Below are 112,686 nucleotides of genomic sequence, written 5' to 3'. Positions count from 1 at the left end.
GATCTCGTCGGAGGGGACGTCGACGGTGAGGAGTTCGCGGGGGTGGAGGGTGTCGTCGGGGTCGCGGTCGTAGGTGCCGACGGCGATGTGGTGGGGTCGGGTGCCCCGGCGGTCGACGGTGAGGGTCCAGCCGCCGTGGCTCTCCTCGATGCGGGGGGTGAGGGTGTCGATGCCGGTGGTGCGCAGCCAGATGTCGGCCCAGGCGTGGACGTCGCGGTCGGTGTGGGCGGCGAGGGAGTCGACGAAGTCGGCGAGGGAGGCGTTGGCGAACCTGTGGCGGGTGAAGTGGGTGTTGATGCCGGCGAGGAAGTCCTTTTCGCCGAGCCAGGCGACGAGTTGGCGCAGCGCGGAGGCGCCCTTGGCGTAGGAGATGCCGTCGAAGTTGAGGAGGGCGCTTGCGGTGTCGGGTACGGCGTCGGGGGCGACGGGGTGGGTGGAGGGCCGCTGGTCGGCGTCGTAGCCCCAGGGCTTTCGTTCCATGGCGAATTCGGTCCAGGTGCCGCTGAAGCGGGTCGCTTCGGTGAGGGTCTGGTAGCCCATGTACTCGGCGAAGGACTCGTTCAGCCAGATGTCGTCCCACCAGCGGAGGGTGACGAGGTCGCCGAACCACATGTGGGCCATCTCGTGCGAGATGGTCATGGCGCGGCGCTGGCGCTGGGTGTCGGTGACGGCGGAGCGGAAGACGTATTCGTCGCGGAAGGTGACGAGGCCGGGGTTCTCCATGGCGCCGGCGTTGAACTCGGGGACGAAGGCCTGGTCGTAGGAGTCGAAGGGGTAGGGCTCGGAGAACTTCTGGTGGTAGCGGTCGTAGCAGTCGGTGGTGACGGAGAGGATTTCCTCGGCGTCGGCGTCGAGGTGGGGGGCCAGCGAGCGGCGGCAGTGGATGCCGAAGGGCAGGCCGGCGTGTTCGGTGCGGATGCTGTGCCAGGGGCCGGCGGCGACGGCGGCGAGGTAGGTGGAGATGACGGGGGTGGGGGCGGACTTCCAGATGCCGGCGCCGTCGGTGTCGCGGTCGCCGGTGCGTTCGGTGATGCCGTTGGCGAGGACGGTCCAGTGGGCGGGCGCGGTGACGGTGAACTCGAAGACGGCCTTGAGGTCGGGCTGGTCGAAGGCCGGGAAGACGCGCTGGATGTCGTCCATGAACATCTGGGTGTAGACGTACGTCTCGCCGTCGGCGGGGTCGGTGAAGCGGTGGAGGCCTTCGCCGGTGCGGGAGTAGCGCATGCGGGTGGCGGTGCGCAGTTCGTGGGGGCCTTCGCCGAGTCCGGTGAGGGGGAGGCGGTCGTCGGCGAGGGTGGCGGGGTCGAGGGGGGTGCCGTCGAGTTCGGCGGAGTGCAGTACGTCCGGTTTCAGCTCCACGAACGTGTCCCCGGCGGCACGGCTGGTGAACCGGATGACGGTGGTGGATTCGAAGGTGTCTTCGCCGCCGGTGAGGTCGAGGGTGACGGCGTAGTGGTGGACGTCGAGGAGCTGTGCTCGGAGCTGCGCTTCGTTGCGCGTCAGTGCGGACATGGGGCCCATGCTGCCCGACGGGCGGGCCCCGGCCGTGTCCTCTGCGCCTACTCTTCGCCCGCCGCGATCGTCTCGTGGTGGCGGATGACCTCGGCGATGATGAAGTTGAGGAGCTTCTCGGCGAACGCGGGGTCGAGTTTGGCGTTCTCGGCGAGCTGGCGCAGGCGGGCGATCTGGCTGGCCTCACGGGTCGGGTCGGCGGGGGGCAGCTGGTGCTTGGCCTTGAGGTGGCCGACCTGCTGGGTGCACTTGAAGCGCTCGGCGAGCATGTGGACCACGGCCGCGTCGATGTTGTCGATGCTGTCGCGCAGGCGGGCCAGCTCGGCGGTGACGGTCTCGTCGATGGCTGCGGCGTCCCGGCCCGCGTCCGCGCCGGCGTCCTTGGCCGTGCCCGCTCCCGTGCCGGTGCCCGTGCCCGTGCCCGTGCCGGTGCCGTTGTCGAGGTCGCTGATGTTCATGGTTCCCGAGCTTACGTGGCGGTGGCCGCGGGTTCCCCGGGCAGTCGTCCTGTGAGACGGAACCTGCCTGGTTGCCCCCAAGGCGGCGGGTGCGGCGAGGGCGGCCGGGGCGTGGGGACGGGCGGCCGGTCTGGAGAAGGCGGCGCGGGAGCGCAGTGGCCGGTACGGGCGCTACCGGTGGGCGTTCGCCGCCGGGCAGCCGGTGCTCGTACCGGTGGCGGTGCTGTGGCGCGGGATGCCCTCGGCGGTGGTGTTCGGGGTGACGAACGCGCTGCTCGTGACGGGGCTGAGCTGGTACGCGGCGCGGGGTCCCGGCGCTGGAGGGTGAGGGGGCGGTCTGGGCGGAGGTCCGCAAGGGCCGTGCCGGGCGCCGCCCGCGGACCCTGCTCACGCTGACCCCCAGGGGCGGGTGGTCCACCGGCGGCATCTGGCCGCACTGCGGGCCATTGCGCTGGATCGAACCGGATCACGGCGGCAGGACGTCGGCGCCCAGCCGGCCTTCCTCGGGGGCGGGCCCCGCGGTGAGGCCCCGAGGGCATCGGCGCAGGCTCCGTGGGGCAGCCGCCGAGGGCATCGGCGCAGGCTCCACGGGGCGGCCTGGGCGGCGGTGGCGCGGGGCGGCCGGCGGCACGGGCGGCGGTGGCGCGGGGCGCAAGAGCCGGACGGTGCCGGCGGGTGGGCAGAGGGAGGTCGCTGGCCCGCGGTGGTGCCCGGCGGGCCGTCGGCGTGGACGCCTCGGAGGAGATGATCCGCCTCGCCCGCGCGCACGGCGTGATCGGCGCGGACGACGTGGCCACCCTCGAAGGCACGGTGGGCGCGGAGCCTTCCGCGGACGGCTCCGCGGCGGCGGCCGTCACCGCCGGGATCGTCACCACCGTCACCACCGGGTCCACCGGGTCCACCGGGTCCGCCGGTTCCGCCGGGTCTGCCGGGTCTGCCGGGCGGGGTCGGGTCCGCCGGGCCCGCCGGGGCCGCGCCGGGCGGGGCCGGGCTGCGCGACACCTCGGTCGAGTAGTGGTCGCCGATGCGGCCGAGCTGCCGCACATGGGGCCCTTCGACCTGCCACCGCCGTGTCGCCGACGGCCACGGCACGGACGGCCTCAACCAGCATCGCGGGGCTGGCGTCTTCGAGGAGGAAGCCGGATGCTCCTGCGTGGAGCGCGGCGTGGACGTACTCGTCGAGGCCGAAGGTGGTGACGATCACGATGTGTGGCCCGTCCCGGGCGGCCGCGCGGCCGGCGACCACTCTGATCGCCATGCGTCGCCCGCCCCGCTGTCGTCCGCCGTCCGTGCCTTCCCGCGGGACCGGCGGGCGCGCCGGCCCGCAACCGGGCGGGGCCGGGGCTTCGGTGTGCCGGCCGTGTGGCGTCGCGGCCGGTGTTGCGGGGGTGCGGGGCGCGGCGCTTCGTCCCTCCGGCCCGTACGCGCTGGGCCGGAGGGACGAAGCGGAGGGGATGCGTGGGCGGGTGGGCTCAGAGGGTCGCGGCCGCGTTCTTGATGGCCGTGGCGAACGTGGAGACCTCGCTGTAGACGCCGGGGTAGCCGGCGCGGGCGCAGCCTTCGCCCCAGCTGACTATGCCGACCTGGATCCAGGCGTTGGTGTCGTCGCGGCGGAACATGGGGCCGCCGGAGTCGCCCTGGCAGGTGTCGACGCCGCCCTGGTCGAAGCCGGCGCAGATCTCGTCGCCGGGGACGAGGTCGCTGCCGTAGGCGCTCTGGCAGGCGGCATCGGAGACGAAGGGGACGGTGGCCTTGAGCAGGTAGCGCTGCTGGCCGCCGCCTTCGCGGGCGGCGCCCCAGCCGGCGATGGTGAAGGTGCCGTTGTCGAAGGCCTTGGTGTCGGCGATCTTCAGGGTGGGCAGGTTGATGGGTTTGGCCAGTTTGATGAGGGCCCAGTCCTTGCCCTTGCCGTTGTAGCCGGGGGCCTGGAGCACCTTGGTGGACTTGACCTTGACGGCGCTGGAGCTGTTGAGGTCGACGACGCCGGCGGTGGCGGTGATGGAGGTGTTGTTGCCGGAGCCGTTCACGCAGTGGGCGGCGGTGAGGACGATCTGCTGGGTGTAGAGGGCGCCGCCGCAGCCCATGGAGAGGCGGACCATGAAGGGGAATTCGCCCTGGGCGGCTCGGGTTCCGCCGACGACGGGGGCCTGGGAGGCGTTGGCTGCGCCGGGCTGGAGGCTGACGGCCGCGAGGGCCACGGCGCCGACGGCGAGGGTGCGCTTGATGAGTGCGGCAAGGGTGGACACGGTCGACACACTGCCTTTCGTGGGGGGTGGGGCCGTGCGCGTCATCGGGTGAATGACAGGTACATGTCACACCTCTGCCGGGCCGGGCATCAAGGACGCCTTTTCGGACACCTTGCGGCGCGGGAGGCGGCATGACGCGAAACGGCAGGCGCGACAGTCCGGTCGAGCACGGCTTTCCGCATCTCGACACCGTCCGCGCGGCGATCACCGCACTGTTCCGGAGGCTCTCCTACGAGGGGATCCGGGCCTACGGCGCGAGCTTCGCGCCCGCCGACGCCGCCTTCTCCCCCGCCGACGACCTGCACCTCGGCGCCCACCGCGTGGCCTCGGCGGTCGTCCGCGCGCTGCGGCTGCCCGACGCCCGGATGGTGGTCTGCTTCCGGCCGCTCGAACAGGCCGCCACCGTGGAGCTGACCGCCGGCCCGGAGTACTTCATCGAGGTGAACGACCGCTTCCGCACCCACCGCCGCGACCTGGCGGCGGCCCTGGCGCACGAGGTCACCCACGTGCTGCTGCACCGGCTGGACCTGCGCTTCCCCTCCACCGCCGACAACGAGATCCTCACCGACACCGCCGCCGCCTACCTGGGGACCGGCTGGCTGCTCCTCGACGCCTACCGCGAGGACGAACTCACGCACCAGAAGCTCGGTTACCTCACCCCCGAGGAGTTCGGCTACGTCCTCGCCCGGCGCGCCCTCCTGCTCGGCGAGGACCTGTCCGCCTGGTTCACCAGCCCCCAGGCGTACGAGGCGTACGTGCGCGGCCGCGCGCTCGCCGGGCAGGAGCTGCGCCGGGCTCCCCTGGCGGCCGCGGACCGGGCGCAGCGGCGCCGCTACGCCCGTGACCGGCGGGCGGGCGCCGCCGCGCCGGGGGCCTCGTACCGCTTCGAGCAGCAGCCGGACGGGACGCGGGTGAGCTTCCCGTGCCCGGTGTGCGGGCAGCGGCTGCGGCTGCCGGTGCGCGGGCCGGTGCGGGCCCGCTGCGGGCTGTGCCGCACGGTGCTGGACTGCGACACCTGAGCGGCGCCGGATTCCGGGCGGAACATGTTGGGTGACTGCGGTTCGGCGCGTGGGAGGAGTGGGTAGTGATACCTCATCGCACGAGTGCAGGACACCGGTCCCGACCTCCCGCCAGGGGGCCGGGGCCGTTTGCGTGTGGCGCTCACGCGGCCGCGGGCCCGGCCCCGGAGGGTGCCGCGGCGCCGGACGGGGTCACCCGGCGCCGTAGACCGGGTGCGGGGGTTCGGACTCCGCGAGGAGTTTGACGGCCGCCTCGCCCGCCTCGGCCGGCGTCCAGCGCGCTCCGCGGTCGGCCGTCGGGCCCGGACGCCAGCCCTCCATCACCGTGATCCGGCCGCCCTCCGCCTCGAAGACCCGGCCCGTGACCCCCGCCGAGGCGTCCGAGCCCAGCCACACCACCAGGGGTGACACGTTCTCCGGGGCCATCGCGTCGAAGGCGCCCGCTCCCGGCTGCGCCATCGTCTCCGCGAAGGTCTGCTCCGTCATCCGGGTCCGGGCCGCCGGGGCGATCGCGTTGACCTGGACCCCGTACCGGGCCATCTCCGCCGCCGCGACCAGCGTCATGCCGAGGATGCCGGCCTTGGCCGCGCTGTAGTTGCCCTGGCCGACCGAGCCCAGCAGGCCCGCCCCCGAGGAGGTGTTGACCACCCGCGCCGCCACCGGCCGGCCCGCCTTCGCCTCCGCACGCCAGTGCGCCGCGGCGTACTTCAGCGGCAGGAAGTGCCCCTTCAGGTGCACCCGCATCACCGCGTCCCAGTCCGCCTCCTCCAGGTTCACCAGCATCCGGTCGCGCAGGAACCCGGCGTTGTTGACCAGCGTGTCCAGCCGGCCGAACGCCGAGAGGGCAGCCCCGACCAGCGAGGACGCTCCCTCCGGCGAGGCGATGTCCTTGCCGTGCGCCACCGCCTCGCCGCCCTGCGCCCGGATCTCCGCGACGACCCGCCCGGCCGGGCTGTCCTCCCCCGGCTGCCCGTCCAGGCCCACTCCCAGGTCGTTGACCACGACCTTCGCCCCCTCCGCGGCGAAGGCCAGCGCGTGGGCCCGGCCCAGCCCCCGTCCCGCGCCCGTCACGATGACCACACGACCCTCGGCAAGACCCATCTCAGCTCTCCTTGTTGACCGTGTTGACCGTTGCCGCATCCAGAAACGCCGGGCGCTCCCCGCCGCCGTGCACGAGCAGGCTCGCCCCGCTGACATACCCCGCCCGGCCCGAGGCCAGAAACACCGCCGCCGCCCCGACGTCCGCGGGCTCCGCCAGCCGCCCCAGCGGAACCGTCGCGCCCACGGCCGCGATGCCCGCCTCGTCCCCGTAGTGCAGGTGCGCCGCTTCGGTCCGCACCATGCCCAGCACCAGCGTGTTCACCCGTACCTCGGGCGCCCATTCGACGGCCATGGTCCGGGCCAGGTTCTCCAGGGCCGCCTTCGCCGCCCCGTACGCGGCCGTCCCCGGCGAGGGCCGGGTGCCGCTGACGCTGCCGATCATCACCACCGAGCCGTGCGCCTCCCGCAGCTGCGGGTAGGCCGCCAGCGAGGCCGTCATCGGGGCCACCAGGTTCAGCTCGACGACCCGCGCGTGGCGCTCCGCCCCGCCCTCCCCCAGCAGCCGGTAGGGGGTCCCGCCCGCGTTGTTCACCAGGCAGTCGAGCCGCCCGTACCGGTGGCCGACCCCGGCGAAGAACGCGTGGACGGCGGCCGTGTCGCGCAGGTCCAGCGCGGCGAACTCAGCCGTGCGCCCGGCCGTGCGCCCAGCCGTGCACCCGGCCGCGGACACCGGCTGCGGTGGCGGCCGGCGGGCGCAGACGACGACGTGCGCCCCCGCTTCGAGGAACGACCGGGCGATTCCGGCTCCGACGCCGCGGGTTCCGCCGGTGACGACGACAACCCTCCCGTCCAGCTCCATGGGCTGCTACCTTCCTCACCTAACAAATGTTTGGTGGAAAGGTAGCTGATCCTCTCATGGGTGTCTCCACCTCAAGCCCCGACAAGGGCGTCGCACTGGTCACGGTCGACTTCCCGCCCGTCAACGCGCTTCCCGTACAGGGCTGGTACGACCTCGCCGACGCCCTGCGCGCCGCCGGCCGCGACCCCGCGACGCGCTGCGTCGTCCTGGCCGCCGAGGGCCGCGGCTTCAACGCCGGCGTCGACATCAAGGAGATGCAGCGCGACACCGGCCACGGCGCCCTCATCGGCGCCAACCGCGGCTGCTACGAGGCCTTCGCCGCCGTGTACGAGTGCGAGGTGCCGGTCGTCGCGGCCGTGCACGGGTTCTGCCTGGGCGGCGGCATCGGTCTCGTCGGCAACGCCGATGCGATCGTGGCCGGCGAGGACGCCACCTTCGGACTCCCCGAGCTCGACCGGGGCGCCCTCGGCGCCGCCACCCATCTGGCCCGCCTGGTCCCCCAGCACCTGATGCGCGCCCTCTACTACACCTCCCGCACCGCCACCGCCGCCGAACTGCACGCCCACGGCTCGGTGTGGCAGGTGGTCCCGCCCGCCCGGGTGCGGGCCGCGGCCCTCGAACTGGCCGCCGAGATCGCGCGGAAGGACGGTTACCTGATCCGGCTGGCCAAGGCCGCCATCAACGGCATCGACCCCGTCGACGTACGGCGCAGCTACCGCTTCGAGCAGGGGTTCACGTTCGAGGCCAACCTGAGCGGGGTCGCCGACCGGATCCGCGACACCTTCGCAGAGCCCGGCGGGAGGGACCGCTCATGACCGACAAGACCATGACCCCCGACGAGGTGGTGGGACGGCTGCGCAGCGGGATGACCCTCGGCATCGGCGGCTGGGGTTCGCGGCGCAAGCCCATGGCCCTGGTGCGGGCACTGCTCCGCTCCGAGATCACCGATCTCACCGTGGTCTCGTACGGCGGCCCCGACGTCGGCCTGCTCGCGGCCGCCGGCCGGATCCGCCGGCTCGTCGCCCCCTTCGCCACCCTCGACTCGATCCCGCTGGAGCCGCAGTTCCGGGCCGCCCGCGAGAGCGGCGCCCTCACCCTGACCGAGCTCGACGAGGCCATGTTCATGTGGGGGCTGCACGCCGCCGCGAACCGGCTCCCGTTCCTCCCCGTCCGGGCGGGCCTGGGATCCGACGTCATGCGGGTCAACCCGGAGCTGCGGACCGTCACCTCCCCCTACGCCGACGGCGAGGAGCTCGTCGCCGTCCCCGCCCTGCGCATGGACGCCGCGCTGGTCCACCTGAACCGCGCGGACCGCCTCGGCAACGCCCAGTACCTGGGCCCGGACCCGTACTTCGACGACCTGTTCTGCGAGGCCGCCGACGCCGCGTACGTCTCCTGCGAGCAGCTGGTGGAGACCTCCGAGCTGGCCAAGGCGGGGCCCCCGCAGTCCCTGCTGGTCAGCCGGCACTCGGTGACCGGTGTCGTCGAGACCCCGAACGGCGCGCACTTCACCTCCTGCGTCCCCGACTACGGGCGCGACGAGGCCTTCCAGAAGCTGTACGCGGCCGGCCCCTGGCCGGAGTTCCGCGCCCGCTTCCTGTCCGGCGGCAGCGAGCACGCCTACCAGTCGGCCGTACGGGCCTGGCACGAGGAGCAGCAGTGAGCACAGCGACGGCCGCGTCCCGAGCGGAGTACTGCGTGATCGCCTGCGCCGAGGCCTGGCGCGGCGACGGCGAGGTGCTCGCCAGTCCGATGGGCCTGATCCCGTCCTTCGGGGCCCGGCTGGCGAAGCGGACGTTCTCGCCCGACCTGCTGCTGACCGACGGCGAGGCCCTGCTCGTCGGCCTGGACGGGGAGACCGAGGGCTGGCTCCCCTACCGGCGCCATCTCACGATGGTCACCGGCGGACACCGGCACGTGATGATGGGCGCCAGCCAGATCGACCGGTTCGGCAACCAGAACATCTCCTGCATCGGCGACTGGGCCCGGCCGGCCCGCCAGCTCCTGGGGGTGCGCGGTGCGCCCGTCAACACGCTGAACAACCCGGTGAGTTACTGGGTGCCGCGGCATTCGCCGCGGGTGTTCGTCGAACGCGTCGACATGGTGAGCGGGGTCGGCCACGACCGGGCCGAGGCGGCCGGGGTGACCCGCTTCCACCGGCTGCCGCGGGTGGTCAGCGATCTCGGCGTCTTCGATTTCGGCGGCCCGGACCACTCGATGCGCCTGGCCTCCGTGCATCCGGGCGTGAGCGTCGCACAGGTCCGGGAGGCCACCGGGTTCGCCCTGGCGGTCGACGGTGAGGTGCCGTACACGCGGGATCCGAGCGCCGAGGAGCTTCGGCTGATCCGCGAGGTGATCGACCCGGAGGGGCTGCGCGACCGGGAAGTGCGGGGCTGACGCGATGGAGACGGCGTTCACCCGGCTGGTCGGTGTGCAGCACCCGGTCGTGCAGACGGGCATGGGCTGGGTGGCGGGCCCCCGGCTGGTGTCGGCGGCGGCCGGCGCGGGCGCTCTGGGCATCCTGGCCTCGGCGACGATGACGGTGGAGGAGTTGCGGGCGGCGGTCCGCGAGGTCCGCTCCCGTACGCAGGCCCCGTTCGGGGTCAATCTGCGGGCGGACGCGGGGGACGCCGCCGAGCGGGTCCGGCTGATCATCGACGAGGGAGTGCGGGTCGCCTCGTTCGCGCTCGCCCCGTCGAGGGAGCTGATCGCCCGGCTCAAGGATGCGGGCGTGGTGGTGATCCCGTCGGTCGGGGCCCGCCGGCACGCCGAGAAGGTCGCGGCCTGGGGGGCCGACGCGGTGATCGTGCAGGGCGGCGAGGGCGGCGGGCACACCGGGGACGTGGCCACGACGGTGCTGCTGCCGCAGGTGGTCGACGCGGTGGACATCCCGGTGGTCGCGGCGGGCGGCTTCCACGACGGGCGCGGCCTGGTCGCCGCGCTGTCGTACGGCGCCGCGGGCATCGCGATGGGCACCCGCTTCCTGCTGACCTCGGATTCCACCGTCCCGGACGCGGTCAAGGCCCGCTACCTGGCGGCCGGCGTCAAGGACGTCACGGTCACGACGGCGGTGGACGGGCTGCCGCACCGGATGCTCCGCACCGAGCTGGTCGCCTCCCTGGAGCGGGCGGGCCGCACCCGCGCCCTGGCGCGGGCGGTCCGGCACGCGGCGGCGTTCCGCAGGCTGTCGGGGCTGTCCTGGGCGCAGATGGTGCGCGACGGCCTCGCGATGAAACACGGCAAGGACCTGTCCTGGAGCCAGGTCCTGCTCGCCGCGAACACCCCCATGCTCCTCAAGGCGTCCATGGTCGAGGGCCGTACGGACCTCGGCGTCATGGCATCAGGCCAGGTCGCGGGCGTGATCGAGGATCTGCCGTCCTGTGCGGAGCTCGTCTCGCGCGTCATGGCCGAGGCACACACGGTGCTGGCACGACTGGAACGCCTGCACTCGCCCGACGCCCTGCCACCACCAGGGTGATCCCCCTTCTCCTCCTCAGGAGTCGCCACAGATGAGCCGTGCACGAACCCGCCTGGTGACCGCGGTAATCGCTTCCGCTCTCGCCCTCGGCACTCTGCCCGCCGCCTCCGCGTACGCCTCGCCGGCGGCGAGGGCCTCCGCCTCCGTTTCAGCCTCAGCCTCCGGCCGGTACCTCCAGCAGGCGGAAACGATTCGCCAGATCCCCCTCCAGGGCGCGGTCAACGTCCGCGACCTGGGCGGCTACCGCACCTGGAGCGGTGGCCGGGTCCGCCAGGGGCTGGTCTACCGCTCCGACGCGCTCAGCAAGCTCACGCAAGGAGACCTCACCACCGTCTCCGGTCTCGGCCTCAAGAGGGTCGTCGATTTCCGCATCCCCATGGAGCTCCAGTACGACGGCGCCGACCGGCTGCCCGCCGGAGTCACCGCCACCTCCCGCCCCGTCAGCGACCTCGGCCTGTACGCCACGCTCGTCGGCGCGATCTCCAGCGGCGACCCCGCCACACAGGAGCAGATGCTCGGCGGCGGCCGCGCCGAGGCCTACATGCGCGACATCTACCGCACCTTCGTGACCAGCCCCGCGAACCGGGCGCAGTTCGCGGCGACGCTGCGGGAGATCGCGGACGGCGGTCAGGACCCGCTCCTGTTCCACTGCACCTCGGGCAAGGACCGGACGGGCTGGATGAGTTACGTCCTGCTGCGCGCGCTGGCCGTTCCCGAGGACACCGCCACGAGCGACTACCTCGCGTCGAACACCTTCCGCGCCGCGTACGACGCCCAGGTGCGGGCGGCCCTCAAGCAGTCCGGGCGGATGCAGAACCCGGACCTGCTGATCCCCCTCCAGGAGGTCCGCCAGGACTACCTGGACGCGGCGACCGCGCAACTGACCGCGGACTACGGGGACTTCTACGGCTACCTCACGGACGGCCTCGGCCTGGACCTGCGGACGCTCGCGAAGCTCCAGTCCAGGATGGTCCGCTGACCGTCCCGGAACGCGCGGGAGCCGGGCGGCGCATCGTGCGCCGCCCGGCTCCCCCGTACGTCGTGTCCCGGCCCGGTCAGACCGCGCGGCGGCGGCCCTGGCCGCCGGTGCCGACGCGGCTGCGCGCGGAGGCCGCGGCCGCGCCGCCGGAGGCACCGCCCCCGGTGCGCCGGCCCTGGCCGGCGGAGCCGGTGCCGGAGCCGCCCTGACCCTGGCCGCGCCGGGCCTGGCCCGATCCGGAGGTGGCCGGGGCCTGCCCGGACGCGCCGCCGCCGGTCCGGCGACCGCGGCCGCCGCCCGCCGGGGCGCCGCCCGTGGCGGAGCCGGTGCGCGGGCCGCCCGAACGGCGGCGCGAGCCGGAGCCGCCGCCGGAGCCGGAGCCGGAGCCGGAGCGCGCCTTCGGCTGGGCGGGCTGCGGCACCTCCAGCACCACGGGGATGCCCGAGGGCTCCTTGGCGCCGGTCAGCCGGGACAGCTCCTCGTCGGAGGACTTGATCTGCGCGGTGCGCGGGGAGATCCCGGCGTCCGACATCAGGCGGGTCATGTCGCGCTTCTGGTCGGGCAGGACCAGGGTGACCACGCTGCCGGACTCGCCGGCGCGGGCGGTGCGGCCGCCGCGGTGCAGGTAGTCCTTGTGGTCGGTCGGCGGGTCGATGTTGACCACGAGGTCGAGGTCGTCGATGTGGATGCCGCGGGCGGCCACGTTCGTGGCGATCAGCGCGGTGACCTCGCCGGTCTTGAACCAGTCCAGGGTCCGGTTGCGCTGCGGCTGCGAGCGGCCGCCGTGCAGGCCGGAGGCGCGGACGCCGTCCGCCAGGAGCTTCTTGACCAGGCGGTCGACACCGCGCTTGGTGTCCACGAACATGATCACCCGGCCGTCGCGAGCGGCTATGCGCGTCGCCACGGCCTTCTTGTCGGTCTCGTCCATGACGTACAGGACGTGGTGCTCCATCGTGCTGACCGCTCCGGCGGACGGGTCGACGGAGAAGGCGACCGGGTCGTGCAGGAACATCTTGACGAGCTTGTCGATGTTCTTGTCGAGGGTCGCCGAGAACAGCATGGTCTGGCCCTCCGGCTGGACCTGCTTGAGCAGCGCGGTGACCTGCGGCATGAAGCCCATGTCGGTCATCTGGTCGGCCTCGTCGAGGACGGTGATCGCGACCTGGGAGAGGTCGGCGTCACCGCGGTCGATGAGGTCCTTCAGACGGCCGGGGGTGGCGACGAGCACTTCGGCGCCGCGGCGCAGGGCCCCCGACTGCCGGTTGATCGACATGCCGCCGACGACGGTGGTGGTGCGCAGGTTGACGGCCGTGGCGTACGGGGCCAGGGCGTCGGTCACCTGCTGCGCGAGCTCGCGGGTCGGCACGAGGACCAGCGCGAGCGGCTGCTTGGGCTGGGCGCGTCGGCCTGCGGTGCGGGCCAGCAGCGCCAGGCCGAAGGCCAGCGTCTTGCCGGAGCCGGTGCGGCCGCGGCCGAGCAGGTCACGGCCGGCGAGCGAGTTCGGCAGCGTCGCGGCCTGGATCGGGAACGGCTCGGTGACGCCCTGGGCGGCGAGGGTCTTCAGCAGCGCCTCGGGCATGCCCATGTCCTCGAACGCGGCCACCGGCGGCAGGGCCGGGGTCAGCGGTTCGGGCATGGTGAATTCCTGCGGCCGGGCGACGGGGGCGGACTTCTGCCGTCCCGCGCCAGCCTTCGGACGTCCCTGGGCCGCTCCTCGACCCCGGGTGGGGCGGCGGCTGGGTCGTGCGGAGCTGGAGCTGGTCATGCGAGAAAGCCCTCCTGAAACCGGCAAGGTAAAACAAAGGTCGAGACAGCAGACAAGCCGGGGCCCGCACCTCGCGGCGCGGACCCCGGCATGCTGAAGGAATTAGGCGGGGATGATGTTCTCCGCCTGGGGGCCCTTCTGGCCCTGCGTCACGTCGAAGGACACGCGCTGGCCCTCCTGGAGCTCACGGAAGCCCTGGGTGGCGATGTTCGAGTAGTGGGCGAAGACGTCCGGGCCGCCGCCGTCCTGCTCGATGAAGCCGAAGCCCTTTTCCGAGTTGAACCACTTCACGGTGCCAAGTGCCATTTTGAATCTCCTGAATAGGCGGCAAAGGGCCCCATCCGGAGAGTCCGGCAAAACAATAAAAGCGCCTGAGGAACATTCCCGTCAGGCGCACATAAAGTTCATGGGTACCACAACTGCAACGGGTCCTAAGCTAGCACACCTCGCCCGCGGGGTGCCGCCGCCGCCCGCGGCAACCCCGGCGGGGCCGCACCGGGGCGGCGTGTCAGAGGCGTTCGACGATGGTGACGTTGGCCTGGCCGCCGCCCTCGCACATCGTCTGGAGGCCGTAGCGGCCGCCCGTGCGCTCCAGCTCGTGGAGCAGGGTGGTCATCAGTTTCACCCCGGTGGCGCCCAGCGGGTGGCCCAGGGCGATGGCGCCGCCGTTGACGTTCACCCGTTCGGGGTCGGCGCCGGTCTCCTTCAGCCAGGCCAGGACGACCGGGGCGAACGCCTCGTTGATCTCCACCAGGTCGATGTCGTGCAGTGTCATGCCGGTCTTCTTCAGGGCGTACGCCGTGGCCGGGATCGGGGCCGACAGCATGCGGATGGGGTCCTCGCCGCGTACGGACAGGTGGTGGATGCGGGCCCGCGGCCGCAGGCCGTGTTCGGCCACCGCCCGCTCGGAGGCGATCAGCATCGCCGCGGCGCCGTCGGAGACCTGGGAGGAGACGGCCGCGGTGATGGTGCCGCCCTCGACGACCGGCTTCAGCGCGGCCATCTTCTCCAGAGTGGTGTCCCGGCGGGGGCCCTCGTCGACGCGGACGTCCCCGTACGCGACCGTCTCGCGGTCGAAACGCCCCTCGTCGATCGCGCGCAGCGCGCGCCGGTGGGAGCGGAGCGCGAACTCCTCCATGTCGCGGCGCGTGATGCCCCACTTCTGCGCGATCAGCTGCGCGCCGTGGAACTGGTTGACGGGGGCGTCGCCGTAGCGGGCGCGCCAGCCCTCGCTGCCCGCGTACGGGCCCTGCGTGAAGCCGAGGGGTTCCGCGGCCTGCCGGGACGCGAAGGCGATCGGGATCATCGACATGTTCTGGGTCCCGCCCGCGACGACCAGGTCCTGGGTCCCGGAGAGCACGCCCTGCGCCGCGAAGTGGACGGCCTGCTGCGAGGAGCCGCACTGGCGGTCCACCGTGACGCCCGGCACCTCCTCCGGCAGCCCCGCCGCCAGCCACGCCGTGCGCGCGATGTCCCCGGCCTGCGGTCCGACCGTGTCCAGGCAGCCGAAGACCACGTCCTCGACGGCGGCCGGGTCCACCCCGGACCGTTCGACCAGTGCCTTCAGTACGTGCGCGCCCAGGTCGGCCGGGTGGACCGCGGACAGGCCACCCCCGCGCCGCCCCACGGGGGTGCGCACCGCTTCGACTATGTAGGCCTCGGGCATCGGGACTCCTCTGATCGGTTGGTCAGCTGCGTACGGCGATCCCGTCCAGCACCATCGACAGGTACTGGCGGGCGATCTCCTCGGGGCTGTGCTGTCCTCCCGGCCGGTACCAGGACGCCGCGACCCACACCGTGTCGCGGACGAAGCGGTAGGTGAGGCGGATGTCGAGGTCGGCCCGGAAGACGCGGGCGGCGACCCCGCGCTCCAGCGTGCCGAGCCAGGCCTTCTCGAACTTCTGCTGCGAGTCGGACAGGTACCGGAAGCGGGGCTGCGCGGACAGGTGCCGGGATTCCTTCTGGTAGATCGCGACGGCGGCGCGGTGCCGGTCGATCTCCCGGAAGGACTCGGTGACGAGGGCCTCGATGGTCTCCCGGGGGCCGAGGCCGGCGGCGAGGACGGTGTCGTACCCCTCCCACAGCTCGTTCAGGAAGGCCGAGAGGATCTCGTCGAGCATCGATTCCTTGGAATCGAAGTGGTAGTAGAGGCTGCCGGCGAGCATGCCGGCGGCATCGGCGATCTTGCGGACGGTGGTGGCGTTGTAGCCCTGTGCGGCGAAGACCTCGGCGGCGGTGTCGAGGAGCTCGCGCCGGCGTTCGGGGGAGGCTGTCACCTGGGGCTTCTTCTTGGCTGTCGGCCGGGTCGGCTGGTTCGTTGGCACGCGCCCATTCTCGGCCTATGCGCGCTGGCTGCTGACCGAGACGGTCTCGCCGGTCATGTACGAGGAGTAGCCGCTGGCCAGGAACACGATGACGTTGGCGACCTCCCAGGGCTCGGCGTGACGACCGAAGGCCTCGCGGGCCGTGAGCTCGCCCAGCAGCTCCTGGCTGGTGACCTTCACCAGGTGCGGGTGCATGGCCAGGCTGGGGGCGACCGCGTTGACGCGTACGCCGTACTCGGCGGCCTCCAGTGCCGCGCAGCGGGTCAGGGCCATCACCCCGGCCTTGGCGGCTGCGTAGTGGGCCTGGCCGGTCTGGGCGCGCCAGCCGACGACGGAGGCGTTGTTGACGACGGCGCCGCCCCGGCCGGAGGCCCGGAAGGAGCGCAGGGCGGCGCGGGTGCAGCGGAAGGTGCCGGTCAGGGTGACGTCGAGGACCTTGCCCCACTGTTCGTCGGTCATGTCGACGAGGGCGGCGGTGCCGCCCAGGCCGGCGTTGTTGACGACGACGTCCAGGCCGCCGTGGGTCTGCTCGGCGCAGGCGAAGAGGGCGCCGACCTGGTCCTCGTCGGTGACGTCGCAGGGCAGGGAGGTGACGCGGTCGGCGCCGAACTCGGCGGCGAGGGCCTGCTCGGTCTCCTTCAGGCGGCGGGCGTGGGAGTCGCCGATGACGATGCGGGCGCCCTCCTCCAGGAAGCGGCGTGCGGTGGCCCCGCCGATCCCGGCTCCCGCGGCGGCGGTGATGACGGCGCTGCGGCCGTCCAGCAGGCGGTGGCCGGCCACGGGGCGGGGCTCGTTCATGCGTTTTCCTCGACGCTGCTCATGGCTGTACGGTAACCTACCAAACACTTGTTAGGGAAGCGTGTGAGGGGCGTGGAAGGGGCGGGCACCTGATGGATCTGACCCAGACGGCGGAGGTCGCGGCCTTCCGGGCCCAGGCCCGCGCCTGGCTCGCGGAGCACGTCCCGGACTCCCCCCTGCCCTCCCTGGAGACGGCCGAGGGCTTCGCGGAACACCGTGCGTGGGAGGCCCGGCTGCACGCGGACCGCTGGTCGGCGGTGTCCTGGCCCGAGGAGTACGGGGGCCGGGGCGCGGACATCGAGCGGTGGCTGGTCTTCGAGGAGGAGTACTGGGCGGCGGGCGCGCCCGGCCGGGTCTCCCAGAACGGCATCAGCCTGCTCGCGCCGACCCTCTTCGACCACGGCACCCCCGAGCAGCGGGCCCGGGTGCTGCCGCCGATGGCGAGCGGCGAGGTGATCTGGGCGCAGGCCTGGTCGGAGCCGGAGTCGGGCTCCGACCTGGCCTCGCTGACGTCGCGGGCGGTGCGCACCGGGGGCGGCTGGCTGCTGTCGGGGCAGAAGACCTGGTCCTCGCGGGCCGCGTTCGCGGACCGGGCGTTCGGCCTCTTCCGCACCGACCCGGGGGCCGGGAAACCGCACCAGGGGCTGACGTACCTCATGTTCGACCTGCGGGCGCCGGGGGTGACGGTGCGGCCCATCGGCCGGCTGGACGGCAAGCCGGCGTTCGCGGAGCTCTTCCTCGACGAGGTCTTCGTACCGGACGAGGACGTGATCGGGGAGCCGGGGCAGGGCTGGCGGATCGCGATGTCGACGACGGGCAACGAGCGCGGGCTGACGCTGCGCTCCCCGGGGCGGTTCCTGGCGGCGGCGGACCGGCTGGTCGCGCTGTGGCGGGCCGCCGGGGATCCGGGCGACACCGCGCTGCGCGACCGGGTGGCGGACGCGGTGGTGGGGGCGCGCGCGTACGAGCTGTTCACCTGGGCGGGGGCCACGCGGTTCGCGGCGGGCGAGCGCATCGGCGCCGAGTCCAGCCTCAACAAGGTGTTCTGGTCGCAGTACGACATCGCCCTGCACGAAACGGCGCTGGACCTGCTGGGAGCGGACGCCGAGCTGGCCGAGGGCCCGTGGGCGGAGCCCTGGGTCTTCTCGCTGGCCGGGCCGATCTACGCGGGCACGAACGAGATCCAGCGCGACATCATCGCCGAGCGCCTGCTCGGCCTCCCGAAGGGCCGCCGCTGATGCGCTTCCTGCCGACCGCCGAGCAGGCGGACTTCGCCCGTACGCTGCACGGCCTGCTCGGCGCCTCGCAGGTCCCGGCGGCCGTACGGGCCTGGGCCGCCGGTGATCACGGGCCGGGGCGGGCGGTGTGGTCGCGGCTCGCGGGGACGGGCCTGTTCGCGCTCGCGGCGGACGAGGCGTACGGCGACCTGGGAGGGCTGGGGCCGCTTCCGGTGGAACTGGCCCTCGGCTTCGTGGAGCTGGGGCGGGCGGCGATGCCGGGGCCGGTGGTGGAGACGGCTGCGGCGGCAGTGCTGCTGTCGCTGCTCGGGGCGGACGGGGAGGACGGGCCGGCGAAACGTTTCCTGCCGGGGCTGGTGACGGGCGGGGCCCTGGCCACGCTGACCCTGCCCGGCGGTGGCCCGTACGCCCTGGACGCGGACGCGGCCACGCACTGCTTCACGGTGTCGACGGCGGGCGAACTCCGCGTCACGGCCGGGGGCGCGGACGGCGGTGCGGACGGGGGCAGCGGTACGGGCGGCGGTGCGGGCGCGGCCGGGGGCAGCGGTACGGGCGGCGGTGCGGGCGCGGCCGGGGGCGCGGACGGCGGTGCGGGGACCTCGGTGGGCGGCCTGCTGCGGTCCACGGACCCGGCGCGCAGGCTGTTCGCACCCGCGGCGGCGGAGGGGGAGTTGCTCGCCGTCGGCCCCCAGGTCCTGGCGGCGGCGGGGACGGCCCTGGCCTGGGCGCGGCTGCTGACCGCGGCCCAGTGCCTGGGCGTGGGCGAGGCGCTGCTGGCCGACACGGTGCGGTACGTCAAGCAGCGCACCCAGTTCGGCACTCCGGTCGGCGGCTTCCAGGCGGTGAAGCACCGGCTGGCGGACACGCTGCTGGGCCTGGAGTTCGCGCGGCCGCTGGTGTGGGCGGCGGCGCTGGGCCTGACGCCGTGGGAGGTCGCGGCGGCGAAGCTGGCCGCGGGCGGGGCGGCGTACGCGGCGGCCATGACGGCGCTGCAGCTCCACGGAGCCGTCGGCTACACGGAGGAGCTCGACCTGTCCCTGTGGCTGCGCAAGGCGCGGCCGCTGCGCGATGCGTGGGGGTCGCCGGCGGCGTGCCGGGCGGCGGTGCTTCAGGAACGGGAACGAGAGCGGTAGTACGTCGCGAGAGCGGTGTTCACGAGCACGGTTGCGGCGAACCAGAGGCCGCCGGCCCGCTGCCCGAGCGCGAGGAGCGCGAGGGCGGCGGCGCCGAACACCACAGCCTTGACCGTGAGCTGCACGGCGATCGGGACGGCGAACCGGGCCTTGGGCGCGGCGAACGCCCCCCACAGCACGGCGGCGGCCAGCGGCGCGGCCACGGCGAGCCAGAGGCCGACGGTGGAGCCCCACCAGGCGAGGACGCCGAGTGCCAGCAGCTCCAGGACGAAGGCGAGGCCCTCGTTGACGAGGAAGAGCGGATGCGCGCCGCGCCGGCTCACAGGACGGCCACGCTGAGGGTGACGACGTAGCGCTCCTCGACCTTCCCGTCGGGGAACAGGGCGGTCAGCCGGGCCCGTTCCGCGTCGAGGAACTCCCGTGTCCTGGCCGGGCCGAGCATCAGGAAGGCGGAGTGGCTCGCGTGGTTGGCGAGGTGGGCGTCGAGCGGGATCCGGCGTGACCAGCGGACCTCGCGGGTGGTGAACGCCGGCCCCGCCGGGAGGGCGCGGAAGGTGGCCCCGCCGGCGGCGAACAGGTCCCGGATCCGCTCGTCCTGTTCGGCGATCCAGGGGACGGCGGAGTCCATGTCGTTCCACCACAGTGCGAGCGCGCCGCCGGGGCGCAGCACGCGACGGGCCTCGGGGAGGGAACGCACGGGGTCGGTCCAGTGCCAGGCCTGGGCGTACGTGAGGAAGTCGAACCCGGCGGTGACGAGCGGCAGCCGGTCGCCGTCCCCGCGCACGAGCGGGATCCGGGGGTGCGCGCGCCGGAACTCGGAGGCCATGCCGTCACCCGGTTCGACGGCGAGGACTTCGGCGCCGCGGGCGTGCAGGGACCCGGTGGCGATCCCGGTCCCGGCGCCCACGTCGGCCACCCTGGCCCCGCGCAGCGTCCGCCCGGCGAGCACCTCCAGGGCGTCGAACAGCTCCTCGGGATATCCGGGCCGGTTCGCCGAGTACAGCGCCGCGGCGGCGTCGAAGGACCGGGCGCGCATGCGGGGCGTGGACGTCATGCCGTCATTGTTTTCGATCTCGGCCCCGCAGACCAGGCCTTGCGCCGGCCGCCTCCCGGCCCCCGGGCCCGGAACCTGGGACCGACCCGGACCCGGACCCGGGCCCGGGCCCCGCTTCAGCGGAACGTGCGGACGACCTCGATCCGGCCCACGATGTGCGCGTTGAACTCGTCCAGCTCCTCCGCCGGCACCCACAGCTCCAGGATCGTCCGCCCGCCGGCCTGCCGGACGGGGTACCGGGCCAGGAACTCCGTGTCCACCTCGAAGCGCGTCACGAAGCCGGCGCCGCTGTGCTTGACGTTCCAGTCGCGGGCGATGCGGATCGCGTAGTCCTCGTTCAGGACGGGGTAGAAGATCGGCTGCTCCGGCAGCCGCGGCGGCCAGGCCCGCCAGTCGAGCGCGCGCACGAGGTCGAGCTCCGCCGGGCCGGTCGGGCGCCAGAGGGTGGTGGTGCTGCGGTTCGAGGGCGGGGTCGTAAGGGACATGGGGGTGGACCCTAGACGCAGCCGAGCGCATGTGACCAGCGGGTTTCGGTTCAGGCGCGGCGACGGCGGAGGGAGTGGCGGAGCAGGGTCAGCGTCTGGACGGCCAGGAGGATCGCCGCGCCGGTTGCGGCCGTCGGGAGCTCGTCGGCCGAGGCCCAGGCCCGGCCGCCCAGTTCCGCGACGCCGACCGCGGCCAGGGCGACCAGGAAGCGGGGCACGAACTCGGCCTCGGTGCCGTGCAGTACACCCGAGCCGACGACGAAAACGGCCAGCAGGACCGGGATCCAGGGGGCGTCCGGCTCGCGCAGCAGCAGCGCGGCGCCGAACTCCACCCCCAGGAGGAGTGCGTTGCGGAGCAACATCGACATGAGCACATCATGCCGGGGATATTCGCGTGCGTCCCCTCCGGCTCGGTGCCTAGGATCCACGTCAAGGCGGGGTCGTAGCACAGAGGTAGTGCGCCTACACAGCATGGAGGAGGACGCCGGTTCGAATCCGGCCGCCCCGCCCCCTCCCCCGTCCCATCGGCTACTCCGTGGCCCGGAGCCAGGCCGTGACGGCCGTCAGCGCCGTGCGGGCCGCAGGCAGCGGCAGGCCCAGGAAGCCGTGGAAGACCCCGGGGTAGAGGTGGACCGTACAGTCCACCCCCGCCTCGCCCAGCCGCCGCGCGTACGCCAGGCCCTCGTCGCGCAGCGGATCGCAGTCCGCCAGCACCAGCAGGGTGCGCGGGAGTCGTGACACGTCGCGGGCGCGCAGCGGCGAGACGTACGGGTGCGCCGGGTCGCCGCCGTACTGCTCCCAGTACCAGGCCATGTGGGCCGCGGTGTGGAAGTACCCCTCCCCGTACTCCGACACCGAACCCGAACCCGGTCCCGAACCCGGAGCCTCCGCGGCCGTCGCGGCCGTCGCGGCCGCAGACGCCTGCGACGGCTTCGGCTTCGGGTGCGGCGTGGGCGCCGCGGCCGCGTCCAGCGGCGGATACACCAGCAGCTGGCCCGCGACCAGTTCGGGTGCCCGCAGCGCGGTCACCGCCGCCAGGTTGCCCCCGCTGGAGTCCCCCGCCAGCACCACCCGGTGTGGAGCGCAGCCCAGCGCGCCCGCCTGCGCCCGCGCCCACAGCAGTACGGTCAGCGCGTCGTCCGCCGCCGCCGGCCAGGGGTGTTCGGGCGCGAGCCGGTAGCCGACGGAGACGACCACCGCGCCCGATCCGGCGGCCAGCCTCCGGCACGTCGCGTCGTGCGTGCCGATGCCGCATATCACCCAGCCGCCGCCGTGCAGGAAGACCACCAGCGGGCGGCCCGCCGAACCCGGTGCGGGGTCGTAGACCCGGACCGGGACGCCCGAGGCGTCGCCGTCCCGGACCGAGGCCACCCCCGGGCCCGCCGGCCGGGCGCCCCCGGCCGCCGCCCGCAGGGCCTCCACGTCCCCCGGCCCGGGGAACCCCGCGGCCATCGCATCGCACAGCGCCCGGGCCTCCGGCGAGAGGGAGCCGCTCATCGCGCCGTCATCCCCCCGTCCACCGCGAACTCCGTGCCCGTCACGTACGAGGACGCGTCCGAGCACAGGAACAGCACCAGCTCTCCGACCTCCTCCGGCCGGCCCATCCGCCCCAGCGGCACGTGCGACCAGTCCTGCCCGGCGACCGCCGAGACCATCGGCGTGTCGATCGCCCCCGGATGGACCGAGTTGACCCTGATCCGGTCCGCCGCGAGGTCGAGGGCCGCCGACCGGGTCAGTCCGCGCAGCCCGAACTTGGTGGACCCGTACGCCGCGTGGCCGGGGATCCCGACCAGGCCGGCCGCGGAGGAGACGTTCACGATCGAGCCGCCCCCGGCCGCCCGCATCACCGGCGCCACGGCCCGGATCCCTAGGAACGGCCCCAGCAGGTTCACCCGCAGCAGGAACTCGAACTCCTCGGGCGACTGCAGCTCCACGTGGGCCGTACGCCACACGGCCGCGTTGTTGACCAGCGCCGAGACCGTGCCGAAGGCGCGTACGGCCTCCCGTACGACCTCGCTCCAGCCGTCCGCCTCGGCCACGTCGTGCCGTACGTACAGCCCCTGGTCCCCCAGCGCGGACGCGACGGCCCGGCCCTCCTCCTCCCGTACGTCCGTGACGACCACCCGCGCGCCGGCCTCCGCGCACAGCCGCGCCCCGGCCGCGCCCTGCCCGCGGCCGGCACCGGTGATGACGACGACCTTCCCGTCCAGCGAGATCACCCGTCAGCCCTCCCATATGCCTAAGAGAAATACTTCTAGCAGGCATACCCGAGAGGCGGAAGGGGCGGCGCCGGCCGGTCGTAGACTGCGCTGCGTGGCAGACGAGACGAACCGGCGCACGCTCCCGGCGACCAGCTGGGCGGTGCTCGGGCTGCTCTCCTTCGGCGAGGAACTCTCCGGCTACGACCTGAAGAAGTGGTCGGACCGGTCGCTGCGCTTCTTCTACTGGAGCCCGTCCTTCAGCCAGATCTACGGCGAGCTCAAGCGCCTGGAGAAGGCCGGTTACGCCTCCTCCCGACTGGTCGCACAGGAAACCGGGACCCGCGACAAGCGGGTCTACCGGATCACCGGCGAGGGCATGGCGGCGGTACGGGAATGGGCCCGCGAGACGCCCGTCGACCCGCCCGTCCTCAAGCACGGGCCGATGCTGCGACTGTGGCTGGGCCATCTGCTGGAGCCGGAGCAGATGCGCGAAGTCCTGCACCGGCAGCAGGAGTTCGCGGAGGAGATGCGCCTGCGCGCGGTCGCCGACGCGCAGAGCGCGCAGGACGGGCCCGGCTGGGCCTACCCGGCGCTCACCCTCACCTGGGCCGAGCGGTACTACGCCTCCGAGCGCGACCTGGCGGCCGCGATGCTCGACGACATCGCGGCACTGGAGGACGAGCGCGAGCGCCCTTAGGTGCGCCGCAGGCCGCCCCCGTGCGCCAGGGTTCCGCCGCGCCCGGCTGCCGTACGCTCGGGGCCATGACGGGCACGACGGACACGACCGGCACGCCACGCGCGACGGACGGCGCCACGGGCGGCGCGACGGGCGGCGCCAAGGGCAGCGCGGGGGGCAGCGCCATGGGCAGCGCGATCGATCTCCGCAAGCTGGAAGCCACCGCTCCGGCCCTCGTGAACCTCTACAAGAGCGCCGGGATCTCGCTGCGCAAGCACGGCCTGGAGGGCGGGCGGGCCTCGGTCTACCTGGTCCTCGACTACTCGGGGTCGATGCGCCCGTACTACCGGGACGGCACCGTGCAGGCCCTCGCCGACCGGGTGCTGGGCCTGTCCGCGCACCTCGACGACGACGGCCGGGTACCGGTGGTGTTCTTCTCCACCGACGTCGACGCGGTGGAGGAGATCCCGCTCGCCGGGCACCGGGGCAGGATCGCCGAGATCGCCTCGCGCCTGGGTCACATGGGCAAGACGGCGTACCACGCGGCGATGGACGCCGTCATCGACCACTACCTGGATTCGGGCTCGGCGAAACCCGCCCTCGTGGTCTTCCAGACCGACGGCGGCCCGGTCGACAAGACGGCGGCGGAGAGGTACCTGTGCAAGGCGGCCCGGCTCCCGCTGTTCTGGCAGTTCGTCGGCTTCGGCGACACGCACAGCTCCCAGTTCGACTTCCTGCGCCGACTGGACGAACTGCCCGTGCCGGAGCGGCGGGTGGTGGACAACGCCGGCTACTTCCACGCCGGCCCGGACCCCCGCCAGGTCCCCGACTCGGTGCTGTTCGACCACCTGGTGGGGGAATTCCCGTCCTGGCTGGCGTCGGCCCGCGCGGCGGGCATCGTACGCACCTGACCGACGGCTTTGATGGACGCATGACGACGAACAACTGGGCAGCGTTCGAGAAGCAGGAACCGGAATTCGCGGCTGCCGTCCGGGCCCGTTTCGCACAGTACCCGCACCACGTCCTCGGCACTCTCCGCAAGGACGGCTCCCCGCGCCTGACCGGACTGAACGTCGACATCCGCGGCGGCGAACTGTGGCTCGGGATGATGCCGGGCTCGCTGAAGGCCAGGGACCTCCAGCGCGACCCCCGGTTCGCCCTGCACACCAACCCCGGCGCGGGCGAGACGATGCCCGACGGGGACGTGCGGATCTCCGGGCGGGCGATCGAGCTCCTGGACCCGCCCGAGCTGCACCGGTACGCGGAGGAGACGGAGACCCCGCACCCCTTCCACCTCTTCCACGCGGACCTCACGGAGGTGGTGCACATCGGTGTCGAGGGCGACGACCTGGTGGTACGCACCTGGACCCCGGCCCACGCCCTGCGCACCCTGCGCCGTACGAACGACGACGAACCCCCGCGCGAGGACCCGGCCGGCTAGCCGGTGCGTACGGGCCGGCAGGCCCGTGTCGGCGCCCCCGTGGCCGGGCGGGGCGGTGCGCACCCCCACGGCGCACCGTCCCGCCCGGCCGGGCGGGTTCCGTCCGGCCGGGGTCAGCAGTCCCGTGCGCCGGACGGGGGCTTGAAGACGGCGTCCAGGACACCGTCGCGGTCCACGTCGATCAGCACCCAGTCCAGCGTCGAGTCCTTCGCCGGCAGCCGCAGGCTGTGCGGCAGGTCGCTCTCGACGAGGTCCCGCCCCACGTAGGCGACGGACAGGACGCCGCCGCAGCCCGAGGGCGCAGGGGGCAGGCTTCCGTCGACCTTGCCGTCCGCGGGGCCCACGGCGAGGGTGAGCGTACGGATCGGGGTGTAGGTGAACTTGTAGCCGGCCGAGTCGGTGGAGCGGGTCATGTCCACCCGGAAGAAGCCGAGCTTCACCGGGACCGGCTCGCAGGGCGGCTGCGTCTTCACCAGCCGGAGGTACAGCCCGTCGTCCACCATGAAGAGGGCCTGGGAGTCGGTGCGGTCACTGCTCTTGAGTCCCTTGAGGTAGTCGGCCAGGGCGGTGGCGTCCAGGCCCGTGGTCGAGGTGCACGGAAGGGTCGGTACGGGGGCGGGGGCGGGGGCGGCGATGACGCCCGGCGATGCCGGAGCGGAGGCGGAGGCGGATGCGGAAGGAGAGGGAGAGGGGGACGCGGAGGCTTTGGACCGTGCTGCTCCGCCCCGGATGTCCGCCGCCGGCCCCCCGCCCGAGCAGCCCGCGAGGACGAAGGCGGAAACGGACAGGACCGCGGTGGCGCGCAGGCGTAATCGACGCATCGGGACTCCCAACGGGCAGGACCGGAACCTCTTCGATGCTGACAGCCGGGCCGCGCGGGCGGCATCCGTAGAACCACCTACGTAGCCGGTACGTATCCCCGGCGCCGAAGGCGGGTACCGGTTCCTGCGGGGAGGCACCATGGTGGACAGGGCTCCGCTGGTCGGCCGGGGGGCCGAACTCGACCGGCTGGACGCGGTGATCGGTGCGGTGGTCGGCGGGTCGGACGGCGACGCGCCGGGCGCGGTCGACCTCACGGGACCGGCCGGCATGGGCAAGAGCCGGCTGCTGACGGAGGTGTGCCGACGGGCCCGGGCCCGCGGCCTGACGGTGCTGCGCGGCCGGGCCACGGAGTACGAACGGCACATCCCCTTCCGGCTGTTCACGGACGCCTTCGCCGACCTGGACCCGGAGGCGACGCGCGGTCAGGAGGCCGACCCCGCGGTGGCCCCCGTGCTGTACGGGACGACGGGCCCGACGGAGCGGGCGGGCGCGGCCCACCAGGACGCGGGCGCGGACCGGGTCGCGGGCGCGGAGCCGTACGCGGGTGTGGCGGGGGCCCCGGCCGCCGACCCCGGCCCACGCGCAGACCCGGGCCCAGACCCGGACCGGGGCCCAGACCCGGACCGGGACCCAGACACGGACCGGGACCCGTACGGCGGTTCGGGCGCTGGTTCGGGCGGCCTCGGCGGGCCGGAGGCGCCGGTGGACCGGTTCCTCGTACACCGGGCGGCGGCCCGGATGCTCACGACCCTGGCCCGGGACACCCGTGGCGGACGGCGGGGGCTGCTCATCGCCCTCGACGACCTGCACTGGGCCGACCCCGCCTCGCTCGAACTCCTCGACCACCTCGTACGCCACCCCCCGCGCGGGCCCGTGCTCCTCGTCGTGGCCCGCCGGGACCGGCAGACCTCGGCCTCCCTCGCCGCCGCGCTCACCCGGGGCGTCGACACCGGCGCCGTCCTGCGGCTGGACCTCGGCCCGCTCCCCGAGCGGACGTGCGTGGAGCAGCTGGCTCCGGGGCTGCCGCCCGACCGCGCGGGCCGGCTGTACGCCGCCAGCGGGGGCAACCCGCTCTACTTCCTCACCCTGCTCCAGGGCCAGTTCGCCGTCCCCGCCGTCCCGGCGGGCGGGCTCAGCGCGCTGCTGCTGGACGAGCTGACCCCGCTGACCGCCGCGCAGCGCCGGACCGCCGAGGCGGTGGCGGTGCTCGGCGACCAGGCCACCGCACCCCTGCTCGCGCCGACCGCCGAGGTCGCCGGCCCCGGCGCGCTCGACGGGCACCTCGCCGTCCTGGCCGGCCGGGACCTGCTGCGCCCCGGCCCGGGGGGGAGCTGGTCCCTGCGGCATCCGGTGTTGCGGACGGTGGTTTACGAGAACACCGAGCCGCGGGAACGCGCGGGCCTGCACCGGCGGGCGGCGGTCGCGCTGGCCGGGGCGGGCGCGGCGGCGGCCGTACGGGCCCACCACGTGGAGCGGGCCCTGACCGGCTGGGACCCGCAGGCGGCCGCCACCCTGCTGGAGGCGGCGGGGCAGGCGGAGACCACGGCCCCGGCGAGCTGCGCGCACTGGCTCGGGGTGGTGCTGGGGATCCTGCCGGACACGCCGGAACACCGCGCCCGGCGCCGCGGACTGCTGCTGCGGCGGGCCCGGGCCCTGAGCGCCTGCGGCCAGCTGCGCGCGAGCCGGGACCTCCTCACCTCCCTCGTCTCGCAGGTGGACGGAGCCGACCCGGACGACGGGCTGCGCGCGGCCGCCGTCACCCTGTGCGCCTCGGTGGAGCGCCACCTGGGCCGGTACGGGGAGGCGGTGGCGCTGCTGCGCCGGGAGCTGTCGCGCGCCCCGCGCCCGGCCGACGCGCTGGCGCTGGGGCTGGAGCTGGGCTCGTCCGCGCCGCACGTCCTGTCGTACGACGAGGTGCGGGAGGACGTGCGGCGGGCCTTCGGGCTGGCCCTGCGGCTGGGGAACGAGCCGGCCGCGGCGGGGGCGCTGACCACGGCCGCGCTCGGGGAGACGTACGGGGGTGACCCGACGACGGCCCGGAGCCTGGCCGGCCGGGCCGCGGCGCGGGTCGACGCACTGGCGGACCGGGAACTCGCGGATCTGTGCGAGCCGTTGGCGCGCCTCGCCTGGACGGAGTTCTACCTGGACCGCTACCCGGAGGCGGAGCGGCACGCGGACCGGGGGCTGGCGCTGGCCCGCCGGGTGGGCCCGCCGCACCTGCTGCCGCACCTGCTGGTGTGCAAGGCGGTCGTCCACATGAACACCTGCCGGCTGGAGTCGGCGCTGGAGCTGTCCGAGGAGGCCGAGAACATCGCGCGCGGCATCGGCAGCGACGAACTCCTCGGCCTGGTGCTGGGCAACAAGGCCCAGGTGCTGATCCCGTACCTGCCGCCGGGCGACCCCCTCCCGCTGTCCGTGGCCCAGGAGGCGGTCGAGCTGGCCGGGGTGCGCAGCAGCTGGTGGGCCTCGCTGGGCTGGTGCGTCCTGAGTTGGGCGGCGCTGTACGCCGGGGACCACCAGCGGGCCCGGTCGGCGATGCTGCGGGCGGGCCGCGGTCCGGAGCTCACGGGTCTCCAGCCGTCGATGCGCCCGCTGTTCCTGGAGGCCCTGGTCACCGCGGCCGTGGCGGCCGGCGACCTCCAGGAGGCGGAGTCCTGGGCGGCCCGGGCCGCCGCGGACGCGGCACGCCTCGGCATCCCCAGCCAGCACGCTTCGGCCCTGCGCAGCGCGGCCGTGCTGCGGGCGGCGCGGGGCGAGCCGTCGGCGGCGGCGGACCTCTACGTCCGGGCGGCGACGGAGGCGGCCCGCTCCGGAGCCGTCCTCTGGGAGGCCCAGTCCCTCCTGATGGCCGCTCCTCTCGCGGCCCGGCCGGGCAGCTCCCGCAGGGCGTCGGTGCTGTGGCAGCGGGGCCGGCGCCTGGCGGAGACGGGCGGTTCCCGCCTCCTCACGGGCCTGGCGGACCTCTTCCCCCCGGCCGCGCCGGCCCCCGCCCCGACGCCCCTCCTCCAGCTCACCCCCCGCGAGCGCGAGATCGCGGCCCTGGTGACGGAGGGGCTGACCACCCCGGCGATCGCGGCGCGCCTCTATCTGAGCCCCCGCACGGTGGACACCCACCTGTCCCACATCTTCCGCAAGACGGGCGTCGCCAGCCGGGCCGCCCTGGCCACCCTCACCGCACGGTCCTCGGCGTCCCCCTGAGTCCCCGCCGCCGTGCGCGCCCGTCCCCCACCACCGCGCCCCCGATGGACGGGCGTTGTCAGTGCCGGCCCCTAGCGTGGGGGAGGTCGGACACGGCCCGAGACACACCTCCGGGGGGACCCATGAAGCACACGTTCCAGCGACGACGCACCGCGCTCACGCTCGCGGCGACAGCGGCGGCCCTCGCCCTGACCGCCGGCACCGCCCAGGCGGCGGCGCAGGGCGAACTCCTGCCCCACCCCGGCCCCGACGGCCTGATCTGGGTACCCGAACAGACCGGTTCCAGCGGCTTCGTCTCGGGCGGCCTTTCCGCGCGCCTGGACACCTACACCACGTTCGCCTGCGAGGGCGGCGGCAGCATGGTCGTGTCCTTCACCCTCGACGAACACCCGGACCGCAACCCGGCCCCGTTCACGCTGGACTGCCCCGCGGACATCCCGGCCCGCATCACCATCCCCCTGGGCACGGGCCTGCACGGCGGCTTCGGAGCCGTGGTCACCACCTCGACGCCCACCCTCCGCTGGGCCGCCACGGTCGTCCAGCCCGAATGAGCGACCCCGCCGACGCCCCGCGCTCCCGGGCCTTCGCGGGCCCGGGAGCGCGGGGCGGGCACCCGGGCGGACGTGAGGAGCGTGCCGGCCGGTCGCCGACGGCGGCGGCGGTACGAGATCAGCCTCGGCTCTTCATGCCCTGGACGAAGGAGGACCAGGCCGCAGCCGGAAACACGAGCACCGGACCCGCGCCGGCCAGCTTGGTGTCGCGGACGGGAACCAGGCCGGGGAGGTCGTCGGAGACCTCGACGCAGTTGGCACCGTCAGAGTTGCTGTGGGAGGACTTCCGCCATGACAAGCCGTTCACGTGTGCGCGCATTTCGCGTGTTCCTCCGCCACCGACTCGATCAAGGCCAGGGATGCCGCCGGCGACAGCGCAGCGGCCCTCGCTAGATCGTAGAGCTTCCAGTGCCTGTGAACCAGGGCCGGATAGTCGACCAGCTGCCCCACACGGGGCCCCTCCGTATAGACCACATCAGGTGCGTCGGCGAACTGCATGATGCTGACCAACGAACCCAGGGTGCCTTGCGCTCCAGCCGAGAAGGGCACCACCTGCATGGTGATCCGGTTACCGCGGACGCAGGCGGCGATGTGCCGTAGCTGGGCGGCCATCACACCTCGCCCTCCCACCTCTGTCCGCAGCACCGCCTCGTGCAGGACGACCCACAGCTCGGGACTCGCCGGATCATCGAGGAGGCGTTGGCGCTTCATGCGGGACGTGACCAGGGACTCGACGTACGAGTCGAGCGCGGTGGGGTTGCCACCCCGGATCACCGCCCGCGCGTAGTCCTCCGTCTGGAGGAGCCCTGGCACCAGGCTGGACGCGTAGTCGTAGATCGCCGTCGCCTGGACCTCCAACTCGGCCGCGACCGCGAAGTACTCGACGTGCTTGGACTTGAACGCCCCGGCCAGCCGCGCAAAGTAATCCCCGGTGCCCAGCTCCTTGTCGATCAGCTCCGCGATCTCCGGCCGCAGCCTGCGCGTGCCGCACTCCATCTGCCCGACGTACGCGCCACTCGTGAAGATCCGCTCGCCGAGTCCCGCCTGGGTCAGTCCGGCCGTCTCGCGGTGGCGCCGCAGTTCTTCACGGGCGAACTCCTCCGGCGTGCGCGCCCCGCCCTCGTCCTTCGGCTTGGCCATGAGCCAACTCCCCGCTTCCGCAGTGCCCTTGCTCCGCGAAAAAGCGTAGTACTCGCCGCACCCCGGGAACGACGGAACGCATTCATACGACTACCGCCGGCGACGGGGAACGCCACAGCGCCCGCCATCCCTGGTCGGGGACATGGCGGGCGCTGTGTCAGAGTTCCGCACTTCGTTGTACGGACCGTATGAGGGGTCCTCCCCCAGGGGAGGGGTGATGCCGGCGACCCGGCCCCCGCACCGACGGCCGGAGGCCGGCGCAGCCGGGTGCGGGGTGACGGGTCACACCGTCAGGGAGCGGTCCGTCGGCTTGATCGGGTAGGGGAGGGCGCTGCTGCCGGTCAGGAAGCGGTCCACGCCGCGGGCGGCCGAGCGGCCTTCCGCGATCGCCCAGACGATCAGGGACTGGCCGCGGCCCGCGTCGCCGGCGACGAAGACGCCGTCGACGTTGGTGGCGTACGACGCGTCGCGGGCGACGTTGCCCCGCTCGTCCAGGTCCAGGCCGAACTGCTCGACGAGGCCGTTGGAGCGGTCGGTGCCGGTGAAGCCCATGGCCAGGGTGACGAGCTGGGCCGGGAGGACCCGCTCGGTGCCGGGCTTCTGCTCCAGCTTGCCGTCCTTGAACTCGACCTCGACCAGGTGCAGGGCCTGGACGTTGCCGTCCTCGTCGCCCTCGAAGTGGGTGGTGGAGACGGAGTAGATCCGCTCGCCGCCCTCCTCGTGCGCGGAGGTGACCTTGTACAGCATGGGGAACGTCGGCCAGGGCTGGTTGGCGTTACGGTCCTCGCCCGGCTTCGGCATGATCTCCAGCTGGGTGACCGAAGCCGCGCCCTGGCGGTGGGCGGTGCCCACGCAGTCCGCGCCGGTGTCGCCGCCGCCGATGACGACGACGTGCTTGCCCTCGGCCGTGATCGGCGGGGCCACGAAGTCGCCTTCCTGGACCTTGTTGGCCAGCGGCAGGTACTCCATCGCGAAGTGGATGCCCTTGAGGTCGCGGCCCGGGACCGGCAGGTCGCGGGAGACCGTGGCGCCGGCGGCGATGACGACCGCGTCGAACCGCTTGCGCAGGTCGGTCGCGGACAGGTCGCGGCCGATCTCGATGCCGGTGCGGAACTTGGTGCCCTCCGCGCGCATCTGCTCGATGCGGCGGTTGATGTGCACCTTCTCCATCTTGAACTCGGGGATGCCGTAGCGCAGCAGGCCGCCGATGCGGTCCGCGCGCTCGTACACGACCACGGTGTGGCCGGCCCGGGTCAGCTGCTGTGCGGCGGCCAGGCCCGCGGGGCCCGAGCCGATGACGGCGGCCGTCTTGCCGGACAGCCGCTCCGGGGGCTGGGGGGTGACGTCGCCGTTGTCCCACGCCTTGTCGATGATCGAGACTTCGACGTTCTTGATGGTGACGGCCGGCTGGTTGATGCCGAGCACACACGCCGACTCGCACGGGGCGGGGCACAGGCGGCCCGTGAACTCCGGGAAGTTGTTCGTGGCGTGCAGGCGCTCGGAAGCCGCCGACCAGTCCTCGCGGTAGGCGAAGTCGTTCCACTCGGGGATCAGGTTCCCGAGCGGGCAGCCGTTGTGGCAGAACGGGATGCCGCAGTCCATGCAGCGGCCGGCCTGCTTGCTGATGATCGGGAGCAGCGAGCCCGGGACGTAGACCTCGTTCCAGTCCTTGAGGCGGTCGGCCACAGGACGGGAACAGGCGGTCTCGCGCTGGGTGGTGAGGAAGCCCTTCGGGTCAGCCATGGGTCGCCGCCTCCATCATCTTCTCCGTGGTCTCGGACTCCGAGAGTCCGGCCAGCTCAGCGGCGTCCTTGGCGGCGAGCACTGCCTTGTACGTGGTCGGGATGATCTTGCTGAAGCGGTCCGCCGCGGCGGTCCAGTCAGCCAGGAGCTTCGCGGCCACGGTCGAGCCGGTCTCCTCCTCGTGGCGGCGCACCACATCGTGCAGCCACTGCTTGTCGGTGTCGGAGAGGGCTTCGACCGCGCCCGAGTTGCCGACGTTGACGTTGTCGACGTCGAGGTCGATGACGTAGGCGACGCCGCCCGACATGCCGGCCGCGAAGTTGCGGCCCGTCTCGCCGAGGACGACCGCGCTGCCGCCGGTCATGTACTCGCAGCCGTGGTCGCCCACGCCCTCCGAGACGACCAGGGCGCCGGAGTTGCGGACGCAGAAGCGTTCGCCGGTGCGGCCGCGCAGGAACATCTCGCCGCCGGTGGCGCCGTAGCCGATGGTGTTGCCGGCGATGGTCGAGTACTCGGCGAGGTGGTCGGCGCCGCGGTCCGGGCGGACCACCACGCGGCCGCCGGAGAGGCCCTTGCCGACGTAGTCGTTGGCGTCGCCCTCCAGGCGCAGCGTGATGCCGCGCGGCAGGAAGGCGCCGAAGGACTGGCCGGCCGAGCCGGTGAAGGTCAGGTCGATGGTGTTGTCGGGCAGGCCCGCACCGCCGAACTTCTTGGTGACCTCGTGGCCGAGCATGGTGCCGACGGTCCGGTTGATGTTGCGGATCGCGACCTGGGCGCGGACCGGCTGGGCCGCCTCCGCGGTCTCGGCGTTCAGCGCGTCGGCGGCGAGCTTGATCAGCTCGTTGTCGAGGGCCTTCTCCAGACCGTGGTCCTGCTCGATCAGGGCGTGACGGACCGCGCCCTCGGGCAGGGCGGGCACGTGGAAGAGGGGCTCGAGGTCGAGGCCCTGGGCCTTCCAGTGCGTGACGGCCTTGCTGGTGTCGAGGAGCTCGGCGTGGCCGACGGCCTCCTCGATCGTACGGAAGCCCAGCTCGGCGAGGATCTCGCGGACCTCCTCGGCGATGAACTCGAAGAAGTTCACGACGAACTCGGGCTTGCCGGAGAAGCGGTCGCGCAGGACCGGGTTCTGCGTGGCGATGCCGACCGGGCAGGTGTCCAGGTGGCAGACGCGCATCATGATGCAGCCGGAGACGACGAGCGGCGCGGTCGCGAAACCGAACTCCTCGGCGCCGAGCAGCGCGGCGATGACGACGTCGCGGCCGGTCTTGAGCTGGCCGTCGGTCTGGACGACGATGCGGTCGCGCAGCCCGTTGAGCAGCAGGGTCTGCTGGGTCTCGGCGAGGCCGAGTTCCCAGGGGCCGCCCGCGTGCTTGAGCGAGGTGAGCGGGGAGGCGCCCGTTCCGCCGTCGTGACCGGAGATCAGGACGACGTCCGCGTGGGCCTTGGAGACACCGGCGGCGACCGTGCCCACGCCGACCTCGGAGACCAGCTTCACGTGGATGCGGGCGGCCGGGTTGGCGTTCTTGAGGTCGTGGATCAGCTGAGCCAGGTCCTCGATGGAGTAGATGTCGTGGTGGGGCGGCGGGGAGATCAGGCCGACGCCGGGGGTGGAGTGCCGGGTCTTGGCGACCCACGGGTAGACCTTGTGGCCGGGCAGCTGGCCGCCCTCGCCGGGCTTGGCGCCCTGCGCCATCTTGATCTGGATGTCGTCCGCGTTGACGAGGTACTCGCTCGTCACGCCGAAGCGGCCGGAGGCGACCTGCTTGATGGACGAGCGGCGCGCCGGGTCGTAGAGGCGGTCCGGGTCCTCGCCGCCCTCACCGGTGTTGGACTTGCCGCCCAGCTGGTTCATGGCGATGGCGAGGGTCTCGTGGGCCTCGCGGGAGATGGAGCCGTACGACATGGCGCCGGTGGAGAAGCGCTTGACGATGTCGGCGACCGGCTCGACCTCGTCGATGGAGATCGAGGGCCGGTCCTCCGTCTTGAAGCCGAAGAGCCCGCGGAGCGTCATGAGGCGCTCGGACTGCTCGTTCACCCGGTCCGTGTACTTCTTGAAGATGTCGTACCGGCGGTTGCGGGTGGCGTGCTGGAGGCGGAAGACCGTCTCCGGGTCGAACAGGTGCGGCTCGCCCTCGCGGCGCCACTGGTACTCGCCGCCGATCTCCAGCGCGCGGTGCGTGGCGGCGATGCCCGAGACCGGGTACGCCTTGGCGTGGCGGGCGGCCACCTCCTTGGCGATGACGTCCAGGCCGGCGCCGCCGATCTTGGTGGCGGTGCCCTGGAAGTACGCGTCGACGAACTCCTCGTTCAGACCGACGGCCTCGAAGACCTGGGCGCCGCGGTAGGAGGCGACGGTGGAGATGCCCATCTTGGACATGACCTTCAGGACGCCCTTGCCGAGCGCGTAGATCAGGTTCTTGATGGCCTGCTCCGGCTCCAGGCCGGACAGGAACGTACCGGCGCGCAGCAGGTCCTCGACGGACTCCATGGCGAGGTACGGGTTGACGGCGGCGGCGCCGTAGCCGATGAGCAGCGCGACGTGGTGGACCTCGCGGACGTCGCCGGCCTCGACCAGCAGGCCCACCTGGGTGCGCTGCTTGGTGGCGATGAGGTGGTGGTGCACGGCGGAGGTGAGCAGCAGCGAGGGGATCGGTGCGTGCTCGGCGTCCGAGTGGCGGTCCGAGAGGACGATGAGGTGGGCGCCGCCGGCGATGGCCGCGTCGACCTCGCCGCGGATCTCCTCCAGGCGGGCGGCCAGGGCCTCGCCGCCGCCGGAGACCCGGTAGAGGCCGGAGAGGGTGGCGGCCTTCATGCCCGGCATGTCGCCGTCGGCGTTGACGTGGATGAGCTTGGCCAGCTCGTCGTTGTCGATCACCGGGAAGGGCAGGGTGACGCTGCGGCAGGACGCGGCGGTCGGCTCCAGCAGGTTGCCCTGCGGGCCCAGCGAGGACAGCAGCGAGGTGACGAGCTCCTCGCGGATGGCGTCCAGCGGCGGGTTGGTGACCTGCGCGAAGAGCTGCGTGAAGTAGTCGAAGAGCAGCCGCGGGCGCTCGGACAGGGCCGCGATCGGGGAGTCCGTGCCCATGGAGCCGAGCGGCTCGCCGCCGGTGCGGGCCATCGGCGCGAGGATGACGCGCAGCTCTTCCTCGGTGTAGCCGAAGGTCTGCTGGCGGCGGGTGACCGAGGCGTGGGTGTGCACGATGTGCTCGCGCTCGGGCAGGTCCGTCAGCTCGATCTCGCCGGACTCCAGCCAGTCCGCGTAGGGCGCGGCGCCGGCGAGCTCGGCCTTGATCTCGTCGTCCTCGATGATCCGCTTCTGGGCGGTGTCGACGAGGAACATCTTGCCGGGCTGGAGGCGGCCCTTGCGGACGACCTTGGCCGGGTCGATGTCGAGGACGCCGACCTCGGAGGAGAGGACGACGAGGCCGTCGTCGGTGACCCAGTAGCGGCCGGGGCGCAGGCCGTTGCGGTCGAGGACCGCGCCGACCTGGGTGCCGTCGGTGAAGGTGACGCAGGCCGGGCCGTCCCAGGGCTCCATCATCGTGGAGTGGTACTGGTAGAACGCGCGGCGGGCCGGGTCCATGGAGGTGTGGTTCTCCCACGCCTCCGGGATCATCATCAGCACCGCGTGGGGCAGCGAGCGGCCGCCGAGGTGCAGGAGCTCCAGGACCTCGTCGAAGGAGGCCGAGTCGGAGGCGTCCGGGGTGCAGATCGGGAAGATCCGCTCCAGCGCGCCGTCACCGAAGACGTCGGAGGCCAGCTGGGACTCGCGGGCCTTCATCCAGTTGCGGTTGCCCTTGACCGTGTTGATCTCGCCGTTGTGCGCGACGAAGCGGTACGGGTGGGCCAGCGGCCAGGACGGGAAGGTGTTGGTCGAGAACCGCGAGTGGACCAGGGCCAGCGCCGAGGCGAAGCGGCGGTCGGAGAGGTCCGGGAAGAAGGGCTCCAGCTGGCCGGTGGTCAGCATGCCCTTGTAGACGATGGTGCGGGCGGACAGCGAGGGGAAGTAGACCCCGGCCTCGCGCTCGGCGCGCTTGCGCAGCACGAACGCCTTGCGGTCGAGCGCGATGTCCGTGCTCTCGCCTCCCCCTGAGCCTTCGGCCTGGGAGGCGCCCCCAGCGACGAAGATCTGGGAGAAGGCCGGCATGGTGGCGCGGGCGCCGTTGCCGAGCAGGTCGGGGGTGACCGGGACCTCGCGCCAGCCGAGGACCGTGAGGTTCTCCTCGGCGGCGATGGCCTCGATCTGCTCCACGGCGACGGCCTGTGCGGTGCCGTCGGCGGGGAGGAAGGCGATGCCGACCGCGTACGCGCCGGCCTCGGGGAGCTCGAATCCGGCGACCTCTCGCAGGAACGCGTCCGGGACCTGGGACAGGATTCCGGCGCCGTCGCCCGAGTCCGGCTCGGAGCCGGTGGCGCCCCGGTGCTCAAGGTTCCGCAATACGGTCAGCGCCTGCTCCACGAGGGTGTGGGTCGCCTCGCCGGTGAGGTTCGCCACGAATCCGACGCCGCAGGCGTCCTTCTCGTTGCGCGGGTCGTACATGCCCTGCTGGGCGGGGCGACCGTCCATGGGCGACCAGGCGGTGGTGCTGGGGCCGGTCGCGGAGTGCGTGGATGCGGAACGCATCGGCTCTCCCGTCGTCGTCGTGGCATATGTGCATAGCCGAGGGACGACGTTGGCCCTCTGCGAAATTTCGTGCAGGTTACATGATGACGGCAATCCCGAGAAGTGGATATGGCGTTTCACCATGCGGACACGCACGGGGTGGGAAGAGGGAACCTTCGTAGCACTTCAAGGGCGCACCACGGAGCGCAGGTCCCGACGCGGGGTGGGCATCGTTGCCCGGCAGGGTGGGCATCGTTGCCCGGCGCGCCCTGGTCTGATGCCCGGCGGACACGGATTCGAAACCGCCGGGTAACGGACTCCGATGAGGAGTACTTATGCTGCGCGCTGCATAGTGTCTCATTGCTTGCGCGGTCAGCCTACGGCTCCGCCGATCCAGGTGCCCAGGACGTACGTCACACCGGCGGCCGCACCGCCCAGCAGCAGCTGGCGCAGCCCGCTGTACCACCAGGACCGCGCGGTGACCCGGGAGACCACGGCGCCGCAGGCGAAGAGCCCCACCAGCGCGAGCAGCACCGCGGGCCACAGGGACGTGGCGCCGAGCAGGTACGGGAGTACGGGCAGCAGCGCGCCCAGCGCGAAGGATCCGAAGGACGAGACCGCGGCGACCATCGGCGACGGCAGGTCGTCGGGGTCGATCCCGAGCTCCTCGCGGGCGTGGATCTCCAGCGCCTGGTCGGGGTCGCGGGACAGCTGCATGGCGACCTCGCGGGCGAGGGCCGGCTCGACGCCGCGCGATACGTACAGTTCGGCCAGCTCCTCCATCTCGTCGACGGGGTGCTTGCGCAACTGCTGGCGCTCTATGTCGAGTTCGGCGAGGACCAGCTCGCGCTGCGACGCGACGGAGGTGTACTCGCCGGCCGCCATCGAGAAGGCCCCGGCCGCGAGGCCCGCCAGGCCGGTGATCACGATGGTCTGCGGGGCGACGGCGCCGCCGGCGACGCCGGTCATCAGCGCGAGGTTGGAGACCAGCCCGTCCATGGCGCCGAAGACGGCCGGTCGCAGCCATCCGCCGTTGACATCGCGGTGGGTGTGGTTGTCACGGTGCGCGGTGTGCAGCGGTGCTTCGATGTCGATGATGGACATGCGGCGTATCTCCCCTTTTCGTACGAGTGGGTACGCGAAGACGACGCGCAGGCATCCACTCCCCCTGAACACCTCGAAACTACGCACGATTTCTGCCGCCCGCCAGCAAGGAAGGCCGTACTTACCTGGGGTTTCCCGGCTCGGCGACCGGGTGACGGGGGCCTGGGCGGGGTGTTTCGCGGCGAGCGACAAACCACATGCCGTGGCACAAATCCCCCATGGGCCCATGAGGGTCCCATCAGATGGAGAGGCGCGCCATGGAGCTGATTGCATGCAATCCGCAGGTCCTCCCCGAACGGGCCAGGGGCGCTCTTCTCGGCCTCGCGACGGGTGACGCGCTCGGCGCCCCCGCCGAGAACATGAAGCCGTCCGAGATCCGGGCGAAATGGGGCCGCATCGAGGGCTTCGTCTCGGACGACCCGGCGGGCACCGACGACACCGAGTACGCGATCTTCTCCGGGCTGCTGCTGGCCCGCCACGGCTCGGCGCTGACCGTCTCCCACGTCGAGCGGGCCTGGCACCACTGGATCGCCGACCTCGACGAGGGGCCGTTCCGCGGGGCGGGCTTCAGCGAACGCGGCACCCTGGAGAACCTGCGCCGCGGGCTCGCGGCGCCCATCTCCGCGCAGCACCGCCACGCCTGGTCGGACGGGCTGGCGATGCGGGCGGCCCCCTTCGGGGTGTTCGCGGCGGGCCGGCCGGCCGAGGCCGCGCGGCTGGTCGCGATCGACGGCAGCGTCAGCCACGACGGCGAGGGCATCTACGGGGGCCAGGCGGTGGCGGCGGGCGTGGCGGCCGCCATGGCCGGGGGCTCCCCCGCCTCGGTGGTCTCGGCGGCCCTGTCGGTCATCCCCTCCGACTCCTGGACCGCCCGCTCGCTGCGCCGGGCCGTCACCGCGGCCCCGCGGGGCGAGCGGGCGGTGCGCTCCGCGGTGGTGATCGGCGGCTACCCGTGGACGGACCTGGCGCCGGAGGCGGTGGGCCTGGCGTTCGGCGCCTTCGCCGCCTGCGGCGGGGACTTCCCCTCCTCGGTCCTGACGGCGGTGAACATGGGCCGCGACGCGGACACCACCGCGGCGGTGGCCGGCGCCCTCTCCGGCGCCCTGTCGGGCGTCGCCGCGATCCCGGAAGCCTGGGCGGCGGCGATCGGTCCGGTCCGGGGCAGCTGCCTCCCCTCGATGCGGGGCTACCACGTCCTGGACATCGCCGACCTCCTCACCCCGGAAACCGAGCCCACCCGATGACCGCCCCGACGCCGTCCCCAACGGCCCCGGACCTCCCGTCCCCGCCCGCATCCCCCGCCCCGGACCTCCCGGGCCCGACCGCATCCCCCGGCCAGGACCTCCCGGTCCCGGACCTCCCGGGGCCGGCCGCGTCTTCCGCCCCGGACCTCCCGGGCCCGGACCTCCCGCGCCCGACCGCGTTCCCCGCCCCGGACCTCCCGGGGCCGGACCTCCCGGGCCTGACCGTGTTCCCCGCCCCGGACCTCCCGGGCCCGACCGCATCCCCCGGCCCGGCGGGAACCCCGCGCACGGACCTGTCCCGGACCCCGGGCTCCGCCCCGGCCGCCCCGGCCGCGACCTGGGCCGAGGCACCGGTCGCGCCCCCGGACCCGTCTCCGGCCGGGGCCCTCGCACCGGCCCTGGACCCCGGCTCGGCACCGGCGCCCGGCAGCGGCGCACCGCCACCCGCTCCGGCGGAGAGCCGCGGGGGGCCCGGGGGGCCGTTGGCGGCTCCGGCGGAGGGCCGCGGGCCCGGGGGGCCGTCGCCTGGTCCGGCGGAGGGCCGCGGGCCCGAGCGGCCGTTGGCGGCTCCGGCGGAGAGCCGCGGGCCCGGGGGGCCGTTGCCCGTACCGACGGTCGCCGTGCTGCGGGTCGGCGGCGCGCAGGGCTGCGGCCCCACCCCGCCCCCTCCGGGAGCCGGGGTCGCACCCCGCCCCCTACCCCACACCGGGGCGACCGGGGCCTCGGCGGCTCCCCCCAGGGCCGGGGGGCCGTTGCACGCTCCCGCGGAGGGCCGCGGGCCCGAGGGGCCGTTGCCCGTACCGACGGTCGCCGTGCTTCGGGTCGGCGGCGCGCAGGGCGGCGGCCCCACCCCGCCCCCTCCGGGAGCCGGGGTCGCACCCCGCCCCGTACCCCACACCGGGGCGGCCGGGGCCTCGGCGGCTCCCGCCGGGCCCGGGCGGGTCCGTGGCGCGACCGGGGTCGGCGGTGCGGGGCCCGCCGGGGCGGTCGTGCCCGTACCGACGGCGGCCGGGGACGGAACCTCCGGTGGGCCGCGCCGGATCGAGGGCGTGCTGCTCGGGCTGGCCGCCGGGGACGCCGCCGGGTGGCCGGCCGCCCGGCACCGGGCCAGCCGCATGCCGGAGTGGACCCGCCGCCTCACCCGCGAGCTCGACACCTTCGCCGAGCAGAACCAGACCACCACCCTCCCCGTGCCCATCGCCCTGAACCAGCCCCCCGAGCCCCTGCGCCTGGGGCCATCCGACGACGCCGAGTGGGCCGCCTTCGCCGCCGAGTCCGTACTCACCGCGGCCGGCGTGCTGCTCAGCGACCTCTCCCGGTCCCGCCGCATGCGGGCCGCCATCGACCTCGCCTGGAACGCCCTGGCCAGCGAGATCGCCGCCGCGGCCGAGCGCGCCCCCGAGGTCGAGTCCGCCGTCCTCCCGCTCCGCGCCCGCATCTCCGTACGGGCCGGCCTCGGCAACCTCGCGGCCGGCCTGCGCCCGCCCGCCACCGGCCACGACAACCCGCACTACTTCGACGACGCCGCCTGCGTCCGCGCCTGTGTCCTGGCCGTCGTCCACCCCGGCGACCCGGCCGCGGCCGCCGACCTCGCCGAGTTCGACGCCCGCTACACGCAGGACGGCGACGGGGTCCACGGCGCCCGCGCCATGGCCGCCGCCATCGCGACCGCCCTCGCCGGCGCCGACACCGACACCGCCGTCGACGCCGCCCTCGCCCAGCTCCCCGCGGCCACCGAGATCGGCCGCAACGCCCGCCACGCCGTCAAGCTCGCCCGTACCCGCACGGACGGCCCCGGCGGCGCCTTCGCCATCGTCCCGACCCTCGAACACGAGATCGTCGACCACGTCTACAGCTACGGCATCGCCGCCGCCGAGACGGTCCCCGTCGCCCTCGCCCTCAGCACCGCCGCCCGCGGCCGGGTCGCCGAGGCCGTCCCGGCCGCCGCCTGCCTGTCCCGCGTCGCGGACTCCGCCCCCGCCCTGGCCGGCGCGCTCACCGGCGCCCTCGGCGGCGGGGATTCGATCCCCGCCGCCTGGCGCCAGGCCTGCCGCACCCTCTCCGGCTGCGCCCTGCCCCGCCTCGCCGGCACCGATCTCGTCGAACTCGCCGCGCTCCTCGCTCGCACGGAACTCACCTCACCCAAGGGATGATTCGGACATGACGCTCACTCTGGAAGACCGGGCGGCCGGCTGCCTCGTCGGAGCCGCCGTCGGCGACGCGCTCGGCGGGCCGGTAGAGGGCTGGTCCCCGGACCGGATCGTGGAACGGCACGGCGGCCGCGTGCACGGCGTCGTCGGCCCGTGGCACGAGGACTGGCGCACGGCCCGCCCCATCGCGCCGTACCACAAGGGCGACGGCCACGTCACCGACGACACCCTGATGACGCACGCGCTGGTACGGGTCTACGAGGCCGTACGGGACCACCTCGACGCGTACGCGATCGCCGAGCACCTGGTCCCGGACCTGATGACCCGTCCGCGCTGGATCCCCGAACTCGAAGCCGAGGCCCTCCCCCTCCAGCGGATCTTCCTCGCGGAGAAGTGGATCGTGACCCGGTTGCACTACGCCCACGCGGACCCCCGCGAGGCGGGCAACGGCAACATCGTCAACTGCGGTGCGGCGATGTACATGGCTCCGGTCGGCATCGTCAACGCGGGCCATCCGGCGGGCGCGTACGCGGAGGCGCTGGACATCGCCGGGGCGCACCAGTCCTCGTACGGGCGCGAGGCGGCCGGCGTGTTCGCGGCGGCGGTTGCGGCGGCGTGCATGCCGGGGGCGACGGCGTCCTCGGTGGTGGACGCGGCCCTGGCGCTGGCCAAGGACGGCACCCGGGAGGCGATCGCGGCGGTGTGCGAAGTGGCGGGGCGCCACCGGGACTTCGAGTCGGCGCTGGCCCCGCTGCGGGCGGCGGTGGCCCCGTACGACTCGGTGGGGCCGGACTACCGCTCCCCCTCGCTGGGCGCGCGCCGGCCGTCCCGTCTCCACTCGATCGAGGAACTCCCGATCGCGCTCGGCATGCTGATCGTCTCCGACGGGGGGTACGAGGGATCGGTCCTCGGCGCCGTCAACTACGGCCGGGACTGCGACTCCATCGCCACGATGGCGGGGGCGATCGCCGGAGCCCTGTCCGGCGTCGGCGCGGTCCCGCCTGTCTGGGCCAAGCAGGTCGCCGAGGCCAGCCGCCTGGACCTGCACGCCCCGGCGTCGGCGCTGGCCGCGGTGGCCCGCGAGGTCTTCGCCCTGGACCGGTCCCGCCGCCGCAACCACGAGTCGGCGTTCCACGCCCTCACGACCCCCCGATGACCCCCAGCACCCCCTCACCGGGGCCCCCGGCCCCCGTACGGCACGCCTCCCCGCCCCGCACCGGGCAGACCCCCGGCGCGCCCACGGGAGCGGGGCCCGAGCAACCGTCCGCGGGCACCGGCCCGGCGGCGCGCCCCGTGGAAACCGGCCCGAACCCGGCACACCCCCCCGGGCAGAACCCCCCGGCCGACCCGAACCCCGTACGGCACGCCTCCGCGCCCCGCGCCGGGCAGACCCCCGGCGCGCCCACGGGAGCGGGGCCCGAGGAACCGTCCGCGGGCACCGGCCCGGGCTCCGTGCCCCACGCCGAGCGGACCCTCGCCGCGGCCACGTCGCCGCCCCCGGGAACCGGGCCGGACGGGGCAGTGGGGTCGGCCGGCCGGCCCTCCCCCGGCCCCGGCGCGGCCCCGCCCCCGGGAGCCCGTGCGACCGGGGCCGCCCCGGACGGTTCCCCCGCCCCACCCCCGCCCACGGAATCCCGGCCCGGGGAGTCCTCCGACGGCACCGGCCCGGCGGCGCGCCCCGCGGAAACCGGCCCGAACCCCGCACACCCCCCCGGGCAGAACCCCCCGGCCGACCCGAACCCCGCACGGCACGCCTCCCCGCCACCGCCCACGGAAGCCGGGCCCGGGGAACCCTCCGCGGACACCGGCCCGGCCGCCCCGCCCCGCGCCGGGCGGACCCCCGCGGGATCGGGGCCGGACGGGGCGGTGGGGCCGGCCTGGCGGCCGTCCCCTGGCCTCGGCCCGGCCCCGCCCCCGGAGGGTCGTGCGGCCGGGGCCGTCCGGCTCACCTGGGCGCAGCCCGAGGACCTGGTCGGGCACGAGCTGCGGCAGGCCGCCGAGGACGGCCGGGATCCGGCTCCCGTCCTGCGGGCCTGGCTCGCCGCGGGCGGTCGCCCCGCCCCCGAGCGGGCCGGGGCCTCCCCCGCCCCGGCCCCGCCGGAGCTGCGCGCGCTGGCTGCCCGCCTGCTGGACGACCTGGCCCGGCTCCCGTCCGCGTCGGCCGCGGACGAGCCGGGGGCCCTGGAGGCCATCAGGGCCGCCTGCCCGGACTGGCCGCCCCCGGCGGCCAGCCCGCCCACTACCCCTCCCCCGGCGGCGAGTTCCTGCACCCCCGCCCCGGCAGGGCGCACCGCACAGCGGCTTCCGGCCCTGCCGGACGCCCCCTTGGGGGCCGCCCCCGGCCCCGGCGGCGGCCCGGCCGCGCCGCAAGGCCCCGCAGACCCGGCCCGCGCCGCGGGCCACCCTCCGCAGGAGGCGGCGCCGGGGCCGGATCCCGTCCCGGCCGGTGCGCCGGAAGGTAGGCCGACCTACAACCCGGCCCACGCACCACAACACGACCCGGCCCACGCACCGGAGCACGCCCCGGCCCGCCCCACGAAACGCCACCCGACCCGCCCCGCGGAAGGCATGCTGATCCGCCCGGCACCACAACACGACCCGGCCCACGAACCGGATCCCGCCCCGGCCCGCCCCACCGAAGGCAGGCCGCCCCGCCCGGCACCGGAGTACAACCCGGCCCACGCACCGGAGCCCGCCCCGGCCCACCCCACGAAACGCCACCCGACCCGCCCCGCGGAAGGCATGCTGAGTCCACGCCGTTCCCAACACGGCCCTGGTCGCCGCCGCCCTCACCCACGCCGACGGGGACTTCACCCGCTCCGTCTGCCGTGCGGTCTCCGGCGGCTGGGACACCGACTCCAACGGGGCGACGGCCGGCTCCCTCGCCGCGCTCGTCGACCCGGGCGGGGTCCCGCACCGCTGGTCCGCCCCGCTCAAGAACCGTCTCGCCACCACCGTCCCCGGTTTCGACGGCATCGGCTTCGACACCCTCGCCCAGCTCACCGCACAGGAGGCAGCCCGCCCATGACGGCCATCGCCGTGCTCGGCAGTACCAACATGGACCTCGTCGCCTACGTCCCCAAGGCCCCCCGCCTCGGGGAGACCGTCACCGGCCGCGAGTTCCGCACCGTCCCCGGCGGCAAGGGCGCCAACCAGGCCGTCGCCGCCGCCCGCTCCGGCGGGGAGGTGGTGATGATCGGCGCGGTCGGCGCCGACGAGTTCGGCGTACGGCTGCGCTCCGCGCTCACCGCGGCCGGCGTCGAGACGGCGGCGCTGCGCACCGTCGAGGGCGCCAGCGGCACCGCTCACATCACCGTCGACGACGAGGGCGGGAACAGCATCATCGTCATCCCGGGCGCCAACGCCCGCGTCACCGGCCTGGAGGCGGGCGACGAGTCGCGTATCGGCGCCGCCGACGCGCTCCTCCTCCAGCTCGAACTCCCCCTGTCCGCCGTCCTGGCCGGCGCGCTCGCCGCCCGCGCCCACGGGGTGCGTACGGTTCTCACCCCGGCCCCCGCCCAGCCGCTGCCCCCCGAGCTCCTCGCCGTCACCGACCTGCTCGTCCCCAACGAGCACGAGGCCGCAGCCCTCACCGGCCTCACCGACCCCCACCGGGCCGCCGAGGCCCTGCTGTCCCAGGTCCCCGAGGTCGTCGTCACCCTCGGCGCGGCCGGTTGCCTGTACGCCGCCCGCGGGCGGGAGCCGCTGACCGTGCCCGCGCCCCGGGTCCGCGCGGTGGACACCACCGCGGCCGGTGACACCTTCGTCGGCGCGCTCGCCGTGGCCCTCGGGGAGCGGGTCCCCGTCCCGCGGGCGCTGGCCTGGGCCTCGGCGGCGGCCGCGCTGTCCGTCCAGCGGCCGGGGGCGCAGGACTCGATGCCGACCCGCGCCGAAACGGACGCCTTCGCCGCGACCGGCCCCGTCACCGGGGCCGGGGAGGCCCCGTGACCCCCCTCGGCCCCCTGGAGGGGGTGCGGGTGCTGGACCTCGCCACGCTCTTCGCCGGGCCGCTCGCCGCCACCCTGCTCGGGGACTTCGGCGCCGACGTCGTCAAGGTGGAACACCCGCGGCGCCCCGACCCCTCGCGCGGGCACGGCCCCGCCAAGGACGGCATCGGACTGTGGTGGAAGCTGCTCGGCCGGAACAAGCGGACGATGACCCTCGACCTGTCCACCCCGGGCGGGCGCGACACCCTGCTGCGGCTGGCCGCCACCGCTGACGTGGTCGTCGAGAACTTCCGCCCCGGCACGCTGGAGAGGTGGGGCCTGGGCTGGGCCGAGCTGTCCGCCGCCAACCCGCGGCTGGTGCTGGCCCGCGTCACGGCCTTCGGCCAGCAGGGCCCGTACGCCCGCCGTCCCGGCTTCGGCACCCTCGCGGAGGCGATGAGCGGCTTCGCCGCGATCACCGGGGAGCCGGACGGCCCGCCGACCCTGCCGCCCTTCGGCCTCGCCGACTCGATCGCGGCGCTGACCACCGCGTACGCCGTGATGACCGCGCTCGCCGGGCGTGAGCGCACCGGCCACGGGCAGGTGGTGGACCTGGCCATCATCGAGCCGATCCTCACGGTGCTGGGCCCGCACCCGCTCTGGTACGACCAGCTCGGCTACGTCCAGCCGCGCACCGGCAACCGCTCCACGAACAACGCCCCGCGCAATACGTACCGCAGTGCCGACGGGCGCTGGCTGGCGGTCTCCACCTCCGCCCAGTCCGTCGCCGAGCGCGTGGTGCGGCTCGTCGGCCGGCCCGAGCTGATCACCGAGCCGTGGTTCGCGACCGGCTCCGGCCGGGCGGCCCACGCGCCCGTCCTGGACGAGGCGGTCGGCGGCTGGATCGGCCGCCACAAGGCCGACGACGTGATCGCCGCGTTCGAGGAGGCCGAGGCCGCCGTGGCCCTGGTCTACGACGTACGGGACGTCATGGCCGATCCGCAGTTCGCGGCCCTGGACACCGTCACCGAGGTCGACGATCCCGAACTCGGCCCGCTCCGGATGCAGAACGTCCTGTTCCGGCTGTCCGACACCCCCGGCGCGATCCGCTGGGCGGGCCGCCCGCACGGCGCGGACACCGACGCCGTACTCACCGAACTCGGCCTGTCCGAGGCCGAGATCAGCGCACTCCGGATGGAGCGGGCCCTGTGATCCTGACGTGGCTCTACGTACCCGGCGACCGCCCCGAGGTGGTCGCCAAGGCCCTGCACTCGGGGGCCGACGCCGTCATCGTCGACCTGGAGGACGCGGTGTCGGCCTCCCGCAAGGAGTACGCCCGCGCCGCCACCGCGGAGCGGCTCGCCGAGCAGCCCCCGGTACCGGTCTTCGTCCGCGTCAACGCGCTGGAGTCGCCCTGGGCGGGTGCCGACCTCACCGCCCTGACCGGGCTGCGGGGCCTCTCGGGGCTGCGGCTGCCGAAGATCACGGCCCCGGAGCAGATCGTTGCGGTCGCCGACCGCACGGGCGGGGTGACGCTGCACGCCATGCTGGAGTCGGCGGTGGGCGTGGAGCGCGCGTACGAGATCGCCCGCGCGCACCCCGCCCTGCGCGGGCTCTCGCTCGGCGAGGCCGACCTGCGGGCCGACCTGGGCATCAGCGCGGACGAGGGCCTGGACTGGCCGCGCTCCCGGGTGGTGGTCGCGGCCCGTGCGGCGGGGCTGGCCCCGCCCGCGCAGTCGGTGTTCCCGGACATCCGGGACCTGGAGGCCCTGGCGCTCTCCTGCGCCCGGGGGCGGGCCCTGGGCTTCCTGGGCCGGGCGGCGATCCACCCGCGCCAGCTGCCGGTGATCGAGCGGGCCTACCTGCCGCGCCCGGAGGAGGTCACCGCCGCCCAGGAGATCGTCGCGGCCGCCCGCCGCTCCCCGGGGGCGGTGGCCCTGCCCGACGGCCGCTTCGTCGACCCGGCGGTCCTGGCCGGCGCCGAACGCGTGGTCGCCCTGGCCCGCCGCGAATGACCCCACGCGGCCCCGCGGGCCCGCGGGCGCAGCCGCGGGTGTCCACGGGCGCAGCCGCAGGCCCGCAGCGCGGGCGCAGGCGCAGCCGCAGGCCCGCAGCGCGGGCGCAGGCGCAGACCCAGGTCCGCACGGGCGCAGGCGCAGACCCAGGTCCGCCCGCGCGGGCGCAGGCGCAGACCCAGGTCCGCACGGGCGGGTGCAGGCGCAGACGCAAGCCGCAGACGACCGGCGCGGGCCTGCGGGCGCAGACGCAGGTCCCCAGCGCGGGTCCGCAGGCAGTCGCAGGTCCGCAGGCGCAGACGCAGGTCCCCACCACGGGCCCGCAGGCAGACGCAGGTCCACAGGCGCAGACGCAGGTCCCCACCACGGGCCCGCAGGCAGACGCAGGTCCACAGGCGCAGGAGCTGGTCCGCAGCGCGGGTCCGCAGGCGTATACGCGGAACTGCAGGGGCAGACGCAGGTCTGCACGCGCAGACGCAGACTCAGGCCGCAGACGACAGGCGCGGGTCTGCGGCGCGGGGCGTGGGCCGTGCGGGCGGCGGCGGCCACGGGTAGCGGGCGAAGTGGGCCGACGCAGACGGGAGGGGGCGCCGCGTGGTGCGCGGCGCCCCCTCCCGTCATGGTCCGGACGACCCGGTCAGAGCTTCTTGGCGGCCTTCGGGGCCTCGGCGTCCTCGGAGCCGGCCTTGCCCTCGGCACCGGTGTCAGCCGCGGTCGCGCTCTCGGCGGCGGGCTTCGGCGCGGAGTCCGCGCTCTCGCCGGAGGCGGCGGAGGCGGCGGAGTCCGCGCTCTCCCCGGAGGCGGCGGGCTTCGAGGAGGCGTCCGTGGCGTCGGCCTCGGCCTCGGTGCCGGCCGTGGCCTCGGCGGCCGGGTCGGAGGCCGCCGGGCCGCGGTCCGGCTCCACGACCTCCTCGCGGCCGGGCCGCAGCTTCGCCGACAGGACGAAGTAGACGACGGCCAGGATGAAGACCACGATCGCGGTCCACACGTTCAGCCGGACACCCAGGATGTGGTGGGCCTCGTCGACGCGCATGTACTCGATCCAGCCGCGGCCCGCGCAGTACGCGGCCACGTACAGGGCGAACGCCCGGCCGTGTCCGAGCTTGAAGCGGCGGTCGGCCCAGATCACCAGCGCGGCGACGCCCAGGCACCACAGCGACTCGTACAGGAACGTCGGGTGGTAGGTCCCGGCGACCCGGTTGGGCCCGTCACTGATCTTCAGCGCCCACGGCAGGTCGGTGGCGCGGCCGTACAGCTCCTGGTTGAACCAGTTGCCCCAGCGTCCGCAGGCCTGGGCTAGGGCGATGCCGGGAGCCAGGGCGTCGGCCCAGGCCGGCAGCGGGATGCCGCGCAGGCGGCAGCCGATCCAGGCGCCCACCGCGCCCAGCGCGATCGCGCCCCAGATGCCGAGGCCGCCCTCCCAGATCTTGAAGGCGTCGACCCAGTTGCGGCCCTCGCCGAAGTACAGCTGGTAGTCGGTGATCACGTGGTAGAGGCGACCGCCGACCAGGCCGAACGGCACCGCCCACACGGCGATGTCCGCGACCGTGCCCGGCTTTCCGCCGCGCGCGATCCACCGCTTGTTGCCGAGCCAGACGGCGACGAAGACGCCGATGATGATGCAGAACGCGTAGCCGCGCAGCGGGATCGGTCCGAGATGGATCACGCCGGTCGACGGGCTGGGGATATAGGCAAGGTTCATGGCAGAGCCGACGCTACCCTGCCGGGCGGTGCGGACCGCAACCCGCCCGGCAACCTGGCGCCAAATCGAGACGGGGCGGTCAGTCCTCCGCGGCTCCCTTCGAGGTCCCGGTCGCGGCCCCGGTCGTGGTCCCGGCCCCTGTGGAGGTCCCGGTCGCGGTCCCGGCCGATCCGGCCCTCGACCCGGAGGCCGTGGACGAGGTCTTCGCCGCGGCCGAGGAGGAGGCCGCCCCGGCCCCCGAGGTCTTCGACCCCTTCGAGGGGGACGCCGAAGCCGAGGCGGAAGCGGAAGCCGACGGGGAGGCGCTGGCGGCCCCGCCCCCGGTCCCCTTCGCGGCGGCCTCCACCTGCTCCTTGAGCTTCTGCGGGGTCACCGGGTTGGCCTGGTCGGCGAAGATGTCCTTGCCGTTCAGCAGCACGCTCGGGGTGCCCCGGAACTTCCCGGCCCGGAACGCCTCGAAGGACTTGTTCACCCAGCTGTTGTGCGTCCCGTCCTCGACGCACTTGCGGAACGCGGGGGTGTCCAGCCCGGGCACCTTGGCGGCCAGTTCCAGCAGCTTCGCGTTCGTCCCGTACGCGTCGCTGGTCTCCTGCGGCTGGTTCTCGAAGAGGACGTCGTGGTACTCGGCGAACTTTCCGGCGTCCTGGGCGCAGGCGGCCGCGTTGGCGCCCTTGAGCGAGCCGCTGCCGCCCATGTTCCCGTCGATCAGGGTGACCAGGTGGTAGTCGACCTTGAGCAGGCCCTTGGCCTCCAGCTCGTGGACCGTGTCCCGGTAGTTGGTCTCGAAGGCCTTGCACGCGGGGCAGCGGAAGTCCTCCCACACCGTCAGCGTGGACTTGGCCTCGGGCTTGCCCGTCTGGATGGCGAGCGCGTCCTTGCCGGTCGCGCCGGAGGGGGCGCTGACCGGGCCCGCGTCGGCGGATCCGTCCCCCTTGTCGGTGTTGGCCGCGATCAGGCCGACGACGGCCGCCAGGCCGAGGACGCCGACCACGGCCGACGCCACGATGAGGGTCCGCCGCCGCTTCTCCCTCTTCTTCTCGCGCTCGCGCTCCACCTGGAGCCGCTCGCGGGCCGATCGTTTCGCTTCGCGGTTCGCACCGTCGTTCTTCTCGCTCACGTTCGGCCAAACGAAGCGGGGAGGCACTCGCGTGCCTCCCCGCTCCCACTTCCACCCGATCGGACTACAGAACCCGCTCAGGGGTTCGCGCCACGGGTCGAACGCGTACGTCGGCCGGGTACGTCCGCCGCGTGCGCCGGCCGTGCACGACGGCCGCGTCAGCCGGGTGCGCCGGCCGCGGTCAGCCCCTGCGCACGCCGTCCGCGAGCTCGCCCGCCAGGGCCCGTACGGCGGCCAGCCCGGCCGGCAGGTCCGGCGCGTCCAGCAGCAGCTTCACGAAGGCCGAACCGACGATCACCCCGTCGGCGAAGCCCGCGACCTGCTTGGCCTGGACGGCGTTGGAGACGCCGAGGCCGACGCAGACCGGGAGCTCGGTCTTCGTCCGGGTGCGGCGGACGAGTTCCTGGGCCTCGTTGCCGACCGACTCGCGGGTGCCGGTGACGCCCATCAGCGAGGCGGCGTAGACGAAACCGGAACCGGCGGCCGTGATGGTCGCCAGGCGCTCGTCCCGGCTGCTGGGGGCGACGACGAAGACGGTCGCCAGACCGTGCTTGTCGGCGTGCTCACGCCACAGCGCGGACTCCTGGACCGGCAGGTCGGGCAGGATGCAGCCCGCGCCGCCCGCCGCCGCCAGCTCGGTGGCGAAGCGCTCCACCCCGTAGCGGTCGATCGGGTTCCAGTACGTCATCACCAGCACCGGCGCCCCGGTCGCGGCGTGGGCCTCGCGCACGGTGCGCAGCACGTCGGCGATCTTGACGCCGCCGCGCAGGGCGATGTCGTCGGCGGTCTGGATGATCGCGCCGTCCAGGACCGGGTCGCTGTGCGGGAGGCCGACCTCGACCACGTCCGCGCCGCCCGCGATGACGGCCTTGACGGCCTCGATGCCGCCGTCGACGGTCGGGAAGCCGGCCGGGAGGTAGGCGACGAGGGCCGCGCGGTCCTCGGACTTCGCCTTGGCGAGGGTGTCGCTCAGCAGCTGGATGTTGCCCTTGGCGTTGGCGTCCGTGCTCACTTGCGCTCCCCCTCGGTGGCGGCCTGGTCGTCGTAGAGGCCGAAGTAGCGTGCGGCGGTGTCCATGTCCTTGTCGCCGCGGCCGGACAGGTTGACCAGGATCAGCCCGTCCTTGCCGAGCTCCTTGCCCAGGTCGAGGGCGCCCGCGAGGGCGTGCGCCGACTCGATCGCCGGGATGATGCCCTCCGTGCGGGAGAGCAGGCGCAGGGCCTGCATCGCGGCGTCGTCGGTGACCGCGCGGTACTCGCCGCGGCCCGAGTCCTTCAGGAAGGAGTGCTCCGGGCCGATGCCCGGGTAGTCCAGGCCGGCCGAGATCGAGTACGGCTCGGTGATCTGGCCCTCCTCGTCCTGGAGGACGTACGAGCGGGACCCGTGGAGGATGCCGGGTTCGCCGGCGGTCAGCGTGGCGGCGTGCTCGCCGGTCTCGACGCCGTGTCCGGCGGGCTCGAAGCCGACCAGGCGGACGTCGGCGTCCGGGATGAAGGCGTGGAAGAGGCCGATGGCGTTGGAGCCGCCGCCGACGCAGGCCGCGACGGCGTCGGGCAGCCGGCCGGTGCGCTCCAGGATCTGGCGGCGGGCCTCGACGCCGATGACCCGGTGGAAGTCGCGGACCATGGCCGGGAAGGGGTGCGGGCCGGCGACCGTGCCGAAGAGGTAGTGGGTGCGGTCCACGTTGGCGACCCAGTCGCGGAACGCCTCGTTGATGGCGTCCTTGAGGGTGCGGGAGCCGGACTTCACGGCGATGACCTCGGCGCCGAGCATGCGCATCCGGGCCACGTTCAGGGCCTGGCGCTGGGTGTCGATCTCGCCCATGTAGACGGTGCACTCGAGGCCGAAGAGGGCGCAGGCGGTGGCGGTGGCCACGCCGTGCTGGCCGGCTCCGGTCTCGGCGATGACGCGGGTCTTGCCCATGCGCTTGGTGAGCAGCGCCTGACCCAGCACGTTGTTGATCTTGTGCGAGCCGGTGTGGTTGAGGTCCTCGCGCTTGAGGAAGATCCGGGCGCCGCCGGCGTGCTCGGCGAACCGCGGCACCTCGGTGAGGGCGCTGGGCCGGCCGGTGTAGTTGACCATGAGGTCGTTGAGCTCGGCCGCGAAGGCCGGGTCGCCCTTGGCCTTCTCGTACTCGACGGCGACCTCGTCCACGGCGGCGACGAGCGCCTCCGGGATGAACTTGCCGCCGAAGTCGCCGAAGTAGCCCTCGGCGTTGGGGACCTGACCCTCGGGGTCCGGAATGAAGAACGAGCTGCTGGACATGGCCAGTACTCCTACGGGTGCGATGGGATGGATGCACCGTATTGCGCCGCCGGCCCGCCGCACGCGCACCCCGCTGCGGGGGTGGGGATGCGTACGGGCGCAGCAGCCCGCGCCCGGAGCCGGCGGCCCGGGGCCACGGGCCGTGAGCGAGCACCGCGGGCGGTACGGCGGGCGTCGTCGGGAGACGACGTCAGACGTACCGGACCCGGTCGGTCCTCGTTACGGCGCGGCCGTGGTGCGCCATCGCATGCCGTTGACCTGACCGGGCTCGGAGCCGATCACGTACCGGACCCGCCGCCCGTGCACGCGCCGGGCAGGGGCGCGGCAGCCGCGGGGGCGGCAGCCGCGCGCCAGGGGCGCGTGCGCCGTCGGCACGGCGGCGGGGCCGAAGCCGGGCCGGGTGCGGACGGGAGGACGGTCGGTGGTCACGGGTCGGTCAGCTCCGGCCGTGGCGCAGGGCGGGGTGGGCGCCGGCGGCGACGAGGTCGGCCACGGCCGCCTTCGGGTCGCGTCCGGTGACCAGGGATTCCCCGACGAGGACGGCGTCGGCGCCCTCGTTGGCGTAGGCGATCAGGTCGTGCGGCCCGCGGATGCCGGACTCGGCGACCTTGACGATGTGGGCCGGGATCTCGCCGACGACGCGCTCGAAGGTGGAGCGGTCGACCTTGAGGTCCTTGAGGTTGCGGGCGTTGACGCCGATGATCTTGGCGCCGGCGTCGACCGCGCGTTCGACCTCTTCCTCGTCGTGGACCTCGACGAGCGGGGTGAGTCCGATGGACTCGGCCCGCTCGATGAGGGAGACAAGGGCCTCCTGCTCCAGAGCGGCGACGATCAGCAGGGCGAGGTCGGCGCCGTAGGCGCGGGCCTCCCACAGCTGGTACGCGGTGACGATGAAGTCCTTGCGCAGGATCGGGATGTCCACGCGGGCGCGGACGGCCTCCAGGTCGGCCAGCGAGCCGCCGAAGCGTCGCTGCTCGGTGAGGACGGAGATGACCGCCGCACCACCGGCCTCGTAATCCGCCGCGAGTCCGGCCGGATCCGCGATCGCGGCCAGCGCGCCCTTGGAGGGGCTGGAGCGCTTGACCTCGCAGATCACCTTGACGCCGTCGCCGCGCAGGGCCGCGACGCCGTCCTTGGCCTGGGGCGCCTTGGCGGCACGCTCCTTGAGCTCGTCGAGGCTCACGCGGGCCTGCCGTTCGGCAAGGTCTTCGCGGACCCCTTCGATGATCTCGTCGAGCACACTCACGCGAGCGGCCCCCTTTCGGGTTGATGACGGTCGGCCGCCTTGCAGACACGTACAACTGCAAGGTCAGCAATCAAATGGTATCCGCAGGAGGCCTTGCCCTCCGCACGCGGTTGACGCCGTCCCATTGACTGGACATTCGGAATCCAGGATTCATATAGGCCCTGTGCAGGCGTTATGGGGCCAGTGCCGATCCGAGGGGCAGGTTTCGGACGACGACGAAGACCAGCGTCAGCACCCCGATGGCCCACCAGTACGGCCGCCGCAGGACAAAGCGCGGGACCGGGGCGCCGCGCCATGCGCGAACCAGCCAAAGGATCATGAAACCGGCGAAGACGAAGTAGCCGACGACGGCCAGGGCATTTGCCCCCAAAGCGGTGATCAGATCGCCGTGGGCGAACGCGTGCGCACTGCGCAGCCCGCCGCATCCGGGGCACAGGATTCCGGTGAGGCGGAAAAGCGGGCAGACCGGATAGTGGCCCGGTTCATTCGGATCCACGGCGCCCACGTAAGCAAAGGCCAGGGCGGCGGAGGCCAGCGTGAGCGCCGGCGGGGCCAGCCGCCGGGCGCGGCCCCGGGGCGGCGCGGGCACGGCGTAGGGGCTGCGAGGGGCGTCCACCCGCTGATTCTCTCCGCTCATGACAAAAGGCGCAGCCCGGCGGGGCCGCGCCTTTCGAAGGTGTGCACCGGTACGGGGGCCTCGACGGGCCCCTGCAACCTCGGCCGGTCCTCAGACCTGGGCCGGTCCTCAGACCTTGGCGGCGGCCTTGTTGGCGGCGATGACGACGGCCAGGTCCTCGTGGGCGCCCTTCGGCGCACCCATGCCCGCGGCCTTCATGGCCATGCCCACGACACCGCCGAGCGCGACGACGACGAGACCGGCCCAGAAGCCGAGCGGGTTCGCGAGCACCATGAAGGCGCCGGAGACGCAGAAACCGATGAAGGCGATGATGACACCGGTCCAGGCGGCCGGGGTGTGTCCGTGGTTCGTGCCCGCCATGAGTTGCTCCTCGTTTGCTCTGTCGCAGCGCTGTCTATAAAAATCGCGGTCTGTGTCGACTGCCCGCGGCCCATTGTCCCGCACCGGGCGCGGTGCCCGGTCAGCGGGTCGGGTCCTCGCCGCGGTCCAGGGCCTTCCACAGGTCCTCGGGCCGGTCGGGGTCCACCACGGCCGCCTTGCGGGGCCTGGGACTGCCGTCCCGCTCGTACCGGCCCCCCATCGCGGGCCAGCTGCGGCCGAACCGCAGGGCCAGCAGACCGGCGACCAGGATCAGGGCCGCACCGGCGGCCGTGACGTAGGGCCAGGCCGTGTGCGTGAGAGCGCCCACCCGGGCCGCGGTGTCCGCCGTCGTACGGGCCGCCTGCGCGTCCAGCGCCTGCCGGTCGTCTGCGGCCAGCACCGCGGCGAGCGCCGCGCCCAGGCCGCTCAGCGCCAGCAGCCCGGAGACCAGCAGCCGGCTCCTGCCGCGTACGGCGAACACGGCCACCAGGGCGGCGAGGCCGACGATGGCCAGGGCCGCCGGAAGTCCGGTGACGGCCCGCCCGTCCGCGGTCAGCGGCAGCGAGCCGCCTCCGACGGCGGCGGTGCCCCGGGCCCAGACACGGCCGGAGGCGAGCAGGACGACGGTGGCACCGAGCGCGCCGAGCAGCAGGGCGACGGCCACGCTGCGGCGGCCGCCGCGGCCTTCAGGGGCGTCCGCTGCGGCAGGGGCGTCGGTGTCGTTTCGGGGTGGGGGTACGGCACTCACACCCCCACTATCCCCTACCGGGTCAGGAGGCGTTCAGCCGGTTGGCCGCTCCCACCGCGCGCAGGACCGCGGCGGCCTTGTTGCGGCACTCGAGGTCCTCCAGCTCGGGCACCGAATCCGCGACGACTCCCGCGCCGGCCTGGACGTACGCCGTGCCGTCGCGCAGCAGCGCGGTGCGGATCGCGATCGCGGTGTCGGAGTCCCCGGCGAAGTCGAGGTAGCCCACGCAGCCGCCGTACAGGCCCCGGCGGGAGGGTTCGAGCTCCTCGATGATCTGCATGGCGCGCGGCTTGGGCGCACCCGAGAGCGTGCCCGCCGGGAAGCAGGCGGTCAGGACGTCGAAGGCGGTGCGGCCCTCGGCGACCCGGCCGGTGACGGTCGAGACGATGTGCATGACGTGCGAGTACCGCTCGATCGACATGAAGTCGACGACCTCCACCGATCCGGGCTCGCAGACCCGGCCCAGGTCGTTGCGGCCCAGGTCGACGAGCATCAGGTGCTCGGCGCGCTCCTTGGGGTCGGCCAGCAGCTCCTCGGCGAGCTCGTGGTCCTCCTGCGGGGTGGCCCCGCGGTGGCGGGTGCCGGCGATCGGGTGGACCATGGCCCGCCCGTCCTCGACCTTGACCAGGGCCTCGGGGCTGGACCCGACGACGTCGAAGCCGTTCTCGAAGCGGAACAGGTACATGTACGGGGACGGGTTGGTGGCCCGCAGCACCCGGTAGACGTCCAGCGCGGAGGCCGCGCAGGGGGTCTCGAAGCGCTGCGAGGGCACCACCTGGAAGGCCTCCCCGGACCGGATCCGCTCCTTGATGTCCTCGACGGCGTCCTGGTACTCCTCCCCGCCCCACAGGGCCGAGAACTCCGGCAGCTCGGAGGCGGGCAGCGGGGTCGGGGTGTACGGGGCGGGCCGTGCCAGGTCGGCCTCCATCGCGTCGAGCCGGGCCACCGCGTCCGCGTACGCCTCGTCCACACCGGTGTCGAGGTCGTTGTGGTTGATGGCGTTGGCGATGAGCTGGACCGTGCCGTCCCAGTGGTCCATGACCGCCAGGTCTGAGGTGAGCAGCATGGTCAGCTCGGGCAGCTGCAGGTCGTCGGCGGTGTGCTCGCCGATCCGCTCCAGGCGGCGCACGATGTCGTAGCCGAGGTAGCCGACCATGCCGCCGGTGAAGGGCGGCATCCCCGTGGCGAGGTCGCGGGGGGTGTGCAGGGCCTCGACGGTGGCGCGCAGGGCGTCCAGCGGGTCACCGTCGGTGGGGACGCCGACGGGCGGGGTCCCGATCCAGTGCGCCTCGCCGTCGCGGACGGTCAGCGTGGAGGCGCTGCGGACACCGACGAAGGAGTACCGGGACCACGAGCGGCCGTTCTCGGCGGACTCCAGCAGGAAGGTGCCCGGGCGTTCGGCGGCCAGCTTCCGGTAGAGCCCGACGGGGGTGTCGCCGTCGGCCAGGAGCTTGCGGCTCACGGGGATGACGCGGCGGTCCGCCGCGAGCTTGCGGAACGTCTCAAGATCCATGGGGAGGGACCCTAACTGCCTATTCGGCCAGCGGAAGGACATCGGCGTCGAAGCACGTACGGGCGCCCGTGTGGCAGGCGGCACCGACCTGGTCGACCTTGACGAGGAGGGTGTCGGCGTCGCAGTCGAGGGCGACGGACTTCACGTGCTGGAAGTGGCCGGACGTGTCCCCCTTCACCCAGTACTCCCGGCGGCTGCGGGACCAGTAGGTGCAGCGGCCGGTGGTCAGGGTGCGGTGCAGGGCTTCGTCGTCCATCCAGCCGAGCATGAGCACCTCACCGGTGTCGTACTGCTGGGCGATGGCCGGGACCAGGCCGTCGGCGGAGCGCTTGAGCCGGGCGGCGATGGCGGGATCGAGGGAGGACGTACTCATGGGGGCCATTGTGCCGCGCCCGGACGGGCCCGATGGATCACCGTCCGCCTGATGGGCGGGCACGGGGCGCGTTCCGGTCGTAGGCTGGCACACATGTCTACCCATGCGAAGCGTGAACGCCTGCTGCTGGCGGACCTGTTGGAGGCGGTGGGGCCGGAGGCGCCGACGCTGTGCGACGGCTGGCGGGCCCGGGAACTGGCGGCGCACGTGGTGGTCCGGGAGCGTCGCCCGGACGCGGCGGGCGGCCTGCTGCTGAACGTCCTGAAGGACCGGCTGGACAAGGCGATGGCCGAGTACGCGGCCAAGCCGTACGAGGAACTGATCCAGCTGATCCGGACCGGCCCGCCGAAGATGTCCCTGTACGCCGTCAAGCAGATCGACGAGGCGGCCAACGCGGTGGAGTTCTACGTCCACGCCGAGGACGTGCGGCGCGCCCAGCCGGACTGGACGCCGCGCCAGCTGGACCCGGTGTTCTCCGACGCCCTGTGGTCCCGGCTGGAGAAGCTGGCCCGGCTGACGGGCCGCCGCTCCCCGGTGGGCCTGGTGCTGCGCCGCCCGAACGGGCAGACGGCGATCGCGCACAAGGGCACCCCGGTGGTGACGGTCACCGGCGAGCCGGGCGAGCTGACGCTGTTCTGCTTCGGCCGCCAGGACGCCGCGGCGGTGGAACTGGACGGCCCGAAGGAGGCCGTCGCCAGGCTGTCGGTGGCCCAGCTCGGCATCTGAGCCGCGGGGCTCCCGGCGGCCGCCGCAGGGCCCCCGGTACCGCCGGGCTGGTGAAAACGAGCACGGCACCCCGGGGGAAAGGTTTCCGCATGGCGCCACCTCCCTACGCTCCGTCACGGATGCCGACCGGTTCGGTGTCGTCACCGTGGAAGGAACGGAACCCCCATGCGTCTTCGCACCACTGCCGCCGCGCTCGCCGGAGCCCTCGCGCTGGTCCTCCCCGCCGGAGCCCAGGCGTTCGCCGACGACGGCAAGGTCCTCGACTACGTCTACGTGGACCAGAACAAGAACGAGAAGAACGCCCAGATCAAGGACGACGGCGCGGACGCGTGCCACGCGCTGCCGTCCGCCGCGTCGAACGTCGTCGAAGCGGTGAACAGGACCGACTCGGAGGCCCTGCTGTTCGAGGACGCCGAGTGCGGGGGCGAGCCGGTCGCCACCCTCCAGCCGGGAGACAAGGCCGGCGACTTCCAGGCCGCCGCGGTGGTCTTCCGCCAGGCCCGCAAGCAGGAGCAGCAGCAGGCGGACCAGCAGGAGCGGCCCGAGCAGCAGCAGGCGGACCGGCAGGAGCGGCCGGAGCAGGAGGACCTCTCCGACTCCTTCGGCGACTTCCGCTAGGAACGCCCGCCGCCCGGCCGGGGGACCCGAGGGCGATCCCCTCGCATCACCCCGGCCGGTGCGGCCCGGCTCCGGTCAGCGGACCGGGTGGCCCGCCCCGCGCAGGGTGTCCTTGACCTGGCCGATCCGCAGGTCGCCGAAGTGGAACACGGAGGCCGCCAGCACCGCGTCGGCGCCGGCCGCGACCGCCGGCGGGAAGTGCTCCAGCCGGCCGGCCCCGCCCGAGGCGATCACCGGGACCGTGACGTGCCCGCGCACGGCCGCGATCATCTCGGTGTCGTAGCCGTCCTTGGTGCCGTCCGCGTCCATCGAGTTCAGCAGGATCTCCCCGGCGCCGAGGTCGGCCGCCCGGTGCGCCCACTCGACGGCGTCGATGCCGGTGCCCCGGCGGCCGCCGTGCGTGGTGACCTCGAAGGAGCCGTCGGCCGTGCGGCGGGCGTCGACGGACAGGACGAGGACCTGCCGCCCGAAGCGCTCCGCGATCTCCCGGATCAGCTCGGGCCGCGCGATGGCGGCGGTGTTCACGCCGACCTTGTCCGCGCCGGCCCGCAGCAGCTTGTCCACGTCGTCGGCGGAGCGCACCCCGCCGCCCACGGTCAGCGGGATGAAGACCTGCTCGGCGGTCCGCCGCACCACGTCGTACGTGGTCTCGCGGTTCCCGGACGACGCGGTGATGTCGAGGAAGGTCAGCTCGTCGGCGCCCTCGGCGTCGTACAGCTTGGCCATCTCCACCGGGTCGCCCGCGTCCCGCAGGTTCTGGAAGTTGACGCCCTTGACGACCCGGCCGTTGTCCACGTCCAGGCAGGGGATCACCCGTACGGCCAGGGTCATCGCGACGCTCCCCGGTAGGCCTCGACCTCCACCTCGACGACCATGCTGGGGTCGACGAAGCCGGAGACGATGATCATGGACGCGGCGGGGCGGACGGCGTCGAAGAGCTCCTTGTGGGCGCGGCCCACCTCTTCGACGTCCCGGGCGTGCGTGAGGTACATCCGGGTGCGGACCACGTGCTCGGGTCCCAGACCGGCCTGCTCCAGCGCCTTGAAGGCCACCCCGAAGGCGGTGACGGTCTGGTCGTACGGGCCGTCGACACCGGCGGCGGTGCAGCCGGAGACCAGCACGAGGCCGTTGTCGAGCTGGACGGCACGGGAGTAGCCGATGACGTCCTCGTACGCGCCGCCGGAGGAAATGCGGCGCACTGCGTCGGAGCTCATGCGGAGACCGCCTTCAGTGCCTCTTCCAGGGTGAACGCCCCGGCGTAGAGGGCCTTTCCGACGATCGCGCCCTCGACGCCCAGCGGCACCAGCGCGGACAGCGCCCGCAGGTCGTCCAGCGAGGAGACGCCGCCGGAGGCGACGACCGGCCGGTCCGTGGCGGCGCAGACGTTCTTCAGCAGCTCCAGGTTGGGGCCGGTCAGCGTGCCGTCCTTGCCGATGTCGGTGACGACGTAGCGGGCGCAGCCCTCGGAGTCCAGGCGCGCGAGGGTCTCGTAGAGGTCCCCGCCCTCGCTGGTCCAGCCGCGGCCCTTGAGGGTGGTGCCGCGGACGTCGAGGCCGATGGCGATCCTGTCGCCGTGCTCGGCGATGGCCTTGGCGGCCCACTCCGGGGTCTCCAGGGCGGCGGTGCCCAGGTTGACGCGGGTGCAGCCGGTGGCCAGGGCCGCGGCGAGCGTGGCGTCGTCGCGGATGCCGCCGGAGAGCTCGACCTTGATGTCCATGGCCCCGGTGATCTCGGCGACCAGGGCGCGGTTGTCACCGGTGCCGAAGGCGGCGTCGAGGTCGACGAGGTGCAGCCACTCGGCTCCGGCGCGCTGCCAGGTGAGGGCCGCCTCCAGCGGGGAACCGTAGGAGGTCTCGCTCCCGGACACCCCGTGCACGAGGCGGACGGCCTGCCCGTCGCGGACGTCGACCGCGGGGAGGAGTTCCAGCTTGTTGACGGGCATCAGAGGGTCTCGATCCAGTTGGTGAGGAGCTGGGCACCGGCGTCGCCGGACTTCTCGGGGTGGAACTGGGTGGCCCACAGGGCGCCGTTCTCGACCGCCGCGACGAAGGGCTCGCCGTGGGTGGCCCAGGTGACCTTGGGGGCGCGGATCACCGGGTTGGTGACCTCCAGGCTCCAGTTCCGCACCGCGTACGAGTGCACGAAGTAGAAGCGGGCGTCGTCGTCCAGGCCCTTGAAGGCCCGGCTGTCGGCCGGGGCGTCGACGGTGTTCCAGCCCATGTGGGGCACGATCGGGGCGCGCAGCGGCTCGACGGTGCCGGGCCACTCGTCGAGGCCCTCCGTCTCCACGCCGTGCTCGATGCCGCGCTCGAAGAGGATCTGCATGCCGACGCAGATGCCCATGACGGGGCGGCCGCCGGAGAGCCTGCGGCCGATGATCCAGTCGCCGCGGACGTCCTTGAGGCCCTGCATGCAGGCCGAGAAGGCGCCGACGCCGGGGACGAGGAGCCCGTCGGCGTCCATCGCCTTGTCGTAGTCGCGGGTGATCTCGACGTCCGCGCCGACGCGCGCGAGGGCGCGCTCGGCGGAGCGTACGTTTCCGAAGCCGTAGTCGAAGACCACGACCGTCTTGGTGGGGCGGACTGCGCTCATTCCCAAATTCCCTGGATTCGCAGGACTCCGGCGGCCAGACACATCGCGGAGCCGAGGGCGAGCAGGATGACGACCGATTTCGGCATCTTCTGCTTCTGGAAGGAGTAGACGCCTCCGGCCAGGAACAGGCCGAAGACGATCAGGATGGTGTTCAGGCCGTTCACGCTAGAGGGCGCCCTTCGTGGAGGGCAGGATGCCGGCCGCGCGCGGGTCGAACTCGGCGGCGTAGCGCAGCGCCCGTGCCAGGGCCTTGAACTGGCACTCCACGATGTGGTGGGCGTTGCGGCCGTACGGGACGTGGATGTGCAGGGCGATCTGCGCCTGCGCGACGAAGGACTCGAAGATGTGCCGGGTCATCGTCGTGTCGTACGCGCCGATCATCGGCGCCATGTTCTCGGGCTCGGTGTGCACGAGGTACGGGCGGCCGGACAGGTCGACGGTCACCTGGGCGAGGGACTCGTCCAGCGGCACGGTGCAGTTGCCGAAGCGGTAGATGCCGACCTTGTCGCCGAGGGCCTGCCTGAAGGCGGCGCCGAGCGCGAGGGCGGTGTCCTCGATGGTGTGGTGGCTGTCGATGTGCAGGTCGCCGTCCGTCTTGACCGTGAGGTCGAAGAGGCCGTGGCGGCCGAGCTGGTCGAGCATGTGGTCGTAGAAGCCCACGCCCGTCGCGACGTCGACCTTGCCGGTGCCGTCGAGGTCTATCTCGACCAGGACCGAGGTCTCCTTCGTGGTCCGTTCGACCCGTCCGATGCGGCTCATGCGTGCTGCTCCTTCTTCAGTGCGCGAACCGCTTCCAGGAACGCGTCGTTCTCGGCCGGGGTGCCGGCGGTGACCCGCAGCCAGCCCGGTACGCCGTTGTCACGGACCAGGACACCCTGGTCGAGGATCTTCTGCCATGCGGTGTGGGAGTCCTCGAACTTCCCGAACTGGATGAAGTTCGCGTCGGACTCGGTGACCTCGTACCCGATCGCGCGCAGTTCGTCGACGAGGCGGTCCCGCTCGGCCTTGAGCTGTTCGACGTAGCCGAGCAGCGTGTCGGTGTGCTCCAGGGCGGCCAGCGCGGTCGCCTGGGTGACGGCCGACAGGTGGTACGGCAGGCGTACGAGCTGGACGGCGTCGACCACGGCCGGGTGTGCGGCCAGGTAGCCCAGGCGCAGTCCGGCGGCGCCGAAGGCCTTGGACATGGTGCGGGAGACCACCAGGTTCGGCCGGCCCTCGATGAGGGGCAGCAGCGAGTCCCGGTGGCTGAACTCGACGTACGCCTCGTCCACGACGACCAGGGAGGGCTTGGCCGCCTGCGCGGCCTCGTAGAGGGCGAGGACGGTCTCCGCCCCGACCGCGGTACCCGTGGGGTTGTTGGGCGAGGTGATGAAGACGACGTCGGGTGCGTTCTCGGCGATGGCCTGCTCGGCCGCCTCCACGTCGATCGTGAAGTCCTCGCGGCGCGGGCCGGAGATCCAGCCGGTGCCGGTGCCGCGCGAGATCAGCGCGTGCATGGAGTACGAGGGCTCGAAGCCGATGGCCGTGCGCCCGGGTCCGCCGAAGGTCTGCAGCAGCTGCTGGATGACCTCGTTGGAGCCGTTGGCGGCCCAGACGTTCTCCAGGGCCACCGGGTGCTTCGCGGTGCGGGTGAGGTAGGCGGCCAGCTGTGTGCGCAGCTCGACCGCGTCCCGGTCGGGGTAGCGGTTGAGGGTGCGGGCCGCCGCGGAGACGCGCTCGGCGATGCGCCGCACCAGGTCCTCGGGCAGCTCGTACGGGTTCTCGTTGGTGTTCAGCTGGACGGGCACGTCCAGCTGCGGGGCGCCGTAGGGGGTCTTGCCGCGCAGTTCGTCCCGGATGGGGAGGTCGTCGATGCCGACCTGGTCGTAGGAGGTCACTGGCCGGGCACCTTCCATCCGAAGCGCGCCTTCAGGGCGGCGCCGTGCGCCGGCAGGTCCTCGGCCTCGGCCAGCGTCACCACGTGGTGGGTGACCTCGGCGAGGGCGTCGCGCGTGTAGTCGACGATGTGGATGCCGCGCAGGAAGGACTGCACGGACAGGCCGGAGGAGTGGCAGGCGCAGCCGCCGGTGGGCAGCACGTGGTTCGACCCGGCGCAGTAGTCGCCGAGGGAGACCGGGGCCCACGGGCCGACGAAGACGGCACCGGCGTTGCGCACGCGGGCGGCCCAGGCGGCGGCGTCGGCGGTCTGGATCTCCAGGTGCTCGGCGCCGTACGCGTCGACGACCTTGAGGCCGTCCTCCAGGCTGTCGACCAGCACGATCGCGGACTGCTTGCCCGCGAGCGCCGGCTTGATCCGGTCCTCGACGTGCTTGGTGGCCGCGACCTGCGGCTCCAGCTCCCGCTCGACGGCGGCCGCGAGGTCCTCGGAGTCCGTGACGAGCACGGCCGCGGCCAGCGGGTCGTGCTCGGCCTGGCTGATCAGGTCGGCGGCGACGTGCACCGGGTCGGCCGTGGAGTCCGCGAGGACCGCGATCTCGGTCGGGCCGGCCTCCGTGTCGATGCCGATCTTCCCGGTGAAGTAGCGCTTGGCGGCGGCGACCCAGATGTTGCCGGGGCCGGTCACCATGTTCACCGGAAGACAGTCCTCCGTGCCGTACGCGAACATCGCGACGGCCACGGCGCCGCCGGCCGCGTACACCTCGTCCACGCCGAGCAGCGCGCACGCGGCGAGGATCGTCGGGTGCGGCAGACCGCCGAACTCCTTCTGCGGCGGGGACGCGAGCGCGATCGACTCGACGCCCGCCTCCTGGGCCGGGACGACGTTCATGACGACGGAGGACGGGTACACCGAGCGGCCACCCGGGGCGTACAGGCCCACGCGCTCGACCGGAACCCACTTCTCCGTCACGGTCCCGCCGGGGACCACCTGGGTGGTGTGCTCGGTGCGGCGCTGGTTGCGGTGGACGATCCGGGCGCGCCGGATGGACTCCTCCAGGGCGGCGCGGACGGCCGGGTCCAGCTCGTCGAGGGCGGCCTTGAGCGCCTCGGCGGGCACCCTGACCTGCTCCAGCGTGACACCGTCGAACTTCTGCGCGTACTCGATGAGCGCCGCCGTGCCACGATGATGGACGTCCTCGCAGATGGGCCGCACCTTGTCCAGGGCGGCTTCCACGTCGAACTCGGCACGGGGCAGCAGATCGCGCAGGGCGCCACCCTCGGGGAGGGCGTCACCGCGCAGGTCGATACGAGAGATCACCTCCCAATTCTCTCAGACCGCCTCACGCCACTGTCCGCCCGTATCACTGGCTGATACAGGTCCCGGATGTCACCGCCGCCCACTAGCGTTCCCCTACACGTAATGTGCGGCGTGTACGAGCGGAGGGGGGCCGCCATGGCGGAGCCACGTGCGGGCGAGCAGCCCGCGGATCTCACCGATCCCGAACGCCGCATGTGGCAGGCGTACCGGACGGGCAGCGTCTGCGACCTCAGCGCCCGGGCGGCCGCCGAGGACGACCCCCACGACAGCGGGCGGGTCTGGGGCGGCGGGCGCAGCGTCCGGGCCCGGGTGGTGGCGCTGCTGCTGCTCCACGGACCGCCGCCGGTGCCGGGGCGCGTCGCCTCGCTGAAACTGCGCGGCGTGCGGATCACGGGGCGCCTGGACCTGTCCGGGGGACTGGTGGAGCCGTACGTCGAACTCCAGTCCTGTCGCTTCGACAGTGAGGTCCAGCTGTCGGAGACCCGCTTCGTCACCCTGCGCCTGGTCAACTGCGCGATACCCCGGCTGGACGCCTCCCGGCTGCACACCGAGGGCGATCTGCACCTGCCGCGCTGCCGGGTGGCCCGCGGGATCCGGCTGACCGACGCGCAGATCGGCACCGACCTGCTGATCAGCCAGGCAGTGGTGCGGCGCGACGACAAGGGCCGGGCCATCGCCGCGGACGGGATGTCGGTGGCGCAGGACTTCCAGGGCGAGCTGCTGGAGACGGACGGGGAGGTGAGCCTGCGCGGCGCGAAGATCGGCGTGTCGATGAACCTGCGCGGGGCCCGGCTGAGCAACCCGCACGGGCGGCGGGCGCTGAACGCCCCGCAGCTGACCGTCGAGCGGACCCTCTACCTGACCTCGATCGCGCTGGACTACGTCCTCGGCGACCTGGGCTCCTCCACTCCCCCGTACGGGCTGGGCCAGACGCCGACCCGCGGGCAGCGGTCCCGGCGCTTCGAGTGCCGGGGCGGGCTGCGCCTGGACGACGGCCGTTTCGGCGACGCCGTCGACTTCTACGGCGCCCGGTTCACGCTGGCCGAGGAGCAGGAGGTCTCGCTGCGCCGCATCCAGACGCCCGAGCTCCGGTTCGTCGGCGAGCGGCCCGAGCGGGGGCGGGTGGTGCTGTCGGGGGCCAAGGTCGTCAAGCTGGTCGACACCTCCACCAGCTGGCCCGGCCCGGGAGGCGTGTCGATCGAGGGGTTCGCGTACGAGACCCTCGCGCCCCGCGGCCATTTCCCGCTGGCGCGCCGGCTGGCCTGGGTGGCGGCCGCCACCCCCGAGTACTCGCCGGAGCCGTACGAGCGGCTGGCCACCGTACTGCGCGCCAGCGGCGAGGACGCCGACGCCCGCGAGGTCCTGCTGGCCAAGCAGCGGCGGCGCCGGGCCACCCTGCCCCTGGCGCTCAAGGCGTGGGGGTACCTCCAGGACTGGACGGTGGCGTACGGGTACCGGCCGGGCCGGGCCGCCCTGTGGATGGCGGTGCTGTGGGCGGCGGGCACCCTGCTCTTCTCCCGGCACGAGCCGCCGCCGATCAAGGCGGACGAGCACCCGGGGTGGAACGCGGCCCTCTACGCGCTGGACCTGCTGCTCCCGGTCATCGATCTCGGCCAGGAGGGCCAGTGGAAGGTGGAGGGCGGCTGGCAGTGGGGTTCGGCGGCGCTGGTCCTGCTGGGCTGGATCCTCGCGACGACGGTCGCGGCGGGAGCCTCGCGCCTGCTGCGGAGAGGATGACCGGGAGGACCGGGAACAACTGAGGTGACAGGCCCTGGGCCCCGGCCACTACCCTGTCCGTCGTGACCTCCGTTCGCCTGCCCCTCTTCCCGCTCAACTCGGTGCTGTTCCCGGGACTCGTCCTCCCGCTGAACGTCTTCGAGGAGCGATATCGCGCCATGATGCGGGAACTGCTGAAGACGGGCGAGGACGAGCCGCGCCGCTTCGCGGTCGTCGCGATCCGCGACGGCCGGGAGGTCGCGCCGACCGCGCCGGGCCTGCCGGACCAGACGGCGCTGCCCGAGCGGGGCCCGACGGCCGGGTTCGGCCCGGATCCCGTCCAGGCCTTCCACCGGGTGGGCTGCATCGCGGACGCGGCGACGATCCGGGAGCGGGAGGACGGCAGTTTCGAGGTCCTCGCCACCGGGACGGCCCGCGTCCGGCTGCTGTCGGTGGACACCACGGGCCCGTACCTGGTCGCCGAGCTGGAGGAACTCCCGGAGGACGCGGGGGACGGCGCGGGCGCACTGGCGGAGGGTGTCCTGCGGGCCTTCCGGAACTACCAGAAGCGGCTGGCCGGAGCCCGTGAGCGGTCCCTGAGCTCGGGCGCGGACCTGCCGGACGAGCCGTCGGTGGTCTCGTACCTCGTGGCGGCGGCGGCCGTACTGGACATCCCGGCCAAGCAGCGGCTGCTCCAGGCGCCGGACACCGCGACGCGGCTCGCGGAGGAGCTGAAACTGCTGCGCTCGGAGACGGCGGTCATCCGCCACCTCCCGTCGCTGCCGGCGGTGGACCTGACGCGCGCGCCGACGAGCCCGAACTGACGGCAAGAGACCCACGGCAAAAGACCCACGGCAAGAGACCCACAGACCGACCGCAACAGACCGACCGCGGGACACTGACGGCGAAGGACCGATGGCGAAGAAGAAGAGCCAGGCCCCGGCGGGCACTCCGGCGATCGCGGCCCTGACCTCTGCGGGGGCGGAGTTCACGGTGCACGCGTACGAGCACGACCCGGCGCACCCCTCGTACGGCGAGGAGGCGGCCCAGGCCATGGGGGTCTCCCCCGACCGGGTCTTCAAGACGCTGGTCGCGGAGGTGGACGGCGTGCTGACGGTGGCGGTGGTCCCGGTGTCGGGCAGCCTGGATCTGAAGGCGCTGGCGACCGCGGTCTCCGGGAAGCGGGCGTCGATGGCGGACCCGGCGCTCGCGGAGCGCACGACCGGCTACGTACGGGGCGGCATCTCCCCGCTGGGCCAGCGCAAGCGGCTGCGGACGGTGGTGGACGAGTCGGCGACGGCGCACGCCACGATCTGCGTCTCGGCGGGCCGCCGGGGCCTGGAGGTGGAGCTTGCGCCCACCACCCTGACGACACTGACGGACGCCGCCCTGGCCCCCATCGGCCGCCCGTAGCAGCCGCCCGGGGCCCGGCGGGCGGTCAGCCCCGCGGGGGCTGCGGTGCGGTCAGCCCCGCGGGGGCTGCGGTGCGGACGGGTCCGGCGGGGTCGAGTGGACGTGGGCCGGGGGGTAGGCCCCCTGCCCGGCCGGGTCGGCGTACGGATCCGGGTCGTGCGGGGTCCACAGCGCCGTCAGCCCGAGGTGGACGGCCACGGCGACCATCGGCCAGACGAGCAGCACCCCCCGCGCCAGCAACTGCAGCGGCGCATCGAACGGCACGCCCTTCCCGGCCTTCAGAGCGGCCGCGGCCACGTCCGACGACGGCCCCAGCCACAGTCCCAGCCGCCATCCCACGAGGGCGGCGAAGCCGGATCCGATGGCCAGCCCGATGACCAGCGGGACGCCGCCCCGGCGCCGCCACAGGAAGACGAGCACGGCGCTGAGCACGCCGAATCCCACCGACAGCAGGAAGAACGCGCCGTCGGTCCCTATCCGGGCCTCGCTCTCGGTGTTGCGCAGGAACACCGCCTCACCGTTCGAGACGTACTGCGTCTTCGGCGCCAGCCAGGCCCACAGCAGTCCGAGCAGCACCCCGGCCGCTCCGGTCACCAGGGCCACGGCGGCCCCGTCGCGGACGTCCCCCGCGGTGATGCCTGCGGAGCCCTCCGGCTTCGCGGACGGCTGCGGCGGTTCGTGCGGGGACGGCGTGGTCACGGCTTCGGTCACCCCCACATCGTGCCAGGTGCCCGGCGCGTCGGCGTCAGCGGACCGCCGCCCGACGGTACGCCCACGTCGCGACGGCCAGGGAGAGCACCCCGACGGCCCCGCACACGCCGAGGTCCAGCCCGACCGCCGTCCAGTCGGGGTGCGGGGCGAAGGTCCGCGCGAAGGCCTCCACCCCGTACGTCGAGGGCAGCAGGTCCCGCGCCCACACGATCACGTCCGGCATCCGCTCCGGCGGCAGCACCCCCAGCAGCAGCGCCGCCGACATGCCGAGCTGCCCGGCCAGTGTGGCGAGCTCCTGCCGCGGGGCCAGCAGCCCGAGTGCGGCGCCGAGCCCGGCCAGCGCGGCGCCGGCGAGCGGCACCACCGCGGCCAGGATCCACAGTCCGCTCATCGGCAGCCCGAACAGCACGCACCCGAAGACGGCGGTGACCAGCGTCCCGGGCAGGGTGAAGGAGGCGTACGCGGCGGCGGCGCCCAGCACCACCGAGGCGGGCGGCACGGGCAGCGTGGCGTAGTGATCCAGCCCGCCGCCGGCCCGCAGCTGCCCGAAGTACTGCGCGAGCAGGTTCAGCGCGACGAAGGCGACGACCAGCACCGAGGACCCGGCGACGACGGCCCGCGCCTCGGAACCCCCGTCCACCACGCCCCGCATCAGGATCATGATCCCGACGGACTGGAAGGTGGCGACGAACAGCAGCGGGATCCGCGACACCCGGGCCCGGGACAGCTGGGCCCGGTACACGGCGGCGAGCGCCGGGAAGAGCCGGGCCCGCGGCGCGAGGGGAGCGGCCGGGCGGGACACGGGGCTGCTCGGCGCGGCCGTCCCCGGCATCGGCCCGGGGGCCTGCGCCACGGCCGCCACGGCGCCCGGAGTGCGGTCGCTCACGACTTCACCAGCCCTTTCGTCTTGCCGCCGAGGGCGAGGTACACGTCCTCCAGGCTGGGGGTCGCCAGGGTGAAGTCGTCGAGGGCCGCGAAGGCCGGCCCGCCGGTGACCGCGGCCACCGCGGCGCGCGCCTCGTCCGGCGCCAGGCGCAGCACCCAGCGGCGCCCCGAGACGACGGCGTCCGCTCGCAGCCGTGCGACTTCGGGCACGTCCGGCGGAGCGCCCTCGCGCCACACCAGCTCCAGCCGGACCTCGCCGGAGACCCGCGCCTTCAGCCCGGCCGGGGAGTCGCAGGCGATGACCCGGCCCTGGTCGATGACGGCGACCCGGTCCAGGACGGTCTCGGCCTCGATGACGTTGTGCGTGACCAGCAGGACGGTCGCCCCGTGCCGGGAGCGCCGCCGGTCCACGGCCGCCCACACGGCCCGCCGGGCCACGGGGTCCATGCCGGTGGTGGGCTCGTCGAGGACCAGGACCGGCCGCTCTCCGACCAGCGCGGCGGCGAAGCAGGCCAGTCGCCGCTGCCCGCCCGAAAGCTTCTTCAGGGGCCGCCCCGCGATCGCGGTCAGCCCGAGTTCCTCCAGTACGGCGTCCCGCTCGGCCCGCGCCGTCCGGGCGTCCAGTCCGCGCAGCCGGCCCGTGGTCTCGGCGGCCAGCGCCACCGTGAGCTCGTCGAGGGCGGTGGACTCCTGCCCCAGGTATGCGAGCAGCCGGGCGGCCCGCTCGGGGTGGCGCACGAGGTCGTGGCCGAGCAGGCTCACGGCGCCGGAGTCGGGCCGCATCAGGCCGGTGAGCTGGCGGACCAGGGTGGACTTGCCGGCGCCGTTGGGGCCGAGCAGGCCGAAGATCTCGCCGCGCCGGACGTCCAGGCTGATGCCGTCGGTGGCCCGGGTCTCGGGCAGGGCGGGAGCCCCGCGCCGGCCCCGTACCGCGGGATAGGTCTTGACCAGGTCACGCACCGCGCAGACCACGTCCGCCGCCGCGTCTGCGGCCACTGCCGTGCTCGGTTGTGCTGATGCTGTGCCCGTACTCACGAGGGAGCAGCCTACGCGGCTTTCGCCCGGCCCCCGCCGGGAGGTGCCCCCCGGCCCCTAGGCCCGGTCGTCAAACTGCCGTCTGCCCCGCGAGGCCTGGCACGCGCTCTCGCCGCACCGGGCGAAAGCCAAGTACGTCCAGTACGCGGTCTTCCGCCCGGCGCGCCGAGAGCACGCACCAGACGCCGCGGGGCCGCCCTCCGGGCGACGACGGGAGTTTGACGACAGGGCCTAGTCTGCCGTCGGCGGCATCGGGGTGGCGGGCACGGCGGAGGGCGGGCCGGGGACGTGCTCGGCGGCGGCGCGGACGTCGATCTCCCGCCAGAACCCGGCGCGGATGGCGTAGCGGTCGTGCTCGTCGATCTGGTCGTCCTTGTGCGCGAGCAGCCCGAACCGGGCGGCGTAGCGCAGCAGCTCCCCGTCGATGCGGTGCGGGATCCGCGGGTACATCGTGGCGAGTTTCTGGAGGTGGACGGTCTCCGGGAGGCGTTCCATCCAGCGCCGGGCGAACACCTGGCCGACTTCGAAGGGGTCGCCGCCGACGGTGGTGATGTCCTCCTCGCGGTCGGCCCAGCGCTGCTCGGCGCTGGTGAGCTGGGCGAGGGTGGGCAGCGAGGCGGTCTCGGCGGGTTCGCCGAGGGGGCCCGCCCGGTCGATCCAGCCCTTGTCGGAGGACCAGCGCAGGGCGCTGCCGGCCGGGGGCTGCGGGCTGCCGTGGCCGCCGGTGGGGCCGGGCTGCTGGCCGGGGGCGCGCAGGGAGCCGGCGAGGTCCTTGGGCGTGGGGACGGTCTTGCCGCCGGCCGCGGGGGCGGGCACGGGTGCTCCGCCGGCCTCGGGCGCGGCGTCGGTGGGTGCGCCGGATCCGTTGCCGCCGGCGCTGCGGGCGGCTTCGGCGAGGGCGGCCTCGGGCAGCGGGGCGGAGAGGATCGCCGCGATCTCGGGGCGGGGCGCGGGCGGCGGGGCGCACAGCCCGGCGAGGTCCCGGGCGCGGACGGCCCGGGTGATCCACGCCCGGTCCAGGACGCGGCGCTCGTCCGCCTCGGCGACGAGGTCCTCGGACTGGTTGTAGTCGCCGTCGGCGGCCTGGACGGCCCACAGGTGGACGGCGACGCCGTGTTCCTTGGCGGACATCAGGCCGGGCAGCAGGTCCCCGTCGCCGGTGACGAGCACGACGTCGGAGCAGGCGCGGTTGCGGGCCAGTTCGGTCAGCTCGGCGTGCATGGCGGCGTCGACGCCCTTCTGTGCCCAGCGGCCGTCGCTGCGGGTGAGGGCGCCGAGACGGACGGTGACGCGGGGCATGACGCGCAGCCGCCGGTGCTCGGGCTGGGGCACCCGGTCGGGTGCGCCGTCGAACCAGTAGATGCGCAGCAGGGGCTGCTCGGTGTCGGCTTCGGCGCGCTCGCGCAGGCCCTGGATGAGGGCGGCATGGTCGACGGTGATGCGGGAGCGAGAGGGCTCCCCTGCGAGAAGGCTGGCGGCGGCGCCCAGCAGATAGCCGGCGTCCACCAGGACGACGCAGCGGTCCACGCGTACCACCCTCTTCCCTGGGGATCCTCTGTGTGTGTGTCGCGGGTGCCCCGAGTCTGCCCGACCGCAAGGGTGTTGACGGCCGGAACTCGATCATCGGCGTGGCGGATCCGGCGTTCGCCGCCCCCGGTACTCCCGGCCACGCGCAGTAAAGATCCAAAATGCGCGGTTTGCGGTGCCGTGTGAGGGTGAAGGCGGTCCTGGCCCCTAGACCCTCACGGAGGCTTCCACCATGGCCAAGAACAAGAACCGCCAGCACGAACAGAAGCAGCAGGCCCGCTCGTCGACGCAGGGTCCGACGAAGGGCTCGGAGTCGGTGTCCGAGCCCTCGGGCAGCTCCCCGAGTCCGATGGACATGGCTCGCAAGGGCAAGCAGAAGAAGTTCGGCCACAACTGACGCCTCCGCGAGCACCACGCACGAGGGCGCGCCCAGAGCTCTGGGCGCGCCCTTCTTCACGTGCGGCGGCGTACGGGGGCCCGTACGACCGGCGTCATCCGGCCAGGCAGGACGGGCCGAGGAGCACCTTGAGGTCGCCGAACAGGGCCGGGTCGGGCTGCACCCGGTGCCGGTCGAGGCGCAGGACGGTGGTGGTGCGCGGGCCCTGGAGCTTGATCCGGACCTCGGTGTTGCCCTTGTGGTGCCGCAGGATCTCGCCCAGCCGGGTGACCATCGGAGGAGTGACCTTGACCGTCGGGATGGTGAGGACGACGGGTGCGTTGGTCCCGGCCGAGGAGAGGTCGGGGACCATCATCTCCATGGCGACCAGGCGGGGGACGTCCTCGCGCTTGTCGAGGCGGCCCTTGACGAAGACGACGGTGTCCTCGACCAGCTGGGTGGAGACGAGCTGGTAGGTCGCGGGGAAGAACATGCACTCGATGGATCCGGCGAGGTCCTCGACGGTGGCGATGGCCCAGGCGTTGCCCTGCTTGGTCATCTTGCGCTGGAGGCCCGAGATGATGCCGCCGATGGTGACGACGGCGCCGTCGGAGTGCTCGCCGCCGGTCAGCTGGGAGATGCCGGCGTCCGTCTTGTCGGAGAGGACGTGCTCCAGGCCGAAGAGCGGGTGGTCGGAGACGTACAGGCCGAGCATCTCGCGCTCCTGGGCGAGCAGGTAGGACTTCTCCCACTCCACGTCCGAGAACTCGACGTCGAGCCCGAAACCGGGCTCGTCGCCCGCGCCCTCGTCACCCATTCCGCCGAAGAGGTCGAACTGTCCCTCGGCTTCCTTGCGCTTGACCGCGACCACGTTGTCGATCATCGACTCGTGGTGGGCGACCAGGCCCTTGCGGGTGTGGCCCATCTCGTCGAAGGCTCCGGCCTTGATCAGCGACTCGACGGTGCGCTTGTTGCAGACGACGGCCTCGACCTTGTCCAGGAAGTCGGGGAAGGAGGAGAACTTCCCCTTGGCCTTCCTGGTCTTGATGATCGACTCGACGACGTTCTGGCCGACGTTGCGGACGGCGGTGAGGCCGAAGAGGATCACGTCGTCGCCCTGGGCCGCGAAGTTCGGCTCGGACTCGTTGACGTTCGGCGGGAGCACCTTGATGCCCATGCGCCGGCACTCGTTGAGGTAGATCGCGGACTTGTCCTTGTCGTCCTTGACCGAGGTGAGCAGGCCGGCCATGTACTCGGCCGGGTAGTTCGCCTTGAGGTAGGCGGTCCAGTACGAGACCAGGCCGTACGCGGCGGAGTGGGCCTTGTTGAAGGCGTAGCCGGCGAAGGGGACCAGGACGTCCCACAGGGCCTGGATGGCCTGGTCGGTGTACCCGTTCTTGCGGGCGCCCTCCTGGAAGATGGTGAAGTTCTTCGCCAGCTCCTCGGGCTTCTTCTTGCCCATCACGCGGCGCAGGATGTCGGCCTCGCCGAGGGAGTACCCGGCGATGATCTGGGCGGCCTTCTGCACCTGCTCCTGGTACACGATCAGGCCGTAGGTGACCGCGAGCACCTCTTCGAGGGGCTTCTCCAGATCCGGGTGGATCGGGGTGATCTCCTGCTGCTTGTTCTTGCGCAGGGCGTAGTTCGTGTGCGAGTTCATGCCCATCGGGCCCGGCCGGTACAGGGCCGAGACGGCGGAGATGTCCTCGAAGTTGTCGGGCTTCATCAGGCGCAGCAGGGAGCGCATGGGCCCGCCGTCGAACTGGAACACGCCGAGGGTGTCACCGCGGCCGAGCAGTTCGAAGGTCTTGGGGTCGTCGAGCGGGAGGGCCAGGAGGTCGATGTCGATCCCCTTGTTGGCCTTCACCATCTTGACGGCGTCGTCCATGATCGTGAGGTTGCGCAGGCCGAGGAAGTCCATCTTCAGCAGGCCGAGCGACTCGCAGCTCGGGTAGTCCCACTGGGTGATGGTGACGCCGTCGGTGTGCCGCACCCAGACGGGTACGTGGTCGGTGATCGTCTCGCTGGACATGATCACGCCGGCGGCGTGCACGCCCATCTGGCGGACCAGGCCCTCCACACCGCGGGCGGTGTCGATGACCTTCTTCACGTCCGGCTCGTTCTCGTACATCGAGCGGATCTCGCCCGCTTCGCTGTAGCGGGGGTGGTTCGGGTCGAGGATGCCGGAGAGCGGGATGCCCTTGCCGAGGACGTCCGCGGGCATGGCCTTGGTGAGCCGGTCGCCCATGGCGTAGGGGTAGCCCAGCACGCGGGCCGAGTCCTTGATCGCGTTCTTGGCCTTGATGGTGCCGTACGTGCCGATCATGGCGACCTTGTCGGCGCCGTACTTCTCGGTCACGTACCGGATCACCTCGACGCGCCTGCGCTCGTCGAAGTCGATGTCGACGTCGGGCATGGAGACGCGCTCGGGGTTCAGGAAGCGCTCGAAGATCAGACCGTGGGTGAGCGGGTCGAGGTCGGTGATGCCCATGGCGTACGCGACGATCGAGCCGGCCGCGGAGCCTCGGCCGGGGCCCACCGCGATGCCCTGGTTCTTGGCCCACATGATGAAGTCGGCGACCACGAGGAAGTAGCCGGGGAAGCCCATCGAGATGATCGTGTCCATCTCGTACTCGGCCTGCCTCATCCGGTCCTCCGGGATGCCCCCGGGGTAGCGGCGGTGCATGCCGCGCATGGTCTCCTCGCGGAACCAGCTGACCTCGGTGTGGCCCTCCGGGATGTCGAACTTCGGCATCAGGTTCCGGAACGTGAACATGCCCTCGGTGTCGATCTGGTCCGCGACCAGCTTCGTGTTGGCGCAGCCCTCCTGCCAGGCGTCCGAGGAGTCGATCGCGTACATCTCGTCGGTCGACTTCAGGTAGTAGCCGGTGCCGTCGAAGCGGAAGCGGTCCGGATCCGAGAGGTTCTTGCCCGTCTGGATGCACAGCAGGGCGTCGTGCGCGCCGGCCTCGTGCGCGTAGGTGTAGTGCGAGTCGTTCGTGACCAGCGGCGGGATGCCGAGCTTCTTGCCGATCTCCAGCAGGCCGTCGCGGACCCGGCGCTCGATCTCGATGCCGTGGTCCATCAGCTCCAGGAAGTAGCGGTCCTTGCCGAAGATGTCCTGGTATTCGGAGGCCGACTTCAAGGCCTCGTCGAACTGGCCGAGACGAAGGCGCGTCTGGAGCTCGCCGGAGGGGCAGCCGGTGGAGGCGATCAGGCCCTCGGACCACTGGCTGATGGTCTCCTTGTCCATGCGCGGCCACTTGGTGAGCCAGCCCTCCTTGTAGGCGTCGGAGGACAGCCGGAAGAGGTTGTGCAGGCCGGTGGCGTTCGCCGCCCAGATCGTCTTGTGGGTGTAGCCACCGGAACCGGAGACGTCGTCGCGCTTCTGGTGCGGCTGGCCCCACTGGATGCGCCGCTTGTTGCGCCGGGACTCGGGAGCCACGTACGCCTCGATGCCGATGATCGGCGTGACCCCGGCCTTCTGGGCGGAATGGAAGAAGTCGTACGCGCCGTGCAGGTTGCCGTGGTCGGACATGGCGATGTGCGTCATGCCCATCTCGTTGCACGCGTTGAACATGTCCTTCAGCCGCGCGGCACCGTCCAGCAGCGAGTACTGGGTGTGGACGTGCAGGTGCGTGAACGGCGGCTTGGTCACGGCGGGTGGCTCCTGACGGTGGGGGCGGCGGCAGCTATGAATCCTACGTCCCGGGAATGACAGATCCGGGGCACGGACGGGTACGGTCGGGCGTTGCAGAACCGGGACGGCCCACGCGACGTCCCGTCGGTCAGAACCTGTACCAGCACGTGCACCAGGAGGCACCCGCCATGGCGGTCCCCGAGACGACGAACGAGCAGCGCGCCGAGCAGATACTCGACGTGTTCGACACCGCATTCGGTGAGCTGCTCGCCGCCGACCCCGCGGCCTTCCAGGTCAAATTCCGCAAGATGGCGGCCTCGGCCTTCGCCTTCTACCGCGGAACGGCCTGCCTCTTCTACGCCGACCTGGAGCGCGACCGCCACGGCGGCCCCTACCTGGACGAGCGGACCGGCCGGGTGTGGATCCACGGCGATCTGCACGCCGAGAACTTCGGCACCTACATGGACGCCAACGGCCGCCTGATCTTCAACGTGAACGACTTCGACGAGGCGTACGTCGGCCCCTTCACCTGGGACCTGAAGCGGTTCGCCGCCTCCGTCGCCCTGATCGGCTACACCAAGGCGCTCAGCGACGAGCAGATCAGCACCCTGGTGCGGACGTACGCCGCCGCCTACCGGGAGCGGATCCACCGCCTGGCCACCGGCGCCAAGCACGAGGAGGTGCCCTCCTTCACCCTGGACACCGCCGAGGGCCCGCTGCTGACGGCCCTGCGCTCGGCCCGCTTCCGCACCCGCTTCTCCCTGCTGGACTCGATGACCGAGATCCGGGACTACGAGCGCCGCTTCACCTCCGGCGGGGGCTCGATCGAGCTGGACGCGGCCACCCGCTACAAGGTCCTCGCCGCCTTCGACGGGTACCTGGAGACCCTGCCCGACGAGTCCCTGGTCCGGCCCGACTCCTACCGGGTCAAGGACGTGGTGGGCCGCCGCGGCGTCGGGATCGGCTCGGCCGGGCTGCCCTCGTACAACATCCTGCTGGAGGGGCACAGCGACGCCCTGGAGAACGACGTCGTGATCTACCTCAAGCAGGCGCAGACCCCCGCGGTGTCCCGGCACATCACCGACCGGGCCGTGCGGGACTACTTCCGGCACGAGGGGCACCGCACGGTGATCTCCCAGCGCGCCCTGCAGGCACACGCCGACCCGTGGCTGGGCTGGACCGAGCTGGACGGGTCCGGGCAGCTGGTGGCCGAGGTCTCCCCGTACGCGGTGGACCTGGACTGGTCGGACCTGGACGACCCGGAGGAGATCGCGGCCGTGGTCGCGGACCTGGGCCGGGCGACGGCGACGATGCACGCCGCGGCCGACGAGGCCGAGAGCGGGCACTCGTTGGTCCCGTTCTCCACCGAGCGGGCCATCGACGCGGCGATCGCCGCCGACGAGGAGGGCTTCGCGGAGCTGCTGGTCGACTTCGCGCACGCGTACGGGGCCCGGGCGCGCGCCGACCACCAGATCTTCGTGGACCTGTTCCGCAACGGCCGCATCATGCACTGAGCGGCACCGGGCGCCGCCGCGGGTTTTCGGCCGCCGGCCCCCGGCCCGCACCGGTCCGGGGACCCGTTTTCACAGGGAGTCGTGGCAGACTCGCGCCGATGGACATATCCAGGGCAGGACTCCGAGGGCTGCGGGCCGCGCTGTTCAGCGCCCTCGTCGTGCTGCTCTCGGCCGGCTCGCACGTCCTGATGTCCCGGGTGCCGCTGCCGCCCGCACTGGTCGCCGGCGCCTTCGCCGGTGTGTTCTCGCTCACGTACGCGCTGGCCGGCCGCGAGCGGGGCTTCGGCCCGATCGCCGCCCTGCTGGTCCCGCTGGAGCTGGCCGCCGACACGGTCTTCACCGCCGGGCAGCACGTCTGCTACGGCCCGGCCGGCGGGCCCGTCTCCGGGCCGCTGCGGGCGCTGGGCCTGGACGCGCTGTGCGGCGGACCGCCGGTGGGCGGACCGCTGGCCGAGGTGCCCGGGGCCGTCCCCGACGCGGTGGCCCTGCTGGCCTCGCCCGGACCCTGGACCCCCTGGCTGCTGCTCGGCGCGCACGTCTCGGTCGGACTGTGCGCCGCGGCCTGGCTGCGCCACGGGGAGCGCGCGCTGGGCCGGCTGCTGCGCGCGGTGGCCGCCTTCGCGTTCCGGCCCCTGCTGCTGGCCGCGGCCTCGGCGGCGGCCGCCCACGGCCCGCTGCGGCGGGCGCTGCGCCCGGCCCTTCCGGGCGCGGGGGCCCGTACCCGCTTCCCCGCCCATTCCGTGGGACGCCGGGGACCTCCCGTACGCGGCGCGCTCGTCTGCGCCTGACCCCGTACGGAATTCCCCCTTCAGCGCGTCACACCCCACGGAGATCACCATGAGTTCACGCAACAGCCAGGCGAACAAGGCGGCGGCCCGCGAGCGGCTGCGCGCCGAGCGCGAGAAGCAGGTCAAGAAGGACAAGGTGCGCCGCCAGGTACTGGTGGCCGGCGCCGTCGTCGCCGTCCTCGCCCTGGCCGGCGGCATCGGCTACGCGGTCGTGCAGGCCAACCAGCCGGGCGAGTGGGACAAGGCCGCCGACGCCACGCTGGTCGCCCCGAAGAACACCACGGGCGACAACGGCACCACCGTGGTCATAGGCAAGGCCGACGCCAAGAAGACCCTCGAACTCTACGAGGACGCCCGCTGCCCGATCTGCTCGACGTTCGAGCAGGGGGTCGGCCCGCAGATCAGGAAGGACGTCGACGCGGGCAAGTACAAGATCCAGTACGTCGGCGCGACCTTCCTCGACAAGGCCTTCAGCGGCAGCGGCTCGAAGAACGCCCTGAGCGCGCTGGGTGCGGCCCTGAACGTGAGCCCCGAGGCGTTCCTCGACTACAAGTCGGCCCTGTACTCCAAGGAGAACCACCCGGAGGAGAAGGACGACAAGTTCAGCAAGGACGACTACCTGCTGAAGGTCGCGGACGAGGTTCCGGCCCTCAAGGGCAACGCCGAGTTCAAGAAGGCCGTCGAGGACGGCACGTACAACCGCTGGGCGATCGAGATGTCGAAGGTCTTCGACAAGAGCGGCGTCCAGGGCACCCCCACGGTGAAGATGGACGGCAAGAAGATCGAGCTCCAGGACATGACGGCGCAGTCCTTCACCGCCGCGGTGGACAAGGCCATCGCGGGCTGACCCGCGCCGGGTCCGCACCGGATCCGCACAAGACCCGCACCGGCTCCACACGGAGCCCGCACACGGGCAGGCGAACTCCGAGAGTTCGCCTGCCCGTTGCTTTCACGGGGGTGTACCAGCGGTTATACCCGTCAGTAATATGCCGGTCCGTGACCAGTCATCTCCCTTCCCCCACTGCGGCAACTCCGCGCCGCCGCACGGTCGTCAAGGCCGCCGCGGCCACCGCCGCCCTCGCCCCCTTCGCGACGGCCGCCCTGGGCATCTCCCCCGCGTCGGCGGCCTCGGGCGGGCCCGCCTTCCTGCACGGCGTCGCCTCGGGCGACCCGCTGCCCGACGGGATCCTGCTGTGGACCCGCGTCACCCCGGCCCCCGACGCCGTACCCGGCTCCGGCGTCGGCCCGGCCACCCGGGTGAGCTGGGAAGTGGCCGAGGACAAGGCCTTCTCCCGGATCGCCGCGAGCGGTTCGGTGACCGCGACGGCCGCCTCCGACCACACCGTCAAGGCGGACGTGCGCGGACTGCGGCCGCAGACCCCGTACTTCTACCGGTTCACCGCCGACGGCGCCGTCTCCCCCGTCGGGCGCACCCTGACCGCGCCGGGCCACGACGCGACGACCCCCGGGGTCCGCTTCGGCGTGGTCTCCTGCGCCAACTGGGAGTCCGGCTACTTCTCGGCGTACCGCCACCTGGCCGCCCGCACCGATCTGCACGCGATCCTGCACCTGGGCGACTACATCTACGAGTACGCGAACGGGGCCTACCCCGAGGCGAAGTACGTCGTGCGCCCGCACGAGCCGCGGCACGAGATCCTCGACCTCGCCGACTACCGCACCCGGCACGGCAACTACAAGACCGACGCCGACCTCCAGGCGATGCACGCCGCGCACCCGATCGTCGCGATCTGGGACGACCACGAGTTCGCCAACGACGCCTGGTCGGGCGGGGCCGAGAACCACACGCCGGGCACCGAGGGCGACTGGGCCGCCCGTGCGGCCGCCGCCAAGCAGGCGTACTTCGAGTGGATGCCCGTCCGCACCTCGACCGCCGGCACCGTCTACCGCCGGCTGCGCTTCGGCAGCCTCGCCGACCTGCACCTGCTGGACCTGCGCACGTTCCGCTCCCAGCAGGCCAAGATAGGCAGCGGCACGGTCGACGACCCGGAGCGCACCATCACCGGGCGCGCCCAGCTGGACTGGCTCAAGGCGGGCCTCGCGAGCTCGAACGCGACCTGGAAGCTGGTCGGCACCTCGGTGATGATCTCGCCGGTCGCCTTCGGCTCGCTGCCCGCGCACCTGCTGGCGCCCCTGACGAAGCTGCTGGGACTGCCCGAGGGCGGCCTCGCGATCAACGTGGACCAGTGGGACGGCTACACGGACGACCGCAAGGAGCTGCTGAACCACCTCAAGGACCAGAAGATCAAGAACACGGTGTTCCTGACGGGCGACATCCACATGGCGTGGGCGAACGAGGTCCCGATGAACATGGCGACGTACCCGGGGTCGGGCACGGCGGCCACCGAGTTCGTGGTGACGTCGGTGACCTCCGACAACATCGACGATCTCCTGCACGTGCCGGCGGACACCGCGTCGCTGGTAGCGGAGGCGGCGGTCAAGGCGGCCAACTGGCACGTGAAGTGGCTGGACATGGACGCCCACGGCTACGGGGTGCTGGACGTGACGGCCGAGCGTTCGCAGATGGACTACTACGTGGTGTCCGACAAGCGGAATCCGGCCGCCACCGCCGCGTGGTCGCGTTCGTACCGCACGGCGAACGGAACGCAGAAGGTGGAGCGGGCGTACCAGCCGGTCGGCTGACGGTCCGTCAATTCTGCTGCGCAGAGGGGCGTCCGGTGCAGACCGGGCGCCCCTCGACGCACAGAAGCAACAAATCTTTTACGTAAAGGTCTTGCTCAGTGCATGACATGGACACATAAGCTTCGCGCCAGCGTGAGGAAATCCCTCACCCCCCACCACGCTTCGCGAGGAGTCAACGTGCGCGCCCCTGCCCGCATATCCCCCATGCTCCGCCGCCGCCTCATGGGAACGGCCGTTCTGGCCGGAACCCTGGCGTTCGCCCCGCTCACGGCCCCCACGACCGTGGCCGCAGCCGCCAAGACCGGCTCCGAGGCCTGTGCCGACGCCGGCACCTCCGCCAACGCCCGGGTCGCCCGCCCGAAGGACAACCACGCGGCCGACCCCAACGAGGTGACGGACGCCCAGGTCAAGGCCATGGACGCCGACCTGGCCAAGAAGAACGCCGAGCTCGGCCCGCAGCGCCAGATGCGCGCCGCCGAGGTCACCGCCGCGACGACCATCCCGGTCTACGTCCACGTCATCACCTCCGGCACCGCCGGCAAGCTGACCGCCACGGACATCAACAACCAGATCGCGGTCCTCAACGCCGCCTACAGCGGCAACGGCACCGGCAACGTCGACTCGGGCTACCAGTTCTCGCTGGTCTCCACCGACTACACCGACAACGCCGCCTGGTACAACGTCTCGGACGGCACCCAGGCCGAGACGGACATGAAGAACGCCCTGCGCAAGGGCGGCTCCAACGCGCTCAACCTCTACACCGCCAACCTCGGCGGCGGCCTCCTCGGCTGGGCGACCTTCCCGAGCTCCTACGCCTCGCAGCCCAAGATGGACGGCGTGGTCATCCTCAACTCCTCGCTGCCGGGCGGCTCCTCCGCCAACTACAACGAGGGCGACACCGCCACCCACGAGGTCGGCCACTGGATGGGCCTCTACCACACCTTCCAGGGCGGCTGCTCGGGCAGCGGTGACTCCGTCGCCGACACCCCGGCCGAGAAGAGCGCCGCGTTCGAGTGCCCGACCGGCCGTGACAGCTGCACCAACAAGACGGGCGTCGACCCGATCCACAACTTCATGGACTACACGTACGACTCCTGCATGTACCAGTTCACGGCGGGTCAGGTGGCCCGCATGAAGAGCATGTGGAGCGCCTACCGCGGCTGAGCGGCATGACGAGGAGGGGGCGGGGTGCGCTTGCGCACCCCGCCCCCTCTTTTCCTTCCCCTACGGCCTTCCCCCGTCCTACAGGCTGTCGAGGAAGGCCAGCGCGACCCTCCAGGTCCGCTCCGCGGCCTCCGCGTCGTAGTCGTCGAGGTCGGGGTCCGTGAACAGGTGCCCGGCACCCGGGTAGCGGTGCACCTCCACGTCCGCGCCCGCACGCTGCATCCGCAGGTACCAGGCCGTCAGCCAGTCGTGCGGCTCGAACGGGTCCGGGTCCGCGATGTGCAGCTGCACCGGCAGCTCGTCGACCGCCGTGTCCTCCTCCAGGTCCGCCGTCCCGTGCAGGAGCAGCAGCCCGCGCGCCTTCTCGTCGGCCAGCGCCAAGTGCTGGGCGACGGAACCGCCGAAGGAGAAGCCGGCGTAGACCAGACCCTGGTCGGAGTAGGGGGCGGAGGCGAGCACCGCACGCTTGAGGAGCTCGTCGCGGCCGATCTCGTCCCGGTGCTCCATGCCCTCCTCGACGGTCTCGAAGGTGCGCCCCTCGAAGAGATCCGGCACCTGGACCTGGTGACCGGCCGCGCGCAGCCGGTCGGCCGCCGCGTGCACCGCGGGCCGCAGCCCGTACGTCGAATGGAAGAGCATGATGTTCATGCACACCATCGTGCCATTCGTCGCACGGGCGGAGCCCGGGGGCGCGTTCCGGCTACGTTGAGGTGCATGGACACGGATACCGTTCTGCGCCCGGTCGCGGTCCTCGTGGGCGCCCTGGTCGTCACCCTGATCGCCGGGTGGCTGCTGGACCTGCTGCTGCGCCGCGCCGACGCCCGGCACGGCGAGACCCCGCTGTGGGGGCTGCTGCGCCGCTGCCGCATGCCGTTCCGGCTCCTGTTGTGCACGACGCTGCTGTACGGAGCCCACCGCCGGGTGGGGATCGCGCCGGACTACGTGTTCGCCATGGGGCGCGCCCTGACCCTCGTCATGATCGCGTCGGCCGCCTGGCTGCTGGTGCGCATCGCGACGGCGGTCGTGGACTCCTCCTACGCGCGCTTCGCCGCCCAGCACCCGAACGACGCGCGGGTGCGCCGGGTCCGTACCCAGGTGACCCTGATCCAGCGGGCGGTCACCGCGGTCGTCGTGGTCGTCGCGGCGGCGGCGATGCTGCTCACGTTCCCGCCGATGCGGGCGGTCGGCGCCTCGGTGCTGGCCTCGGCGGGCGTCCTCGGCATCGTGGCCGGCATCGCCGCCCAGTCCACGCTGGGCAACCTGTTCGCCGGACTGCAGATCGCCTTCGGCGACACGGTGCGGATCGGCGACACGGTGGTCGTCGACGAGGAGTGGGGCACCGTCGAGGAGATTACCCTGACCTTCCTGGTGGTGCGCACCTGGGACGAGCGCCGGATCACGATGCCCGTGTCGTATTTCACAGGGAAACCGTACGAGAACTGGTCGCGCGGCGGCGCCCAGATGACCGGGACGGTCTTCTGGCACCTGGACCACAGCGCCCCGCTGGACCTGATGCGCGAGCAGCTCCGGCGGATCCTGGAGGAGATCCCGGAATGGGACGGCCGGACCGGCAGCCTGGCGGTCACGGACACGACCCCGCACACGATCCAGGTCCGGGCGGTGGTCACCGCGAAGGACGGCTCGGACGTCTGGACGGTCCGCTGCCAGGTCCGCGAACGCCTGATCGCCTGGCTGGTGGCCCACCACCCGTACGCCCTGCCCCGCATCGCCACGGCCCCGGCGGACCCCCGCCCTGGAGCAGGAGCAGCCTGACCCCGCGGCTCAGAACGTCAGCCGGAACAGGGCTCCGCCGCCCGGGGCCGGTTCCGCCACCAGCTCCGCGGAGTGCGCCCGGGCGATCTGGCGGGCCATCGCGAGGCCCAGCCCCGAGCCCGGCAGCGCCCGCGCCGTCCCCGCCCGGTAGAAGCGGTCGAAGACGTACGGGAGGTCCTCGGACGCGATGCCGGGGCCGTGGTCCCGCACCGTCAGCACGGCCCGTGCGCCGCCGCCCGGCGACACCAGCTCCACCTCCACCGGTGCCCCCGCCGGGCTGAACTTCGCGGCGTTGTCCAGCAGGTTCGACAGCAGCCGGGTCAGCCGGGCCGGCACCCCCGGCACCACCGCATCCTCACCGCGGACCCGGACGTGCACCGGTACGGACGGCCAGTGCGCCCGCGCCGCCTGCGCGCAGTGCTCCACCAGCGGAGCCAGCCGGACCTGCTCGACCAGCGGCTGCGGCTCCTCGTCCCGGGCCAGCTCGATCAGGTCGTTGACCAGCCCCGTCACCTCCCGCAGCTGGCGGCCCAGCGCGAGCGAGGCCCGCTCGCGCTGCTCCGCCGTCAGCCGCTCACCGCGCGCCAGCAGCTCCGCGTTCGTCCGCAGGGCCGTCAGCGGGGTCCGCAGCTCGTGCGAGGCGTCCGCGACCAGCCGCCGCTGCGCCGTCACCGACTGCTCCAGCTCGCCCAGCATGGTGTTGAAGCTCCCCGCCAGCCGCGTGATCTCGTCCTCCCGGCCGGGAGGCGGGAGTTCGATCCGGTGCCGGGGATCCCGCGTCGCCGCGATCCGCTCGGCGGTCGCCGTGAGCCGGGTCACCGGGGCCAGGCCGGTCCGCGAGACCCAGTACCCGAGCCCGGCCGCCACCAGCACCCCCGCCGCGCCGATCAGGGCCAGCCAGCGGGCCGCCTCCTCGATCCCGTCCTCGACCGTGTCGGCCCGCAGGGCCACCTGGAGCGCCCGGCCCTTCGCGTAGTCGGTGGTGAGCATCCGCGCCGGGTGCCCCGCGTGCACGATGTCCGTGTAGAACGGCGCGTGCCTCCCGGCGGCCACCGCCCGCGTCGCGGCGTCCACGGGCAGCAGGTACGGCGTCGCCGGGTCGTTCGCCGGGTCGGCCGGCACCACCTCCGCACAGGCGGGCGCCGCCAGGAACCGGCACTCCCCGGCCAGGGTGTCCGGCCCGGAGTCCGGGTTGCGCCGGGCCGCGAGCCGCGCGGACTGGGTGAGGCTCAGGTTCAGCTGCTCGTACAGGGCGCTGCGCACGACGAAGAAGGCGGCCGTGCACACCCCGACCGCGACCAGCGCGACCGCCGCCGTGGCCGCCAGCGCCAGCCGGGTCCGCAGTGGCCGGCGCCTGCGCCAGGGCGCCCCGAGCCGGCGCCGCCCGGCGCCGCTCATGCCGCGCCCAGCCGGTAGCCGACCCCATGGACGGTGTGCACCAGCCGCGGCTCGCCGCCGGCCTCCAGCTTCCGCCTCAGATAGCCGACGTACACGGCGAGCGAGTTGGAGTCCGGTCCGAAGTCCCGCCCCCACACCAGCTCCAGGATCAGCTCCCGGGGCAGCACCTGCCCGGGATGGCGCAGCAGCAGCTCCAGCAGCGCCGCCTCGGTCCGGCTGAACTCCAGCGGCCGGCCGCCGCGCCGCCCGGTCCGGGTCGCCGGGTCCAGGGCGAGGTCGGCGAAGCCGAGGAGCTCCGGGCCGGCCGGGTCGGGCGCGGCCCGGCGCAGCAGGGCCCGGACCCGGGCCACCAGCTCGTCCAGGGCGAACGGTTTGACCAGGTAGTCGTCGGCGCCCGCCTCCAGGCCGTCGACCCGCTCGCTCACCGAGTCCCGTGCGGTCAGGACGAGTACGGGCGTACGGTCGCCCAGCGCGCGCAGCCGCCGGCAGACCCCGAGGCCGTCCAGCACGGGCATCATCACGTCGAGCACCACGGCGTCGGGCTGCCAGCCGGCCACCTCCGACAGTGCGGCCAGCCCGTCGCAGGCACCCCGTACCTCGTACCCCTCGACGGCCAGACCGTCCTGGACGGCGGCCCGCACCTCGGGCTCGTCGTCCACGACCAGGATCCGCTGCGCACGCGTACTGCTCATGGGGCTGTGCATGGGGCTGCTCATGGGGCAAAGACTGCCAAACAGTTCTGAGAGAACCTCTTAGAACGTTCTTAGGGCGCACCGGGAGGCTGCGCCCATGACCACACGAAGCACCTCTCACCGGCCCCTGTCCGTAGTGATCGGCGCGGGCGGCACCGGCGGCCACATCTACCCCGGGCTCGCCCTCGCCGAGGCGCTGCGCGCGGCCGTTCCGGATGCCGTGGTCTCGTTCATCGGGACCGAGCGGGGCCTGGAGACCGAGCTGATCCCGGCGGCCGGGTACCGCCTGCACACCGTCGACATGATCCCGTTCGACCCCTCGCTCGGCGCGCGGCGCTATCTGCTCCCCGCCGCGCTGCTGCGTTCGGCCGGGCAGGCCCGGGCCGTGATCCGGGCCCAGGGGGCGCACGCCGTCGTGGGCATGGGCGGCTACCCGAGCGCACCGGCCGTGCTCGGGGGCCGGATGGCCGGACTGCCGGCCGTCATCCACGAGTCGAACGCGGTACCGGGCCGCGCCAACCAGTTCGCGGCCCGCCTCACTCCGCACGTCGCGGTGGCCTTCGACCGCAGCCGGGCCCATCTGGCGGGCGGGGCGCACGCCCTGACCACCGGCATGCCGATCTCCGCGGCCCTGGCCGGGCTGGCGGCCCTGCCGCGGCCGGAGCGCGCGGCCCTGCGCGCGCGGGCCCGGCGGGAACTGTACGTGCCCGACGGACGCCGGCTGGTCGTCTTCAACGGCGGCAGCCTGAGCGCCGCCCGCCTCACCGCGGCCGCCGTCGGGCTGGCCGGGCTCTGGCAGGGGCGCGACGACGTACAGCTGCTGATCAAGACCGGTCCGCGGGCCCTGGCGGACACCGCCGCCGATCTCGCGGCCTGCGGCGGGCAGCGGATCGCCCGGGCCGTGCCGTACCTGGACCGGATGGACCTCGTGTACGCGGCCGCCGACCTGGTGGTGTGCCGGGCCGGGTCCGCGACGGTCGCGGAGCTGGCGGCGACCGGCGTCCCCGCCGTCCTCGTCCCCTACCCGCACGCCCCCGGCGACCACCAGACCCACAACGCCCGGGTCCTGTCGGACGCCGGCGCCGGCCTGCTGCTGCCGGACGCCGCGACCACGGCCGGCCGGCTGGCGGACCTGCTCGGCCCACTGCTGGCCGACCCGGTCCGGCTGGCCGCGATGGCCGGCGCCGCCGACCCCGGCCCGCACGCGCGGGCCGCCGAACTGCTGGCGGCGCACGTCCTGCGCGTCGCCGGCCTCCCCCTCCCCACCCTGGAGCACGCATGAACCGCTGGAGCGACCGCACCGTCCTGGTCACCGGAGCCGAGGGGTTCATCGGGTCCACCCTGGTCGACCTGCTCGTGGAGCGGGGCGCGCGGGTCCGCGCCTTCGTCCACTACAAGCCGTACGCACAGAGGGGCCACCTGGCGCGGTACCTCGCGGACCCCGACGGCCCGGTCGAGATGTGGGCGGGCGACATCCGCGACGCGGGCCGGGTCAGCGACGCGGTGGAGGGCTGCGACACCGTGTTCCACCTGGCGGCGCTGATCGGCATCCCGTACAGCTACGCCTCGCCGGGCGCGTACGTCCAGACGAACGTGACCGGTACGCAGAACATGGCGGAGGCCTGCCGTCGCCACGGGGTGCGCCGCCTGGTGCACACCTCCACCAGCGAGGTCTACGGGACGGCCCTGACCGCCCCGATCGCCGAGACGCACCCGCTCCAGCCGCAGTCCCCGTACTCGGCGTCGAAGATCGGCGCGGACATGATGGCGCTGTCGTTCCACCACGCGTTCGAACTGCCGGTGACGGTGGTGCGGCCGTTCAACACGTACGGGCCCCGCCAGTCGGCGCGGGCCGTGATCCCGACGATCCTGGCGCAGCTGCACGCGGGATCGCGGGAGATCCGGCTGGGCTCCCTCGCCCCCACCCGGGACTTCACGTACGTGACGGACACGGCGGAGGGGTTCCTCGCGGTGGCGGAGTGCGACCGGGCCCTGGGCGAGGTGGTCAACCTCGGTACGGGCCAGGAGATCTCGATCGGGGACCTGGCCCGGGCCCTGATCAAGGCCTCCGGCCGGGAGGCGTCGGTGGTCGTGGACGAGACCCGCCTGCGCCCTGCGGGGAGCGAGGTCCAGCGCCTGCTGTCGGACAACTCCCGCGCCCGGGACTGGGCGGGGTGGACCCCGCAGGTCTCCCTGGAACAGGGCCTGTCCCACACCTCGGCATGGATCGCCCGGAACCTCCCCCTCTTCGCCCCGTCCCACTACGAGGTCTGACCGACCGACCACCCGCAGCGCGGGGCCCGGGGCCGGGCGCGGGGCCGGGCCCCCACCCGCCACGCAGGGCCCCGGTACGGGCGCGGGGCCGGGCCACCGCGGGGCCCGAGGGCCGGTCCCGGCTGCCCGGGGCCGCTGCACGGGGCACGCCCCCACCCGGGCCCGGGCTCCCACCGTTCCCCGGCTCCCGCCCGGCGTCCTCGATCGCCGGCGGGGCCGGAGACGCCCTCCCGCACGTACCGGTGCGGCCGGGCCGCATCCGGTCCCGTCGGCGTCCGAGGCGCGGGGTCCGGGGCCGGCCCCCGCGGGCGGCGCCACACCTGGGCACGGGCCGGGGCCGGGCGGGGGCCGGGTCAGCTGCTGCGGAGGCTGCGGACGTCCAGGTGGCGCAGGACGCGGTCCACGATCTCCGGGTCGGCGCCCGGCTCACTGCGTGCGGCCAGCACCTCGTGCCGCGCGGCCGACATCATCTCCCGCTGGATCCGCTGGACGTCCCGGATCCGCTCCACCCGCTTCGCGTAGGCCTCCCGCCGCTCCTCGTCGACCATGTCGGGGCTGATCCTCGCCCCCACGTCGTACGCCCGCCGGTACAGCACCTCCACGAGGTCGGCCGGGAGGTCCTCCGCCTCCTCGATCTCCTTCAGCCTCCGCTTCGCGGCCTTCGCCGCGCGGATCGCCAGCCGCCGCTCGGTCTCCCGCTCGGCGTCCTCGTCCGCCTCCACCCCCAGCTTCCCCACCAGCCACGGCAGCGTCAGTCCCTGGCACACCAACGTCACCATGATCACGGCGAACGCGATGAAGATGATCTGGTCCCGCGCCGGAAACGGCGCACCGTCCTCCACCCGCAGCGGAATGGCCAGCGCCAGCGCCACCGAGGCCACCCCCCGCATCCCGGCCCACCACATCACCACGCTCTCCCGCCAGCTCAGCGGGATCTCCTCGGCGTAGTCGCGTCGCGTGTGCAGCCGTTTGGCCAGCCACCCGGCCGGCAGCAGCCACGCCAGCCGTACGAGGACCACCACCGCGATCACGGCGGCCGCCCACCCCGCCATCTCCGCCACGCGGCCCTTCGCGACGCCGAAGACGTTGTGCAGCTCCAGCCCGATCAGACCGAACGCCACGCCCGTGACGAGCATGTCCACGACCTCCCAGAAGGTGTGCCCGGCGAGCCGCCCCAGCACGTCGTCCGCGTCGCTCGCGTACTCCGCGAGGAACAGCGCCGTCGTCAGCACGGCCAGCACGCCCGACCCCCTGAGCTCCTCGGCCACGACGTACGACACGAACGGCACGAGCAGCGTCAGCCCGATCTGGAGCGTGGCGTCGTCGAGCCGTCCCATGAGGGCGTTGGTGGCCCACCCCAGCAGCAGGCCGACGCCGACGGCGACCACGGCGGAGAGCACGAACTCCCCCAGCGCGACGGGCCAGGAGAAGCTGCCGCTGACCGCGGCGGCGATGGCCACGTGATAGAGCACGATCGCGGTGACGTCGTTGAACAGGCCCTCGCCCTCCAGGATCGACACCATGCGGCGCGGCAGCCCGAGCGATCCGGCGACGGCGGTCGCGGCGACGGGGTCGGGCGGGGCCACGAGCGCGCCGAGCGCGACCGCGGCGGCGAGCGGCAGTGCGGGGACGACGGCGTACGCGACGGCGGCGACGGCGGCGGTCGTGACGAACACGAGAGCCACGGCGAGCAGGAGGATGGGCCGGACATTGGCGGCGAACTGCCGCCACGACGTGCGCTGCGCCGAGGCGTAGAGCAGTGGGGGCAGCAGGAGCGGCAGGATGTACTCGGGCGGGATGTCGACGTTCGGCACGGCCGGCACGAGTGCCAGTGCGGCCCCGCCGATGGTCATCAGGACGGGCGCGGGCAGCCCGAGCCGGTCCCCGAGCGGCACGGTGACCACGGCTCCGAGCAGCAGCACGAACAGCAGAGCAAGCTGATCCACTCCCCCACCCTGCCAGGCCGCTGTCGCCGAGCCGTGCGGTGGGGGGCTGCAGCCGCGTGTCGGCACCCCGGGCGCCGGCGGGCCCGTACGGGGCCGGCGCCGTCCGCCGGCCTTCACCGGGGGCCGGGTCCGGGCCCCGGTGAAGGGGAGAAGGGCGGCATGGGGACCGGCCCCGCGGGGACCCGGTCAGCCCCGGCTACGGGAGCGTGCGCCGCATCGACCGGTGCGGGATGCCCGCGTCCTCGAACTCCGGCCCGTAGGCCGTGTACCCGAGCCGCTCGTAGAAGCCGAGCGCGTGCGTCTGCGCGCCCAGGTCGACCGCAGCGAGGCCCAGCCGGGCGGCCTCCGCCTCGATCGCGCGGACCAGGGCCACTCCCACGCCCAGGCCGCGCGCGGACTTGGCGACGGCGAGCCGACCGAGGGAGCCGACCGTCAGGTCGCCCGTCTTGGCCAGCGCGGCCGGCCCGTGGAGCAGCCGGCCGGTGCCGAGCGGTTCCCCGCCGGGCCCCTCGGCGAGCACGTGCACGGCGTCCGCGTCGTACGCGTCGTACTCGATCGACTCGGGCACGGACTGTTCGACGACGAACACCTCGCTCCGTACCGCGAAACAAGCCCGGAGGTCCGCCTCGGAGGCGGCGCCCCTGACCGTGAAGGCCGTCACTCGCTCTCGGCCCGGATCACGTCCAGCGCGTGCTGGAGGTCCGCCGGGTAGGTGCTCTCGAACTCCACCCACTGGCCGTCCGACGGGTGCTCGAAGCCGAGGCGCACGGCGTGCAGCCACTGGCGGGTCAGGCCCAGCCGCTTGGCGACGGTCGGGTCGGCGCCGTAGGTGAGGTCGCCGACGCACGGGTGCCGGTGCGCGGACATGTGGACGCGGATCTGGTGCGTGCGCCCGGTCTCCAGCTTGATGTCGAGCAGCGAGGCCGCGCGGAAGGCCTCGATCAGGTCGTAGTGGGTGACGGACGGCTTGCCGTCCTGGGTGACGGCCCACTTGTAATCCGCGCTGGGGTGGCGGCCGATGGGCGCGTCGATGGTGCCGCTCATCGGGTCCGGGTGCCCCTGGACCAGGGCGTGGTACCGCTTGTCCACGACCCGCTCACGGAACTGGTTCTTCAGTGAGGTGTACGCGCGCTCGGACTTGGCGACGGCCATCAGGCCGGAGGTGCCGACGTCGAGGCGGTGCACGATGCCCTGGCGCTCGGACGCGCCGGAGGTGGAGATGCGGTAGCCGGCGGCGGCGAGACCGCCGATGACGGTGGTGCCGGTCCAGCCGGGGCTCGGGTGGGCGGCGACGCCCACCGGCTTCATGATGACGACGATGTCGTCGTCGTCATGAACGATCTCCATGCCGGGGACGGGCTCGGCGACGACCTCGACCGGCCGCGGCGGCGCGGGCATCTCGACTTCGAGCCAGGCACCGCCGTGCACGCGCTCGGACTTCCCGGCGACGCTGCCGTCGACCGACACCTTCCCCGCCGCGGCGAGCTCGGCCGCCTTCGTCCGGGAAAAACCGAACATACGGGCGATGGCGGCGTCGACGCGCTCGCCTTCGAGGCCTTCGGGAACGGGCAGGGTGCGGATCTCGGGAATCGTACTCACCCGTCGAGTATGCAGGACTCGACGGCGCGGCGGTTCCGCGATCAGTGGGCCACGGCCCCGCGATCAGTCCTTGTGGACCGTGCCGTCCGGGTCCAGACCCTTGAACGAGAGCAGCACGATCAGGATGCCGCCGCACACGATCGCCGAGTCCGCCAGATTGAAGACGGCGAAGTGGGCAGGGGCGATGAAGTCGACGACGGCCCCCCGGAACACCCCCGGCGAACGGAAGATGCGGTCGGTGAGGTTGCCCAGCGCGCCGCCCAGCAGCAGGCCCAGGGCGATCGCCCACGGCAGGCTGTAGAGCTTCCGTGCCAGCCGCACGATCACGATGATCACGGTGGCCGCGATGCACGTGAAGATGATGGTGAAGGCCTCGCCGAAGCCGAAGGCGGCGCCCGGGTTGCGGATCGCCTCGAACTTCAGCAGGTCGCCGATGATCCGGATCGGCGGCTGGTGCTCCAGCTTCGCCACGACCAGCATCTTGCTGCCGAAGTCCAGCAGGTAGGCGAGAAGCGCGACCACGAGCAGTGCGACGATCCGCCGACGCCCCTTGGGCTCGACGGACTCCGGCTGGGCGCCTTCCCCGATCTCCGGCGTACCGATGATGCTCTCCGCCTCTGCCACGTGAGTCCCTCTGCTGGCTCGAACCAGGTTGCCGACGACACAGCCGTGCCAGGTTCCTGGACCCTGACGAGACACGAGAGTACGTCAGGGTCCGTCCGGGGCGCCGCCCGGCCCGTACCGCATCACCGGACCCCGGGCCGGCTCAGTGCCGCCGCTCCTGCTTCTGCTTGCAGTCCACACACAGCGTCGCGCGCGGGAAGGCCTGCATCCTGGCCTTCCCGATGGGCCGGCCGCAGTTCTCGCAGAGCCCGTACGTGCCGGCCTCCAGTCGCTCCAGGGCCCGCTCGGACTGTTCGAGCATCTCGCGGGCGTTCGCGGCGAGGGCCAGCTCGGACTCGCGGGTGATGTTCTTGGTGCCGGTGTCGGCCTGGTCGTCGCCCGCGCCGTCCCCGGAGTCGCGCATCAGGCCCGAGATGGCCTCGTCGGAGGCCTGGAGCTCGTTGCGCAGCCGCAGGACCTCGCTCTGCAGCTCCTCGCGCGCCTCGGTCACCTCTTCCGGGGTCCAGGGGTCCTCACCCGGCCGTACGGCCAGCTCGCCCGGCGCCAGGCCTGCCGTGACCCTGGCCTTCGGCAGGCCGCTGGTGGCGGCCGCAGCCGTCTTCCTGGCCGTGCCGGTGCTCTTCTTGGCAACCACTTTCCGGGCTCCCGTCTGTTGCGCGGCGTGCGCCGCCCCCTCGGCCCCGGCCGCCTTGGCCGTGGCCTTCCTCGCGGTCGTCTTCCCGACGCCGGTCGCCTTCTTGACGGCCGTCCTGTCGACGGCCGTCCTGTTCACGGCCGGGCTCTTCCCGGCCGTGGCCTTCCCGGCCGCCGCCTCCTTGGCGGGCACCTTCCCGGCCGTCTTGGCGGGCGCCTTCCCGGCCGGGGCCTTCCCGGCAGTCGCCTTCCCGGCCGTCCTGGCGGGCGCCTTGCCTGCCGTCTTAACGGCCGTCGCGCCTGCCGTCTTGGCGGGCGCCTTGCCTGCCGTCTTGGTGGCAGTCTTGTCGGCCGTCTTGCCAGCCGTCTTGGCGGGCGCCGTGGCCGCCGCCCCGCCGGCCGTCCCGGCTGCCTTCCCGGCCGCCGCCTTGGCCGACGGCTTCTCGGCCGCCTTCTTACCGGCCGTGGTCTTCTTGCCGGCCGTGGCCTTTCCGACAGCCTTTCCGACAGCCTTCTCGGCAGTTCTCCCGGCGGTCTTCTTAGCCACCATGGCCGCGGCCCCTTCACATACTGTGATCTTGCGCGCGAATCGTGCCGGAACGATAAATCGACTCCGGCCTCGCGGCAACGGGGCACGCGTCCGTCGATGCCAACCTGCATCCGTTGTGCCCAGCGGGAAGCCCGGTAATCCGCCACTCCCGTCACACCGGAATCCGGACCGGCACATCGGCCCGTTCGGGTCACGCCGCACACCCGCCCGGCGGCCGGCCCGGGCCCGTCGCACCCCCCGCCCCGACCCCCCGTAAACCGGTCTGCCGAGCGGGCCCCCGCCCCGTACACTGGGCCCAGCGAAAGGCATGGACGGGGACGAGTAGCGTCGGACGCAGCCATGAGCGACCCGGGGACGGTGAGAGCCCGGGGGCGAGCGCGATGCGAAGGATCACCCCTGAGCCGCCGGAAGAAAGCCGTACGGATCCCACCGGATCCCGCGCGGCGAGTAGAACCGGCTTCGCACCCCAATGAGGGGGCCACCGGATCCGTCCGGAGGCCAAGGAGGGTGGTACCGCGGGAGCAGCAGTCGGCTCTCGTCCCTCCGGACGGAAGCGACACCCCGCCGGAGGAAGAGTTCAGCCTCATGACCACACCGCCGCAGTACCGCCCGGTACCCGCCCAGGTCGACCTGCCTGCCCTTGAGCACGCCGTCCTCGACTTCTGGCGCGAGAGCAAGACCTTCGCCAAGACCCTGGAGCAGTCCGAGGGACGCCCCGAGTGGGTCTTCTACGAGGGCCCGCCCACCGCGAACGGCATGCCCGGCGCGCACCACATCGAGGCCCGCGTCTTCAAGGACGTCTTCCCCCGGTTCCGCACGATGCGCGGCTACCACGTCGCCCGCAAGGCCGGCTGGGACTGCCACGGCCTGCCGGTCGAGCTCGCCGTCGAGAAGGAGCTCGGCTTCAACGGCAAGCAGGACATCGAGGCGTACGGCATCGCCGAGTTCAACTCCAAGTGCCGCGAGTCCGTGACCCGCCACACCGACGCGTTCACCGAGCTCACGACCCGGATGGGCTACTGGGTCGACCTGGACGACGCGTACCGGACCATGGACCCCGAGTACGTCGAGTCCGTGTGGTGGTCGCTGAAGGAGATCTTCAACAAGGGCCTGCTGACCCAGGACCACCGCGTCGCCCCCTGGTGCCCGCGCTGCGGCACCGGCCTGTCGGACCACGAGCTGGCGCAGGGCTACGAGACGGTCGTCGACCCGTCGGTCTACGTCCGCTTCCCGCTGACCTCCGGCCCGCTCGCCGGCGAGGCGGCCCTGCTGGTGTGGACGACGACCCCCTGGACCCTGGTGTCCAACACGGCGGTCGCGGCCCACCCCGAGGTCACGTACGTGGTCGCCACGAACGGCGACGAGAAGCTCGTCGTCGCCCAGCCGCTGCTGGAGAAGTCCCTCGGCGAGGGCTGGGAGGCCACCGGCCAGACGTTCACCGGCAAGGAGATGGAGCGCTGGACGTACGAGCGTCCGTTCTCCCTCGTCGAGTTCCCCGAGCCCGCCCACTACGTCGTGAACGCCGACTACGTCACGACCGAGGACGGCACCGGTCTGGTCCACCAGTCCCCCGCCTTCGGCGCCGACGACCTCGCGGTCTGCCGCGCGTACGGCCTGCCGGTCGTGAACCCCGTCCGCCCCGACGGAACCTTCGAGGAGGAGGTCCCGCTGGTCGGCGGCGTCTTCTTCAAGAAGGCCGACGAGAAGCTGACCGCCGACCTGGACGCGCGCGGCCTGCTCTTCAAGCACATCGCCTACGAGCACAGCTACCCGCACTGCTGGCGCTGCCACACGGCCCTGCTCTACTACGCGCAGCCGTCCTGGTACATCCGCACCACCGCCGTCAAGGACGCGATGCTGCGGGAGAACGAGAAGACGAACTGGTTCCCGGAATCGGTCAAGCAGGGCCGCTTCGGCGACTGGCTGAACAACAACATCGACTGGGCGCTCTCCCGCAACCGCTACTGGGGCACCCCGCTGCCGATCTGGCGCTGCGAGGAGAACCACCTCACCTGCGTCGGCTCCCGCGCCGAGCTGTCCGAGCTCTCCGGCCAGGACCACTCGAACCTGGACCCGCACCGCCCGTACATCGACGACGTCACGTTCACGTGCACGCACGAGGGCTGCTCCCTGACCGCCGTCCGCGTGCCGGAGGTCATCGACGCCTGGTACGACTCGGGCTCGATGCCGTTCGCGCAGTGGGGCTACCCGTACAAGAACAAGGAGATCTTCGAGAAGCGCTACCCGGCGCAGTTCATCTCGGAGGCCATCGACCAGACCCGCGGGTGGTTCTACACCCTGATGGCGGTCGGCACGCTCGTCTTCGACAAGTCCTCGTACGAGAACGTGGTCTGCCTGGGCCACATCCTCGCCGAGGACGGCCGCAAGATGTCCAAGCACCTGGGCAACATCCTCCAGCCGATCCCGCTCATGGACCAGCACGGCGCGGACGCGGTGCGCTGGTTCATGGCGGCCGGCGGCTCCCCGTGGGCGGCCCGCCGGGTCGGCCACGGCACCATCCAGGAAGTCGTCCGCAAGACCCTCCTCACGTACTGGAACACGGTCGCCTTCCAGGCCCTGTACGCCCGTACGTCGAACTGGGCCCCGTCGGCGGCCGACCCGGCGCCGGCGGACCGCACGGTCCTGGACCGCTGGCTGCTGTCCGAGCTGAACGCCCTCGTGACCGAGGTCACGGACGCGATGGAGTCGTACGACACCCAGCGCGCCGGCAAGCTGCTGTCGGCCTTCGTGGACGACCTCTCCAACTGGTACGTCCGCCGCTCGCGGCGCCGCTTCTGGCAGGGCGACGCAGCGGCGCTGCGCACCCTGCACGAGGTCGTGGAGACGGTGACGCGCCTGATGGCGCCGCTGACCCCCTTCATCACGGAGCGGGTCTGGCAGGACATGATCGTCCCCGTCACCCCGGACGCGCCGGAGTCGGTCCACCTGTCCACGTGGCCGGCCGCCGACACCTCGGCGGTCGACACGACCCTCTCGCAGCAGATGCTCCTGGTCCGCCGCCTGGTGGAGCTGGGCCGGGCCACGCGTGCCGAGTCGGGCGTGAAGACCCGCCAGCCGCTGTCCCGGGCGCTGGTCGGCGCGGTGGGCTTCGACGCGCTGTCCCCCGAGCTCCAGGCCCAGATCACGGAGGAGCTGAACGTCTCCTCCCTGGCCTCCCTCTCGGAGGTCGGCGGCTCGCTGGTGGACACGACGGCGAAGGCGAACTTCCGGGCGCTGGGCAAGCGCTTCGGCAAGGGCGTCCAGGACGTGGCGAAGGCCGTCGCCGCCGCCGACGCGGCGGCGCTCTCCCTGGCCCTGCGCTCCGGCTCGGCGACGATCTCGCTGAACGGCGAGGAGATCTCCCTCTCCCCGGAGGAGGTCATCATCACGGAGACCCCGCGCGAGGGCTGGTCGGTGGCGTCCGACTCCGGCGCGACGGTGGCCCTGGACCTGGAGATCACTCCGGAGCTGCGGCTGGCGGGGCTGGCGCGTGACGCGATCCGCCTGATCCAGGAGGCCCGGAAGAACTCCGGCCTGGACGTGGCGGACCGGATCGCCCTGCGCTGGTCCTCCTCCGACCCGGAGGTCGTGACGGCCCTGACGGACCACGCGTCGCTGATCGCGGACGAGGTCCTCTCCACGGACTTCGCGTCCGGCGAGGCCGACGGCGCCTACGGCGAGCCGTTCGCGGACGAGTCCCTGTCGCTGACGTTCCGCCTCCGCAAGGCGTAGCCTCCCGGCCGTAACGGCCCGCGCCCCTTCCCTTCCGGTCGGGGGCGCGGGCCGTTTCGTTTCCCCCGCCCCGCCCCTTCCCGGAACCGGGTCCCGCCCGGGCCGGGGTCGCGGCGGCCGGCCCCCGGGAGACGGGGAAGGGGCCGGGCGGGGAGAGGCTCCGCGCGGCGCACCCCGCGCCCCCGGCGCCCCCGCGCCGGGCACGCGAACGGGCCGGGCCCGGCACCCCCGAAGGGGAACCGGGCCCGGCCCGTGACTGCTGACGGCGCCCGTGGGGCGAGCCGCTTAGTTGTCGTCCTCGTCGATCAGGAAGCCCCGCATCGGCGACGGCGCCTGCTGCATCGGCTGCGGTGCAGCAGGCCGCACCGGAGCCATCGGCTGCGTCATCGCGGGAGACATCTGCTGCTGGCCACCGTACGAGGGGCCGCCCATCGGGGACGGGCCACCCATCGGCGAGGGACCGCCCATGGGCGACGGGGCACCCATGGAGGGGTTGCTCATCGAGTGGCCCATGGCTCCGGCCGGAGCCATCGACGGGGTCGGCGACGGCGGCAGCGCCGGACCGGCCGGGTTGCGCGGCGGGGCCAGGGAGTCGTCCGCCTGGGTCTCCAGCTGACGCAGCTGCGACTCCAGGTAGGACTTCAGGCGCGTACGGTACTCACGCTCGAAGCCCCGCAGGTCCTCGACCTTGCGCTCCAGCGTGGCGCGGGCGGACTCCAGGGAGCCCATCGCGACGCGGTGCTTCTCCTGGGCGTCCCGCTCCAGCGCGTCGGCCTTGGCACGGGCGTCCCGCTCCAGGCCCTCGGCGCGGCTGCGCGCCTCGCCGACGATCTTGTTGGCCTCGGAGCGGGCCTCCGCGATCGCCTGGTCGGCGGTCTGCTGCGCCAGCGACAGGACGCGGGCGGCGCTGTCGCCACCGGGGCCCTGCTGCGGGAGCTGCGGCTGCTGCTGCATCGGCTGCATCTGCTGGCCCATGGGCTGCATCTGCTGACCCATCTGCTGCATCTGCTGGCCCATGGGCTGCATCTGCTGGCCGAGCGGGTTCTGGCCGCCCATGGACTGCTGGCCCATCTGCTGCTGGCCGCCCATGGTGTGCATGGGGCCGCCCATCGGGCCCGGGCCGCCCGGACCCTGCGGTCCGAGTCCGCCGGGGCCGGCCGGAAGCTGCGGCTGGCCGCCCGGGAGCTGGGGCGGGCCCATCTGCGGGGGGCCCTGCTGCGCCGGCGGGCCGGATATGGCGGCGGGCACGGGGGCACCGGGGCCTCCGGGGCCGCGCTGGTCCTGGGGTTCCGGCTTGCGCATGCCCTGCTGCTGCTGGTTCTGCGCGGCGGCACGCGTGGCGGCGGCCAGCTTCGCGCGCAGGTCCTCGTTCTCGCGCAGCAGGCGCGTCAGCTCGGATTCGACCTCGTCGAGGAAGGCATCGACCTCGTCCTCGTCATAGCCTTCTCGGAGGCGGACGGTCGTGAACTGCTTGTTCCGCACGTCCTCGGGAGTCAGCGGCATGTCTTCTTCACCTCTACGTAGTCGTCGGCAGTCGGCAAGACCGTATCGGGACTGTCCCCACGCCCGCGGGGAAGCTCATCGTTCACACGCTTCTCGCAGCGGTGCTCACGAAACTGATGAGTATGTAAACGATGATCATCAGAACGAAGAAGGACAGGTCGAGTGCCACGCCCCCGAGACGCAACGGCGGAATGAAACGCCGGAGAAGCTTGAGCGGTGGATCGGTGACAGTGTAGGTGGCCTCAAGGACGACCACCATCGCCTTGCCGGGTGTCCATGAACGTGCGAACTGGAAGACGTAGTCCATCACCAGTCGGAAGATCAGCACGATAAGGAAGCACATCAGCACGATGTAGACCACCTGCAGTGCGACGCCCATCCCGCGCTTCCCTCTCCCCTGCTCTCACTCTGGCCCCGGCCCCGTGTCTGACGGATCGGTCTAGCTTTGGTTGAAGAACCCGCCCTCCGCGATGCGGGCCTTGTCCTCCGCCGTGACATCGACGTTAGCAGGCGACAGCAGGAACACCTTCTGTGTCACGCGTTCAATGCTGCCGTGCAGGCCGAAGACGAGGCCGGCGGCGAAGTCGACAAGTCGCTTCGCATCCGTGTCGTCCATCTCGGTGAGGTTCATGATCACCGGAGTGCCCTCACGGAAGTGTTCCCCGATGGTACGGGCCTCGTTGTAGGTCCGGGGGTGCAGCGTCGTGATGCGGTACGGCTCCCGCTCGGAGACGACCTTGGGCATGATCACGGGGGCGTTCTTCTCCAGGTTCGAGCGTTCAGGTGTGATGGATGCCACGGGGGCAATTCGCGCAGGACGTCCGTTTTCCACCGGCAATGGGATGGGTTCCCGTTGCGCCGGAGGCTGGGTGACTCGTACCGGTTCATCCGTTACGGGCGGTTGGTGCACGGGCTGCTGGCGCCGGCGATCCCGCTCCGGTTCCGGCTCGGGCTCGAACTCGTCGTCGGGGTCGTATCCCGGGTTGTCGTACCGGTCGTCCTCCACGAGGCCGAGGTAGACCGCCATCTTGCGCATCGCGCCGGCCATTCTCTGAGTCCTCCGCTCTGTGGTGGATCGCCCTGTCGCAGGTGTGTCGCCGTATCACCAAAGTAACCAACTGCCCGCGATCCACGTGGTCTGTCCGCCCATCAGCGGGAATGACCATATTTTCTGCTGTGGTCCGACTTTCTTCGCGACGTTACCCGAGCCGGGGTCTCGCGCCGAGTACCGCAGTGCCGACGCGTACATGTGTCGCACCGGCCGCAACGGCCTGTTCCAGGTCTGCACTCATCCCGGCGGAGACCATCGTGGCAGCCGGATGGTCCGCGCGCAGGCGGGATGACAATTCCACCAGCCGCTCGAAAGCGGCCTGTTCGCGTCCCGCGTAGGGCCCGGCCAGCGGAGCCACGGTCATCAGACCGTCGAGCCGCAGTCCGGGTGCCCCGGCCACGAGGTCCGCGAGTTCACCGAGCTGCTCCGCGGCGGCGCCGCCGCGGGTGCCGCGCTCCCCCGACTCGGCGTCGAGGGCGATCTGCACGAGGCAGCCGAGTTCACGCCCGGCCCCCTCAGCGGCCGCGGAGAGCGCCGTGACGAGCTTCGGCCGGTCGACCGACTGCACGACCTGTGCGTATCCCGCAACGGAACGGACTTTGTTCGTCTGCAACTGGCCCACGAAGTGCCAGCTGAGCGGCAGATCCGCGCAGGCCGCGGCCTTGGGCGCCGCATCCTGGTCGCGATTCTCCGCCACATGACGGACCCCCAGGTCCGCCAGCAGTCGTACGTCGCTCGCAGGGTAGGTCTTGGTGACGACGATGAGCGTCACCTCGTCCCGCCCACGCCCCGCGGCCGCACAGGCGGACGCGATGCGCTCCTCCACCCGCGCGAGGTTCTCCGCGAGTTCCGACTTACGATCCGTCATTACCTAGTCCAACCAGACATATCCGGCAAGCCGCCCGGTCACCCGGTCGCGGCGGTACGAGAAGTGGTCCCGCGACTCCAGTGTGCAGACCGGCGAACGGTGCAGGTTCACCACCCCCGCCTCCGCGAGCTGGGCGTGCACCCCGGCGACCACGTCGACGGACGGCGTCCCCCAGCTCGTCTCCCCGTAGGCGGCCGGCACGGCTTCGGCGACCGCGTCCCGCATCTCGGCGGGCACCTCGTAGCAGCGGCCGCAGATCGCGGGGCCGGTCCGGGCGATGATCCGCCCCGGTTCGGCCCCGAGGGAGACCATGGCCTCCACCGCGGCGGGCACCACTCCGGCGACCAGTCCGGGCCGTCCCGCGTGGGCCGCGCCCGCGACCCCCGCGACGGGGTCGGCCAGCAGCACCGGGGTGCAGTCCGCGGTGAGCACCGCGAGGGCGAGACCCCGACGGGCGGTCACCACCGCGTCCACCGCCGGGATGTCGGCGGCGGCGCCCCAGGGTCCCGGGACCACCGCCACGTCCTTGCCGTGGACCTGGTTCATCCAGACCACGCGGTCCGGCTCGATGCCCAGGGCCCGCGCGGCGGCCGCCCGGTTCGCGAGAACGGCGGTGGGGTCGTCCCCGACCGCGCCGCCGAGATTGAGCTCCTCGTACGGAACGGCGCTCACCCCGCCCCACCGGTCGGTGAAGGCGAAGTGGGCGCCGTTCTCGATGTGCTGCCCCAGCGTCACTTCAAGAAGTCCGGAACGTCCAGTTCCTCGGCCGGGCTGTCCTGGTACGGCCGGGCCGTCGGGACCTGCGGCGCGGGGGCCGGGGTCTCGACCGGAGCCGCCTCGACCGGGGCCGGGGGCTCTTCGCGCGGGGTGACCGTACCCAGTCCGCCGAAGGCCGGGCGCGCCGGCTCGGCCGCGCGGACCGGCGCCGGGGCCGGCTCCTCGCGCTTGGTGGACGCGGCACCGATGACGTTGTCCCGGCGGGCCGGGGGCTGTCCGCCGTCGAAGCCGGCGGCGATGACGGTGACCCGCACCTCGTCGCCGAGCGCGTCGTCGATGACGGCGCCGAAGATGATGTTCGCCTCGGGGTGGGCGGCCTCGCTCACCAGCTGCGCGGCCTCGTTGATCTCGAAGAGACCGAGGTCCGAGCCGCCGGAGATGGAGAGGAGCACGCCCCTCGCCCCGTCGATGGAGGCCTCCAGCAGCGGCGAGGAGATCGCCATCTCGGCCGCGGCCACGGCGCGGTCGTCGCCGCGGGCGGAGCCGATGCCCATGAGGGCCGAGCCCGCCTCGGACATGACGGACTTGACGTCCGCGAAGTCGAGGTTGATCAGACCGGGGGTGGTGATGAGGTCGGTGATGCCCTGGACACCCGAGAGCAGGACCTGGTCGGCCGACTTGAAGGCGTCCAGGACCGAGACCTGGCGGTCCGAGATGGACAGCAGCCGGTCGTTGGGGATGACGATGAGGGTGTCGACCTCTTCGCGGAGCTCGGCGATGCCGTCCTCCGCCTGGTTCGCGCGGCGCCTGCCCTCGAAGGTGAACGGCCGGGTGACCACACCGATCGTCAGGGCGCCGAGCGAGCGCGCGATGTTGGCGACGACGGGTGCGCCGCCGGTGCCGGTGCCGCCGCCCTCACCGGCGGTGACGAAGACCATGTCGGCCCCCTTGAGGACCTCCTCGATCTCCTCGCGGTGGTCCTCTGCCGCCTTGCGACCGACTGCCGGGTTGGCGCCGGCGCCGAGGCCGCGGGTGAGTTCCCGGCCGACGTCGAGCTTGACGTCGGCGTCGCTCATCAACAGCGCCTGCGCGTCCGTGTTGATGGCGATGAACTCGACGCCCTTGAGACCGACCTCGATCATTCGGTTGATGGCATTGACACCACCGCCGCCGACACCGATGACCTTGATGACTGCGAGGTAGTTCTGCGGTGCTGCCACGTCGAAGGCCTCTCGCCTCGAGTTACGTGTCGCCGCCTCGCGGGCCTGCGTTGCGACGACTGATGCCGAAATGTGGGACGGTCCGAACGCGCCGACCCGAACCCTAACCCTGAAGTTTAGGGTTAAGTATGTGTCTGTTCCCTGGACTCTTCCGAACAGGACACTAAGTCGACAAGTAGCGCGTGTTCAACGAACACGCCGAACCTCCCGTTTTTCTTTTCACCCTATGTGATCACCCGTATCGGTGGCCAACCAGGGTGCGTCGCTGTTCGACCCGACGTCAACTCCCGGACACCGCAGGGGCGGTGGGGACGCTCACGTCAAAGTGGTCAGCCTTGGGCGCCGCCTTCAGCAGCGCGGTCAGCGCGCGGCCCTTGGCCTCGCCCTGCTCGCCGCTCCCCCACACCACGGTGCGGCCCCGGCTCAACTCCAGTACGACCGAGTCGTACGACCCCATCCTGACCTGCACGGTCTCCTTGGCGACCGGCTCCGGGAGGTCTCCGGCGACGCCCACGGCCTCGCGCAGCAGCCGCTCCTCGTCGAAGCGGCGGCCGCTCGGCGACTGCGCCGCGGACAATTCGAGGACCGGAACGCCCGCCGGTGCTTTCGGAACCGTGTCGAATCGCACACCCGATGCGTCCACTTCCACGAACTTGGCGTCCTTTTTGATGAGCAGGACGGGTTTGCGCTCCGTCACTTTCAGCCCGATTCCGTGGGGCCACGCCCGCACCACATCGACCGAATCGACACGGGGCAGCCGGCTGCGGACCCGGCCCGCGATCTCGTCCGTGTCCACGGACACCAGCGGCGCCCCGACCGGTACGGCCGCGGCCGCCAGCACCTGCTCGGGCGTCAGGACCCGGGTTCCGCTCGTGGTCACCTTCTCGACCCGGAGCCAGGAGGAGCCGTAGAGCACCCAGCTGCCGCCCCCCGCGAGGAGGACGGCGGCGAGGAGGCAGAGCAGCACGGGGCCCCGGTGCCGCAGACGCCGGACGAGGCGCTGGACACCGGGGCCCTGCGGGCCGGATCCCTTGGACGACTTGGGCGGTTTCGGCGGCTTGGGAGAGCCGGAGCCCTTGCCCTTGCGGGCGGACCCGGGGTTGCCGCGCTGTGCGGTCGTCGCTCCGGCCACTCCTGTGCCTCCTGCGTTAGCGGTTCCTGTGTGCGGCGATCGCCTCGTACACCATCGCGACGAGCAGGTCGTCGGCGTCGCGGCGACCGAACTCGGCGGCGGCGCGGGACATCTCGTACAGCCGGTGCGGGTCGGCGAGCACCGGCAGGACCTGGCTGAGCACCCAGTCGGGCGTCAGCTCCGCGTCGTCGACGAGCAGGCCGCCGCCGGCCTTGACCACCGGCTGGGCGTTGAGCCGCTGTTCGCCGTTGCCGATCGGCAGCGGGACGTACGCGGCCGGCAGCCCGACGGCGGAGAGTTCGGCGACGGTCATCGCGCCCGCCCGGCACAGCATCATGTCGGCGGCGGCGTACGCGAGATCCATCCGGTCCACGTACGGTACCGGCACATACGGCGGCATCCCGGGCATGTTGTCGACACGCGGCAGTTCGTTCTTCGGACCGACCGCGTGCAGGATCTGGATCCCTGAGCGCTGGAGGGTCGGAGCGACCTGCTGGATGGTCTCGTTGAGGCGGCGGGCGCCCTGCGAGCCGCCGGAGACCAGCAGCGTCGGCAGGTTGGGGTCCAGGCCGAACGCGGCGCGCGCTTCCGGGCGGGCCGCGGCCCGGTCCAGGGTGGAGATGCTGCGGCGCAGCGGGATGCCCACGTAGCGGGCGCCGCGCAGCTTGCTGTCGGGGGTGGAGACCGCGACGGCGTGCGCGTAACGGGAGCCGATCTTGTTGGCCAGTCCCGGCCTGGCGTTGGCCTCGTGGACGATGATCGGCACCCCGAGCCGCTTGGCGGCCAGGTAGCCGGGCAGGGCCACGTAGCCGCCGAAGCCGACGACGCAGTCGGCCTTGGTGCGCTCCAGGATCTCCTCGGCGGCCTTGATCGTGCCGCGCAGCCGTCCGGGGACGGTGATCAGCTCGGGGGTGGGCTTGCGGGGCAGCGGGACGGCGGGGATCAGCCCCAGCTCATAGCCGCGCTCGGGCACGAGGCGGGTTTCAAGCCCGCGCTCCGTGCCGAGGGCGGTGATGCCCACGGAAGGGTCCTGCCTGCGCAGGGCGTCCGCGAGGGCGAGCGCCGGCTCGATGTGGCCGGCGGTCCCCCCACCGGCGAGTACGACATGCACCGAAATTCACCGCTCTCCGGACGGACGCCTCTTGACGATCCGTCTCATCGACTTCCATCTCTGCCCGGTCCGCTTCCAGCCGGTCCTCGGCTGGCGCATCGCGAGCGCCGCGCGCGCAGCCGGCTCCTCCCGCGCGAACGCGATGAGCAGTCCGACCGCGAACATCGTCGGCAGCAGCGCGGACCCCCCGTACGAGAACAACGGGAGCGGGACTCCGGCGATCGGCAGCAGACCGAGCACCGCACCGATGTTGATCACGGCCTGGGCCGTGATCCAGGTGGTCACGCCTCCCGCGGCATACCGTACGAAGGAGTCCTCCGTGCGTCCGGCCACGCGGATACCCGCATAGCCTAGAGCCGCGAACAGGGCGAGTACCGACAGCGTCCCCGCCAGACCCAGTTCCTCCCCGGTGATGGCGAAGATGAAGTCGGTATGGGCTTCGGGCAGTTGCCCCCATTTTTCCACACTGGCACCCAAACCGGAACCGAACCATCCGCCGGATGCGAGGGCATAGATCCCGTGCACGGCCTGCCAGCACAGGTCGTTCCGGCCGGGATCCGTCGCGCCGATGCAGGCGAGCCGGTCCATCCGGTGCGGACTGGTCTTGATCAGCAGTGCGACGATCACACCCGCGAACGCCAGCACCGCCACGAACATCCGGGTCGGGGCCCCCGCCAGCCACAGCAGGCCGAACAGGATGGCCCCGAGGATCATCGCGGTGCCCATGTCCCCGCCCAGCATGATCAGCCCGAGCAGCAGGAAGGCGACCGGGACCAGCGGCACCAGCAGGTGCTTCCACTGGCTCAGCAGCTCCTTGTCGCCCTTGCGCGCGAGCAGGTCGGCGCCCCACAGGATCAGTGCCAGCTTGCCGAACTCACTGGGCTGCAGCATGAACGGACCGCCAAGGGAGATCCAATTCTGGTTGCCGTTGATCGCCACCCCTATCCCGGGGACCTGGACCAGGACCATGAGGAACAGGGTTCCCGCGAGCACGGGGTACGACAGCGCCCGGTGCAGTTTGACCGGCATGCGCGAGGCGACCAGCAGCAGCGCGGTGCCGATCAGGGCGGCGAGGAACTGCTTCTTGAAGAAGTACGCGTCCCCCAGGCCCAGCTGGAGGGCCTTGATCATGGAGGCCGAGTAGACCATCACCAGGCCGAGCACGGTGATGAGCAGCGAGCTGCCGAAAATCAGGTAATAGGCGGTGAGGGGGCGGTCCCAGGCCTTGCGCAACTGCCGCTGCGTACGCCGCAGCCGCTCCAGCGGCCCGCGTCCGGCGGGCCGCTTCAGCCTCCCCGCAGGACGCGGGCGTCCCTGCGCCTTGACCGTCCTGCCGGGCTTGGCGCCCTTCGCCGAGGCCGCGGGCTTCGCGGCGGACGGCCGCCGCCCGGGCAGCACTTGCTTGGCCGGCATGTGTGACCTTCCCCTCCACTCGTACCAGGCGAGCAGCCGGTCGGGGAGGACTCGCCGGCCTCAGAACGGACCGGCCGGGCCTACGCGCTCCCGGCAGCCAGCTCGCGCACCGCGTCCGCGAATGCGTCCCCGCGCTTGTTGTAGTTCGCGAACATGTCCATCGAGGCACAGGCCGGGGCCAGCAGAACCGTGTCGCCTGGCTCTGCGAGCCGGGCCGCCTCCCGGACCGCCGCGAGCATCGCCCCAGTGTCGGTCCGGTCGAGGTCGACGACCGGGACCTCGGGGGCGTGTCGCGCCAGCGCCTCGGCGATCAGCGCCCGGTCGGCGCCGATCAGCACGACGGCGCGCAGGTGCTTCACCGACCGCTGGACGAGCTCGTCGAAGGTCGCGCCCTTGGCGAGTCCGCCCGCGATCCACACGATGGGCTCGAAGGCCGCCAGGGAGGCCTCTGCGGCGTGGGTGTTCGTGGCCTTGGAGTCGTCGATGTACGTGACCCCGGCGACCTCGTCCACGAACGCGACGCGGTGGGCGTCGGGGCGGAAGTCGCGCAGACCGTCGCGGACCGCGCGCGGCGGGACGCCGAAGGCCCGGGCCAGGGCCGCCGCGGCGAGCGCGTTGGCGATGTTGTGCGGGGCCGGCGGGTTGACGTCCTTGACCTCGGCGAGCTCCTGGGCGTTCTTCTGCCGGTTCTCCACGAACGCGCGGTCGACGAGGATGCCGTCGACGACGCCGAGCATGGAGGGGCCGGGGGCGCCGAGGGTGAAGCCGATCGCCCGGCAGCCCTCCTCCACGTCCGCCTCGACGACCAGGGCCTCGGTGGCCGGGTCGGCGACGTTGTAGACGCAGGCGACCGTGTTGCCCTCGTAGATCCGGCCCTTGTCGGCGGCGTAGGACTCCATCGAGCCGTGCCAGTCGAGGTGGTCCGGGGCCAGGTTGAGGACGGCCGCCGAGTGGGCGCGCAGCGAGGGCGCCCAGTGCAGCTGGTAGCTGGAGAGTTCGACGGCGAGCACGTCGTACTGCTCCTCGCCGAGCACCACGTCGATGATCGGGGTGCCGATGTTGCCGACGGCCGCGGTCCTCAGGCCCGCGGCCTTCAGGATCGACGCGAGCATCTGGGTGGTGGTGGTCTTGCCGTTGGTGCCGGTGATGGCCAGCCACTCCGCGGGCGCGGCGGGGGCCCGCTCGGCGTCGGCGCCCGCCGCGGCGGCCAGGCGGGCGGCGCGGAGTTCCACGCCGGCCCCGCGCAGCCGCCACGCGATCTCGACGTCACCGACGACGTCGACGCCCGCCTTGGCGGCGGCCAGGAAGAGCGGGCTCTGGGGCTGCCAGCCGGGCGAGGTGACGACCAGTTCGGTGCCCTCGGGCAGGGTCTCCCCGGCGCGGGCGCCGTCGGGCAGGTGCCCCAGCCGGACCTCGATGCCCAGCTCCGCGAGTTCGGCGGCCTTCGCGCGGTGCGCGTCGCCGTCGCCGTTGTCGACGACGGTCACCGTCGCGCCCAGTCCGGCCAGCGCCCGGGCGGCACTGATGCCGCTGATGCCGAGGCCGGCCACGGTGATCCGGCCCGGCAGACCGAACCGGCCCAGGGCATCGGGGCCGAGCAGGCCGGCCAGGTCGGTGGTGCTCACTTGTCCGCTGCCCATCCCGCGTAGAAGAGTCCGAGACCCACGATCACGCACATGCCCTGGATGATCCAGAACCGGACCACCACCAGGACCTCGGACCACCCCTTCAGCTCGAAGTGGTGCTGGAGCGGGGCCATCCGGAAGACGCGCTTCCCGGTCAGCTTGAAGGAGCCGACCTGGATGACGACCGACATGGTGATGAGGACGAAGAGGCCGCCGAGGAGGGCGATCAGGAACTCCGTGCGGGAGCAGATCGCGAGACCGGCGAGCGCGCCGCCGAGGGCCAGTGAGCCGGTGTCGCCCATGAAGATCTTGGCCGGAGAGGTGTTCCACCACAGGAAGCCGAAGCAGGCGCCCATCAGCGCGGAGGCGACGATCGCGAGGTCCAGCGGATCTCGCACCTCGAAGCAGGCGTTGGGGTTCGTCAGGGTCTGCGCGTTGGCGCACGACTCCTGGAACTGCCAGACGCCGATGAACGTGTAGGCGCCGAAGACCATCACCGCGGCACCGGTGGCGAGTCCGTCCAGACCGTCCGTCAGGTTCACGCCGTTGGACATCGCCAGGATCATGAACAGCGCCCAGACGACGAACAGCACCGGGCCGATCGACCAGCCGAAGTCCGTGACGAACGACAGCTTGGTGGAGGCCGGGGCGTTGCCGCGGGCGTCCTTGAACTGCAGCGCGAGCACGGCGAAGGCGATGCCGACGATCAGCTGGCCGGCCATCTTGGCCTTGGCCCGCAGACCGAGCGAGCGACGCTTGACGATCTTGATGTAGTCGTCGAGGTAGCCGACGAGACCCATGCCGGACATCAGGAAGAGCACCAGCACGCCGGAGAACGTGGGCTGGCTGCCCGTGATCACCTTCGTCAGGGCGTACGCGATGATCGTCGCCAGGATGAAGGAGATGCCGCCCATGGTGGGCGTGCCCTTCTTCCCCGCGTGGCCGCGCGGGCCGTCGTCGCGGATGAACTGGCCGTAACCCTTCCGGGCCAGCAGCTTGATCAGCAGCGGGGTGCCGATCACGGTCAGGAACATGCCGATGACACCGGCGAACAGGATCTGCCTCATCGGTCGGCGACCTCGCCATCGAGCAGCGCCTGGGCGACCCGCTCCAGACCGGCCGACCTGGAAGCCTTCACCAGCACGACGTCCCCCGGCCGCAGTTCACCGCGCAACAGGTCGATCGCCGCCTGCGTGTCGGACACGAGCACCGACTCCTCACCCCACGAACCCTCGTTATATGCGCCCAGTTGCAGCCAGGACGCTTCCCTGCCCCCGACTGCGACGAGCTTGCTCACGTTGAGCCGGACGACAAGCCGTCCGACCGCGTCGTGCTCGGCGAGCGAGTCGTCTCCGAGCTCGGCCATCGGACCGAGCACCGCCCACGTGCGGCCCCCCTTCGCCTGCGCTGCGCCCCCCATGGCGGCAAGTGCGCGCAGTGCGGCCCGCATGGACTCGGGGTTCGCGTTGTAGGCGTCGTTGACGACCGTCACGCCGTCGGCCCGCTCGGTGACCTCCATCCGCCAGCGCGAGAGCGTGCCGGCGCCGGAGAGCGCGGTGGCGATCTCCTCGACGGACATGCCCAGCACATGGGCGACGGCGGCCGCGGCAAGCGCGTTCGACACGTGGTGCTCACCGTACAGCCGCAAGGTCACGTCACTGCACCCGGTGGGTGTGTGCAGTGTGAAGGAGGGTCGCCCCTGAGGCGTCATACGGACTTCTGTGGCGCGGACGTCGGCGTCCTCGGCCTCGCCGAACAGCACCGTGCGGGCCTTGGTGCGGGAGGACATCGCGCGGACGAGGAGGTCGTCGGCGTTGAGGACCGCGACACCGCCCTCGGACGCGGCCGGCAGGGCCTCGACCAGCTCCCCCTTGGCCTGCGCGATGGCCTCGCGGCCGCCGAACTCCCCGATGTGGGCGGTGCCGACGTTCAGCACCAGGCCGATGCGGGGCGGGGTGAGCCCGGTGAGGTAGCGGATGTGGCCGATACCGCGGGCCCCCATCTCCAGTACCAGGTGCCGGGTCTCCTCGGTGACCCTGAGCGTCGTGATCGGCAGGCCGATCTCGTTGTTGAGGTTCCCGGGCGTCCAGACGGTCGGGGCGTGGTGCTGGAGGACCTGGGCGATCAGGTCCTTGGTGGAGGTCTTGCCCGCGGAGCCGGTCAGGGCGACCACGTCGGTGCCGAGCCGGGCCACGACGGTGCCGGCCAGGGCCCCGAGGGCGGCGACGACGTCGGGGACGACGACCGCGGGCACGCCGACGGGCCGGGTCGCCAGGACCGCGGTGGCCCCGGCGGCGACGGCGCGTTCGGCGTAGTCGTGGCCGTCGACCCGTTCGCCGACGAAGGCGGCGAACAGGCTGCCGGCCTCCACCTCGCGGGAGTCGAACACGACGGGTCCGGTGACCCGCGCGGACGGATCCGGTATGTCGTGGAGCTGGCCGCCGGTGATGTCGGCGATCTCGGCGAGGGAAAGGGCGATCACTGGTTCACCTCGGCCTGTCGGACGTCGGATTGCGCGTGGTTCTCGATCGCGGCGCGGAGCACCGCGCGGTCGTCGAAGGGCCGTACGGTGCCTGCGGTCTCCTGGCCCTGCTCGTGGCCCTTGCCCGCCACCAGCACGGTGTCGCCGGGCTCGGCGCGCGCGACGGCGGCGGCGATGGCCGCGGCCCGGTCGGCGTCGACGAGGACCGTGCCGCGCTCTTCGGCGGGGACGGAGACGGCGCCCTCGAACATCGCGGCGAGGATCGCGAGGGGGTCCTCGGAGCGCGGGTTGTCGGAGGTCAGTACGGCGGTGTCGGCGAACCGGGCGGCCGCGGCGCCCATCGGGGCCCGCTTGGTGGTGTCCCGGTCGCCGCCGCAGCCGAGCACGATGTGCAGCTTGCCGGTGGTGACCTCGCGCAGCGCCCGCAGCACCGAGACGACGGCGTCCGTCTTGTGCGCGTAGTCGACGACGGCGAGGTACGGCTGACCCGCGTCCACCCGCTCCAGCCGGCCGGGGACCCCGGGGACGGCGGCGACGCCGTCGGCGGCGGTCTGCGGGTCGAGTCCGGCGGCGGCGAGCGTGACGACCGCGGCGACGGTGTTCGCGACGTTGAACGGGCCGGGCAGCGGGGCCGTGGCCCGCACGCGCTGCCCGTCCGGACCGAGCAGGGTCAGCGTGGAGTCCATGTGTCCGTGCACGACGTCCTGGGCGCGCCAGTCGGCGGCCGGGTCCCCGGCGGCGGAGAAGGTGACCACCGGAATGGTCGTCTCCTTGGCGAGCCGGCGGCCGTACTCGTCGTCGATGTTCACCACCCCGAGGCGGGCGCGGCGCTCGGTGAAGAGCTGCGCCTTCGCCTGGAAGTAGTCCTCCATGTCCGAGTGGAACTCCATGTGCTCCGGGCTCAGGTTGTTGAAGACGGCGACGTCGAAGACGCATCCGTCGACCCGGCCGAGCACCAGGGCGTGGCTGGAGACCTCCATGGCGACGGCCTCGACCCCGCGTTCGCGCATGACCGCGAACAGGGCCTGGAGGTCGGTGGCCTCGGGGGTGGTCCGCTCCGACTTGATGCGCTCGTCGCCGATGCGCATCTCGACGGTGCCGACCAGGCCGGTGCTGCGTCCGGCGCCGCGCAGACCGCCCTCGACGAGGTACGCCGTGGTGGTCTTGCCGGAGGTGCCGGTGATGCCGATCTGGAGCAGTCCTTCACCGGGACGGCCGTAGATCGTGGCGGCGAGCTCACCCATGCGGGCGCGCGGGTCGGCGACCGCGAGGACCGGCAGTCCGGTCGCGGCCGCGCGTTCGGCGCCCGCCGGGTCGGTCAGGACGGCCGCGGCGCCGAGCGCGGCCGCCTGGGCCGCGAAGTCGGCACCGTGCAGCTTCGCGCCGGGCAGGGCCGCGTACAGGTCGCCGGGGCGCACCGCACGGGAGTCGTGCGTGATCCCGGTGATCTGCGGCGGCTGCGGCTGCTGCTGCGCGGCGCCTGAGCCGGAGGCTTCGATGCCCAGCAGGGTGGCCAGCTCGCCCAGAGGGGTCGGGCGGGCGGTCACGGGCCGGGGCGCTCCCGGCGGCGTTGCCGGGGCGTCTTTCTGGGTCGTTCTGGGCTGATCAGCGTGGGGCACGGCGGTGAGCGTACCGGGCGCGGCGGGCCGCTCGCGAAGTGAGGGCCCGCCCGTGCTGCCGGCGGCCGACGGGTTCCCGGGTTTCGGGGTGATCGTTGTCACTGATGGTGCCTCACGGATTTCTGGCGGGCCGGCGGGCCCGCCGGGTCACTGGCCGGGCTGCCGGCTGGGCTGTGCGGAGGGCTGGGGAGCGGGCGGGGGGCCGGCGTCGAAGGTGACGGGGAGGCCGGCGGGGGCGGTTCCGGTCGGGGCGACCTGGAGGGTCTTGAGGGCGAACTCCATGACCTTCTTGTAGATGGGGCCGCAGATCTGGCCTCCGAAGTAGCTGCCCTTGGTGGGGTTCTGGATGGCGCAGTAGACGGTGATGCGCGGGTTGTCGGCGGGTGCGAAACCGGCGAAGGAGGCGGTGTAGCCCTTGTAGCGGCCGGTGGCCGGATCCACCCGGTTGGAGGTGCCGGTCTTGCCGCCGACCCGGTAGCCGGGGATCCGGGCCTTGGTACCGGTGCCCTCCTGGTCGTCGACGACCGACTCCAGCATCTCGGACAGGGTCTTCGCGGTCTCCGCGCTGATCACACGGGTCTGCTCGGGGGCCGGGGCCGGGGTGAAGCGGCCGTCGGGTCCCTTGGTGCCGCGGACCAGGGTAGGGGCGATCCGGACTCCGCCGTTGGCGATCGTCGAGTACACGGAGGCCGCCTGCATGGCGTTGAGGGACAGGCCCTGGCCGAAAGGGATCGTGTACTGCTGGGAGGTGGACCAGGCCTCGGGCTTGGCGAGGATGCCGCGGGACTCGCCCGGGTAGTTCAGGCCGGTGGGCTGTCCGATGCCGAACTTGTCCAGGTACGAGTACAGGACCCGGTTGGCCTCGGGCTGGGTGGCGCCGAGCTGGCCGGTGGCCAGGATCGTGCCGATGTTCGAGGACTTGGCGAGGACCCCGTTGAGGGTCAGGTACCAGGTCGGGTGGTCGATGTCGTCCTTGAACAGCCGGTCGCCCCGGTGCA

The 112,686-nt window shown here is 73.0% G+C and carries 101 protein-coding genes, 1 tRNA gene and 2 pseudogenes (2 of these 104 only partly in view); 36 read left to right on the top strand and 68 right to left on the bottom strand.

Features of this window, described 5'->3' with window-relative positions:
* The 3 genes from pepN to ACIPK4_RS11385 all read right to left on the bottom strand — a co-directional run.
* Positions 1–1,512, bottom strand: the 5' portion of a protein-coding gene (gene pepN / locus ACIPK4_RS11395) for an aminopeptidase N (protein ID WP_402311222.1). It extends 984 nt beyond the left edge of the window; 1,512 of the gene's 2,496 nt are visible here — the first part of the coding sequence; the start codon lies at positions 1,510–1,512; its stop codon lies beyond the left edge, outside the window.
* A gap of 47 nt (positions 1,513–1,559) precedes the next feature.
* Positions 1,560–1,856 (bottom strand): chorismate mutase, encoded by a 297-nt coding sequence (locus ACIPK4_RS11390; RefSeq protein ID WP_402311792.1) that lies wholly within the window; start codon positions 1,854–1,856, stop codon positions 1,560–1,562.
* A 1,586-nt stretch (positions 1,857–3,442) separates the two neighbouring features.
* On the bottom strand, positions 3,443–4,225 hold the full coding sequence (locus ACIPK4_RS11385) for a serine protease (protein ID WP_402311219.1): 783 nt from the start codon (positions 4,223–4,225) through the stop codon (positions 3,443–3,445).
* Between the two features lie 122 nt (positions 4,226–4,347).
* On the opposite strand from ACIPK4_RS11385, the gene ACIPK4_RS11380 reads away from it, so the two are divergent.
* Positions 4,348–5,235: a hypothetical protein gene (locus tag ACIPK4_RS11380; RefSeq protein WP_402311217.1), complete on the top strand. Its 888-nt coding sequence runs from the start codon at positions 4,348–4,350 to the stop codon at positions 5,233–5,235.
* A gap of 192 nt (positions 5,236–5,427) precedes the next feature.
* Here ACIPK4_RS11380 and ACIPK4_RS11375 read toward each other — a convergent pair whose 3' ends face one another.
* The gene (locus ACIPK4_RS11375; protein WP_402311214.1) at positions 5,428–6,336 is read right to left on the bottom strand and encodes an SDR family oxidoreductase; all 909 of its coding nucleotides are present in this window, start codon (positions 6,334–6,336) and stop codon (positions 5,428–5,430) included.
* A 1-nt stretch (position 6,337) separates the two neighbouring features.
* Positions 6,338–7,135: an SDR family oxidoreductase gene (locus ACIPK4_RS11370; RefSeq protein WP_402311211.1), complete on the bottom strand. Its 798-nt coding sequence runs from the start codon at positions 7,133–7,135 to the stop codon at positions 6,338–6,340.
* A gap of 56 nt (positions 7,136–7,191) precedes the next feature.
* Here ACIPK4_RS11370 and ACIPK4_RS11365 point away from each other — a divergent pair, with 56 nt between their 5' ends.
* The 5 genes from ACIPK4_RS11365 to ACIPK4_RS11345 are packed head-to-tail and all read left to right on the top strand — an operon-like array spanning position 7,192 to position 11,592.
* Positions 7,192–7,950, top strand: a complete 759-nt coding sequence (locus tag ACIPK4_RS11365) for an enoyl-CoA hydratase family protein (RefSeq protein ID WP_402311209.1) — start codon at positions 7,192–7,194, stop codon at positions 7,948–7,950.
* Entirely contained in the window at positions 7,947–8,798 is an 852-nt protein-coding gene (locus tag ACIPK4_RS11360; RefSeq protein WP_402311206.1) for a CoA transferase subunit A, read from the top strand. Before ACIPK4_RS11365 ends, ACIPK4_RS11360 begins: the two co-directional genes overlap by 4 nt.
* On the top strand, positions 8,795–9,532 hold the full coding sequence (locus ACIPK4_RS11355) for a CoA-transferase subunit beta (protein WP_402311204.1): 738 nt from the start codon (positions 8,795–8,797) through the stop codon (positions 9,530–9,532). Before ACIPK4_RS11360 ends, ACIPK4_RS11355 begins: the two co-directional genes overlap by 4 nt.
* A gap of 4 nt (positions 9,533–9,536) precedes the next feature.
* Complete coding sequence (locus tag ACIPK4_RS11350) at positions 9,537–10,613, top strand: NAD(P)H-dependent flavin oxidoreductase (protein WP_402311202.1); 1,077 nt, start codon at positions 9,537–9,539, stop codon at positions 10,611–10,613.
* 31 nt (positions 10,614–10,644) lie between these two features.
* A complete protein-coding gene (locus ACIPK4_RS11345; RefSeq protein WP_402311199.1) occupies positions 10,645–11,592 on the top strand; it encodes a tyrosine-protein phosphatase in 948 nt (315 codons plus the stop codon).
* Between the two features lie 76 nt (positions 11,593–11,668).
* Here ACIPK4_RS11345 and ACIPK4_RS11340 read toward each other — a convergent pair whose 3' ends face one another.
* The 5 genes from ACIPK4_RS11340 to ACIPK4_RS11320 all read right to left on the bottom strand — a co-directional run bounded on the left by ACIPK4_RS11340 (position 11,669) and on the right by ACIPK4_RS11320 (position 16,479).
* Positions 11,669–13,357 (bottom strand): DEAD/DEAH box helicase, encoded by a 1,689-nt coding sequence (locus ACIPK4_RS11340; RefSeq protein WP_402311197.1) that lies wholly within the window; start codon positions 13,355–13,357, stop codon positions 11,669–11,671.
* A 102-nt stretch (positions 13,358–13,459) separates the two neighbouring features.
* Complete coding sequence (locus tag ACIPK4_RS11335; protein ID WP_030010141.1) at positions 13,460–13,663, bottom strand: cold-shock protein; 204 nt, start codon at positions 13,661–13,663, stop codon at positions 13,460–13,462.
* 202 nt (positions 13,664–13,865) lie between these two features.
* The gene (locus tag ACIPK4_RS11330; protein WP_402311195.1) at positions 13,866–15,023 is read right to left on the bottom strand and encodes an acetyl-CoA C-acetyltransferase; all 1,158 of its coding nucleotides are present in this window, start codon (positions 15,021–15,023) and stop codon (positions 13,866–13,868) included.
* A gap of 22 nt (positions 15,024–15,045) precedes the next feature.
* Positions 15,046–15,681, bottom strand: a complete 636-nt coding sequence (locus tag ACIPK4_RS11325) for a TetR/AcrR family transcriptional regulator (RefSeq protein ID WP_385189624.1) — start codon at positions 15,679–15,681, stop codon at positions 15,046–15,048.
* A gap of 15 nt (positions 15,682–15,696) precedes the next feature.
* On the bottom strand, positions 15,697–16,479 hold the full coding sequence (locus tag ACIPK4_RS11320; protein WP_402311193.1) for an SDR family oxidoreductase: 783 nt from the start codon (positions 16,477–16,479) through the stop codon (positions 15,697–15,699).
* A gap of 92 nt (positions 16,480–16,571) precedes the next feature.
* On the opposite strand from ACIPK4_RS11320, the gene ACIPK4_RS11315 reads away from it, so the two are divergent.
* Positions 16,572–17,717: an acyl-CoA dehydrogenase family protein gene (locus tag ACIPK4_RS11315; RefSeq protein ID WP_402311191.1), complete on the top strand. Its 1,146-nt coding sequence runs from the start codon at positions 16,572–16,574 to the stop codon at positions 17,715–17,717.
* Positions 17,717–18,850, top strand: a complete 1,134-nt coding sequence (locus tag ACIPK4_RS11310) for an acyl-CoA dehydrogenase family protein (RefSeq protein WP_402311190.1) — start codon at positions 17,717–17,719, stop codon at positions 18,848–18,850. The genes ACIPK4_RS11315 and ACIPK4_RS11310 overlap by 1 nt, the downstream gene beginning before the upstream one ends.
* Here the strand turns inward: ACIPK4_RS11310 and ACIPK4_RS11305 are convergent.
* From ACIPK4_RS11305 to ACIPK4_RS11290, 4 genes are all read right to left on the bottom strand, one after another.
* Positions 18,826–19,173 carry a YrdB family protein gene (locus ACIPK4_RS11305; RefSeq protein ID WP_054222596.1) on the bottom strand — a complete coding sequence of 116 codons (348 nt, stop codon included), beginning with the start codon at positions 19,171–19,173 and terminating at the stop codon, positions 18,826–18,828. The genes ACIPK4_RS11310 and ACIPK4_RS11305 overlap by 25 nt on opposite strands.
* Entirely contained in the window at positions 19,170–19,904 is a 735-nt protein-coding gene (locus ACIPK4_RS11300) for a class I SAM-dependent methyltransferase (protein ID WP_402311188.1), read from the bottom strand. Before ACIPK4_RS11300 ends, ACIPK4_RS11305 begins: the two co-directional genes overlap by 4 nt.
* 116 nt (positions 19,905–20,020) lie before the next feature.
* The gene (locus ACIPK4_RS11295; RefSeq protein WP_402311186.1) at positions 20,021–20,389 is read right to left on the bottom strand and encodes an ADP-ribosylation/crystallin J1; all 369 of its coding nucleotides are present in this window, start codon (positions 20,387–20,389) and stop codon (positions 20,021–20,023) included.
* Positions 20,390–20,439: 50 nt separating this feature from the next.
* Entirely contained in the window at positions 20,440–20,757 is a 318-nt protein-coding gene (locus ACIPK4_RS11290) for a hypothetical protein (RefSeq protein WP_402311184.1), read from the bottom strand.
* 66 nt (positions 20,758–20,823) lie between these two features.
* On the opposite strand from ACIPK4_RS11290, the gene ACIPK4_RS11285 reads away from it, so the two are divergent.
* Positions 20,824–20,898, top strand: a tRNA-Ala gene (locus ACIPK4_RS11285).
* 19 nt (positions 20,899–20,917) lie between these two features.
* On the opposite strand, the gene ACIPK4_RS11280 is transcribed toward ACIPK4_RS11285, so the two are convergent.
* The gene (locus ACIPK4_RS11280; protein ID WP_402311182.1) at positions 20,918–21,886 is read right to left on the bottom strand and encodes an alpha/beta hydrolase; all 969 of its coding nucleotides are present in this window, start codon (positions 21,884–21,886) and stop codon (positions 20,918–20,920) included.
* The gene (locus tag ACIPK4_RS11275; RefSeq protein WP_402311181.1) at positions 21,883–22,608 is read right to left on the bottom strand and encodes a glucose 1-dehydrogenase; all 726 of its coding nucleotides are present in this window, start codon (positions 22,606–22,608) and stop codon (positions 21,883–21,885) included. Before ACIPK4_RS11275 ends, ACIPK4_RS11280 begins: the two co-directional genes overlap by 4 nt.
* Before the next feature lie 94 nt (positions 22,609–22,702).
* Here ACIPK4_RS11275 and ACIPK4_RS11270 point away from each other — a divergent pair, with 94 nt between their 5' ends.
* The 3 genes from ACIPK4_RS11270 to ACIPK4_RS11260 all read left to right on the top strand — a co-directional run bounded on the left by ACIPK4_RS11270 (position 22,703) and on the right by ACIPK4_RS11260 (position 24,707).
* Positions 22,703–23,287: a PadR family transcriptional regulator gene (locus ACIPK4_RS11270; protein WP_402311179.1), complete on the top strand. Its 585-nt coding sequence runs from the start codon at positions 22,703–22,705 to the stop codon at positions 23,285–23,287.
* Between the two features lie 164 nt (positions 23,288–23,451).
* The gene (locus ACIPK4_RS11265; RefSeq protein WP_402311789.1) at positions 23,452–24,177 is read left to right on the top strand and encodes a VWA domain-containing protein; all 726 of its coding nucleotides are present in this window, start codon (positions 23,452–23,454) and stop codon (positions 24,175–24,177) included.
* 20 nt (positions 24,178–24,197) lie between these two features.
* A complete protein-coding gene (locus ACIPK4_RS11260) occupies positions 24,198–24,707 on the top strand; it encodes a pyridoxamine 5'-phosphate oxidase family protein (RefSeq protein WP_054222603.1) in 510 nt (169 codons plus the stop codon).
* Between the two features lie 113 nt (positions 24,708–24,820).
* On the opposite strand, the gene ACIPK4_RS11255 is transcribed toward ACIPK4_RS11260, so the two are convergent.
* Positions 24,821–25,528: a hypothetical protein gene (locus ACIPK4_RS11255; RefSeq protein ID WP_402311177.1), complete on the bottom strand. Its 708-nt coding sequence runs from the start codon at positions 25,526–25,528 to the stop codon at positions 24,821–24,823.
* 139 nt (positions 25,529–25,667) lie between these two features.
* Here ACIPK4_RS11255 and ACIPK4_RS11250 point away from each other — a divergent pair, with 139 nt between their 5' ends.
* Together ACIPK4_RS11250 and ACIPK4_RS11245 are read left to right on the top strand one after the other, a co-directional pair.
* On the top strand, positions 25,668–28,727 hold the full coding sequence (locus ACIPK4_RS11250) for an AAA family ATPase (RefSeq protein WP_402311175.1): 3,060 nt from the start codon (positions 25,668–25,670) through the stop codon (positions 28,725–28,727).
* A gap of 122 nt (positions 28,728–28,849) precedes the next feature.
* Positions 28,850–29,278 carry a hypothetical protein gene (locus tag ACIPK4_RS11245; RefSeq protein WP_402311174.1) on the top strand — a complete coding sequence of 143 codons (429 nt, stop codon included), beginning with the start codon at positions 28,850–28,852 and terminating at the stop codon, positions 29,276–29,278.
* Between the two features lie 118 nt (positions 29,279–29,396).
* Here ACIPK4_RS11245 and ACIPK4_RS11240 read toward each other — a convergent pair whose 3' ends face one another.
* The 5 genes from ACIPK4_RS11240 to ACIPK4_RS11220 form a co-directional block, all read right to left on the bottom strand.
* Positions 29,397–29,597 (bottom strand): DUF397 domain-containing protein, encoded by a 201-nt coding sequence (locus ACIPK4_RS11240; protein ID WP_402311172.1) that lies wholly within the window; start codon positions 29,595–29,597, stop codon positions 29,397–29,399.
* Positions 29,582–30,418, bottom strand: coding sequence for a helix-turn-helix domain-containing protein (locus ACIPK4_RS11235; protein ID WP_402311171.1), 837 nt, complete (start codon positions 30,416–30,418; stop codon positions 29,582–29,584). Before ACIPK4_RS11235 ends, ACIPK4_RS11240 begins: the two co-directional genes overlap by 16 nt.
* Positions 30,419–30,700: 282 nt before the next feature.
* Entirely contained in the window at positions 30,701–32,161 is a 1,461-nt protein-coding gene (locus tag ACIPK4_RS11230; RefSeq protein WP_376197852.1) for a glutamate synthase subunit beta, read from the bottom strand.
* Positions 32,154–36,728: a glutamate synthase large subunit gene (gltB, locus tag ACIPK4_RS11225; protein ID WP_402311786.1), complete on the bottom strand. Its 4,575-nt coding sequence runs from the start codon at positions 36,726–36,728 to the stop codon at positions 32,154–32,156. Before gltB ends, ACIPK4_RS11230 begins: the two co-directional genes overlap by 8 nt.
* A gap of 408 nt (positions 36,729–37,136) precedes the next feature.
* Positions 37,137–37,868 carry a VIT1/CCC1 transporter family protein gene (locus ACIPK4_RS11220; protein WP_054222611.1) on the bottom strand — a complete coding sequence of 244 codons (732 nt, stop codon included), beginning with the start codon at positions 37,866–37,868 and terminating at the stop codon, positions 37,137–37,139.
* A gap of 257 nt (positions 37,869–38,125) precedes the next feature.
* On the opposite strand from ACIPK4_RS11220, the gene ACIPK4_RS11215 reads away from it, so the two are divergent.
* The 7 genes and pseudogenes from ACIPK4_RS11215 to ACIPK4_RS11185 all read left to right on the top strand — a co-directional run bounded on the left by ACIPK4_RS11215 (position 38,126) and on the right by ACIPK4_RS11185 (position 47,203).
* Entirely contained in the window at positions 38,126–39,112 is a 987-nt protein-coding gene (locus ACIPK4_RS11215) for an ADP-ribosylglycohydrolase family protein (RefSeq protein ID WP_402311170.1), read from the top strand.
* Positions 39,113–39,711: 599 nt separating this feature from the next.
* Positions 39,712–41,265, top strand: coding sequence for an ADP-ribosylglycohydrolase family protein (locus ACIPK4_RS11210; protein ID WP_402311168.1), 1,554 nt, complete (start codon positions 39,712–39,714; stop codon positions 41,263–41,265).
* A gap of 7 nt (positions 41,266–41,272) precedes the next feature.
* The gene (locus tag ACIPK4_RS11205) at positions 41,273–42,418 is read left to right on the top strand and encodes an ADP-ribosylglycohydrolase family protein (RefSeq protein WP_402311166.1); all 1,146 of its coding nucleotides are present in this window, start codon (positions 41,273–41,275) and stop codon (positions 42,416–42,418) included.
* 1,593 nt (positions 42,419–44,011) lie between these two features.
* Positions 44,012–44,290, top strand: a pseudogene (locus tag ACIPK4_RS11200) (ADP-ribosylglycohydrolase family protein); the annotation flags it as partial.
* Positions 44,287–45,210 (top strand): ribokinase, encoded by a 924-nt coding sequence (gene rbsK / locus ACIPK4_RS11195; protein ID WP_402311164.1) that lies wholly within the window; start codon positions 44,287–44,289, stop codon positions 45,208–45,210. The pseudogene ACIPK4_RS11200 and the gene rbsK, both read left to right, overlap by 4 nt.
* Positions 45,207–46,400 carry a CaiB/BaiF CoA transferase family protein gene (locus tag ACIPK4_RS11190; protein ID WP_402311163.1) on the top strand — a complete coding sequence of 398 codons (1,194 nt, stop codon included), beginning with the start codon at positions 45,207–45,209 and terminating at the stop codon, positions 46,398–46,400. The genes rbsK and ACIPK4_RS11190 overlap by 4 nt, the downstream gene beginning before the upstream one ends.
* Positions 46,397–47,203 (top strand): HpcH/HpaI aldolase/citrate lyase family protein, encoded by an 807-nt coding sequence (locus ACIPK4_RS11185; RefSeq protein ID WP_402311161.1) that lies wholly within the window; start codon positions 46,397–46,399, stop codon positions 47,201–47,203. Before ACIPK4_RS11190 ends, ACIPK4_RS11185 begins: the two co-directional genes overlap by 4 nt.
* Positions 47,204–47,840: 637 nt before the next feature.
* On the opposite strand, the gene lgt is transcribed toward ACIPK4_RS11185, so the two are convergent.
* From lgt to hisI, 11 genes and pseudogenes are all read right to left on the bottom strand, one after another.
* Positions 47,841–48,905 carry a prolipoprotein diacylglyceryl transferase gene (gene lgt, locus ACIPK4_RS11180; protein ID WP_402311159.1) on the bottom strand — a complete coding sequence of 355 codons (1,065 nt, stop codon included), beginning with the start codon at positions 48,903–48,905 and terminating at the stop codon, positions 47,841–47,843.
* Between the two features lie 325 nt (positions 48,906–49,230).
* A pseudogene (locus ACIPK4_RS11175) lies at positions 49,231–50,022 on the bottom strand (DsbA family protein); the annotation flags it as partial.
* Between the two features lie 181 nt (positions 50,023–50,203).
* Positions 50,204–51,034, bottom strand: coding sequence for a tryptophan synthase subunit alpha (gene trpA / locus ACIPK4_RS11170; RefSeq protein ID WP_385196117.1), 831 nt, complete (start codon positions 51,032–51,034; stop codon positions 50,204–50,206).
* Complete coding sequence (trpB, locus tag ACIPK4_RS11165; protein WP_402311157.1) at positions 51,031–52,287, bottom strand: tryptophan synthase subunit beta; 1,257 nt, start codon at positions 52,285–52,287, stop codon at positions 51,031–51,033. Before trpB ends, trpA begins: the two co-directional genes overlap by 4 nt.
* A gap of 219 nt (positions 52,288–52,506) precedes the next feature.
* Positions 52,507–52,716, bottom strand: a complete 210-nt coding sequence (gene trpM, locus ACIPK4_RS11160; protein ID WP_054224487.1) for a tryptophan biosynthesis modulator TrpM — start codon at positions 52,714–52,716, stop codon at positions 52,507–52,509.
* 7 nt (positions 52,717–52,723) lie between these two features.
* On the bottom strand, positions 52,724–53,533 hold the full coding sequence (gene trpC / locus ACIPK4_RS11155) for an indole-3-glycerol phosphate synthase TrpC (protein ID WP_054224488.1): 810 nt from the start codon (positions 53,531–53,533) through the stop codon (positions 52,724–52,726).
* Between the two features lie 172 nt (positions 53,534–53,705).
* Entirely contained in the window at positions 53,706–54,170 is a 465-nt protein-coding gene (locus ACIPK4_RS11150; RefSeq protein ID WP_402311154.1) for a DUF2752 domain-containing protein, read from the bottom strand.
* 108 nt (positions 54,171–54,278) lie between these two features.
* A complete protein-coding gene (locus ACIPK4_RS11145) occupies positions 54,279–54,530 on the bottom strand; it encodes an HGxxPAAW family protein (protein WP_402311153.1) in 252 nt (83 codons plus the stop codon).
* A gap of 100 nt (positions 54,531–54,630) precedes the next feature.
* Positions 54,631–55,278 carry a TIGR02234 family membrane protein gene (locus ACIPK4_RS11140; protein WP_402311151.1) on the bottom strand — a complete coding sequence of 216 codons (648 nt, stop codon included), beginning with the start codon at positions 55,276–55,278 and terminating at the stop codon, positions 54,631–54,633.
* A gap of 22 nt (positions 55,279–55,300) precedes the next feature.
* Entirely contained in the window at positions 55,301–56,791 is a 1,491-nt protein-coding gene (locus ACIPK4_RS11135; protein WP_402311150.1) for an anthranilate synthase component I, read from the bottom strand.
* A 19-nt stretch (positions 56,792–56,810) separates the two neighbouring features.
* Positions 56,811–57,173: a phosphoribosyl-AMP cyclohydrolase gene (gene hisI / locus ACIPK4_RS11130; RefSeq protein WP_054224493.1), complete on the bottom strand. Its 363-nt coding sequence runs from the start codon at positions 57,171–57,173 to the stop codon at positions 56,811–56,813.
* Between the two features lie 84 nt (positions 57,174–57,257).
* Here hisI and ACIPK4_RS11125 point away from each other — a divergent pair, with 84 nt between their 5' ends.
* Positions 57,258–57,890 (top strand): TIGR03085 family metal-binding protein, encoded by a 633-nt coding sequence (locus ACIPK4_RS11125; RefSeq protein WP_402311148.1) that lies wholly within the window; start codon positions 57,258–57,260, stop codon positions 57,888–57,890.
* 165 nt (positions 57,891–58,055) lie between these two features.
* The gene (locus ACIPK4_RS11120) at positions 58,056–58,508 is read left to right on the top strand and encodes a hypothetical protein (RefSeq protein ID WP_402311146.1); all 453 of its coding nucleotides are present in this window, start codon (positions 58,056–58,058) and stop codon (positions 58,506–58,508) included.
* A gap of 75 nt (positions 58,509–58,583) precedes the next feature.
* Here ACIPK4_RS11120 and hisF read toward each other — a convergent pair whose 3' ends face one another.
* The 8 genes from hisF to hisD are packed head-to-tail and all read right to left on the bottom strand — an operon-like array spanning position 58,584 to position 64,296.
* Entirely contained in the window at positions 58,584–59,339 is a 756-nt protein-coding gene (gene hisF / locus ACIPK4_RS11115) for an imidazole glycerol phosphate synthase subunit HisF (RefSeq protein WP_402311144.1), read from the bottom strand.
* A complete protein-coding gene (locus ACIPK4_RS11110) occupies positions 59,336–59,722 on the bottom strand; it encodes a RidA family protein (RefSeq protein WP_054224497.1) in 387 nt (128 codons plus the stop codon). The genes hisF and ACIPK4_RS11110 overlap by 4 nt, the downstream gene beginning before the upstream one ends.
* A complete protein-coding gene (gene priA, locus ACIPK4_RS11105; RefSeq protein ID WP_054224498.1) occupies positions 59,719–60,450 on the bottom strand; it encodes a bifunctional 1-(5-phosphoribosyl)-5-((5-phosphoribosylamino)methylideneamino)imidazole-4-carboxamide isomerase/phosphoribosylanthranilate isomerase PriA in 732 nt (243 codons plus the stop codon). The genes ACIPK4_RS11110 and priA overlap by 4 nt, the downstream gene beginning before the upstream one ends.
* On the bottom strand, positions 60,450–61,100 hold the full coding sequence (hisH, locus tag ACIPK4_RS11100) for an imidazole glycerol phosphate synthase subunit HisH (RefSeq protein WP_376198635.1): 651 nt from the start codon (positions 61,098–61,100) through the stop codon (positions 60,450–60,452). Before hisH ends, priA begins: the two co-directional genes overlap by 1 nt.
* Complete coding sequence (locus tag ACIPK4_RS11095; RefSeq protein WP_054224500.1) at positions 61,097–61,264, bottom strand: hypothetical protein; 168 nt, start codon at positions 61,262–61,264, stop codon at positions 61,097–61,099. The genes hisH and ACIPK4_RS11095 overlap by 4 nt, the downstream gene beginning before the upstream one ends.
* A 1-nt stretch (position 61,265) precedes the next feature.
* Complete coding sequence (gene hisB / locus ACIPK4_RS11090) at positions 61,266–61,859, bottom strand: imidazoleglycerol-phosphate dehydratase HisB (RefSeq protein ID WP_402311138.1); 594 nt, start codon at positions 61,857–61,859, stop codon at positions 61,266–61,268.
* On the bottom strand, positions 61,856–62,977 hold the full coding sequence (locus ACIPK4_RS11085; RefSeq protein ID WP_402311136.1) for a histidinol-phosphate transaminase: 1,122 nt from the start codon (positions 62,975–62,977) through the stop codon (positions 61,856–61,858). Before ACIPK4_RS11085 ends, hisB begins: the two co-directional genes overlap by 4 nt.
* Positions 62,974–64,296: a histidinol dehydrogenase gene (gene hisD, locus ACIPK4_RS11080; RefSeq protein WP_054224503.1), complete on the bottom strand. Its 1,323-nt coding sequence runs from the start codon at positions 64,294–64,296 to the stop codon at positions 62,974–62,976. The genes ACIPK4_RS11085 and hisD overlap by 4 nt, the downstream gene beginning before the upstream one ends.
* A 135-nt stretch (positions 64,297–64,431) precedes the next feature.
* Here hisD and ACIPK4_RS11075 point away from each other — a divergent pair, with 135 nt between their 5' ends.
* From ACIPK4_RS11075 to ybaK, 3 genes are all read left to right on the top strand, one after another.
* Positions 64,432–66,033 (top strand): oxidoreductase, encoded by a 1,602-nt coding sequence (locus ACIPK4_RS11075; RefSeq protein WP_402311133.1) that lies wholly within the window; start codon positions 64,432–64,434, stop codon positions 66,031–66,033.
* A gap of 62 nt (positions 66,034–66,095) precedes the next feature.
* Positions 66,096–66,836 (top strand): LON peptidase substrate-binding domain-containing protein, encoded by a 741-nt coding sequence (locus tag ACIPK4_RS11070; protein WP_402311131.1) that lies wholly within the window; start codon positions 66,096–66,098, stop codon positions 66,834–66,836.
* A 91-nt stretch (positions 66,837–66,927) separates the two neighbouring features.
* On the top strand, positions 66,928–67,425 hold the full coding sequence (gene ybaK, locus ACIPK4_RS11065; RefSeq protein ID WP_402311128.1) for a Cys-tRNA(Pro) deacylase: 498 nt from the start codon (positions 66,928–66,930) through the stop codon (positions 67,423–67,425).
* 51 nt (positions 67,426–67,476) lie between these two features.
* Here the strand turns inward: ybaK and ACIPK4_RS11060 are convergent, their stop codons facing one another.
* The 4 genes from ACIPK4_RS11060 to ACIPK4_RS11045 form a co-directional block, all read right to left on the bottom strand.
* Complete coding sequence (locus ACIPK4_RS11060; protein ID WP_402311126.1) at positions 67,477–68,136, bottom strand: hypothetical protein; 660 nt, start codon at positions 68,134–68,136, stop codon at positions 67,477–67,479.
* A gap of 34 nt (positions 68,137–68,170) precedes the next feature.
* Positions 68,171–68,968: an ABC transporter permease gene (locus ACIPK4_RS11055; protein WP_376198662.1), complete on the bottom strand. Its 798-nt coding sequence runs from the start codon at positions 68,966–68,968 to the stop codon at positions 68,171–68,173.
* Positions 68,969–69,018: 50 nt separating this feature from the next.
* Positions 69,019–70,017 carry an ABC transporter ATP-binding protein gene (locus ACIPK4_RS11050; RefSeq protein ID WP_402311124.1) on the bottom strand — a complete coding sequence of 333 codons (999 nt, stop codon included), beginning with the start codon at positions 70,015–70,017 and terminating at the stop codon, positions 69,019–69,021.
* Between the two features lie 270 nt (positions 70,018–70,287).
* Entirely contained in the window at positions 70,288–71,583 is a 1,296-nt protein-coding gene (locus ACIPK4_RS11045; protein WP_402311122.1) for an NYN domain-containing protein, read from the bottom strand.
* Between the two features lie 232 nt (positions 71,584–71,815).
* Here ACIPK4_RS11045 and ACIPK4_RS11040 point away from each other — a divergent pair, with 232 nt between their 5' ends.
* Complete coding sequence (locus tag ACIPK4_RS11040) at positions 71,816–71,980, top strand: hypothetical protein (RefSeq protein ID WP_376198614.1); 165 nt, start codon at positions 71,816–71,818, stop codon at positions 71,978–71,980.
* Between the two features lie 94 nt (positions 71,981–72,074).
* On the opposite strand, the gene dnaE is transcribed toward ACIPK4_RS11040, so the two are convergent.
* Positions 72,075–75,617, bottom strand: a complete 3,543-nt coding sequence (gene dnaE / locus ACIPK4_RS11035; protein WP_054224510.1) for a DNA polymerase III subunit alpha — start codon at positions 75,615–75,617, stop codon at positions 72,075–72,077.
* A gap of 170 nt (positions 75,618–75,787) precedes the next feature.
* On the opposite strand from dnaE, the gene ACIPK4_RS11030 reads away from it, so the two are divergent.
* The 5 genes from ACIPK4_RS11030 to ACIPK4_RS11010 all read left to right on the top strand — a co-directional run bounded on the left by ACIPK4_RS11030 (position 75,788) and on the right by ACIPK4_RS11010 (position 81,726).
* Positions 75,788–77,113 (top strand): DUF2252 domain-containing protein, encoded by a 1,326-nt coding sequence (locus ACIPK4_RS11030; protein WP_402311118.1) that lies wholly within the window; start codon positions 75,788–75,790, stop codon positions 77,111–77,113.
* A 98-nt stretch (positions 77,114–77,211) separates the two neighbouring features.
* Positions 77,212–77,901 (top strand): hypothetical protein, encoded by a 690-nt coding sequence (locus ACIPK4_RS11025; protein WP_402311116.1) that lies wholly within the window; start codon positions 77,212–77,214, stop codon positions 77,899–77,901.
* A 49-nt stretch (positions 77,902–77,950) separates the two neighbouring features.
* Positions 77,951–78,748 carry a thioredoxin domain-containing protein gene (locus ACIPK4_RS11020; RefSeq protein WP_402311115.1) on the top strand — a complete coding sequence of 266 codons (798 nt, stop codon included), beginning with the start codon at positions 77,951–77,953 and terminating at the stop codon, positions 78,746–78,748.
* A gap of 149 nt (positions 78,749–78,897) precedes the next feature.
* Entirely contained in the window at positions 78,898–80,562 is a 1,665-nt protein-coding gene (locus tag ACIPK4_RS11015) for an alkaline phosphatase D family protein (RefSeq protein WP_402311112.1), read from the top strand.
* A 222-nt stretch (positions 80,563–80,784) separates the two neighbouring features.
* Positions 80,785–81,726 carry a zinc metalloprotease gene (locus tag ACIPK4_RS11010; protein ID WP_402311783.1) on the top strand — a complete coding sequence of 314 codons (942 nt, stop codon included), beginning with the start codon at positions 80,785–80,787 and terminating at the stop codon, positions 81,724–81,726.
* A gap of 78 nt (positions 81,727–81,804) precedes the next feature.
* Here ACIPK4_RS11010 and ACIPK4_RS11005 read toward each other — a convergent pair whose 3' ends face one another.
* Positions 81,805–82,383 (bottom strand): dienelactone hydrolase family protein, encoded by a 579-nt coding sequence (locus tag ACIPK4_RS11005; RefSeq protein WP_402311110.1) that lies wholly within the window; start codon positions 82,381–82,383, stop codon positions 81,805–81,807.
* A 57-nt stretch (positions 82,384–82,440) separates the two neighbouring features.
* On the opposite strand from ACIPK4_RS11005, the gene ACIPK4_RS11000 reads away from it, so the two are divergent.
* On the top strand, positions 82,441–83,499 hold the full coding sequence (locus ACIPK4_RS11000) for a mechanosensitive ion channel family protein (protein WP_402311109.1): 1,059 nt from the start codon (positions 82,441–82,443) through the stop codon (positions 83,497–83,499).
* 9 nt (positions 83,500–83,508) lie between these two features.
* Here the strand turns inward: ACIPK4_RS11000 and ACIPK4_RS10995 are convergent, their stop codons facing one another.
* Together ACIPK4_RS10995 and ACIPK4_RS10990 are read right to left on the bottom strand one after the other, a co-directional pair.
* The gene (locus ACIPK4_RS10995) at positions 83,509–84,897 is read right to left on the bottom strand and encodes a sensor histidine kinase (RefSeq protein ID WP_402311106.1); all 1,389 of its coding nucleotides are present in this window, start codon (positions 84,895–84,897) and stop codon (positions 83,509–83,511) included.
* Positions 84,894–85,589, bottom strand: coding sequence for a response regulator transcription factor (locus ACIPK4_RS10990; protein ID WP_402311104.1), 696 nt, complete (start codon positions 85,587–85,589; stop codon positions 84,894–84,896). The genes ACIPK4_RS10995 and ACIPK4_RS10990 overlap by 4 nt, the downstream gene beginning before the upstream one ends.
* A gap of 97 nt (positions 85,590–85,686) precedes the next feature.
* Between ACIPK4_RS10990 and ACIPK4_RS10985 the strand changes: the two genes are divergently transcribed.
* Both ACIPK4_RS10985 and ACIPK4_RS10980 read left to right on the top strand, forming a co-directional pair.
* Complete coding sequence (locus tag ACIPK4_RS10985) at positions 85,687–86,871, top strand: UDP-N-acetylglucosamine--N-acetylmuramyl-(pentapeptide) pyrophosphoryl-undecaprenol N-acetylglucosamine transferase (RefSeq protein ID WP_402311102.1); 1,185 nt, start codon at positions 85,687–85,689, stop codon at positions 86,869–86,871.
* Positions 86,868–87,863 (top strand): SDR family NAD(P)-dependent oxidoreductase, encoded by a 996-nt coding sequence (locus ACIPK4_RS10980; protein WP_402311099.1) that lies wholly within the window; start codon positions 86,868–86,870, stop codon positions 87,861–87,863. The genes ACIPK4_RS10985 and ACIPK4_RS10980 overlap by 4 nt, the downstream gene beginning before the upstream one ends.
* A 353-nt stretch (positions 87,864–88,216) precedes the next feature.
* Here ACIPK4_RS10980 and ACIPK4_RS10975 read toward each other — a convergent pair whose 3' ends face one another.
* The 5 genes from ACIPK4_RS10975 to ACIPK4_RS10955 all read right to left on the bottom strand — a co-directional run bounded on the left by ACIPK4_RS10975 (position 88,217) and on the right by ACIPK4_RS10955 (position 93,215).
* On the bottom strand, positions 88,217–89,809 hold the full coding sequence (locus ACIPK4_RS10975) for a Na+/H+ antiporter (protein ID WP_402311098.1): 1,593 nt from the start codon (positions 89,807–89,809) through the stop codon (positions 88,217–88,219).
* A gap of 196 nt (positions 89,810–90,005) precedes the next feature.
* Positions 90,006–90,470, bottom strand: coding sequence for a GNAT family N-acetyltransferase (locus tag ACIPK4_RS10970; protein WP_402311093.1), 465 nt, complete (start codon positions 90,468–90,470; stop codon positions 90,006–90,008).
* Entirely contained in the window at positions 90,467–91,408 is a 942-nt protein-coding gene (locus ACIPK4_RS10965; RefSeq protein ID WP_402311091.1) for an RluA family pseudouridine synthase, read from the bottom strand. Before ACIPK4_RS10965 ends, ACIPK4_RS10970 begins: the two co-directional genes overlap by 4 nt.
* A gap of 63 nt (positions 91,409–91,471) precedes the next feature.
* Positions 91,472–92,032 (bottom strand): signal peptidase II, encoded by a 561-nt coding sequence (gene lspA / locus ACIPK4_RS10960; RefSeq protein ID WP_054224523.1) that lies wholly within the window; start codon positions 92,030–92,032, stop codon positions 91,472–91,474.
* A 142-nt stretch (positions 92,033–92,174) separates the two neighbouring features.
* A complete protein-coding gene (locus tag ACIPK4_RS10955) occupies positions 92,175–93,215 on the bottom strand; it encodes a TraR/DksA C4-type zinc finger protein (RefSeq protein WP_402311088.1) in 1,041 nt (346 codons plus the stop codon).
* A 585-nt stretch (positions 93,216–93,800) separates the two neighbouring features.
* Here ACIPK4_RS10955 and ileS point away from each other — a divergent pair.
* Positions 93,801–96,947 (top strand): isoleucine--tRNA ligase, encoded by a 3,147-nt coding sequence (gene ileS / locus ACIPK4_RS10950; RefSeq protein ID WP_402311085.1) that lies wholly within the window; start codon positions 93,801–93,803, stop codon positions 96,945–96,947.
* Positions 96,948–97,232: 285 nt separating this feature from the next.
* On the opposite strand, the gene ACIPK4_RS10945 is transcribed toward ileS, so the two are convergent.
* The 14 genes from ACIPK4_RS10945 to ACIPK4_RS10880 form a co-directional block, all read right to left on the bottom strand.
* The gene (locus ACIPK4_RS10945) at positions 97,233–98,450 is read right to left on the bottom strand and encodes a DivIVA domain-containing protein (RefSeq protein ID WP_054224524.1); all 1,218 of its coding nucleotides are present in this window, start codon (positions 98,448–98,450) and stop codon (positions 97,233–97,235) included.
* Positions 98,451–98,532: 82 nt separating this feature from the next.
* A complete protein-coding gene (locus tag ACIPK4_RS10940; protein WP_053689581.1) occupies positions 98,533–98,829 on the bottom strand; it encodes a YggT family protein in 297 nt (98 codons plus the stop codon).
* 60 nt (positions 98,830–98,889) lie between these two features.
* Positions 98,890–99,498: a cell division protein SepF gene (locus tag ACIPK4_RS10935; protein WP_054224525.1), complete on the bottom strand. Its 609-nt coding sequence runs from the start codon at positions 99,496–99,498 to the stop codon at positions 98,890–98,892.
* A gap of 151 nt (positions 99,499–99,649) precedes the next feature.
* Positions 99,650–100,369: a YggS family pyridoxal phosphate-dependent enzyme gene (locus ACIPK4_RS10930; RefSeq protein WP_376200804.1), complete on the bottom strand. Its 720-nt coding sequence runs from the start codon at positions 100,367–100,369 to the stop codon at positions 99,650–99,652.
* 3 nt (positions 100,370–100,372) lie between these two features.
* Complete coding sequence (gene pgeF / locus ACIPK4_RS10925) at positions 100,373–101,104, bottom strand: peptidoglycan editing factor PgeF (RefSeq protein ID WP_054224527.1); 732 nt, start codon at positions 101,102–101,104, stop codon at positions 100,373–100,375.
* Positions 101,101–102,306 (bottom strand): cell division protein FtsZ, encoded by a 1,206-nt coding sequence (gene ftsZ, locus ACIPK4_RS10920; protein WP_054224528.1) that lies wholly within the window; start codon positions 102,304–102,306, stop codon positions 101,101–101,103. The genes pgeF and ftsZ overlap by 4 nt, the downstream gene beginning before the upstream one ends.
* Positions 102,307–102,586: 280 nt before the next feature.
* Entirely contained in the window at positions 102,587–103,438 is an 852-nt protein-coding gene (locus ACIPK4_RS10915; protein WP_402311080.1) for a cell division protein FtsQ/DivIB, read from the bottom strand.
* 16 nt (positions 103,439–103,454) lie between these two features.
* Positions 103,455–104,549 carry an undecaprenyldiphospho-muramoylpentapeptide beta-N-acetylglucosaminyltransferase gene (gene murG / locus ACIPK4_RS10910; protein WP_054224530.1) on the bottom strand — a complete coding sequence of 365 codons (1,095 nt, stop codon included), beginning with the start codon at positions 104,547–104,549 and terminating at the stop codon, positions 103,455–103,457.
* A 6-nt stretch (positions 104,550–104,555) separates the two neighbouring features.
* Entirely contained in the window at positions 104,556–105,962 is a 1,407-nt protein-coding gene (gene ftsW, locus ACIPK4_RS10905) for a putative lipid II flippase FtsW (RefSeq protein ID WP_402311078.1), read from the bottom strand.
* A gap of 80 nt (positions 105,963–106,042) precedes the next feature.
* A complete protein-coding gene (gene murD / locus ACIPK4_RS10900; protein ID WP_376200812.1) occupies positions 106,043–107,602 on the bottom strand; it encodes a UDP-N-acetylmuramoyl-L-alanine--D-glutamate ligase in 1,560 nt (519 codons plus the stop codon).
* Positions 107,584–108,654, bottom strand: a complete 1,071-nt coding sequence (gene mraY, locus ACIPK4_RS10895) for a phospho-N-acetylmuramoyl-pentapeptide-transferase (protein ID WP_054224532.1) — start codon at positions 108,652–108,654, stop codon at positions 107,584–107,586. The genes murD and mraY overlap by 19 nt, the downstream gene beginning before the upstream one ends.
* On the bottom strand, positions 108,651–110,069 hold the full coding sequence (murF, locus tag ACIPK4_RS10890) for a UDP-N-acetylmuramoyl-tripeptide--D-alanyl-D-alanine ligase (RefSeq protein WP_054224533.1): 1,419 nt from the start codon (positions 110,067–110,069) through the stop codon (positions 108,651–108,653). The genes mraY and murF overlap by 4 nt, the downstream gene beginning before the upstream one ends.
* A complete protein-coding gene (locus ACIPK4_RS10885; protein ID WP_402311076.1) occupies positions 110,066–111,790 on the bottom strand; it encodes a UDP-N-acetylmuramoyl-L-alanyl-D-glutamate--2,6-diaminopimelate ligase in 1,725 nt (574 codons plus the stop codon). Before ACIPK4_RS10885 ends, murF begins: the two co-directional genes overlap by 4 nt.
* Positions 111,791–111,835: 45 nt before the next feature.
* A protein-coding gene (locus ACIPK4_RS10880; RefSeq protein ID WP_402311074.1) for a peptidoglycan D,D-transpeptidase FtsI family protein crosses the window boundary here: on the bottom strand, positions 111,836–112,686 show its 3' end. 1,144 nt of this gene lie beyond the right edge of the window; 851 of the gene's 1,995 nt are visible here — the last part of the coding sequence; its start codon lies beyond the right edge, outside the window; its stop codon occupies positions 111,836–111,838.

Source organism: Streptomyces sp. NPDC086989 (genome assembly GCF_044745505.1).
Lineage (GTDB): Bacteria > Actinomycetota > Actinomycetes > Streptomycetales > Streptomycetaceae > Streptomyces.
This window is presented reverse-complemented; position numbering and strand designations above follow the sequence as displayed.

Excerpts from the sequence above, each read along its gene's own strand:
- ACIPK4_RS11380 (WP_402311217.1), top strand. The coding sequence starts at position 4,348 with ATGACGCGAAACGGCAGGCGCGACAGTCCGGTCGAGCACGGCTTTCCG.
- ACIPK4_RS11375 (WP_402311214.1), bottom strand. The coding sequence starts at position 6,336 with ATGGGTCTTGCCGAGGGTCGTGTGGTCATCGTGACGGGCGCGGGACGG.
- ACIPK4_RS11370 (WP_402311211.1), bottom strand. The coding sequence starts at position 7,135 with ATGGAGCTGGACGGGAGGGTTGTCGTCGTCACCGGCGGAACCCGCGGC.
- ACIPK4_RS11365 (WP_402311209.1), top strand. The coding sequence starts at position 7,192 with ATGGGTGTCTCCACCTCAAGCCCCGACAAGGGCGTCGCACTGGTCACG.
- ACIPK4_RS11360 (WP_402311206.1), top strand. The coding sequence starts at position 7,947 with ATGACCGACAAGACCATGACCCCCGACGAGGTGGTGGGACGGCTGCGC.
- ACIPK4_RS11350 (WP_402311202.1), top strand. The coding sequence starts at position 9,537 with ATGGAGACGGCGTTCACCCGGCTGGTCGGTGTGCAGCACCCGGTCGTG.
- ACIPK4_RS11345 (WP_402311199.1), top strand. The coding sequence starts at position 10,645 with ATGAGCCGTGCACGAACCCGCCTGGTGACCGCGGTAATCGCTTCCGCT.
- ACIPK4_RS11340 (WP_402311197.1), bottom strand. The coding sequence starts at position 13,357 with ATGACCAGCTCCAGCTCCGCACGACCCAGCCGCCGCCCCACCCGGGGT.
- ACIPK4_RS11335 (WP_030010141.1), bottom strand. The coding sequence starts at position 13,663 with ATGGCACTTGGCACCGTGAAGTGGTTCAACTCGGAAAAGGGCTTCGGC.
- ACIPK4_RS11330 (WP_402311195.1), bottom strand. The coding sequence starts at position 15,023 with ATGCCCGAGGCCTACATAGTCGAAGCGGTGCGCACCCCCGTGGGGCGG.
- ACIPK4_RS11320 (WP_402311193.1), bottom strand. The coding sequence starts at position 16,479 with ATGAACGAGCCCCGCCCCGTGGCCGGCCACCGCCTGCTGGACGGCCGC.
- ACIPK4_RS11315 (WP_402311191.1), top strand. The coding sequence starts at position 16,572 with ATGGATCTGACCCAGACGGCGGAGGTCGCGGCCTTCCGGGCCCAGGCC.
- ACIPK4_RS11310 (WP_402311190.1), top strand. The coding sequence starts at position 17,717 with ATGCGCTTCCTGCCGACCGCCGAGCAGGCGGACTTCGCCCGTACGCTG.
- ACIPK4_RS11300 (WP_402311188.1), bottom strand. The coding sequence starts at position 19,904 with ATGACGTCCACGCCCCGCATGCGCGCCCGGTCCTTCGACGCCGCCGCG.
- ACIPK4_RS11295 (WP_402311186.1), bottom strand. The coding sequence starts at position 20,389 with ATGTCCCTTACGACCCCGCCCTCGAACCGCAGCACCACCACCCTCTGG.
- ACIPK4_RS11290 (WP_402311184.1), bottom strand. The coding sequence starts at position 20,757 with ATGTCGATGTTGCTCCGCAACGCACTCCTCCTGGGGGTGGAGTTCGGC.
- ACIPK4_RS11280 (WP_402311182.1), bottom strand. The coding sequence starts at position 21,886 with ATGAGCGGCTCCCTCTCGCCGGAGGCCCGGGCGCTGTGCGATGCGATG.
- ACIPK4_RS11265 (WP_402311789.1), top strand. The coding sequence starts at position 23,452 with ATGGGCAGCGCGATCGATCTCCGCAAGCTGGAAGCCACCGCTCCGGCC.
- ACIPK4_RS11260 (WP_054222603.1), top strand. The coding sequence starts at position 24,198 with ATGACGACGAACAACTGGGCAGCGTTCGAGAAGCAGGAACCGGAATTC.
- ACIPK4_RS11255 (WP_402311177.1), bottom strand. The coding sequence starts at position 25,528 with ATGCGTCGATTACGCCTGCGCGCCACCGCGGTCCTGTCCGTTTCCGCC.
- ACIPK4_RS11250 (WP_402311175.1), top strand. The coding sequence starts at position 25,668 with ATGGTGGACAGGGCTCCGCTGGTCGGCCGGGGGGCCGAACTCGACCGG.
- ACIPK4_RS11245 (WP_402311174.1), top strand. The coding sequence starts at position 28,850 with ATGAAGCACACGTTCCAGCGACGACGCACCGCGCTCACGCTCGCGGCG.
- ACIPK4_RS11240 (WP_402311172.1), bottom strand. The coding sequence starts at position 29,597 with ATGCGCGCACACGTGAACGGCTTGTCATGGCGGAAGTCCTCCCACAGC.
- ACIPK4_RS11235 (WP_402311171.1), bottom strand. The coding sequence starts at position 30,418 with ATGGCCAAGCCGAAGGACGAGGGCGGGGCGCGCACGCCGGAGGAGTTC.
- ACIPK4_RS11230 (WP_376197852.1), bottom strand. The coding sequence starts at position 32,161 with ATGGCTGACCCGAAGGGCTTCCTCACCACCCAGCGCGAGACCGCCTGT.
- gltB (WP_402311786.1), bottom strand. The coding sequence starts at position 36,728 with ATGGACGGTCGCCCCGCCCAGCAGGGCATGTACGACCCGCGCAACGAG.
- ACIPK4_RS11220 (WP_054222611.1), bottom strand. The coding sequence starts at position 37,868 with ATGTCCATCATCGACATCGAAGCACCGCTGCACACCGCGCACCGTGAC.
- ACIPK4_RS11215 (WP_402311170.1), top strand. The coding sequence starts at position 38,126 with ATGGAGCTGATTGCATGCAATCCGCAGGTCCTCCCCGAACGGGCCAGG.
- ACIPK4_RS11205 (WP_402311166.1), top strand. The coding sequence starts at position 41,273 with ATGACGCTCACTCTGGAAGACCGGGCGGCCGGCTGCCTCGTCGGAGCC.
- rbsK (WP_402311164.1), top strand. The coding sequence starts at position 44,287 with ATGACGGCCATCGCCGTGCTCGGCAGTACCAACATGGACCTCGTCGCC.
- lgt (WP_402311159.1), bottom strand. The coding sequence starts at position 48,905 with ATGAACCTTGCCTATATCCCCAGCCCGTCGACCGGCGTGATCCATCTC.
- trpB (WP_402311157.1), bottom strand. The coding sequence starts at position 52,287 with ATGTCCAGCAGCTCGTTCTTCATTCCGGACCCCGAGGGTCAGGTCCCC.
- ACIPK4_RS11150 (WP_402311154.1), bottom strand. The coding sequence starts at position 54,170 with ATGAGCGGAGAGAATCAGCGGGTGGACGCCCCTCGCAGCCCCTACGCC.
- ACIPK4_RS11145 (WP_402311153.1), bottom strand. The coding sequence starts at position 54,530 with ATGGCGGGCACGAACCACGGACACACCCCGGCCGCCTGGACCGGTGTC.
- ACIPK4_RS11135 (WP_402311150.1), bottom strand. The coding sequence starts at position 56,791 with ATGGATCTTGAGACGTTCCGCAAGCTCGCGGCGGACCGCCGCGTCATC.
- hisI (WP_054224493.1), bottom strand. The coding sequence starts at position 57,173 with ATGGCCCCCATGAGTACGTCCTCCCTCGATCCCGCCATCGCCGCCCGG.
- ACIPK4_RS11125 (WP_402311148.1), top strand. The coding sequence starts at position 57,258 with ATGTCTACCCATGCGAAGCGTGAACGCCTGCTGCTGGCGGACCTGTTG.
- ACIPK4_RS11120 (WP_402311146.1), top strand. The coding sequence starts at position 58,056 with ATGCGTCTTCGCACCACTGCCGCCGCGCTCGCCGGAGCCCTCGCGCTG.
- hisF (WP_402311144.1), bottom strand. The coding sequence starts at position 59,339 with ATGACCCTGGCCGTACGGGTGATCCCCTGCCTGGACGTGGACAACGGC.
- ACIPK4_RS11110 (WP_054224497.1), bottom strand. The coding sequence starts at position 59,722 with ATGAGCTCCGACGCAGTGCGCCGCATTTCCTCCGGCGGCGCGTACGAG.
- priA (WP_054224498.1), bottom strand. The coding sequence starts at position 60,450 with ATGCCCGTCAACAAGCTGGAACTCCTCCCCGCGGTCGACGTCCGCGAC.
- hisH (WP_376198635.1), bottom strand. The coding sequence starts at position 61,100 with ATGAGCGCAGTCCGCCCCACCAAGACGGTCGTGGTCTTCGACTACGGC.
- hisB (WP_402311138.1), bottom strand. The coding sequence starts at position 61,859 with ATGAGCCGCATCGGACGGGTCGAACGGACCACGAAGGAGACCTCGGTC.
- ACIPK4_RS11075 (WP_402311133.1), top strand. The coding sequence starts at position 64,432 with ATGGCGGAGCCACGTGCGGGCGAGCAGCCCGCGGATCTCACCGATCCC.
- ybaK (WP_402311128.1), top strand. The coding sequence starts at position 66,928 with ATGGCGAAGAAGAAGAGCCAGGCCCCGGCGGGCACTCCGGCGATCGCG.
- ACIPK4_RS11055 (WP_376198662.1), bottom strand. The coding sequence starts at position 68,968 with ATGCCGGGGACGGCCGCGCCGAGCAGCCCCGTGTCCCGCCCGGCCGCT.
- ACIPK4_RS11040 (WP_376198614.1), top strand. The coding sequence starts at position 71,816 with ATGGCCAAGAACAAGAACCGCCAGCACGAACAGAAGCAGCAGGCCCGC.
- ACIPK4_RS11030 (WP_402311118.1), top strand. The coding sequence starts at position 75,788 with ATGGCGGTCCCCGAGACGACGAACGAGCAGCGCGCCGAGCAGATACTC.
- ACIPK4_RS11025 (WP_402311116.1), top strand. The coding sequence starts at position 77,212 with ATGGACATATCCAGGGCAGGACTCCGAGGGCTGCGGGCCGCGCTGTTC.
- ACIPK4_RS11020 (WP_402311115.1), top strand. The coding sequence starts at position 77,951 with ATGAGTTCACGCAACAGCCAGGCGAACAAGGCGGCGGCCCGCGAGCGG.
- ACIPK4_RS11010 (WP_402311783.1), top strand. The coding sequence starts at position 80,785 with ATGGGAACGGCCGTTCTGGCCGGAACCCTGGCGTTCGCCCCGCTCACG.
- ACIPK4_RS11005 (WP_402311110.1), bottom strand. The coding sequence starts at position 82,383 with ATGGTGTGCATGAACATCATGCTCTTCCATTCGACGTACGGGCTGCGG.
- ACIPK4_RS11000 (WP_402311109.1), top strand. The coding sequence starts at position 82,441 with ATGGACACGGATACCGTTCTGCGCCCGGTCGCGGTCCTCGTGGGCGCC.
- ACIPK4_RS10995 (WP_402311106.1), bottom strand. The coding sequence starts at position 84,897 with ATGAGCGGCGCCGGGCGGCGCCGGCTCGGGGCGCCCTGGCGCAGGCGC.
- ACIPK4_RS10990 (WP_402311104.1), bottom strand. The coding sequence starts at position 85,589 with ATGAGCAGTACGCGTGCGCAGCGGATCCTGGTCGTGGACGACGAGCCC.
- ACIPK4_RS10985 (WP_402311102.1), top strand. The coding sequence starts at position 85,687 with ATGACCACACGAAGCACCTCTCACCGGCCCCTGTCCGTAGTGATCGGC.
- ACIPK4_RS10980 (WP_402311099.1), top strand. The coding sequence starts at position 86,868 with ATGAACCGCTGGAGCGACCGCACCGTCCTGGTCACCGGAGCCGAGGGG.
- ACIPK4_RS10955 (WP_402311088.1), bottom strand. The coding sequence starts at position 93,215 with ATGGTGGCTAAGAAGACCGCCGGGAGAACTGCCGAGAAGGCTGTCGGA.
- ileS (WP_402311085.1), top strand. The coding sequence starts at position 93,801 with ATGACCACACCGCCGCAGTACCGCCCGGTACCCGCCCAGGTCGACCTG.
- ACIPK4_RS10945 (WP_054224524.1), bottom strand. The coding sequence starts at position 98,450 with ATGCCGCTGACTCCCGAGGACGTGCGGAACAAGCAGTTCACGACCGTC.
- ACIPK4_RS10940 (WP_053689581.1), bottom strand. The coding sequence starts at position 98,829 with ATGGGCGTCGCACTGCAGGTGGTCTACATCGTGCTGATGTGCTTCCTT.
- ACIPK4_RS10935 (WP_054224525.1), bottom strand. The coding sequence starts at position 99,498 with ATGGCCGGCGCGATGCGCAAGATGGCGGTCTACCTCGGCCTCGTGGAG.
- ACIPK4_RS10930 (WP_376200804.1), bottom strand. The coding sequence starts at position 100,369 with ATGACGGATCGTAAGTCGGAACTCGCGGAGAACCTCGCGCGGGTGGAG.
- ftsW (WP_402311078.1), bottom strand. The coding sequence starts at position 105,962 with ATGCCGGCCAAGCAAGTGCTGCCCGGGCGGCGGCCGTCCGCCGCGAAG.
- murD (WP_376200812.1), bottom strand. The coding sequence starts at position 107,602 with ATGGGCAGCGGACAAGTGAGCACCACCGACCTGGCCGGCCTGCTCGGC.
- mraY (WP_054224532.1), bottom strand. The coding sequence starts at position 108,654 with ATGAGGCAGATCCTGTTCGCCGGTGTCATCGGCATGTTCCTGACCGTG.